Genomic DNA, 115,343 nt, shown 5'->3' with positions numbered 1-115,343 from the left:
AAGCGACAATCGGAATAAATACGATTGCTGTATAAAGTAGCAATGCAGGCAACAAAAATAAAATAATTGCTGACTTATTTCCTAGCATCCGTTCCATGATTTTCCGCCTTTCCAGAACTACTATCTTGTCTAATGCTTACTTTGTATATCGTTGAGCTTGCTTATAAGCAGTAAGAAATCACTATACATTAGGTTTTTTATGTTCATCCCCTGATGATTATGATTTCTTACTGTATCTTTTTGTAATAATAATTTTCCTGTTTCTTATTCTTTGTTATCTTGAGTGAATTGTTCTAGACTTTGAAAAGCTTCTTCCGGTGACTGCCCTGCTAATATCGCTTGAATGGTTGTATTGTATTCATCGCCGATCTTCGCACCCAGACCTACATCGTAGAAAATAAACATGCCTTTCATATCAGACATTTCTTTTTGCAAATCTTGAGCGACTGCGGGCACTTTGTTTTTATCCAGCTTCACATTGACTGCTGGAATATCTCCATTTTCTTCTGCCAATTTGGTCTGAATATCATTGCTTGTCCAGGCTTTGATATATTCCAGAGCAGCATCTTTATTTTTGGTATTGGCACGAATCACTAGATTGTAACTAGGTTGTCCTAACCATGTGTTTAGATCGCCTTTACCACCTTCAAATGTAGGGAATTTGGCGATTCCTATTTTCCCTTGCACTTTGGAATCTGCTGCTTCTACAGAACCAACAGCCCAGCTTCCCATTACGAACATTGCTGCTTCACCGTTTTTGAACATATTGGTGATTGCAGTATTATCAAGTCCCAAGAATCCAGAAGGAAAAGCTCCCATATCTCGCAATTCATTCATTACATTGCCTGTCTGAATATACGAAGGGTCCATCCATGTGCCTGTTCCTTCCATCAATTTGTTAAATGGTTCGTCTCCACCGATTCGATTGGCTACCATTTCGCTAAATAGAGCACTTGTCCAAGATTCTTTGGCGCCAAAAGCAAATGGGGTTACACCATTATCTTTAAGTACTTTGATTACATTTTTGAGTTCTTCGTAAGTAGTTGGTGGAGTCAGGTTATATTTAGCAAAAATTTCTTTGTTATAAAAAAGAGGCACTGTCGCAAATGCTGTCGGGATTGCATACACTTTATTATCAAATGTCAGTAGATTGAATGCACCTGAAGTAAAGCTGTTTTTCCATTCAGGATCAGCGTTCAAAATTTCGGTCAAATCCATAATTCTACCGGAGTCTGCATATGTTTTTAATTTACCAGCCGCATGGCTAACAAATACGTCCGGCCCTGCATTAGCGGCAAGCTCTGCATTAAGCTTCGGATAATAACGATCGGTTCCCGGAATATGCTGTACTTTCATCGTCGTTTTTGCATCTTTACGTTCATTGTATTCTTTAGCTAGTTGTTCCGACATCTTATACACATAGCTATCTGCATTTTGCCAATCGTAGATAACAGTTTCACTTGTACCTGCGGTAGAACCTGATCCTGTAGACGATTCTGAACTATTCCCGCATCCTGCAAGTACACTGCTTAATACAAGAACACCTGTCAACAAGCCGATACTTTTTTTCCAATACCCCTTTGTCATGACTCTTTTCATCCTCTCAGGCTTTCGGTATAGAATACGCTTTCATCATATAAGGTGATTGGCATATCGACCATGTGGTATTTCTGACATTTAGCTTGAAAATTCCGACCTTTTTTCCATTAAAAGTCTATTGGGGATATGCAAAATAATCGTTGTTCCTTGATTTTCTGTACTGTTTATTCGCAGACCGTATTCTTCTCCATAATGTAGTTGTATCCGTTGATGCACATTGAGTAGTCCTATGCCTGACAGTATAGAGTCCGAAGGATTTTCCAGATAATGACGTAACGTTTCCAGTTGAACGGAATTCATTCCCAATCCATCATCTGCAATTGATAACAACAGAGTATCTTCACTCTCATAAGCATGAATACAGATATGACCATTTTCCATCTGCATTTCTAATCCATGAACGATCGCATTTTCGATAATCGGCTGTAAAATAAACCTCGGTACAATCACAGACAATACCGCAGGATCAATATCATATTGCATTTCAAATTTATCAACATATCTTACTTTTTGAATATAAATGTATTTTTTGACGCTCTCTAACTCTTCACTTAGTGTGATAAAATCTTTACCTTTAATTCCTTCACGCATCAGATCACCTAACGCTTTGGACAATTTGCCCACTTCCGGTACCCCTTCGATGCGTGCCATCCAATTCATCGTTTCAAGTGTATTGAATAAGAAGTGCGGATTGATCTGGAACATCAGAAATTTCAATTGCGATTGCTGGCGTAGACGTTCTTCTTCATACACTTGATTAATCAAATAATGAATCCGGGCAATCATTCGATTAAAGTTCATACTAAGAATACCGATCTCATCGCGTGACGGATAGTTAAAGCTAATCGACCAATTTTCACGTTCAGTATTTTTCATAATCGAGGACAATTGACGAATCGGTCTGGAAATACTGACAGATAAGTAATAGCCCAAAATAATAGTGATCAATGCTACCACTACAAATAAAATAATCATCCATTGTTGTAACATAATCGATTGTTCCGAATAGCGAGCCGTAGGAATAATACTTACAATTTTCCAATCTGTATTCTGAATCCGTTGATACGATACTATCTGCTGTTTATCATCAATATCATCTGCAAAATCCCCTGTATCACCACTGGTAATAATCTTTTGTAAATACGATTCTGTCGGTGTATGATGAATCAATTCTTTGTGTCTGCTTGAAATAATCTGTCCATGACTATCGATAATAAATAGCTCACCCTGCTCATTGAGCTTAATCTGACTGTACACTTTATAAAGAGCTTCTTCATGATAAGTCAACAAAAAATAGCCTATCTTTTGCAGGCTATCGACATCATAAATAGTACTTACAGCGGCTACGACTGATTGTTGCCCCGAAGGATTGAACCATGACAAATCACCACGATTGCGCTGAAGTACTTGCCAGTTCTGATCGCGCAAGTCTAGCTTTTTGGCATACATACTGGTCTGAAAAGAAGTACCATTTAGTCCATATAAGCTAACCCCTTCTACATCTTCTCGATCACTAATTAAGCCGTACAAAATATTACGTATCTGTTTGTCAGCAGACACGTATTGCAGATCTGTCCATTGTTGTCGATTGACTGCTTTGAGCGATTTACGAATATCTGGATTGGTAAAAATCGAATAGTACAACCGCTCAATATCATGCATATGCAGCTCTATATTTTTACTGACTTCACTTAGCATATCCATCGTATAAATATTGGTCTGTTCTTGAATAAGAGAGCTTGATTTCTGATATGTCCAGACACTGATCACGGCTAATGGAATCAGATTCAGTACGATAAAAGCGATAAATAATTTGTTGCGAATATTAAGATCACGAGCTGCTTGAATCAGTCGATATAACATCACTTCAAGCATGAGGATGATCTCCTTTTTTGCGAAATTCATTCGGTGTTAATCCGTATCTTTTTTTGAATACTTGTCCAAAATAACGAGCATCACGAATACCTACTTGCTCTGCTATTTTGTAAATTTCCAGATGGGAATTACCAAGCAATTGAACAGCTTTTTGCATCCTTATCCTTGTAAGCGTATTCAAAAAATTATCACCTGTTTCTTTTTTGAATAATCGACTTAAATAATCAGCATTAAAATGATTTTTGTCTGCCATTTGTTCGATAGTAATATCTTTCATATACTGCTTTTCCATCGTCTGAAGCATCTGCTGAATTACAGGATGTACAGAAGGCTCATCATGATAAGCCGTATGTTTGCCTTGTAAAGTCAGAGCATATTCTTCCAACTGGTCACGTAGCTCTTCTTCTGCACTCTGTCGCTGACGTTCTTCTATAATTATTGCTTTGGCTTTGAGGCAAGCGGCAATAATCTCATCAGGATCAGTCGGCTTCAATACAAATCCTAAAGCTCCCAGTTGAATTGCTTTGAGAGCATAATCCAATTGATGATACGCGGTAATAAAGATCACTTTAGGTGCACACTGTTGCTGATTCAGACTGTCCATCAGTGCTAATCCATCCAAGCCTGGCATACGAATATCGGTCAGCAATAGATCAGGTTTTTGCGTAAGACTTAGTTGTCTGGCTTCGATGCCATTTGTAGCTATTCCCACCAATTCAAATCCATGATCGTGCCAGTCTAGCATTTCAAGTCCTTTACGAGTCATTGCTTCATCATCGGCTATCATCAATGTAATCATCTATTTTCCTCCTTTATTCCTTGAATTAAGCTGTGAAAAGGTATATGTGTCGCCTGACTCCATTGTGGTGCACGCTGAATATGATCGTTATAACTCCAGACAAATTTGAAATGATGTCCATAATCCCAATCGTTCTCCGCTAAATGTTGTTGCCAGAACGTAATATCTGTATATGAAAAAGGCGCAGGAATAGCTGGCTGAAGAGGTAAATGATCTACAGGTGAATACAATTTATGTGTATCGGCTGTACATCCGTTCCAATTCCGACTAGCACGCAATACTTTGCATAGTTGGAATAGCGGATATAATCCACGTTTAAATAATGAGTGTTGTCCCAGATCATACAATAGATTGAGCGCATGAGAAAACGTTAAGCTATGACCGATTAGATCGTGGTGAGCTTCAGCCACATAGATATAGTCTGTCTCTGCTAATTCTTGCAAAACAAATGCTGATAACTGCGCAGGAGATTCTATATTTGGAAATGCATCGGTGGCGGTAATCTCTAGCTTTTTCACTTCAGATGCTTTGTATCCTATCCATGAACGTCCTGGAATCGTGCGATCGAACGCTTGAATCAATTGCTGAATCTGTGTGATCTGCTCTAGACTTCCCCATGCTTCTAATTCGCGAATAGCCAGTAATGATACAGCAGTGTATATCACATTATGACCAACCCAATGCAGTTGATCGATATTGGCATCTAATGCTTGTAAAATCATTGCAGAAGCTTCAACATAAGTTACAGGCGAGTATTCTCGAAGTAAGACGGGGTTATATCCCTGCGAATGTTGAATAACCATCTGCTCTGCTTGATGTAGTATCGCTTGTCCTACTTCATCTGTGATAGAAGAAGATTTCGTTAGAAAAGAAGCGGCTATACTGGCTGCTCCATAATGAGCATCCCAGATATTTCCTGTCTGCTTCTGACAATCAGCAATAATAGCTAGTCCATGTTCCAAAAGTGATTGAGCTGACATGTGTATCCCTGCTTTCTACTTATGATATGAGGTTGACGAATCATTTTTTTTCGTTGATGATAAAAGAAGTGAGTTATTACCGTAGCTGACTATGATTAATGAATCTACATAACAGAGGAGCGTTTATAATGAAATATCGTAATTTGGGTCGTACAGGACTAAAAGTTAGTGAAATTAGCCTCGGAAGCTGGTTAACCTATGGCACAGCCGCAGAACAACAAGCAGCCGATGATTGTGTACGTACAGCTTTTGAATCCGGGATTAATTTTTTCGATACCGCAAACGCTTACAACCGCGGTGAAGGTGAAAAAGCGATAGGAGCGGCTCTTCGTTCCTATGAGCGTTCTAGTTATGTATTAAGTACCAAAGTATTTTTCCCGATGGGCGAAGGGCCGAATGATCGCGGATTGTCACGTAAGCATATTATGGAACAATGCGAAGCCAGCCTCAAGCGTCTGGGTACAGATTATATCGATGTGTATTTTTGTCATCGGTTTGATACAGACACACCTACTGAAGAAACATTACGTGCACTAGATGATCTTACATCACAAGGCAAAATTTTGTATAGTGCTGTAAGTGAATGGACAGCCGCACAAATTAGTGATGCTGCTCATATTGCAGATCGTCTACGCTTACGTCCACTTGCTGCTAACCAGCCTATTTACAATCTATTTGAACGTTATATTGAAGATGAAGTTCTTGGCGTATCAGAGCAACATGGCTTGGGACAGGTGGTCTTTTCCCCGCTTGCTCAAGGTATTCTGACAGGTAAATACAAACCAGGTCAAGCGCCAGCCGCAGGAACACGTGCCGCCGATCAATCAGTGAACCAAGTTATCAATAGCTATCTGCGAGATGATGTGCTAGAAGTCGTCGGCAAATTAGATCAATTGGCTCAAAGTATGGATATTAAATTATCGCAACTCGCTCTTGCTTGGGTTCTTCGTCAACCTGGTGTTAGCTCAGCGATTATCGGCGCATCCAAACCTCAGCAGATTCAAGAAAATGTAGAAGCGGTAAATATTAGTTTGAGCGAAGATACATTATCACAGATCGATCAGATGATGGAAGACATTCAAGATTTCTCACCTATGCGTTAAATCGATACAGACAGATGAGCATACATCTGGCATTTGAAATAGATCTTATCAATCATCGATAGGAGGATAAGAATATGAATCATATTCAAATTGGACAGACACACATACAATTGCTTCAAGGAGATATTACTGTGCAACAGGTTGATGCTATTGTAAATGCTGCTAATTCTAGCCTTCTTGGAGGTGGCGGTGTTGATGGAGCTATTCATCGTGCAGGTGGTTCTGCTATTCTGGAAGAATGTCAACAGATTCGTAATCGTCAAGGCGGCTGTGCAACAGGAGACGCTGTAATTACAACAGCTGGACGTTTGCCAGCCAAGCATGTTATTCATACGGTAGGCCCTGTGTGGAATGGAGGTTCTAACAATGAACGCCAACTACTGGCGGATTGTTATGTACACTCTCTCCAACTAGCAGATGAACATCAGCTTATCTCGATTGCTTTTCCTAATATCAGTACAGGAATTTATGATTTTCCCAAAAAAGAAGCAGCCATTATTGCTTTGCAAACGGTCAAAGAGTATATAGAGCAACATCCTGACACTTTATTACAACAGATCATTTTTGTCTGTTATGATGCAGATAATCTCACATTGTATGAACAACAAATACAAGCGATGAATGTCTAGCGCTTCATTGGTATATAAAGAATAAGTCTATTTGCCAAGTGTGTTGATCTTAGTCTATTGACGTTAGTGTATTGATATTGGAACTAATATAAAAAAACACCCTGCTCTTTCTATCACAATCGTTCTCTGTGAAAAAGATACAGGGTGTTTTTTTATTATTTGCATGTATAATTAACGTTCGTCATTCCAGAAATTCACCGGATGATTTTGTTTGCTCAGTACTTTAAACGTATAACCGTCTTTTTTCAACGTTTCTAATACCAATGGCAATACTTTCAGTGTAGCAGGTTGATCATGCATCAATACAACCGGAGCTGTACCGCGTTTTTCTACAGAATTGACCTGACTCATAATATTGTTGTAGACACGTTGATGATCTTTTTTGTATTTCCAATCCAATGAATCGACATTCCAATCCCATAGATGGAATCCACCTTGATTCAACATCACATCGCGATAACCTTGTTTCATATAAGGCTTACTACCATAAGGCGTACGCACAAGACTGGTACGAACACCTGCTACTTTATACAGACTTTCGTTTGCATCGCGCATTTCTTTATACGCACTGAATGGTGAGTTATAGAATTTTTTGACCACATGTGTAACTCCATGTAATCCTAGTCCACTTCCTTCTTTCACAATACGTTTGGTTGCTGTCTGAAATTGTTCCATATGCGGCCCTAACATAAAAAAGGTCGCTTTAGCATCATATTTATCTAAAATATCTAACAATTGCATCGTATGAGCTGTTGGCCCATCATCGAAAGTTAAATAAATGATTTTTTCTGCTTTTTCAGAACGGGTAGTACTTTGAGTTTTTGTAGCCTTTTTGCTTGTGTGTGCACTGGCCACCACTGTTTGTGTAGCAAATTGTGGAATTAATAATCCAACTAAGATCGTAACCAGTATCCATTTTTGATAACGTGACATAATAATATTTCCCTCTCCTTTATCGTATGTACTTTCGACATCTCTCGTCATTATTATATCTAATATGCATACTACAATTCATCCTTCAATAACTACTTTCATATCACATTTTTGTTACGATTGATAAAAACAAAAAACAATTTCGTAAATTTATCTGTAATATCATACACAAAAAGGCTACATTTTGGCATGTAGCTCTTTTTAATCTTATTTAATAGAACACTTGTTTATCTGTATTGATGACTATAAAGATTTACGTTTCATCAGACGTATTTGTGCTTTGGTGTCAGAATCTATTCGATAAGATTCGGTTATTTTCTGTAACGCTTTATTATACGTAAATAGATCTAACTTATTATGATGCAAATAGTGCATAGTCGGTTCAGGCAAATGAATATAGCAGATCGAGATTGCCCATGCGACAGCCATTTTCACATAATATCCGGTATGTGTAATACGATCTAAGCGTTCCAATACTTCTTGAATATAGACATCATCTACATAATAGGTCAGTAACATCACAACTGCAAAGCGAACTTCGTATTCCTGCTCTGAATAAAGATAAGGAGTGATCATAGTCCATACTTGTTGCTGATGTGACTTTGTACATTTTAGCCCACCACAGAATCGATCACAGACTGACCAATTATCAATTTTCGGTACAAATGAAGTTATATATTGTAATCGTTCGTCAATATCCATGTCTGCATAACCGATTACCATTCCTTGTAGCATCACTTCTTCAAAATATTCTTGATCAGCTTCTTGTAAATAATTACGCCAATCGGCTTTGGCAATGTGTTGAGCCATTATACGCAGTTGTGGTATACGTACTCCTAATATGTTCGTAATTGTTGGTAGCAAGCTAGATGCAAATTTCTGATAATCATGATCTACTTTAGCTAATATGTGCTCGCGGATAATAATACCTCCTTATATAATGGTGGACAATCTAACCGAATATTCATTTAAAATGACAACTTATTTGATATGACAAAACAATAGCTTCTCACGTATGACTATAGCGTTTTCCCTGCTGGAAGCAGTGCTTTTTCCAAATCTAACAACGTTGTCTTCATATCCAGTCCTCCGCGATATCCTGTTAATGCTCCGCCTTTGCCAATTACCCGGTGACAAGGAATTGTTATCAAAAAAGGATTTGCCCCGATCGCTGCTCCAACCGCACGTACTGCCGCAGGTCGTCCGATATGCTGAGCGATATCCGAGTATGACCATGTCTGTCCATACGGAATCTGCAATAAGGCTTGCCACACTTGTAATTGAAAAGGAGTGCCCTGAAAATCATGAGCAATCGTAAATTGTTGGCGCTCTCCCTGTAGATATTGAATCAATTGTTCGGTATACGGTTCTAACTTCTGTTGATCTTCGACTAAAACACTTTCAGTTCGTCTATTTTGTATCCATGTCTCCATTTCTGCAAAAGGTTGACCTTGCGATCCTATATAACATAGTCCATTGCTTGAAGCTGCAATATAGAATTGCCATGGATGATGATTGATCTGTGTCCAGTAGATCTTGGGCTGATCTAAATGTTTATTTCTGTAGTCTATTGTTGTCATAAGTGCTACTCTCCTTTTATTGATTGGTCAGCATCATGCTGTTTGCGATACTGTGCGGGTGTGATACCGATTTTCTTTTTGAATAAAGTGACAAAGTATGAAGTGTTCGGTATGCCTATATTTAATCCGATAGTAGTGATACTTTGATCGGTATTGATCAATTCCTGACAAGCTCGATCGATACGTTGATGTTGAATATATTCTACTGGCGTGATACTCATTACTTTTTTGAATGTACGATGTAAATGGTACGGGCTACCATGTGCTATCTCTGCTAACCTATCTAATGTTAACGACTCATTATAATGCTGATCGATATATTGTGTGATGATTGCAATCCAGTCGTGATCAGGCAATCGCTCTCCTGTCGGCTTGCACCGTTTGCACGGACGATACTGAGCATTAAGTGCTTGATTAGGATCTGCAAAAATAGTTACATTCTGTGGTTTGGGTGCTTTGGATTTACAAGAAGGACGGCAAAATATTCCTGTTGTCCGTACCGCATACCAAAATTCACCATCATATGAAGAATCGTTAGTCACAATCGCTTGCCATTGTTCGGTCGTGATATGTGGACTCTCTGTTATATACGCCATCGTCTGATTCATCGCTGTTCACCTCTACCTGTAGTATATCTGCTTCAATACGATTTTGTACGCTTTTTGGAATGTAAAAGCAAGATAACAACATTGTAAGATACACAATAACTATCCAGCAACACAGCAAAAAAGCACCCCGTTTATCAAAAACGGAATGCTTTGAAAAAGACTGAAGCAGTAATCTACTGACTTATTTATCTAATGTTAATTCCAGTTGAACACCAATATCATTTTGTGTACTTAATACGACCGAGTGAGGATTTTTCATGCCAAAATCTTCAAACGTTACTGTCGTTGTACCGGATAGTAGTATTTGTCCACCTTGATATACTGCTTTACCTGCAACTGTTACATCTTTATCGATGCCTTTAACAGTTAATGTACCTTTCATTGTAAAATCGTTAGTAGCGCCTTCTGTCCATGTTGTAGGTAACCCTTCGATAGAAGTAGCTTTGAAAGTTGCTTGTGGGAACTTGGCAACATCGAAGAAATCAGCTTCTTTGACATGCTCATCACGTTGAGCTGTTCCTGAATCGATTGCACTCATATCGATTTGTCCTTCAGCTACCATTTTAGTAGGATCGTCTACATTAACTGTCCAGTTACCGGTTACTTTGTTATCTACAAAGTTAACTGTTTCTTGTGACGTTGTTACAGAGAAGTATACTTTAGAAGAATCCGTATTGATTTTCCAATCTCCATTCAGTTGTTCTCCAGTTACACTTGCGCCAGATGCTGCTTCACCGGATTCAGTAGAAGTTGTGGACGCTGGTATGACTTGCTCAATAGCTACTTTGTTCCCCATATAACTCTTCATAAATTGATAGCCACCAATCGCTACGATCACTACTACGATAGCAACAATAATGAGGATATTTCTTGTTTTTTTATTCATAATTTTAATCTCCTTTTATAAATACTTCTTACTATCCTCATCTTAAATGTCTAATGTGTCGAGAAGATGTCCAAATGGGCAACAATCTATAAAAAATAAAGTTTATGATAAAATCACTTGATAGTTGAAGATCGGTAGGTACAATAAGTAGACAAAGGACGATGTGCTGATTAAACTATAGTCCAAGCTAAACGTAGATATAAGGAGCCTTTGAGATATGAACTTAATACTTATCGTAGAAGATGAAGAAGGCATTGCTCGCGTTCTTTCTGCTTATTTAAAAAAAGCAGGTTTTGAAACGTTACGCGCCGCCGATGGTCATCAAGCATTAGAACTATTCAATTCCTCTTCTCCTGCACTGGTTATACTGGATATTATGTTACCGGGAATGGATGGTTGGGAATTGCTCAAAATGATTCGTAGTACAAGTGCTTGTCCGGTCATTATGCTGACAGCACGCGACGATATTCAAGATCGACTCACTGGACTGGATGGTGGAGCCGATGATTATATGACCAAGCCTTTTATGCCTGAAGAAGTTGTTGCCAGAGTCAATGCTGTGTTACGTCGTCGTCCGCACTGGAACGACGGAATCAGTAAACGTAACTTTGGAAATCTGGTGATTGATATGGCAGCCAAGCGTGTATACCTCAATGGTGCTGAAGTGGCACTCAGTCCACGCGATCTATCTTTGTTACTTTTTTTATCAGAGCATCCGAATCGTACATTTACTCGTGATCACTTGATTGAACAGGTCTGGGGAATCGATTACGATGGAAGCGATCGAGCAGTTGATCTCTCTGTCAAACGATTACGGCAGTCACTTTCTCACTGGTCATCGCAAACAGGTGAACTTCGAACTTTGCGCGGAATGGGGTATCAATTTTGGCTAAGCGAATAAAAAAATCAAAACAAACATCTATTTTATCGTATTGGACGATTCGTTATTTTATTATTTTATGTATCGGTTTATTAATTATTGCTACTGCTGCGGTCTACTGGGTGCGAGATACAGCAATGGATAGTCGCCTCAAGACAGCAGGCCTACTCGGACAGGAAATAGCTGATCGGGTCACCGCTGCCAATGGAACGATAGTTATTCCAAATAAGCTGGATAAAATTATTGATAATCGTTTGAAATTTTTTAATCTCGATGAATATATGTGTATTATGATTGCAAATGAACAGGGTCAGTTCTTATTCTCTATGCCTAATCTTCCACAGGATAAATTAAGCAAAAAGTTAACTCCTGATCTTGCTCAACCGACCGATAATCGGTATATGGCTGTGAATACTCCTATTTATAATGATCAAGGAGTAAAGATTGGACAAGTGACATTACTTCAATCCAAAAAGTCTCTCACCTATAGTCCTAATGAAATTGTATTAATAGTAGTTCTGTTAAGTACGCTTATTATCTCAGGCTGGTTAACGATCTACTGGTTATCTCGCAAATTATCAAGACCGATCCAATTGGTAGCGGATGCAGCCAAACAGATTCGTGCAGGTAACTATGATGTAAATTTACACATCGATACCAAAGAACAAGAAATTACAGAGCTGGTGCAGTCTTTTGAAGAAATGGCTCAACGATTGAAACAGTTAGAAGAATGGCGTGCACTCTCTTTAGCAGGTGTTACCCATGAATTGAAAACACCGGTCACCTCGATTAAAGGTCTGGTGATGGCGGTACGAGAAGAAGTCGTGACTCAAGAAGAAGCGAAAGAATTTCTCGATATAGCACTCAAAGAATCTGATCGGATGGAGCGTATGATTGCCGACTTGCTGGATTATAATGCTTTTACTTCCGGTAGCGTAGAGATTCAAAGTGATCGTTTACATTTACAATTGCTAATCTCAGAAATTGCATATCAGTGGAAAATCACACATGAGTCATATCCAGTTGATATGATTCTTGATTTACCTGAAGATCCGCTGTATACGATGGGCGATTCATTACGCATTCAGCAAATCGTTGTCAATCTATTAAATAATGGATTACAAGCTGTCGATAAAAGTATACCCATACAATTCCGTATTCGTATGTATGCTGAACAGCAATATATCCATGTTGAAGTGACCGATAATGGAACAGGTGTAGCACCTGAAGATCAGTCTCATATTTTTGAACGTTTTTATCGTGGAGAACGCAAAAAGCGCAGTGTCCGTGGCTTAGGATTAGGGCTTACTTACAGTCAATTGTTAGCTCGTGCTCAAGGTGGCGAATTGCGATTGCGTCAAAGTTCTTCGGCAGGCAGTACATTTGCTTTACAATTACCACGATAAACAAACATTAAAAAAGAAACCTCTACCCCCTGCGAAAAGGATAAAGGTTTCTTTTTTATTTTGTCATATAGAAAAGGGATAGACTACTCGCAAGCTACTCCATCTTTGTCTCGATCTAATTTTTTGCTATATCCTGGTTGCCCTTTGTATAACGGTGCTTTACCTGCTTTGCGCACAGCACTACAATTTTTGTAATATACTGTTTTGGATTTGGTAGCTACATAACTTCCAGTTTGACTAGATTGTGCTTGTACTGTTGGTGCAACCGCTACTGTTAATCCTGCTAGTAAAGATAATGTAATTAATCCTGAACATGCTTTGTTCATTTTTTTCATGAGTATACCCCTTTACGTATGAAATATTATTTTATACTTTTTTGGTACTATATGGATTATATCGGATAGTTAGTTAAATAGCTTAAATGAAATTATAAGTAATTTTTGGAAATAAATAAAAACGATCTTCGCACCTTATATTTTAGGCGTGAAGATCGCTTTTATTATTTTCAGAAAATCATCATCCCTATACTGTAGCAAGCTACAACCAGCGATATAATCGGTAATAGTGTACATATATGATTCATACGATGTGTAGATTTTTCTTGCTGATGAGCAGTGATCAATTGTCTTACTCCTGACCAGATACTCCATAGCGATACGATCCAGATCGCTGTCATCAATAGCATCATCCAGAATGAAGAAGTCGTTGCTTCTACTCCACTATTCATATGATTCATTCCACTCATAGGTTGCATATCCATATGGTGATCCATGACCGTCGTAGTCAGAAGCGGTAACAACAACCAGTGAATACTATGAAAAAAAATCAACAATCCTATCGATAATACAGACGATATCAAGGTGTAATCTATTTTTTTGAGTCTTACTAATACTTGAGACATTTATTGATCGCTCCTTACTGTTGAGGTTATCGCTCTCTAGCGGTTGCAGTGAATCTGTTTATTTATGAGCAGTGTGGACCCGATGAATGACTACTACAATGCCCTTTTTTCGATAAAGAAGGAGGTACATCTAACGCTGGACTGCGATCGAAAAATCCGGCTGGTTTGAGCATAAAGCTAATATATGCTGTCGGCATAACAGGCCAATCTTCTGAACGGGTGATATGATGATGTCCCATGTTATACCAGACGACAATATCTGTATCTGCAATATTGCGTCCTGCTTGCGCCCATTGTTCCAAATGTTGCTCACCTGCATGTTGATTAGGGTATTTACCGGAAGCATACATTTCATCAGGATCAAATGGAGTTACCCATAGATGATGTTTGAGAAATCCAGCTCGCTTCATCAGTGGTGAGTCGTCATGAGCAAATGGAAAAGCATTCTCCCCTGCCACTAGCTTGTAGCCTACTGCATCGCCCACATGATTTTTTTGTGATGGATTGACAAATTTCCAGCTACGAGCACTACGTAGATCCAGATCACGTCCGGTATCTGAATCTTTTTCCAGTAATGTAGAAGCAGCATAAAATCCATTGCTGTACGGATTGTCCGGCCCTTTCTCCATCTGCAATGTATCTACTTCATAGACGGAATTGTTCACTCCATCAATCATTAGATCAAGTCTTACATTGAAAAAGTGTTGATGATGAGCAGCAAATAACTGCGGTGCAATTAGATTTCCATAAGGGTAACGCGTATCTGGCTGAATCGCTTCCGTATGCAAAATCCCTGTTAATTTCACTTCAAATTGCATCGAACCATCTTGATAGAAGTACCAGAAAAATCCGTACTCGTAATTACCAACTGTCGAAATACTGGATAATACAAGCCGACGGGAACGTCTAACTTCCACATGACCTGTACGCCAATCGGTATGCTTCCATCCAATACCAAAATCTTCTTCATGCAGACAGACGGCATTATTAATCTGAATCACATTGCCCTGACTATCTGCAAAATGGGCATCAAAATAACGAATTTCTCCCAGACAATCGCATCCTAATTCTAGCGGATTAGCAAGCATTCCGATTCCATACTCTCCTGAATCAAAAGCATTATTGCGATTAACAGGTTCAGATGGATCACCGTACGGCACAACCATTTCAGATAAAGAAGCACGATATAACACAGGGCGCTCTTTGCCTTGATCAGCATAACTAACCGTATGCAATACCAGACCTTCCCGTGATGTAAAACCAAAACGTACTTTCCACTTCTGCCATTGAATCTCATGTCCTTCTACAGTAAAGCTTGGTCCCTCCGGTTGAACAATCTCCAACGGCTTCAGATCATTACGAATTGTGCCTACAGCATCAGCAGTATAGTTACCATGGGTTGGCGGTAAAGGTACGATCTCGTTATCAATCACTTTCATTACTTTCATCGCATTTAGATCGACCAGAGCATGTAAACCTGAAATCGGATAAGCATACAGATTATCTTCAGGTTCAGGACGGTAATAACACAATGCCCGTACAATCCTTAGATTCTCTTCTTCATGATGTCCAAAATTCCCCGCAGACCACGGATCGACCATAATTTTATCAATATCTATTAATCCCCGACGATGAAAAGCTTCTATCATCTGCTCATCGCTTTTCACCACATTCTGACATTCCATAAATTCATCTGCCATAATCGAAGGCTGTACACCTGGAATATGTTCCCACGATATCACTCGATCTTGTGTAATCGATACTACTGCTTCATACGTATATCCTGACTTGCTATCTAATAAAATACAAAATGCTTCTCGCTCAAAAGACTGCCCTTGTTCATACTTCAATACTTTCGACTTAACAGGTTCGTATAAATTCACACTGGCAAAACGAAAATTCTCATTGATTCCTTGATCTCTTTTCAAAATAGCAATCGTCACTGCCAGTTCTTCAGCCGTTAACGGCTCTAAAGGATGAGTAATGGTATTTAGTGAAATATTAGACATGATGTAGTGCCTCCTTCAATATCTTTGAATATGATCTTGTGCAACAGCATAATTCAATATCAAGAAGCTGTATTGTAAAAATGGGATCATAAGTAACTTTATCTAACATAATAATTTGAATACCGTCTTTAAAACTCTAAAATAAATTAAATTTTAAGCTTTATATGTAAACTTATATAACATATATTCCGTTTTTTACAATCTTCTATTGTTATGTAGCACCATAATAGGAATATCTCAATTCTGCTGACAAACATTCAAATCAAAAATCGGTCATGTCAAAAGTAGAGTATTCTAGGAGGGTCTATTATGGTTCAAGTGAAAAAAGATTCATCTTCTCAAGACGCGTTAATGTCTAATGCACTCGGAGTCTCTGGACTTATCTTTTTTGTCATCTCGGCAGCCGCTCCGCTGATGGCACTAATGGGTACACTGACTTTTTCAATGGGATTAGGAAATGGCGTAGGTACACCTGGTATTTATTTATTAGCCCTTGTATTGTGGGTATTATTTGCCGCTGGTTATACTTCTATGAGTCGATTTGTTCGAAATACAGGAGCCTTTTACGCATACGTCTCCAAAGGATTAGGAAGAATTGCAGGTATCAGTACTAGCTTGCTGGCGATTGTGTCGTATATGGCTTTGTTGTTTGCATTATACGGGCTGACTTCTAATGCTTTTGATTCTCTTTTCCAAGGTGTCGGACTGGATTTGCCATGGTGGATCTATGGGATGATTGCTTGCGTAATTATCGGATTACTCGGTTATCGGCGAGTAGACGTTGGCGCCAAGTTACTCGGGGTATGTATGATACTAGAGATAGCGATTCTACTTGTACTTGCTGTTATGGCATTGATTAATCATACACCTGAAGGATTTACAGCTGTACCATTTACCCCTTCACAGATTTTTAGCGGTTCACCGGGGATTGCAATTATGTATTGTATGGGTGCATTTATTGGGTTTGAAGCAACTGTTATTTATGGAGAAGAAGCCAAAAATCCTAATCGCACCATTCCTATCGCTACGTATGCGGCAGTTATTATTTTGGGATTATTGTATGCTTTTGTTAGTTATAGCATTATTGTAGGTTGGGGTGCTCAAGGCGTTATGAACAAGATCAATGCTATTCTGACACAAGGGCTTGATCCTGTAAGTCTTTTTACAGATCTGGCGAATCGTGATCTAGGAATATGGTCGGTGTGGGTAATCCGTTCTTTATTTGTTACCAGTGCTTTTGCAGGGTTGCTGGCTTATCATAATGTAATTTCTCGCTATCTATTTTCGATCAGTCGTTCAGGAATATTGCCTCCAGCTCTTTCCAAATTGCACAAAGAATATCGCTCCCCTCATATCGCAGGTCTGCTCCTCAGTATCACTTCTTTTATCTTTATTATTCTAACAATTGTTGCAGGCTGGGACCCTTTTTTACAAACGTTTGCTTACTTATCCGCTATGGCTTCGTTAGGGTTGTTGGGATTATATACGATTGTTGGACTGGCGATTATTGCTTTCTTTATCCGTACTCGTGCAGATCAACGTCTGTGGCATAGCAAAATAGCTCCATGGCTTTCATTTATCGGATTATTAGCCGCTACACTTATCACTGTCTATAATTTCCCTTCGCTTGTAGGAACGAGTAACTCAAATGTCCCTTTATTAATGGAGTTTATACTGGTACTTGTCGCTGTTATTGGCGTTGCCATCGGTATTTGGCTGAAGCTGTATCGACCTGATGTCTATATGCAGACAGGCGAATCCATCGAAGAATCGGAAAAATGCAAACAAGATGCAGAAGCCGAGATATTAGCTACATCGGTCACCCGACATTCTGAAGCTTAACTGTATTAGTCTGTAATGTATGTGTATGTGTATGTGTATGTGTATGTGTATCTGTATAAACAGAATATTTGTGCAATCAATCTTTCACAATAGAATTTATCTTCACGCTCAATTTCAAGCTGTATGCAGAGACATATAGCTTGATTTTCTTTTTTGGACATACAAAAACTATTCTTCGATTATTCAAGTTGCTTTTACTTATTACAGTATTCGCTTGAACCTCATCTAAAGAATAGTTTGTATACACTTGAGTCTATGTTCAACTAATGATTGATTACATTTTAAAATAGTGCAATTTCTGGCACATTACGCCGCAGACTCATTTCACTGCGAAGCTGATGTGGAGACAGATGACTGAATTTTTTGAAATTATTCACGAAATGAGAATGATCGTAATATCCCTGTTCATGCACAATATCGAGCAGTTCGATATCTTTTTGCATAATCATGTGTAGCGAATGTTGAAAGCGGACGATCTGAGCGAATAACTTGGGTGAGAATCCGAGCGAGTCTTCAAACTTTTTGCGTAAATAACGGGTGGAATAGCCTGTAGATTGAGATAATTCTCCAATTGTAATATTCCCCTGTACGATCGCAATTTCTTGCAAACAATACTGGATAAGATCAGAAGAATACCCCTGAATTAAAAAAGGCAAAATATGCGCATCAAACCAGTGAATACGCTCTTGAAAAGTAACACCTTCATAAATCGGCTGAAAAAGATCGCCTGACACATTCAAAATATCTTGCAACGGAATCCGCTGTTCTACTAATTCTTTGAGTGGCAAATGATTCACACCCATACCTGGCAGAAAGCGAACACCAAAATAATGTATATTTGCTACAAAAAACATCGTTCGCGCTTGTAATACACTTCCACATACTTCTGCATACGGATATTCAGGATGACAGGCAAAAAGCACATCTACACAACCATCGGGTACTACATGAATATGATCTTTCTGCTTTCCCAAATTAAACTCGTAATACAAAATAGGTCTTCCTAATCGTCGTGTTAGATTTTGCTCCATATAAGAGTTCGTTTCCAATTCAAAACCAAATTGGATAGGCATCATACTCAAGGAAGATGATGGGAATGTAATATTCATAACATGATCCTCCTTTTTCTTTCAAAATCTATTCATAACATCGCATGTACGTTATGAAAATTGTCACATATATTACGTTTATTATAGATAAATTTTGAAATACTTCAAGTTCCGTTTTTTACAATTTCCTTTTTGTAGCTGATTGGATAGATTAAGTTCTTATTGTTCTGCTAGGATTGCAATACCTTTTCAAAAGCTTGAATGACTTGTTGATCTTTCGAACGATCATAGACTGCAAATACGATTTGTTTGAATAATATCGCATATTTTTCTTCTAGTAGCACTTGACGGAACCACGTTGCAACTTCATAAGGATCATTACGGAATACACCGCATCCGAAAGCTCCTAATACGAGATATTCATTACCCTGCTCTGCCGCTACTGCTAAAATATATCGAATCCGCTCTAACATGACTGTGCCAATCTGGTCTACATGTTCAGGCTCACGTTCTCTGACTACCCCTGCATTTACAGCCGGTGCAGTAATAATGGATACATTGTAGGTCTGTTCTCTAAGCCAACCCGCATCTTCTCGAAATACAGTCACTTCAGGTGAATAAATCATATAATGTGAATACAGACAACTTTTTTGCTTACGATTATAATCGTACATCTCAGTCATTTGAAGCTGGCTAGGATAAAGAGAAGATGAACGGGCAAGACTTTCTTCTTGCGCCTGACTTCCTCCTAAAAATCCACCGCCTGGATTACGTGCAGAAGCAAAATTGAGACAAGCAACTTTGTCACGCCGTTGTCTCATCGTGAGTTGTTCGACTGCTTTGAGCGTTGAATATGGATTTACAATAATCTTTGACACACAGCGCTCATCATCCGACAATGACGACTCTTCCGATTGTAATGACTCTGCTGTATATGGACTTTCTATGTCAGTTGTATCTTTTAAAAGAGTATTGATCTTTGCGACTGCTTTATCTTTAACTGTTGGTAATTTTTCAGGTGTATACAGAACAGAATGATTGATCGTATACTCAACCTCTGATTGGATATTGATCTGTTTACCAGATAATACTTTGTAATGACCACGTTCTAAAATATCCAATGTTTCTTGTGCCCACTTGGAGCGAATTTCTCTTGATGACATGATTGGTAACTCCTTACTGATACGATCGGTATTTAGACGATCGTTTTATACTTGTGATAGTAAATCTTCTCTTAATTGTGTTAATACTTCACCTAGCCAGTTTGTTCCCCGCCATGTAGCACGCTGATGGATACGAGGATCATCTTCCGAAAGTCCAATACCCCAGATTCGATCTGTAGGACTGGCTTCAACTAATGTGTGACCTGCTGTGGCTAATAGAACTAATAATAATTCTGGATTCTGTGTAAATTTGGCATGATTGCCACGATAAACAATATTTTTGGCTTCTTGATTCCAGAGATCATTATCGAATCGTTGCACTTGTCGTCCCAAAGCTTTTTGCTGACGAGGATGTGCAGCTTCTATCACACGTCTCGCAATATCACGATCGCCAAACAATTGAGCTTTGCCATACATCATATACTGCTCTGCCGATGTGAATTGCTGTCCTTCTAATATAAAAGATGCTGGATACCACTGAGAAAATGGCGAAGCATCCCGATAAAAAAATAAAAACGATTCTGATTTAGAGTTAGATATACTCATTATCGTATTCCTCTTTTCTTGATCCAAAAACTATATTACGACCTATTCCCATGCGGGACGAAAACGGAACAGTTGGGACGGTCGATGTCCTGCATCTTTTGTATATTCATTTGTCGCTACCACTTGTGATGCAATTTTGCGACGAAATGCAGGTGCTAATAGTTCTCGATCCAAAATAATTTCATACACTTGTTGCAATGCAGATAATGTAAATAACGGTGGCATCAAATTAAACGCAATATCGGTATACTCAATTTTACTACGTAAGCGCTCTACACCATAGGCAATCATTTTGGCATGATCAAAAGCAATACCTTCACTCTCAATCACTTCCCAGCGTACATCATTAATTGTGCCGCGATATACATGAGTCACCCGAATCAATCCAGATAAGTGATAATCTTCATGCTGTAAATGAATCCGAATATCTCGCTCAATCTCGCATCCATCCGGTAAGCGAACTTTCTTTTCCTGCATGATCTGATAATCTAACTTAAACCATCTAGCATCGTCGGCATCTTCCCCTGCTTGGACTTGTTGTGTAGTAGAATCGACTAATGCCATATACGAACAACTGATTACTCTTGTACGGGGGTCTCGATCTACTTCACCCCATGTATATAATTGCTCCATATAAATATGTTCTAGATTCGTTTCACTACGCAATTCACGAGCTGCCGCTTCGTCCAGACTTTCATCGATAGAGACGAATCCACCTGGCAATGCCCACTGTCCTTTATAGGGATGTTCACCACGTTGAATCATCAATAACTGTAATGACTTTTCCGGTAACTTGCGATAGTTATCTTGCTCTTGATTCATTACTGTAAAAATCAGCATATCGACAGTAGCGGAAGGTCGCTCATATATACTAGCATCGTATTGTTCCAGAAATTGTTCCTCTGTAAGTCCGTTATGATTAAGTATGGGATTGACATCGTTGATTGACGAATCCGGCATAGATATAACCTCCATATGAAATATAAGTACATGTATTTAGTTTTTTTGATATTCACTTTTTGTTATTAACATATAGTTATTATTAATCAAAAGTATACAAAAAGTCAACCTTCCTATCTTATCAAATACAAAAAGACTCCCTCTATATATAGAGAAAGTCACTTTTTGATTGGATATATTGTGATACTTATTTGCGTTTGCCGCGTTTATTTTTACGATTTGTTGTAATCGTCATAAAAGCAAAAATAATAAATACAACTCCTGCCCCTACCAACATTTGTATAAAAAAATCCATTGCTTCACCTCAAGATTATTGTTCTGTATAGCTTATGAATAACTTAACCGATTACGTAGCGCGCGCCACACTTTTACAAGTAGATAAGCTGTAATATAACAACCAATTAAAGATACAAAAAAGCTATCTGCTCGAAAATATACTTTTTCAGTATGTATCATAATATACAATAAATTCTCGTATCCTGTTAGATCATCACTTGTTTGTAAAGTGAGAAATGAAGAGAACTGACCAAAATGATATTGCTTCACAATTTCTGGAGGAAAATTCCAGACAATATTGACTCTACTCGGCATAATCATACATAGTAACATCACAGCAATCGTTACTAACCACACCTTTTTGTGATCGAAAAAAGTCATTTTATTCTCCTTACTATGAGACGTAGTATAGTAAGATTGTATACTTCATTGAGAAATAGATCAAAATAGATCATTTAGTATGCTCAAGTACGCAAATCAAAAAGCCCAAACCAGTATCACTCTCTTACGACAGCAACTTGTTAGGCTCTTATGATTGGTCTGATGTCTCACTATGAAATGATTGCTATTCTAAAATGCGTAACGTGGTATCGACAATACCATTTAATCGCTGCTGATCTGCTGTCGTTTTGACCATAGTTCGTAAGCCTAACCAGGCGTTCATAAAATAGTGAGAAAGAAATTCAGCATCACAGTCTGCTTTAATTTCACCGTTCGTTTGACCAGCAATAATCAGAGCACGCAAGTATTGTTCTGTATGATTATAACCATTTTCTACAAATGTAGATACTTCAGAATCAAGTGTACCTAATTCTACTCCCGAGTTCACCATCAAGCATCCTTTAGGCATATCTTTATTATCAATAGTATTTGCTAGAAAGATCCGTATCCGTTCTTTAACAGGGGCTTTTTTTTCAATCAATGATTGTAGATACTGTGTTTGCAGAAATTGATATCGTTCAAGCGCTTGAATAAATAAAGCATGCTTGTCTCCAAATGTATCATAAATACTTTTGCGATGAACTCCCATCGTATCGACCAATTCTTTCATCGATGTTTTCTCATATCCCTGAGTCCAGAATAAATACATCGCTTTATCTAATACTTTATGAATTTCAAATTCTTTATGTCTTGCCATTATCTTCACCTCGCTTATTTATTATATATTGAAGTGAACGATTAGCAATCTTGTGAATTATTCAAAATCCAAATAGTAATAAATATCAGAATTGCCTCGTTCAGATGTAAAATGATAGCTTTTATTATTCAAACCACCGATTTCAAATCCATATTTTAAATAGAATTTGTTAGCAGAGAGATTATACGATTGGGCAATAGTACTCAAACCTTTACAATTCTTTTCTTTAGATATAGTCATTGCCAAATCAAGCATGTCTTTAGAAATACCGCTTCTACGATATTTTTGATTTACTTTCAGATCACTCAAGTAACAATATTTATTCCATTCGATCTCAAATACAGCCAGTCCAACACAGATATCGTGATCAAATGCAGCTATAGCAAAACCATCTTGATCGATTTTGGCAAATGAATAGTTCTCTTCTGGAAATATTTTTTCGTGCGTCTGATCAAAGTACTTTTCTTGATATTCCCATGTATTATTAGGCTTTGTCACAACTAATTCGCCGAATATCTGAAATGTCTCATTAGGTAATTGCAAACAATCTTTGGTTGCTTCTGTTATCAATTCAATTCTAATCGGATTCAATGTGTAGCCTCCTTCAATCTCTCAATATTCAGCTTCCAGAGTCTACAAAACTGAACGTATTAGAATTGTATAATAACTTTACCTTTTGGTCGACCATTGGCTACAAGCTCTAATGCTTTATTGATATCGTTTAGCGTAAATGATTGAGGATGAAGAAGTGGAACAATATCATTTTTTTCAACGATTCCCGTAATTTTTTTCAATTGCGCACCATCTGAGCGAACAAAAATAAAGCGATATTCGATATCTTTTTTCTTTGCTTTTTTATCGTATTTAGCACCAACAGCACCAAACAGCTTTTGTTTCCACCACGGAAAGCCTTGATCCTTTGCAAAACGTTGGTTAGGCCCTGTACGAAGAGAAAGTAATCGTCCGCCGGGCTTCATAATTTGTAGTTCATTATCAAATTCGTTAGCTCCCAAAGTATCGATAACATAATCAATATTAGATAAAACATCTACATAGTTTTCTTTAGCATAATCCAAATATTGAGCTGCACCAATTTGTAGCGTGCGTTCGCGTGTCTGTGCGTTACCACTTACGATGACATGTAATCCCATGTCTTTGGCGATAGGCACAGCGATTTGACCAAAGCTACCTGATCCCCCTGGAATAAAAACAGATTGCCCTGACTTTGCTTGTAATTCTTCATGTAATCCTTGATAAGCAGTAAGTCCGGTCAATGCTACCGCAGATGCTTCGGCATAAGACAAGTTTTTGGGCATAGGTGCTATAGCAGCAGCGTCTACAGCTACATACTCTGCAAATGCTCCTATCTTTTTCAAAGGCAAACGCGTATAGATATCGTCTCCTACGTTATATCCTTTTACCGCTCTGCCTACTTTCTCAATAACTCCTGCCAATTCATTACCGATTGTAAGCGGAAATTGATAATCTTGAATCAGTTTGACACTTCCAGATGAAATCAACATTTCTAATGGGTTCACAGCCGCAGCCTTCACTTTGACCAGCACTTCATGATCCGCAATATCTGGAATCGCAATCTCATTAACTTGTGCTTCTATTTGTTTAGAATATTTTGTAATCTGAGCAGCTTTCATTGTTTTGTTCATGTGTGATTACACATCCTTTTTATACTAATTAAAGATATTGAATAATAGAGAGCGTACCCTGTTTGCGCTGTACGCTCTCTTTAAACAAATAAGTTGAATGATTATGTTACTTTTTTTCTAATGCTTTCAACGTCGGATAATCGGTATAACCTTCACTACCTCCACCAAAGAACGTGGCAGGATTTGCTTCATTTAACGGGGCACCTGTTTGAAGTCTTTCTACCAAATCTGGATTAGCCAATGCCCATACACCAACCGGTACAAGATCAGCAAGACCATTATCCAAATCTGTACTTATATTTTCTAACGTCCGACCTGCACGATTAACGAGTAATGGATTCGTCCATATAGATCGAATATCTTTTAACAATTCTTCATTTCCGAGGTGCATCATATGAAGATAAGCCAGATTCAATTTCGCTAATTCTGTAGTCAAATAACGATAAAGATCAGGGCCTTGTTCCCCTTCTTCAATACCACCAAGCGGTGTATGTGGAGAAATACGGAATCCTGTTTTGTCGGCTCCGATCTCATCGACAACCGCTTGTGCAACTTCGATAGCGAAGCGAGCACGATTTTCGATTGATCCACCATATTCATCGGTGCGTGTGTTTGAATTTTCACCTAGAAATTGATTAATCAGATAACCATTCGCACCATGAATCTCAACACCATCTGCTCCAGCAGCAATAGCAGCAGCCGCGGCTTGACGGAACTCTTGAATCGTTGTTTGAATCTCTTCTTTGCTCAAGGCACGAGGTACAGGAATATTTTGCATTCCTTTAGCTGTAAACATATCGACACCAGGAGCAATTGCAGACGGGGCAACAGGTTGACGATGATGAGGTGTATTTTCAGGATGTGACATACGTCCAACATGCATCAATTGTATATAGAGATATCCGCCTGCTTGATGTACAGAATCTGTTATCTTTTTCCATCCTTCGATATGTTGTTCTGTATAAATTCCGGGTGACCATAAGTATCCTTGACCATCGTCTGAAAGCTGTGCTCCTTCTGTAATTAGAAGTCCCAAAGAAGCGCGTTGACTATAATACTGTGCTTCTAACTCTCCAGGGGTACCATCTTCTTGTGTTCTACTGCGTGTCATCGGTGCCATAGCTAGTCGATGATTTAATTCCATATTTCCTACTTTGATGGGGCTCCATAATTTTTCCATTTGTTTTCCTCCGATTTCTATATGCTAATCAAGCTGAATTACAGTTATATTTACAATTCTGAAATGACTGGATAAATAGGTGCTGTTAAATTAAAGTTATACTCAGTATCGACAATACCTACAGTCTCGTTGCTTTCATAAAGATTGACCATGAATCCTGCCATTTGTTTCGCAGTATGGTATTTAGGAATATTATTCTCGTATTTATAATCTTCAACATCATTAGATACTTTGATAAATTCTGTTTCTGTAATTGCAGGTGCCAATACTTTTGCTTTTAATTTAGCACCTTTAAGTTCTAATTCTTTGGCAAGTCCTTCTGTAAATGCACTTACATAGTATTTAGAAGCAGAATAAGCGACACTTCCTATAGCAATAATATATCCAAGTGCTGACGATACATTGATTAATTGAGTGCCTTCAACATCCGCATAATCTTTAGCATAAAGAGTAGATAAAATAGTCAAAGATTCAATATTAACTTTTAGCATCGTTTCTACTTTTTCTAGATCCTGATCCACGATCATTGACCCTGCTCCAAGTCCTGCATTGTTGATCCATGTCTCGATTTCATAATTTTTCAGACTGTTGTATAACGTGTATGCTTGCTGAGTTACGGAAAGATCACTCTCCACGACTACTACATCTAATGTTGGATACAATTCTTTAATTTCAGCTTGAAGTTCTTCGAGTTTCTCTACTCTTCTGGCTACGATAATTAAGTTCTTGCCTTTCGCTGCAAATGCCAACGCGCTCTCATAACCAATTCCTGAACTAGCTCCTGTAATTACGGTATATTTCATTTTCATTTCTCCCTTTAATCGTATTTTGATAATTCAAGAACGATCGTTCTATAATAGGTATAGAAGGTCGCCTTGATCTAACTAAAAGTAAGCATAACATTTCTAGAACGATCGGTAAAGTATTTTTTTTAAATATATTCAGTGCCTATGATATGTTTAGTGATTGGCTCGATCTTGCATCGATCTCACAATACGGGTTATCCATTTACGTGGTAACAACCGCGGCGTAAATGCTAAAAAGCGATTACGTGCTCCCGGTATAATAATTGTATCTCCTCGCAAAAATCCACGATATCCAATTCGTGCGACTTCGTCTGACTTCATAATAGAGCCATTTTGTATCATTTTAGAAGCTCCCATACCAGAACGGTCTACAAATCCTGTAGCTGTGACTCCCGGGCAAAGTGCAGTAACAGTTACACCTGTTCCACTTAATTCATTCTCAAGTGCTTCAGTAAACGATAATACATACGCTTTGCTTGCATAATACACAGACATCATCGGGCCAGGGAAAAATCCTACTAATGAAGCTACATTCATGATGCCGCCCTGCCCTCGTGTAACCATATCCGGTACAAATAATTTGGTCATCATTGTTAAAGCTTTGATATTTACATCGATCATGTTAGTTTCTTGTTCCCCATCTGTTTCTACAAATTTTCCATACAAGCCAAATCCAGCATTGTTAATCAGATAATCTACGATAATGCCTTTTTCTTTTAACTCTAGATAAATAGCTTGTGGTACACCTGCAACAGATACATCTTTGGGGATAACGATAGAATGTGTACCATATTGTTGCTCATACGCTTTAGACATTTCTTGTAACTTGGCTTCATTACGTGCTACCAATACCAAGTTATAACCATCTCTAGCAAAAAGATCAGCTAATTCTTTTCCAATCCCGCCGGATACGCCTGTGATTAATACCGTTTTTTTCATTGTTATAGCTCCTATTCAGCTCATAATTAGTATTAAAACCTTTTGAGAACGATCATTCTAATAAAGATAAAAAAATAAAGCTTGCTGTTGGAAGATGTTATTTTTGTAGGAAGGTGGTTGTTATATGGTTAGTTAGCAACTTCTTATTTAGAACTTTATCATATTGAGAACGATCGGTAAAGTATTATTTTTAAGTATCAAATATCTCTTTGTAACTTCACCTCTAATGCTGATCCTGCCCCTTTAACATAGGATATATAATTTACAGACCCGCTAAAGTCTAGATACGCTTGGTAACGGAAGCGGATAGACGGTAATGCTACCCAATCGAGAGCCAATTCTTTTGGAATCCATTTACAATTACTCGTTTCATCAGACGTTGTAGGTTGCTCCATAGTTTTCTTCAGCATAAACATAGCCTAGTAAGCAAAAGTGAAAATATAAAAGCAGCAGACCACCGGATTCGCATCGATGCCGGAGAGCTGCTACTTTTATATGTTATCTAGCTTTTATATTCTTCTACATACCAGTCAATCATCTTACGTGCAATACTGACTCGCGGTGGAATATTAGGCAGTTCGTTCGCATGGAACCACTTGGCTTCGGCGATCTCTTCACCATCTACTTGAATCTCACCGCTATCATATTCAGCGATAAAGCCGATCATGAGTGAGTGTGGAAACGGCCACGGTTGACTATCATAATAGCGAATATTTTTGATCTTGATGCCGATCTCTTCCATCGTTTCCCGTTGTACACAGTCTTCTAGTGTCTCTCCAGGTTCTACAAAGCCTGCGATCAGACCATACATATTATTTGGAAAATGACCTGCACGAGCGAGAAGAATCTGATCACCTTTTAAAATAATCGTAATTACAGCAGGTGATAGACGAGGATAATGAGACAATCCGCAATTTGGACAAACTTTGCTACGCTCATGATCTACGTGATTCAGCGGATTGCCACAACGTCCGCAGAATTGGTTCGTTGCATCCCAAGAGAGCATTTGCAGACCTCTCCCGGCGACATGGAACAAATCTTCATCAATTCGGTCATATAGGGCAAATAGAGGTAGAAAAACCATACCTTCCGGTGCGGTACTATCTTCTGCGACTTCCGCTGTATAACAGGAAGCACCTTCGATCGAACCCAGATAGAGCGTACGGCTAGATGTTAATCCATACTTGTCCAGACGATCTCCAACTGGAACAGCCAGTAGGTCGTCTGTTTCATGAACAAGTAAATGATTGCCGCGAAAGATAAACCAGTACCCTATAGAGTTTTCCTGCTCTGCCGGTCGAAGTGCAGGACTATATCGTTTATAAATGCTTTCAATTGTCGGTTGCATGGGCTCAGAACCTTTCATGTGCGTACTTTTTACGTCATTTATGATATGTTGTACATAATTAAGTTTACCCTAAGAACAGAAGAGATCAAACGCCAATATACAAGTCTATCCATTATCTAGGAAAAGGATGTATCTATACATGAGCAAAATGAAATATACGGTTGCTATCTTTACCAGTGCAACTTTACTATTATCAGCCTGTACTCAGGGAACATCTTCTATACCTCCACAGAACAACACATCATTACCGAGTAAAGAGAGCCCTATTCCAGTAGAAGAGGTACATTCAAGCGATCCGCAGCAAACGAATACCGGTTTGCTTGCAAGTTCAGATGAAATTGACTGGGAGCAGTTACACGATAAGTTACTATCCAATGAGATGGTTGCCGAACTACATAGCGCAGTAGATGCGATAGTGAACCATGATCAGACAGCATTAGATCAGTTATTTGGCTCCGATGGAGGCGCAGCAGCACTCGCTTATATAATGGATCATACTACCCAGTTTACAGACATCGATCCCGCATATATTGAAGATGAACGTATACTTGTACCCGTTCGTGGTATGCGTCAATTACAAGGCGACGACAAAGTCCAGCAAGCGACACTGTTCTTTTATTTTATGAAAAATAGCAAGGGTGAATGGCATCTAGTGACGATCGATTAAGTCTTTGTTGATCGTATGCAAACCGATCTTATCTATTGTTTAGGTATCCTTTGAAAACCAAAGCACCCTTACAGCATAATATACAATTGGTATATCACTATCATAAATGGAGAATACATCTAATCATTTTTTCGAGATCATTCGATCCACCGATGCCCTTCTGGAAATTGTCCTTTCAACCCCGATACTAACCACTCCTTTTCCTCTACGGTTAAATAGGGCAACATCGTCTGCCAATCCAGATTATCTTTTTCCCGAATCACTGAACTGCCTCCTTTGTAGAGAAGTTGAATCTCAGGTCGAAGATAGCGAATATGCTCTGTAGTCGTTAAAAAAATATCGCTCGCTTTTCGGAGAATCATAGGATGTCTGCGGTATATCCAATTTTCATCCACTTGATCGACAAACATCAACTGAAATGACCATGCAGATTGCTCATCTTTTTTCACCCATATATCATTCACTTGTTCTAACGGTTCTCCTTTCCAAATCTCTAAAGTCCCTTTGTATACTTTGTATAATATCCATTCTTGCGATAAATATGAATACACTTTTTGCTGATCTTGGCGGAATACAATAACATCAATATCTTTATGTTCTCGGATCTGTCTACCTATATGTAAATCGAGTGCCCATCCGCCTGCAATCCCCCAGACAATAGGCATACTTTGGAATAATAAGTTTACTTCTTTTACAGTAAGTGGTTGCCAGTTATGTATATCCATCGTTCTTATTGCTCCTTATTTTATGTATATAGTATGCGTATCTAACCTTAATAAATTGATAAAGTAAGCTCCATCACTATTGTTATATACCACTATAAAGCAACAAAAATCCCCTTTACAATCAAAGGGGATACTTTAAGTATTTGTTCTACTAACGTTACCTATTATTCAGCTACAGTGATTAACACTTTACCTCGAACGGTTCCTACTTCTGCGCGGTGATGAAGTTCTGGAAGGTCTTTGAGTTTTACTTTTTCAGCAATAACAGGTTTGAGTACACCTTCATCGACAAGCTTCGCAATATGAGATAATTGTTCTCCACTTTGCTGTACATTCATATGAACTACATTTACGTTTAACTCTTTGGCTACTTTTTCATCTGCCGGGCTTGTGATCGAGACGAATGTTCCGCCTTCACGCAATAGATGAAGCCAGTTGCTTACTTCAGTAGACCCTTCTGGAGACAGGTTAAAAATAAGATCAAGCTTGTCTTCGATCCGATCTTCGACCATCTCTTCATTGTAATCGATCAGCTCATCTATACCGATGTCTTGAAGCATCGCGAAGCTAGATTGGGATGCGGTACCGATCACATGTGCACCTTTCCATTTGGCTAATTGCACTGCTAATGTACCGACTCCACCTGCGGCTCCTGCAATTAAGACACGTTGTCCACTTTCCAAATGACCATGATCGAATAGTGCTTGCCATGCGGTTAAGGCGCCGACTGGAAGAGCCGCTACTTCTGGAAGTTTGATCTTTTTGGGTGCTACAGCTACATATTCAGCTTTGGTGGCGACATATTCAGCTGCTGCTCCATTAGAAAGAATATTCAATAAAGCAAAAACAGGTTCGCCTACTTTTACATTTTTTACGTTTTTGCCTATTTCGGTGATTGTACCGGATACTTCTACATTCGGAATATAAGGTAATTTATGAGGGAATGTTTCTTGTAATACCCCCATACGAATCAAATGATCTAACGGGTTAAAAGCGGTTGCTGAGACTTTGATCAATACTTCATCAGCTTCGATTTTTGGCATTAATACGTTCTCATAGTGCATTTTTTCACTATTTCCATAAGCATGAACTCTTATCGCGTGCATCATTTCTGGAGCTGGCATCTTGAACACCTCTTTGGTTTTTTGAGTAGCACATTCCAATAAATAAGCGCTTACAAATATTTGCTCATTAGGTTTATTTTACGCTTAACTTTGATGTAATACAATGAACAATAAGATATGCACGCTTTATAGCCATTTGACGTATACTTGAAGTATGTATTTTAAAGGAGGTTATTTCATGGAACATATCGACTACATACAGGACTTAATCTACCGAATGAGTGTAACAACCGATGAACATGGGCAAGCTGTAAGAAGTTCAGGCGATAGTGTAGGATGGAAAGCTCGCAAAGAAGCCCAGCAATTAAAAGAAGAACATTGGATTGATATCGTAGACACAGTATGGACGCAGACTACTCATGTGGATGATCGCAAACATCTCTTTTTTATATGGAGTCATCTTGCACGTCATACTCAAGGCACACGAGCGGTAGACAAAATGTTATTGTATTTCCAATCTATCCCTCCTCGTGAACAAATGATGCTTTTACATACCTTTACCTATGTGCCCTTTATTCCAGATGCTACACCTTTCTTATCTTTATCTTATGCCAAAAAATCTTCAGTACGTCATCATGCTATCGAAATATTAGGTCGTTGTGATCGTGAAGTTGTAGGCGAACGCCTGATTGAACTATTATCGATATCCAAAAACCATGTTGATTTATTTTATATCCTTTCTGCTATCCAAAAGGTAAACCTACAGATGGCTGCTCCTTACCTGGTTCCTCATTTGCGTTCCAACAAAGTGGATATTCGTGCGTTATGTATTGATATGTTATCTACATTCGATGGCAATCATTATCTATCTATTTTTGAACATCATTTAGCCAAAGATTTATCGTCTTCTATCAAATGGCATGCGATGAAAGCTATTGCCGAGCATGGTACTCCTTCTCAAGTCAAGCTAGTGCTCAAACGAGTTAAATCTATCGTTTCTAGACCTCGTGCAGGTCGCCAACATCTTATTAGTGAGTTGATGTATGGCATATCGTTTCTCCATCGTGTAGCAAGTGACGATCCTGCTGTAGTGAAATGGTTACAAGAGGTGCGAACCACTAAGTATGATAATCTATTTGAACATGAGCAAAAGTTGCTCAGCGAATTATTGGCTGAATGATACACTAACCATTTATTGATATCCTTTTCTCAAGAAATTATGAATTTTGTACAGATCTCTTGAGAAAAGGACTTTTTTATATAGCCGCTTCTCCGATCATTTGCCACTCGATTTTTTTCATTTCATAGAAATAGCCCTGTTTCTCCATAAGTTCTGAATAAGAACCACTCTCTACAATCTTACCTTGATCCATCACTAAAATCTGATCCATCTTTTCTAATCCGGTTAAGCGATGTCCTATCAGAAGAAGCGTATCTTCAGTCGCGCTATTCAAAAGTTGTTGTAATACGCGTTGTTCGGTTACATAATCTAGCGATGATGTCGGCTCATCGAGAAGCCACAATCGTCCTTTGCGCAACATAGCGCGTGCTAAAGCCAGTCGTTGCTTTTCACCGTCTGATAGATTTTCTCCTTTTTCATAGACCATATCGGTTAACCGCAGTTGAGGAAGTTGCATCTGATTCAGCACTTCTACTAATTGTTCATCCGAGTATTGTTCATCATTCAATAGCAGATTGTCACGAACAGTACCTCTAAAAAAGTGCCCTTGCTGTAATACCACATTAGTTGTCTGCCAGATACTTTGTTCATCCAGTTCTTGTACAGACATATTATTTAATTTTATACTTCCTTTGGTAGGTACACGAAGCTTGAGTAGCAGATCGATTATCGTTGACTTGCCTGATCCACTTGCACCTACAATCGCTGTTTTGGAACCTGCACTAAGATGTAATGACAATTCTTGTAGCGCTGGTCTCCATTCATCTTGATATTGAAAAGTCACCTGATCTATATCAATAGAAATAGCTTGATTATTAGATAATACTTTTGACGATTGCACAGATTCTATATCTGCACTTCCGACTGTTTCGTGCAAACGTGCAGCAGCATGTTCACTATCTTGCTTGTAAGCTGGTAAAGTAGCCATCGCTGCTACTTCTTCAAAAACAGTCATAGATGCCATAATCAGCATAGCTAAAAATACACCATTAAGCGTACCCTCTATAATCAGCCATGCCCCTACCGCTAACACACTCCATGAAATAAAAAAGGTGACAAAGGTATGCATAGATTGTCCACGTAAGAGATTATCGGCTGCTTTTTGTTGTTCTTTTGTTAAAGTCACAGCAGCTTGTCCAAGTTGCTGTTCTCGCTCTGGTAATTGTCCGTAAATTTTCAAATCTCGAAAACCATACAACACTTCAGTCACTTCTGTAGAAAGTAAAGCTCGTTGCTCGCGAACACGTCCATTGATTTTGCGCTGTCCTATCAATACTATGCCCGGCACGATTACTGCGGTTAATAACATCCCTACGACTAAAACACAAGCAATCCAGATTGAAAAAGCCGATGTGAATACCATTGTCGCCAAAAAGACCAGTAGTGCAATCATAGGAGGATAAGCGACACGCAAAAAGTAATGCTGTAGACTTTCTACATCGCCCACGATACGTGCAAGCAGATCACCACTTCGATTTTTGTTCAATATCCCGGGTGTAATCGGAATCAATCTGGCAAAGAATGTTACTCGTAATCGGCTTAACATTGAAAATGTTGCTCGGTGTGAATACAGACGCTCACCATACCGACTTGCTGCTCGAAGCAGACCTAATAATTTGACCATAGAAGTAATAATAATCAATGTATATAATGGTGGCGCGAATACCGTCTGCGAGATCATGTATCCACTTGCTGAGAATAAAGCGACACCTGCTATACCAGCAATAAATCCTCCCAATATCGAAAAGATAATATCTTTGCGCTCTTGAAGCATCGCTTTGGACATTATAGCGAGATCATTCATGCTAACACTCCTTTTTGTTGCACATTTACCATGTCCGCATATGGAGATAAGCGAGCTAGAAGTTCATGATGACGTCCTGAATCAACGACTATTCCATGATCTATATACAAAATTTGATCAGCATCTTGAATCGTATATAATCGGTGCGCTACTGTAATCATCGTTGCGTTTTGCGACAATGTAGCAATAGAACGTTGTAAGATCTGCTCGGTATGCAGATCCAATCCTACAGTAGGCTCATCAAATAAAATAATATCCGGTCGCTTCAGAAAAGCACGCGCTAGAGCAAGCCGTTGTTTTTCGCCACCTGAAAGTCCTCTTCCCCCTTCTCCAATCAACGTATCTAAGCCTTGATGAAGTTGAGCGACAAGCCCGGTAAGTCCAGCTTCTTCGACAGCTTGTACAATCTGGTCGCGTGTCACTTCTCTACCTGCTCCAATTGAAATATTTTCGGCAAATGTCCCTGCAAATATATAAGGATGCTGTGTAATATAGCTAACATGTTGAAACCATGCAGATTCATCATATGTTGATAATGTATTCCCATTGATCAGTACCGAACCTGCTGTAGGCTGGAGCAAGCCAGCAATCAAGTGTAGTAGCGTTGTTTTTCCTGATCCACTTTTGCCAACAATCGCAATATGTTCTCCTGCTGTAATGGTGATTCGCCCCGTCTCAAGTGCAAAAGAATCAGGGGCATATTGAAACTTTACATCTTCTAACTCGATCGATAGCGGTGTAGAGTCTTTTACTCTTATTAAAGGATCGCTACTTTGTGTGATGGATTTGTTTGTAGCGCTTAATGTTGCTTCTGTTGTGTTCTCTATTGATTCTGTTGGTTGGGATTCAGCTAACATCTGCTCTACTTTACGAACAGCTCCCATACTTGTACGCCCGCTATGAAACGCAGTGCCTGTATTTTTTAACAGACTATAAAATTCAGGAATCAGTAACAAAATCAGAAACGCACTGTGAAACGTCATCGATTTGAAAACCAGCAATTGAATAGCAAGTTCTAGAGCCACAATACCGATACTCAACATCACGATCGATTCCAGCATAAACGTATTGGTAAAAGCGATTTTCAAAATACTCATTGTTGCATCACGATATCCTAGACTGCTTCGTTCAATCTGCTGTTGCTGATGATGCGCACGTCCGAATATTTTTAACGAAACTAATCCTTGAAGAGAGTCTAGAAATGTACCGGAAAACGCAGATAATTGTTCATATTTTTCTTCAGATTTATGCTTTGTTTTTAACCCTACCAAGATCATAAATAACGGAATAAATGGAGCAGTACAGATCATAATCAAGCCTGTATTCACATGGAGTGAAAATGTAAATGCTACAATTAAAATCGGAATAATAGCCGCTTCTATCATTCGAGGCATATATTGACTAAAATAACTGTCAGCTTCGTCTACCGCATCGAGGGCTATACTGACTTTTCCACCTGTCTGTCCAAGTAACATGCCCGGCATAGAAGTACGAGTCAAGCTTTGTATAACCGCTGCTCGCATATTCGTTTTGGCATGAGCAGCCATGTATAGCCCTATTTTTCCATTGCTATAAAACAATAATGTACGTATCGCCATTACAGACAGTAATAATCCTAGTAATACGCTCACTGATGAAAAGGAAGCTTTTTCAACAAAAATCTGTTGCACGATTTCAGCCAGTAATATTGCCTGTATAATGATCGTAATGCCTAGTATCAATGAAATAATTATTAGAAGAACTCTATTTTTTCGTTGTAAAGACATTTGTTCACTAATCAGACTGGATGTTCTACTCATCGAACTCTCCTCCTTTATCGACCAAAGCATAGTAGGAGTCTGCTTGGTAGCCATTATAAGTTAGCATATCGTTTATTTTTTCCCTTTTACATAATCTGCATCAAATAGAAACAGCTTAAAGACCAAAATAAGTGAAGGAATTAACAAACAAAGTCCACCTATAAATACAACTACTAACGCAAAGCCCATCGCTGGTGACGTTGCACTGCTCTGGATGGTAATATAGGGATCAAGAATATACGGATATTGCCCGATACCGTAAGCAAAAAAGGCGCAGAAAAATTGCAACATAATACAGCTAAATGCTAATCCATAGCGACGTCCGTTATATAACAGCCACATAGCAATCATAAAGAATGCAACCGATAGAGCAAGCAACCACCATAGATTCATCATATTTTGAAAATGTCGTTCATTATGTTGACCTAAATAAATAAAAGCGGTTAATGCCATAACAATAGTCGGTGTACTCCAAAATAAAGAATATCCTCGCATTAATGTTAAAGCAGACTTATCTTCTGCACGTGAAGCATAAAAAGTTAGAAATGTTCCGCTTATAAACAAAACAGATACAATCGCCAGCCCGACAATGCTCCATGATAATGGATTGGTGAATAACTCCCAGTAATCTAGAGACACAATATCCCCTTGCTTGAGAATAAATCCTCCTTCAGCCAGCGTTAATGCTACAGATAACGAAGCTGGAATCAGTAATCCGGTTGCTCCATACAAAAATAGAAATACAATATTGTTTTTGGAACCATAATTTTCAAAAGCATAAAATGAACCACGAATCGCCAGCAGAATAATAGCGATACTTCCAGGCACCAACAAAGCAGACCCATAATAATAAGCAGTATCCGGGAAAAATCCGACAATCCCGATATAGAAAAAAACAAAGAATACATTAGTGATCTCCCATACCGGTGATAGATAACGTGAGATCAGTCGATTAATCAAATGGTCTTGCTTGGTCAGGCGTGCATAGAAAGCAAAAAATCCTGCGCCAAAATCGATTGAAGCTACAATCAAATAACCATACAAAAACAGCCAGAGTACCGAGATACCGATCAATTCATAACTGATCATACGTGTCCACCTTTCCGGGTCACATCATCAGGATTATCTTTGTGCCACTTCTCGATTTCTACTTCAGCAGGATTGTTATGGAACAATCGTCTTAATACAAGTACACATATCGTGCCAAGTACAATATAGAGAAGTAAGAAAACAAAGAATAAAATGCGGACACTCGGCGAAGATGTGGCGGCTTCTTCGACACGCATATACCCGCGAATGATCCAGGGTTGTCGTCCGAGTTCGGCGTAGAACCAACCCATTTCAACAGCTAGAAAAGCAAGTGGCGCACACAGTGCAATTATACGAAGCATCCATTTATTTAGATTGAACTGATGACGCTTCTTCCAGAACAGCAGTATAAAATACAGACCGGAGACAGCAAGCAACGTAAATCCAATTCCTGCCATCGCATCAAATAAATAATGGACAAGCAGCGGTGGACGTTCATCTAAAGGAAATTCATTCAGTCCTGTCACTTCTGCATTAAAATCACCAAATGCTAGAAAACTAAGCACTTTCGGCAAATGAAGTGCGCCTATCACCTCATGCTCTGCATTCAACCATCCGAGCAGAATCAAGTCTGCTCCACGTTCAGTTTCAAAATGCCATTCTGCCGCAGCCAATTTCTCTGGTTGATGTTCTGCCAAAAATTTAGCCGATACATCGCCAGCTAATGTATTAAATAGACTAAATAGCAAAACAACGCCCATCATAAGGTTTAAGCCTTTTTTGTGATAGACAGATACCCCTTTTCTAAGCATTGCAAAAGCAGCAATTCCGGCTAATAATGCCGCACCTGTTAGATAAGCAGAACTCAGTACATGGAACACTTTAGAAAATGTCGCTGTATTAAGCATCGCTTGTACAGGATTTACAGCTACAAATTGCCCTGCTTCCATCAGAAATCCTCCCGGTGTATTCATAAATCCATTGACTGTAGTAATAAATACAGCCGACATTCCTGCTCCAGCCACAATTGGAATCGTTAATAACCAGTGTAGATACGGATTTTTGAATCGATCCCATGTATACAAATAAATTCCTAAAAAGATCGCTTCAAAAAAGAACGCAAATACTTCCATAAACAAAGGTAGTGCAATCACATTTCCGGCTAATTTCATAAAATTAGGCCATACTAAAGCCAGTTGTAGAGAGATTGCTGTCCCTGTCACTACACCAACCGCTACCGAAATCACAAATCCTCTTGACCATCGTTTTGCCATCAGTATGTAATGATGATCTTTTTTTCGAATCCCGATAAACTCTGCTATAGCGATCATTAATGGAATACCGACACCTAGCGTTGCAAAAATAACGTGAAATCCAAGTGTCAGTCCTGTCACAAGCCTGCTCCATAATACCGTATCAATCTCCATATGTATCTTTGTCCCCTTTCATCTTGCAGAATAGATCAAGTTATGATCTCGCTTGATATTTAAAATTTATTGTATTCTAATTTTGAATCAATTCAATTGCAGTCACATTTTTGTCCTTAATCGTTCCAAGAAGAATCATATCTTTCTGACAAGTTGGTGAAAAACAAGAAAAAGACTCGAACGGGCTATTGTGTTATTTGCCAGATACCTTTATAAATATCAATCCATTACGTGCAAGATAAGAATATAGTATTTATAAAACAACAAAAAAAAGCCGCTATAATAGCGACTTTGTCTGTTGATTCTTATGCTTTTCCTTTTTTGATTGCTTTGATATCATACTTCCCGTTGATAGAGTTAATGATATATTCGGGTTTAGATTGACCTGCTTTTTGGCGATGCCCTTGAATATGAGCATCACTTTTCTCCCAATTCTTCCACGCTTCTTCAGATTCCCAGCGGAATAAAAGGACGACTTCTTCTTCCCCTTTACGAGTCTGCTTCACCAAAATCGTTAAATCAACAAAACCAGGCTGTTCTTCCAAAATACCCGGTTGATTAAAACGCTCTACAACTTGATGGGCGTTACCTTCTGTTACTGTGATACTACGTATAATAGCAAACATAGCCAGTCCTCCTTCAAAATCTGTATCTATACCTATTATAAATGATAATCATTATCATTGTCAAAACAACTATGGGTACACCTATTATATTGACTATTTGTTCTCTATCTAACAGATAACAGACAAAACAGCGCACAAAATGACCGGATCGATTGATTACTTTCCTTTATACTAAATATCAAGGAGTGAACAATAACGATGAACTGGATAACCTCTTTACAGACTGCTATTCACTATATGGAAGAACATTTATTAGAGCCTATCACGATCGAACAAATTGCTGCTCAAGCACATCTGTCTCCTTTTTATTTTCAGCGTAACTTTGCTTTGTTAACCGATACGACAGTAGCAGAATATCTAAGACGTAGACGATTAACACTGGCTGCTCACGAACTTTTACATAGTGAGCACAAAATTATTGAAATTGCTCACAAGTACGGATACGATACCCCGGAATCTTTTTCCAAAGCTTTCCGAAGACAACATGGGATTGCACCTAGCGAAGCACGCAAACATAGTACTTCGCTCAAGTCTTACAATCGCTTGACTATTCAAGTTCAGATCAAAGGAGCAGAACCGATGAATTATAAAATGATCGAACATCCTGCATTTTCATTAGTCGGCATCAAGCAAACTTTTTCGTATGAGAATGGTGAAAATCTGCGAGAAATCCCCAAAATGTGGGATAAAGCATATCATGAAGGTGTAGAAGATCGTTTATTTGAACTAAACAATGGTGTTATTCCAGGATTACTAGGGGTCTGTGTAGATCAGACTGAAATGCAAGCTAATCAAATGGAATATTGGATTGCTACTGCTTACGATGGTGATACTCCTGAAGGGTTATCAAGCTTACATATTCCTGCTTCCAAATGGAGTGTATTTGAAGTAGAAGGCCCGATGCCCGCTAGTATGCAACAAGTCTGGAAACAGATTATCTCGGAATGGTTTCCTTCTAATGCTTATGAACATGCGTATCTGCCTGAACTAGAAGTATATGGTGGGCCTAACGTTGCTCCGCAGATCTGGATTCCGATCACCTCTTAGTTACAATTAGTCGCTTATCATACTTTAGATTATTTAGAATATTTTAATTATATGCATAGCAAAAAGCTGTAACTCCCTTGTACACATAGCGAGTTACAGCTTTTTGAATTTGTTATATCATCATGATTTCTATTATTGTTATCGTTTGGTTAGAACATTGATGTAATTGCACCTGTTGTTTTGTCAACATAATACCAGCCATATGTAGCAGTATGACCTTCTCCTGTTGCGGCATCGTCGACTACATTTTCATAGACGTGGACTACATACATATTATCTTCTTCATGATCTACATCTGTAACCAGATAAGAAGAACCATTCAACTTGTACTTATCTTTGACCAATTGAATTGCTCGGGCTTCACTTACTGGAGATGTACTTTTACTCGTAGATGTACTGGATGTTGAAGATGGTGTTGTTGGTACAGTAGGTGCACTTGGAGTGGGTATCGTTGGTGTTGGTGTAGTCGTCGAATTAGAAGATGACGATGAACCCGAACTATTGGTCTGATTACTTCCAATATACAAATTGTTATTTGATAAACGAATATCTTTGCTCATCGCATTACTCATCGTTCTTGCCGGTACATACGTTGTTCCTTTATAAATAATAACATTGGCATCTGATTTTTTGACTTGATCGATGTATAGACCGACATTTTTGAAAGCTACCTGAATACTGCTAGTATTTGCTGCCATTGCTACGCCTGTCCCTGTCAATAATGAACCGATCGCTATTCCTACTACCAATCCTTTGACTTTGTCTTTCATCTTTGTATCCTCCTCATTAGATATATTAATATTCACTTGCGTATATTACTTCTCCTGTACGAGATAGATCATATCCGCCGATAGCTTGCAACTCACGCTTAAATTCATCCGAGGACAATATTCTTTTTAAAGTAGCTATCCATTCGGCATTTTCAGTTTTATTTAATATCACCAGATCATAACGCTCCACAGTTAAAGGAACAAACTCTACTCCTACTAAAGCGGCGGCTTTCTCGCTTCCAACACCTACATCTGCTTGACCGCTGGCTACTTTGCCAGCTACTGCAATATGAGACGATTCTTCCTGTGTATATCCTTGTAATTGAGAGGTACGAATATTGTTCAATCGTAGTTGTTCATCCAGTAATACACGTGCGCCCGCTCCCCGCTCTCGATTCACAATCTTTACACCATTTTGAGCCAAGTCTTGCCATGTACGAATCCCTTTTGGATTGCCTTTCGCTACATATAGACCTGCTCTTCTCGATGCTAGATTGATTACTGTACAAGGATGTGAGACTAGAATTTTGCGAATATATGGCAAATTATAATCACCAGTATCTCCATCAAATAAATGAGTGCTAACAATATCAGAATTACCCATATACATTGATACCAGACTGTCCATACTACCTGCAAAAGAACGAAGTGGACGATAACGACTATCTTCTTTTTCCATATAACGTGCCAGAATATCCAGACTGGTATCTTGTCCGGTAATCACAATCGTTCTGCCACTGGTCGGTGGCGTGATAGTATCCTGTGTAATAGGATTCATTGTTCCGGTATTGCGCAAAATCTCTTCTGGACGTGCATAAGCCGCATGTACAAATTCAGGTGTAACTGTTGCTTCGGCATCAGCAGTATGATCTTGATAATCGATATGTGGGATATTACCCACTCCCGGTTGAAGTGGAGACACTTCTGATACATCCGATGATGAAGAAGTCTGCAACATACTATCTAGTGAGGTAGCAGTCATATTGAGCTGTCCCGCATTTTCTCGATTTTCACGAATCATTCCATTTTTGGCTTTTTGTTTGTAAGCTTCTAAGTCATAATGATCGACTCGCATTTGTTTACCTACACGATACGCAGGTAAATCGCCTTTTTTAATCAAATCATAAACGGTTAATTTAGAGACTTTTAGTAATTTGGCGATTTCTTCAGTTGTGTATGACACCTGCTCATTCATAGGTGGTTCCTCCCTAACAATATACATTTATCTTAACGTGGATCAGATCTGTTTTCAATTTAATCAATAATAAGATTCTTCATTAATTATTATATTTAATTATAACTAGATATAATTAGAATGATTTAGTATGATCTAATATATAATAATGAGTGTAATACATAGTTGTATTATAACTTTAAGGAGGAATATTTGTTGAAATCTCTATTTGCTTTGCGTTCACCTCGTTCTACTTCGTCTACGTCACGCTTAACGATTACTGCTATTCTGTTATGTCTGGTCTTGATGCTTAGTGCTTGTTCATCTACCACCACAACATCCAGTACAGATAATGCTACTACTCCTACAACCACTTCTAATGAAAATAGTGCTACATCTACATCAGATACACCTGTTCAATTAACAATTTCAGCGGCGGCAAGCTTAACAGATAGCCTGCAAGAAATCCAAACTTTATATCAGCAAAAGCATCCTAATGTAACGCTTACTTTTAATTTTGCCGCTTCAGGTACATTGCAGAAACAAATTGAACAAGGTGCACCTGCCGATCTTTTCTTTTCAGCAGGTAGTAAGCAGATGGATGCTTTACTCAGTGCTAATCTAATCGATAAAGCTCATGAAAAAGATCTGTTAGCCAATCAACTTGTACTTGTTGTACCCAAAGACAGCACTCTCTCTTTATCTTCACCAAAAGACTTAACTAATGAAAACATCAAAAAAATAGCTGTCGGTACCCCTGAATCTGTTCCGGCTGGTATGTATGCGAAGCAGACTTTAGAATCGGATAGTCTTTGGGATTCATTACAATCCAAAATTGTGCTTACTAAAGATGTGAAGCAAGTTCTTTCTTATGTAGAAACAGGTAATGCTGAAGCAGGATTTGTGTACAAAACAGATGCGATAGATTCGGACGGCGTAAAAGTTGCTTTTACAACAGAATCAAATAGTCATGATCCTATTCTATATCCAGCCGGAATCGTATCTGCTACGACTCATCCTCAAGAAGCTGCTGATTTTTACGATTATTTACAGACAGATGAAGCACAAGCAATCTTTATCAAACATGGATTTTTGAAGGCTTCTTCAGGTTCATGAGTTCTTTTGTCTGGTCATGGGATGTGATCGGTTCGCCGATCCTACTTTCTTTACAAATCGCTAGTATTGCAGGAACACTTGCTTTTCTACTCAGTATTGCTATTGCAATGATAATGAATCGATATTCTTTTCCCGGAAAATCTATTGTAGAAACTATATTTATGTTACCGCTTGTGCTACCTCCTTCTGTGGTCGGTCTACTATTACTAACGATATTAGGCAGACGTAGCTGGATTGGGAAATTAGCCGAGTGGCTTACCCATCAACCGATTGTCTTTAGCGTAACAGGAGCGATTATTGCTGCTACTGTCGTTTCATTTCCGCTGGCTTATCAGACACTCAAAACCGGATTCGCGCTTGTGGACAAAGATGTGCTCGAATCTGCACGCTCTCAAGGGGCTACCGAATTGCAATTACTCTGGCATATGATTTTGCCACTGGCATGGCGGTCACTGGTTACAGGCTTTGTTCTTGCTTTTGCTAGAGCACTCGGAGAATTTGGAGCGACTCTTATGGTAGCAGGTAATATTCCCGGTAAAACGCAGACCCTGCCTACAGCGATTTATTTTGCAGTCGATGCTAACAATATGCCACTCGCATGGAGCTTAACCATTATTACGATTCTAATTTCATTTATTCTATTATTATTAACTGGACGCATTCGTGGTTCTACCTGACCGGTGACTACGAATGCTTTTTTTATTTGTAAAACTTAGATAGCTTTATCTAGTATATTCCTTATATAATTATACGTAGACTGACCAAAGAAGATGGATGGGAGACGTAGTCAAGATACATTTGACGATCGTATGCGATCTAATCATAGATAGATTAAGCATGTAATCTTCTTGTTGATTCAAAAGATAATTCAAGCTTTATAGCGATAAATTTCTATATAAATACAGAAAAAAAGAGGTACAGTTATGCTCAAACTTCAGCAGTTAGCAGATATATTAGAATTACAGAGTCTTTGTGAACAAGAAGATTCTATTATGCTCAAATTGAACTGGGATATGCTTAAAAACCGTGCTCCTGGTAGTGTAGAAGACTTTTTCCATTATGAAGGTAAATTACTGATTGGTTTTTTAGGAATTTACCGTATGGGACAAAATATTGAAGTATGTGGAATGACTCATCCTCTTTATCGTAGACGTGGTGTATTCACAAAGTTGTGGGAACAAGCTGTTAGCCGCGGACAATTAGTCGATGCCAAGCAAGTACTACTCAATGTGCCTCGTGATTCAGTCTCCGGTCAAGCATGGGTGAATACAAGACCTGTCGTTCTACACAGTATTGAATATACGCTCAAGCTAGATAACGAGCATAATCATCTCAGTGTAGAGGAACCGGAAACGGCGGTATTGCGCCCTTTTAATGATAGTGATATTCCTTTGTGGTTACGATTGGATGCCGATGCTTTTGCTATTAGTGAAGCGTCTACACTGGCTACACTCGCGAACCCCAATCGCTCCAAAACCCGTAAAATGATCGTTATTGAACATGCTGGAATAGCTGTTGGGAAAATAGAAGTCGATTATGAAGGAGAACACAGTTGGATCTACGGATTTGTTATCGATCCGGCACTACGTGGACATGGAATCGGGCGAAGTGCGTTACGTCAGGTTGCTCTTGCTGAAAGCGAGGCTGGTCATAGTGTCTGGCTTAATGTAGTGTCTGATAATGATCGTGCACTGTATCTGTATGAATCGTGTGGTTTCCAACATCAAGATATTCAAGATTATTATCTATACTCTCCACCTATGCCTGAAATTTAAACTTAATATCCAAACACAGAAAAAGCGTTTATACCAAGCACGGAGGTCCGGTCCATGCCTGGATAAACGCTTTTGCTTAGAGATTCATCTATTTTATCGAATCATGTGACTGGGACGAAAAGATAAATGATCTCTATTCCCTGTAACAGGAAAGCCGTATGTTCGTTGGTCTTGCTTATATTGTGAAAAGAATCCGGGTCAAAAAGATGGGGGGATTTTGACCCGTTTCTTGGTCCACCTACATGAGGCTCCACGAAGGAGCTAGGGATGTCACACCAGCGTTCTGTCTGCAATGTTCACAGACTTGAGTTCCGCCTGGTACGACATGTTGTAATAAATGAAGATAATCCAGTGATGCAGGCAATTTTTCCGGGGAAGGATAATGTCGCTGTACTGTCCCTTCCATGATCGAAAAAATATCGATTCGTTCCGGTAGCCTACCAAAAGCAGACTGGCAAAACACTGAAGACAGATGAATAAAAGCTTCTGCTGTATAAGGATCATCATCAACGATAAACTTCTGAACAATCAGGCTCTTGTGTCCAGATGAATCATCCGGTTGCGCTGTTTGTTCAGATCCTTGCCAGGCTACTTGAAAGATAACCGACAAGTTTGTTTGCAGTTCTGGAACCAATGTCTGATGCTGTTCATACAACATCATCGGGTAAGGTGCATATTCATTAGTAGCAAGAAGCTTGCGAATATTCGCCGTTACCAGATCTTTGACTTGCCAGTACTGCTGTTCATGATCAAAGTAAGAGATACGCTTAGGCCAACGGAAATCAACCAGTTGTCCAATATCGGTTATTCCTCTTAGCTCTGGTGACATACTGTAATAGCGATTAATCGCATGCCCTATCGCAAACTGTACCCGTTGCTTCCAATGAATCGAGGAAGTCTGATTACGTGATGTTTTGCGTGTAGGTAGAGATTGATCTGGATTACGATATGTCATTCGTAGCCATTCTTCCAGCTTGTAGTCCTGCAAAACAGGTGAAGCCTGATCTGTAGAATAATTCATATATGCTTAACACCTGCTTTCCAGTCATACGAAGTCTTTGATTACATCTGCTCTAGTGTGATGCAGTGAACAAGTAATAAGGTATTAACCTACACTTACTGCTACACTTGCAAATTTTTTGCCAAATTCACGACAAGTTTCCTTCTCGTCGGATGAAGGATTCAATTCGATCTTCAGCCCTTCTACTACGATATCTGCACCACGCTCTTTCAACTTATTCGACAGAATATCGACTGCGGCTGCAAATTGTTCGTAACAAGTGTCTCCACTTCCGAATACAGCGGCTTTTTTACCACTAAGATCTAACTCATCCATATCTTCGTAAAAGTCGAGGAATTCATCTGGCAATTCGCCATCTCCCCAAGTATAAGCGCCAAGGAGTACTGCGTCGTATTCCAAAAGAGTATCCGCATCACAGTCCATTGCTTGCTTGAGTTCAACCTCTCCACCTGTGGATTGTATTCCTTCAGCAATCAAATCTGCAATTTCTTCTGTATTCCCAGTCATGCTGGCGAACACCACTAATATTTTAGACATTGTAATCCTCCCGCATATGTGTTTTCCATGGATTGATCATACTTGATAATGATTCTCATTGTCAACAACGAATTTTAAATTTGTAGTTTATTTCTTTTAACGTGTGTTTGATATCGATTATATTTTCACCTTAGTTTCTTTTACACAAATAAAAAAGCCGCTTATTAAGCGACTTCTTTGGTATATACATTTGAATTCAGCATTTTTGTAGATTCGAAAATATTACTTAATTCTGTCGTGCTTTAATACTGTATTGTTTCTGGCGTAACTCCTTTTGGATACTCTTCTTCCCATACTGCTTGATCTATATAAGCTTTATACCACATATCTGCAATAACATCTGGATCATTCACTGTGCCATTACCTGATTCTTTGATCCATAAACCTAACGATCGATGACTTACAAAAATGCCTTTAGGTGACAATTCAGTATGAAGATTAGCAATATAATTACGCAGACCTGCAAGAATAATGCCGATATTCCCCATCATAGGTATAGGGTATAGTGCGGATAATCCTGTCGTGAAAAGTAGAGCTCCTTCTTTGCGTGTAAGCATATCTGGTAATACCGTATTCACCACATGAATAGCACTGAAAATATAACCTTCATATAGGTCTTTAATATTATCTGCTGTTAATTCCAATACAGAGGTAGGTGGATATTTTCCAGGAGTAGGACTAAATTCCAACACATCAATCGAACCGTATTTGTCTTTAATTTTAGTAAGTGCATCTGTAATTTGGTCTGCTTGATACACATCTGCTATGAAATAAGAAGCTTCTATATGATTTTCTTTTAAGACGTCTACCATTTCTTGTAACTTGGTAGCATTGCGTGAGACGAAAGCAATTTGAAATTCTGCTACACCAAATCTTTTGGCTAATGACAATCCCAAACCTTTTCCTGCTCCAATAATAACCAATGTTTTCATCGTTATTCTCCTCTATCCATTCATATATTGTATTCATTTAATGGTTTTTATTGTAGAATTTAAACTTAATGCATTCAATGGTGGATATTAATCAATTTGACATTTAATAAGCAAATGCTTTGAATATGCTTATTATTTTGAAGAAAGGAATTTGAAATGAACAAACATAAAATCGATTTACGTATTATTAAAACGAGAAAAGCGATCAAAGAGTCTTTTCTAACTTTAATTCAAACTAAAGGCTACGATCGTATAACAATACAAGATATTGCAGATCAAGCGATTATTAATCGAAATACTTTTTATTTGCACTATGTAGACAAACCTGATTTGATGGAAAAATTATGTATAGAACATATCGACCTATTAAATGTTTGCTTACCTGAATATATTGAGGATGTTCAAAATCAAGATCCTTCATTCATGGTTATTGCGTTAAAGAATCTATTTCTTGTCATAGAAGAACATATTGTTTTTTTTAGAACGATGCTAACTTATGAGATTCAGCCTAGCTTTTCTAGTTATCTTAAAGAGCATTTCAAAAAAATCATTTTGTCTGGGATAGATACTCCTTCCGATAATCTCAAAATACAGATCAGCCTTGAATATATGGTTTCAGGATTAGTCGGTGCGATATCTCTATGGATCAAAAAGCCTGAACATTATTCTATGGATGAATTGATTGAGCAGCTGAGTAATATTCATTTTAATAATATTTTGGATCTTATACGTAGTATTAACGTTCATAGTGTCCAATAAAAAGAGTCGTTTATATAACGATTTTTCTTTTTTTGCTTATTAAATCAAATATAGCTTCCTTTCATCTATTGTTATACAATGAAATGCGGTAAACTGATAAAGATGGCTTTTTGGGCTACTCTGTATATAGATGATTGTACTTAGACAATATCTATCGAGAAATAAAAGATAAGGATGGATTATTACATGTATATTGCTGATCAATGGAAAGATTATGAATTAATTGATACGGGCGCAGGTGAGCGTCTGGAACGTTGGGGAGAAATCTTATTACGTCGTCCAGACCCGCAGATCATCTGGCCTCTTCAATCGAAAGATAGAGACCCTCGTTGGAATCAAGTACACGGTCATTATCACCGTAGCGCTTCAGGTGGTGGCGAATGGGAATGGAAACGCAAAATTCCAGAACGCTGGAATATTCGTTATGGCGATTTGAATTTCCATATCAAACCTACGAATTTCAAACACACCGGTCTATTCCCTGAACAAGCAGCCAACTGGAGCTGGATGATGGACAAAATCCAAAATGCAGGTCGTCCGATCACTGTTTTGAACTTATTTGCTTACACAGGCGGAGCTACGACTGCTGCTTCTTATGCAGGCGCTGATGTTGTCCACGTCGATGCTGCTAAAGGCATGGTGCAATGGGCAAAAGAAAATCATCAATTGTCCGGTATTGGCGATCGTCCGGTACGCTTTATTACTGATGATGTATTCAAATTTGTACAACGTGAGCAACGTCGTGGCAACAAATACGATGCAATCATTATGGACCCTCCTTCTTACGGACGTGGCCCTGGTGGCGAAATGTGGAAATTGGAATCCAGTCTGTATCCTTTCTTGGAATCTTGCTTGTCGATTATGTCTGACAATCCATTATTTATGCTGATTAACTCGTATACAACAGGAATTGCACCAACCGTGTTGTCTAATATTTTGAATATGACAATGCAACAACGTTACGGTGGTACACTTTCTTCTGGCGAAATTGGTCTACCTATCACGAACTCAGGTCTGAATTTACCTTGTGGTATTCTTGGACGCTGGGAAAGCTGAGGAATAACAAATGGAACAACATTCAAATGGTAAAAGCAGAGAACCGATTCCTGTTCTTTACGAAGACAATCATATTATCGGCGTTGTGAAGCCAGTAAATATTCCTTCTCAAGAAGATCCAACAGGCGATCCAGATATGCTGACGTTGATCAAAGAAGATTTGAAAGAACGTTATAACAAAGCAGGTAATGTGTATTTAGGATTGATCCACCGTCTGGATCGTCCGGTCGGCGGAGCGATGGTATTTGCTAAAACATCTAAAGCGGCTTCTCGTTTGTCTGAATCTGTACGTAGTCGTACGATGGTGAAACGCTATGTAGCCGTGGTGCGCGGTATTCCTACTGTATCTAAAGCAACACTTAAAGACGTGCTTCTTAAAAATGCTCGCACTAATACAGGTTCCGTAGTTCCAGCAGGTACTACGGGTGGTAAAGAAGCTGTGTTAGACTATGAAGTACTTGCTCAAAATGAGGATTTGAATCTGGCGCTAGTCTTGATTCATTTGCATACAGGTCGTTCTCACCAAATTCGGATTCAAATGTCTCATGCAGGCTATCCGTTATTCGGTGATCAAAAGTATGGTGCAGAAGTGAACCGTCGTGGTGAACAATTAGCATTATGGTCTGTCTTAACGGCTGTTCCTCATCCTGTCGGTGGTCGAATGATCTCTATGATCTCTCTTCCTCCACAGACCAAGCCATGGATTGAATGGTCGAATGACATTTACGAGCAATTAAAGCAACGGTTAGAGCTTGAATTGGAACAAACGAAGTTGAAGTAATTTACGATTAATGTTAGATGTTGAAGTATATTTCTATAAAAAAAGCTTTTCCAGCGCCTGATCTTTAAGGCGTGGAAAAGCTTTTTTTATATAGTTGGAAGATTGAATTTGCTTATTATAGCGCTATAATACAACTATTATTCATTATTGTACCAGTTATATAATTATTTATTAATTGTAGTATACGGCACTTTAATATCTACTGTTCCTTCTGAATAAGGTGCAACTTCATATGGCTCAAAGCGAATAACTATACCTTTATTGTAGAAATAAAAGGGCGTTTTATTATCGATGTTGAAGTCTGAAATCGCTTCTTGAAATACATTTTCTCCAGCATCATATTTAGCTTGCAAGCTTTGAGAAAGAGAAGTTTTCAAGTTATTTATTTGCTTTTTATTTGTAATGATACTATTCAAATGCAACAACTTTCCTGTTCTCAAGTCAAAATTATAATTTATTGATGCAGGCATCCCATGTGTTCCACCTGTATATAAGTAATCACTATAGATTATAGATATTTTCTCATCGTGATTATACTTCACACTTACATCCGTCAAATAAAAATAACTTTGATCTATTTTCTTGTTCTCTGTATCATACTTTGCTGCGTGAACCGCATGAATTTTTAACGTTTTATTGATTGTAGCTGTTATTTCTTTGTTACCACCTATGAGTTGTACATATGGCTGACCTTTGTACTTGTAGACTTTTGTTTTGACTGTGATCGTATTTGCTGCATCAACAGGATGTATAGTTACAGTAGAGATCACGGCTAATAAGGTAATCATAATGCATAATAAAGCTTTTACTTTCATTTTTCCACCTCAATTATGAATAAGTATATCTGCTAATATGTAATACAAATATTAAAAATCACACAAACGTTATTTTAGCATGATTTGCTTCTATAGCAAAAGGAATTATTAATCAGAAGTTATATCGTTTGATTAATATACAATTGAATAATATTAGACATTGCTAATGAACGATGTTTACAAACATAAAATACTCTTGCTAATTGGAATATAGCAAGAGCACTTATGTTGTGTTTATATTTTATTTTTACTTAAAATCAGGTAGATCCATTGGAAGATAAATCTTCAATCACTTCGATAATTGTATCTGCTTTGTCCATTTCGACAATTTGCTTACCAATATGTCTACGCTCATCGGTTTGAAGTGCTGATTTGCTATTGAATCCGATCATACGGTTAGGCGGTAAAATAGCTAGGAATGAACGATGTTCTTCACAGACAAAAGCACCGATAATGCGATTGCCGTTAGGTTTGGAACGTTTACCTTCTTTGAACTCAAAAGTAGATAGTCCTTTACCACCGCGACTTTGCGTCTGGTATTGCAACAATGAAGTACGTTTGGCATAACCAAGATCGGTAATCACCATCAATTGTCCTTCTTCTCCATCTACCCACAAGACTACAGCGACTTCATCGTCTCCAACAAGTTGAATACCACGTACACCTGCTGCTACACGACCCATTGGATTTACTTCTTCTGCACGGAAGCGGATACTCATACCGTCTTTGGTAATTAGCATCAAGTCTCTTGCTTGCCCTGCCCGAGTGACTGAAATGACTTCATCCCCATCACCTAACTTACAAGCGGCTACTGCTCCTGAACGCTTGGTTGCGTACTCTTTAATCTCTGTACGCTTCACTTGACCTCGCTTGGTCACAAAGATCAAATCGGCTTGTTCTTCTTCAAAATTGCGAACCGGAATCATCGTTATTATTCGATCTTCACGAGTCATCGGAATAATATTAACAATCGCTTTTCCGGTTTCTTTCCATTTGAAATCAGGAATCTGATGAACAGGCAGTAAGAAATATTGTCCTCGCTGTGTGAATACAAGCAGACTATCCAGTGTATTCACATTCATGACGTCACGAATATAATCGTCTTCTTTGGCACCCGAGCCGTTACGTTCTCCACCCGAGCGATTGAAAGACATCATACTGGTACGCTTGATATAACCATCGTTAGAAAGACTGACCAGTACATCTTCAGAATTAATCATGACTTCAAGATTCACTTTCAATTCTTCCACTTCATCTTGAATAATCGAACGACGATCGATACCATGTTTATCATGAATTTCCATTAATTCTTTTTTGATCAATCCTATTAGCTTTTTATCACTACCAAGAATAGCGCGGAAATTCGTAATTTTTTTCTGGATATCATTCAGTTCTTTTTCTACTTGATTAATTTCTAGATTCGTTATCCGGTACAATTGTAGTGTCAAAATAGCATCTGCTTGACGTTCAGTAAGACCAAACATCCATTGCAAATTATTTTGTGCATCCTGACGATTTTTAGATGCTTTGATCGCTGCAATTACCTCATCCAATACATTCAGTGCTTTAGCCAGACCTTCGAGTACGTGCGCACGATCTTCAACTTTATCCAGATCATGTTGTGTACGACGGGTTACTACTTCACGTTGATGAGCAATATAAGCTTCCAGAATACTTTTCAGTCCCATTTGTTGAGGGGCTTTGTTTACGATCGCTACCATATTGAAGTTATATGTGACTTGTAGATCGGTTTTCTTTAATAAATAAGCAAGAATACCTTGTGCATCTGCTTCTTTTTTAAGTTCAATCACGATTCGTAGTCCATCACGTCCACTTTCATCACGTACTTCAGCGATACCTTCTACTTTTTTCTCAAGACGTATATTTTCCATCGCTGTTACAAGGCGAACTTTGACGACTTGATAAGGAATCTCAGTAATCACGATTTGCTGTTTTCCACCGCGTAAAGTTTCGATTTCGGTTTTGGAACGTACGTAAATACGTCCCTTCCCTGTAGAATACGCATCTCGTATCCCGTCTCCACCCATAATTGTACCGCCTGTTGGAAAATCAGGGCCTTTGATATAATTCATCAATTCAGGCAGTTCCATTTCTGGATTTTCCATTAAAGCGATACAACCTTCTATCACTTCACGCAGACTATGTGGAGGAATTTCAGTAGCAAAACCAGATGAAATACCGCTGACTCCGTTGACTAATAAGTTAGGATAACGAGAAGGCAAAACGACTGGTTCTTGTGTAGTATTATCGAAATTATCTTTGAATTGCACAGTGTTGCGATCGATATCACGCAAAATCTCCATCGCAATCGAAGACAGACGTGCTTCTGTATAACGCATGGCTGCTGCCGGATCATCATCAGGCGATCCCCAGTTCCCATGTCCATCTACAAGCGTATGACTCATTTTCCATGGTTGTGCCATCCGTACCATACCATCATAGATCGATGAATCACCATGAGGATGATAATTACCCATTACATCGCCGACAGTTTTGGCTGATTTGCGGTATCCTTTTTCAGGTGTGTTGCCCGAATCGTACATAGCGTACAAAATACGGCGTTGTACCGGCTTTAATCCATCACGAACATCAGGAATCGCGCGGTCTTGAATAATATATTTAGAGTAGCGACCAAAACGGTCTCCTACAATTTCTTCTAGAAATGCGGGCAAAAATTTATCGTTATTTTCAATAGCCATCCGTTCACCTTACCTTCCGGGCGTATCGCCGGATAATTTTGAAGCCGCCGCAGAGTACAGAGGGAAGTGAATACCATTCCAACCAAGTACGGTATGATGCTCACTTCCATCTGCACTAACGCAGCGGCTCATTTAGTTTCATCATGAATAAAGATTAAGTTTACATGTTATCACGTATGCGAAAGGTCTACTCTACATATTCTGTAAAGTCTACATTTTCTACAATCCAACGTTTACGAGGATCTACTTTATCACCCATCAGTGTAGATACACGACGCTCTGCTTTGGCAGCATCTTCGATTTGCACTTGCAATAATGTACGACTTTCAGGATTCATGGTTGTCTCCCACAACTGCTCTGGATTCATTTCTCCTAATCCTTTGTATCGTTGCAAATCTACATTTTTGCCAAACTCTTTCATCGATTGGTTCAATTCTTCGTCTGTCCATACATAACGTTCTTGCGATTTTTTACCTGCGCGTTGAGAGATTTTGTACAACGGAGGTTGAGCAATATAGACTTTACCATTATCGATCAATTGCTTCATATAACGGTAAAAGAACGTTAACAACAGGACTTGAATATGTGCACCATCGGTATCCGCATCCGTCATAATAATGATTTTGGAGTAATTGCTATCTTCTATAGCAAATTCGGTTCCTACTCCTGCTCCTATCGCAGAAATAATCGCCCGATATTCTTCATTTTTCATCACGTCTGCAAGTTTGGATTTCTCAGGATTCATCGGTTTACCTTTGAGTGGTAAAATCGCTTGAATTTTGGAATCTCGTCCTTGCTTCGCTGAACCACCTGCCGAATCTCCTTCGACTATAAATAGTTCGTTTTTAGAAAAATCTTTGGATTGTGCAGGACTCAGCTTGCCATTCAGATTTGAACTTTCGCTGCGTTTGCGTCCTGTACGCATATCATCACGCGCTTTACGAGCCGCTTCGCGAGCACGAGAAGCTTGAACAGCTTTTTTAATCAGTTTTTGACCGACTTGCGGGTTTTCTTCAAGAAAACGTTGCATATTTTCAGCGACAACAGCATCTACGGCTCCACGCGCTGAAGAACTGCCCAGTTGATCTTTGGTCTGTCCCACAAATTCTACATCTGACATTTTGACGCTGATAACCGCCATCATGCCTTCTCGTAAATCTCCACCTTCGAGGTTTTTGTCTTTTTCTTTGATCAGTGCTGTTTTGCGAGCATAATCATTCAATACACGAGTATATGCGGTTCTAAATCCTGTCTCATGTGTACCGCCGCCTCGTGTAGGGATCGAATTAACAAATGAAGCCAGCGTTTCGGTATAACCAGCATTGTACTGCATCGCTACTTCGACTTCGATATCTTCGCGTTCAATATTGAAATGAATAACATCATGCAATACATCTTTACCTTCATTCAAAAATTCTACGAATTGACTGGCTCCACCTTCATAATAAAAGCGATCTTCTTTATCATTACGATCGTCTTTGAGCAGAATTTCTAAGCCTGAATTTAGAAAAGCAATCTCTTGCAGACGTTCAGCAAGCGTATCATAATTCAATGCTATTCCTTGTTGGAACACACGAATATCTGGTTTGAATGTAACTTTGGTACCCGTAATTTTGGTTTTGCCAATCACTTCTAGACCGGTTACAGGTTCCCCTACATGTTCTTTGCCTTTTTTATCAACCCAATATTCAAAACGTTGACGATGAATACCACCATCACGATAAATTTCTACTTCCAGCCACTCGGATAAAGCGTTGGTTACCGAAGCACCAACTCCATGTAGACCTCCAGACTTTTTGTATCCTCCACCGCCGAATTTACCTCCGGCATGCAAAATTGTAAATACAACTTGTGGTGTAGGCACTCCACTTTTATGCATTCCTGTAGGAATACCGCGTCCGTTATCAAAAACCGTAACCGAACCATCTTTGTTCAGTGAAATCTCGATTTTTGAACAATGTTTTGCCAAATGCTCGTCAACTGCGTTGTCCACAATCTCCCATACGAGATGATGAAGCCCAGATGAACTTGTACTACCGATATACATACCCGGACGTTTCCGTACGGCAACCAGCCCTTCAAGCACCTGAATGTCGTCAGCATCATACCCGGAAACTGGTGGATTAACATTACCACGGGATGAATTTGTGAGTGAATCGATCTTTTCGACCATTCATGGTCCCCCTCTTTAATCTAAATATTGCTTTGTTCTGTTAGACCTTCGATTAGCATTATAAATCGTAGTCGAAAATTATACCATAGGTAAATCAATAATCGCGCTTGACCCCGAACTATCATATCATACGCTTTGATTTTGTCGACTATTTTAATTTACATAAAATGTAATTATCGATATAGACAAATATATAATGCAAACACATGTTCTTTTTTTATTCTTTAAGTGTAATCTAATCTTTTCATTTCGTAAACCCACTTCTAACATTATTCTACGATTTATCATTATATTAGTCCGAATGAGCTTTTGTAAATAAACTTGCCTGCTGATCGTTAATAAGATTAGCAGGCACAGAAAACATACTTTTTAATTGAGTACATCCCTTTTTGTAAAAACAGTAAATGAAACAACAACAGATATCAATGCCCAGACAGCTAATACACCTAATGAGAATGGTAACGTCATCCCTTCAATCGGTGCTGGACTACCGGACAGATAATTGGTTAAGCCAAGATTGACCATAAATAAATATTTAGCTGTACTCCAAGAAGCCGCCATATTAGTTAAGATCGTTCCTGCAATCAATGCCGCCATCATAATTACGATACTCGCTGCGGTGCTACGCACCAACACAGATACCATAAAGGCAAGTAACCCGACTGTCAAACCGACAAACCAGATCAATCCCATCTGCATCAAAATAAATTGCCACTGTGTTACAGCATGTACAGTGCTCATATCGGTTCCTGTGTCACTTGGCTGGAATCCGGTAAATACAGGAATATTAAATCCGCTGTATCCAAATGCCGCACCCGAGATCACATAGGAAATAATAAAGGTACAGACGACAATAAGCGAGACAAACATCGTCAGCGTAATTAATTTACTCAATAATACTTTCCACCTGCGAATCGGCCTTGTCAGCAACATTTTAATCGTGCCACCTGTTCGTTCAGCAGATACCAGATCAGAAGCAATCGTCATGATCAGTAGCGGAATAAATAAACTACTGGAATTATCTAAAAACTCGCGTGTAAAAGTAACCCCACCCGGTTCATTCGGATTCACATCATTTTCTAAATAATATTGCATCTGTTGTACAAACACACGACGATACTTTTTCCATTCTTCTGGTACACGATCACTACCTAAAGAATTTTGATTATCAGTGATCGCTTGCTGTAATTCGACACGCCAGTCTTCACCGAACTTTGTACGATTTTCCTGAGCTTGACGCATCTGCGCATAAGTAAACATCGGTACCAATACCAATAAAACCAATAGCACGACATAAAATCTTTTTTTCTTAATGATTTTGATGGTCTCATTCTGTACCAATGGCCATATACTATTCAATAAATTCACCTTCTGTCACGCCCAGGAATAGTTGTTCCAATGTCGGGCTAAGTTTGCGTACATTATGAATCTGAATCCCTGCTTGTACCAGCGTAGCTATCGTTGTCGAGATATCTTCTTCAGGTGTAGCTGTAATAATAGAGTTCGGCCGAAGAGAAGCGGCAGTATCGTTATCCAGATTAGAACTCTCCAGATCAAGCACTTGAATAGAAGAGATCGATTGTAAAATCTGTTCTCCTTGTACATGAGGTTCTAGCTCCCAAATGACCAGATGCTGTGTATCTTCTACTAGCTCAGTTACTCCACCTACAGCAATTACACTTCCGCGTCCTACAATCGCTACCCGATCACAAAGAAGTTGTATTTCACTCAGTAAATGACTGGATACAAAAACAGCCATTCCTTGCGCTGCTAATTCTCGAATAAAAATACGCATATCCCGAATTCCTTTAGGATCAAGTCCATTGGTCGGTTCATCCAAAATAAGCAGTCTAGGGCGACCTAACAACGCTTGAGCGATCCCAAGCCGTTGACGCATACCTAATGAGTACTTACTTACTTTATCGTGGATACGCTCATCCAGACGGACGATTTCAGTGACTTCTTGTATTCGTTTCTCATCCACACCTGGCTGCATACGTGCAAAATGCTCTAAGTTTTCCCAACCTGTAAGATATGGATACATTTCAGGATTTTCAACGATAGAACCGACATAAGCTAACGCTTTTTCTGGTTGCTTGGTCACATCATACCCGCAGATATTGATCGTTCCTTCGGTCGGTCGGATCAGATTGACTAACATTCGAATAGTCGTTGTTTTACCTGCACCATTGGGTCCTAAAAAGCCAAAAATTTCACCTGCTTTGACTTCAAAGGTTACGTCTTTGATAATCCATTTTTTGCCGATTTTCTTTTTGACATGCTGAACAGATAATACAATCTCTTCTTGAGATGATATAGACTGCGGATTAGTAACAGTAGACTTAGCATCGATCATGGTCTAGCTCCTCTCTCATTTCCATATACGTTTCAATCATTATTCGATACTTTGGACAACGCGTTCTGCAATTTGTTCATAACCTGCACCATTAGGATGGAAATGATCAGAAGATAAATATTTGTTTATATTTTTTTGAAATAAATCAAAGGTAGGGATAAGCGACATATTCGATTGACTATTAATAATATTCATTGCTGTCGTATTCCACGTTGTCACAGCTTCATTACCAGGTACACGCAGTTCAGGTAAATCAGAGAATGGATTATAGAGTCCGAGGTATAAAATATGAGCATCTGGATTTATTTTAGCGATACGTTCCAAAATTTGTTGTAGTGTTTTACTGGCTTTGGGTAGATTTGCTAGTAGTTGTTGTTTGGTTGGTGCTTGTTGTTGATTATTGCCTAGCGCTTCGCCAGCATTAAATAAATCATTTGCACCGATCGATACAAAAATCATATTCGATTGTTGCAAAGTATGTTGTACACCCGTTTCTTCTAGGGAAGATAAAACCGATGCTGTTTTCTGTCCGTTAATGCCTAGATTAGCGATTAATTTAGCATCTTTGCCGTCTTTTTGCAGTAAATCTACAGTACGACGAGCAAATCCGCTACCATCATCGTCTCCTGTACCTTTAGCAAGCGAATCGCCCAATACTGTTACACGAAAAGAACCATCTGCATTGGCGGTCGTTGCCGCTGTTCCATTGGTTGCAGGCTCGGTAGAGGCTGTTCCTGTATACGTACTGCCTTCAGGATGTAATACATCAGAAATCGCATAAATAAAGCCGCCAATCAATACAATCGTGGCTACAATAGATGAGATACCTGTGATTCGCCAGATACGCACTGACGATTTGGATGATTTCATAATTTGTCCTCCTGTGCTGAAAATATGAACAACATCTGCCACTTGGTATGATGACTCGCGGTTCATTATTAAGATAGGTTATCTATCTATTATATACAGTACGTACGCAACTTCCAAACAGTTAGAAACTATCATATGAATTTTAATAATAAATATAACAAAAAGAAGATGGTTGAGATTGATCCACCACCTTCTATATCTGTACTGATTTATATATTATTACTGTTTTACTTTCTTTTTTTCTTTTTTGCCTTTTTTATCATTAGAAGCATGAATCATTTCAACTAATTTGGCATATAATAGCTCTGGTGTTTCTTCACATACCAATGTCTTTTTCCCCACTAACGCGATCGGCTGTTTACGACAAGATTTACATTCACTCAAGCAACTTTTTTGCTTTTGCTTTATATCTGGAAACTCTTTTTTAACTGCTTTATATACTTGTTTTGTACCGAACTTTTCATTTTTTGTACAATATTTGATCGTTTTCATCGCTTATTGGCTCCTCTATCTGTTGCATCATTGCTATTGATATCATGTTATTTACCCTAATAGAGATTCATATGTAACGATTATACTTCTTATAAGCATATAAAAATACCTGCTCCCTTCTAAAATCAAAGGAAACAGGTACTTTTTGTTCTAAAGATTGAATTTTCTGCTTCATCTATCATGTTGCGTTATGAATTTCACGTCATCCTACTTACCTATAAAGTCTTGTACCCATACTCCATTCTGGTATCCTACACCTATCGAAGTGAAATTAGAACTTAGAATATTAGCTTTGTGACCGGAACTATTCATCCATGATTGCATCACTTGAGCAGGGGAAGTCTGTCCTTTGGCAATATTCTCACCTGCTGCACGATAACTGATGCCATAGGTTTTCATCATCTCATACGGTGTTCCGTACGTTGGTGATGTATGATCAAAATAATTATTTTTCACCATATCAATTGCTTTATCTTGTGCCATCGTTTGTAATTTACTGTTTACGGTCAAAGCTTTGAGTCCTGCTTTGGCGCGTTCCTGATTAACCAGTTCTACGACTTGTTCTACAAATGCAGATGTATCGGCTGTAGCACTCTGGCTGGCATATAACGGTTTAGAAGTTGATTTTACATGGTACGTAGCCGCTTGAGCAGGAGCTGCTATCGTTACTGCTACAAGTACTGCTGCGGCAGCAGTTGAGGTGATACGTTTTAGTAATGTACGATTGTTTTTCAATGGTGTTCCTCCTTTAGATTCAGAATCACCATGTATTTTACCATCTAATGGTATTTCATTTCCAACTTTGCTCCAAATTACAAAGCAAAAAGGCACCAGAGATAGCTCTGATGCCTTTTCGAAAGGTGTGGCTGTGTATAGCGGAATTACATTTTTTTAATGTACCGGCATCCGATCTTCTCATAGCCCATATGTTGATAAAAAGAGCATGAGGATAGACGTTCGTCACGGTTCATTCCTGTTACATAGACAGAGTGATCTCCAGCTTCGTTTGCTTGCTTTTCAGCTTGAGCAATCAATTCACGCCCGATACCTTGACCACGATAATTCGCAGAAATGATTAGACCTGTGATTTGTGAAGTCTGTTGTCCTGTCTCATATGAAGTCTCACGGTACATAGCGATCATACCGACGACCTGTCCTTCACGTTCTGCAACAAGAGTCAAAAATTGCGGTTTGCCTTCCAGCGCTTCCATCCGGTCGCGCAGTACACTTTCCGTCATCGGATAACGAAGTTCACGCATCAAAGCAGTTAGAGCTTGAACATCTTTACTTTCGAATTTACGGACTTCTGCAACAGGCATTAATACACTAGTCGACATGTACATACTCCTCTTTTAGCAGAGCTGCCGCTTGCACGGCTCGCTTCCGCGCGATTTCCACACTTTCATCAGCACTGAGAGCTACAGCCATTCGGCGCCCCGGCTTAGTCTCCGGTTTACCGAATACACGTACTTGCGTACGAGGTAACTTCAGTGCTTCATCTATTCCGCCAACGACAAAATCTTTGGAAGCTTGTGTTGCTTTGAGTGTCGCTGATGCACCAGGAGTTAACAAATGAATACTCGGAATCTCAAAACCAAGAATCGCCCGCACATGTAGAGCAAACTCTGATAAATCCTGAGTAATCATCGTCACCATTCCTGTATCATGCGGTCTTGGCGACACTTCGCTAAATACAACACCGTCTGGGGTTAAAAAGAGTTCGACACCGAACAATCCGTACCCGCCCAGACGTTCTGTAATGGTTGCAGCAATACGTTGCGCTTCTTCTAGCTGTGATACAGTCATTGGGTGCGGTTGCCACGACTCCACATAGTCTCCATCACGTTGAATATGACCGATTGGCGGACAAAACAACGTTCCAGAAGCACAACGCACCGTAAGCAGTGTAATTTCACTTTCAAAATGAACAAAAGCTTCTACAATAACACGAACTGATTTGCCTCTTGCTCCTTCAAGCGCCGCATCCCAACATGCCGAAGCATCTTCAGGTGCACGACATACGCTCTGTCCTTTGCCAGACGAGCTCATCAGCGGCTTCACTACGCAAGGTGTTCCAAGTACTGCAACAGCCTCTTTCAGTTGCTCCAAATTATCAGCGAATCGGTACGCAGCAGTAGGTAATCCAAGTGTCTCGGATGCCAGACGGCGTATCCCCTCACGATCCATTGTTAATTGGGCTGCAACTGCGGTAGGCACTACATTGTAGCCTTCTTGTTCTAGCTCTACCAGTACATCTGTCGCAATCGCTTCAATCTCAGGTACAATATAATCCGGTTGTTCACTGACAATGACTGCTCGTAGCTTAGCACCATCAAGCATATCAATCACATGAGAACGATGAGCAACCTGCATCGCAGGTGCATCCGGATAGCGGTCTACAGCAATACATTCAATGCCAAGCCGCTGAGCTTCGATCACTACTTCCTTGCCAAGTTCTCCACTCCCAAGCATTAACATCCGTTTCGCTTGACGAGAATTTGGGGCCCCCCACATGATAGACAGCACTCCCTTATACACATGTTTTGCACTGCAACCTACATGGTACTGCTTACGTCATTTTGCGTATTGAATCTTTTACCATTCAACAATTGCTAGCACATTGTAAAATTTCCGACGAATTACTTTTTAAACTTTACAATGTGATGACACTTTCTATTCTCTTATCTAATGAGCAAGATTGCAAGTCACTTTATCTAAATTTTTTGACAATTCTCGTATAATTCGTGATTTCGAAGCTTATTTAAGTCGAAAATTGTCACAAAAAGCGGAATTGCGCTTCAATCAAACCATTGTAAATGCCTTGCTTTTGAATCAATTCAGCATGGGTTCCTTCTTCTTTGATCTGTCCATGATCCAATACAACGATATGATCTGCATGACGAATCGTAGATAGACGGTGAGCAACGATAAATGAAGTTCGTCCTTGAAGCAATACTTTCAGCGCTTCCTGAATACGTAATTCTGTCTCGGTATCGATACTGGCTGTCGCTTCATCCAAAATCAAAATTCTCGGATCAGCAAGTAAGGCGCGGGCAAACGATAACAATTGACGTTGTCCCATTGATAACACATTTCCGCGTTCTTCTACTTCTGTATCATATCCTTTGGGAAGCTTCTCAATATACGCATGAGCATGCACAGCTTTGGCGGCATTTTCAACTTCTTCATCGGTTGCGTCCAATCGTCCGAAGCGAATATTATCTCTAATCGTACCCGAGAAAATAAACGTATCTTGAAGCACAATACTGATCTGTCCACGTAGACTTTCCAGTGTTACATCGCGGATATCATATCCATCGATCTTAATACTGCCGCTTTTGATATCATAGAAACGGCTTATCAGGTTGATGATTGTAGATTTTCCTGAACCGGTATGACCTACCAATGCAATAGATTGACCGGCTACGACATTCAGATCAATTTCGCGTAACGCAGGACGATTCGGTTCATATTCAAAAGTCACTTTATCAAACACAATATTGCCATGGATTCGCGGAATCGGCTGTGCACCAGGCTTATCAGCGACTGAAGGCTGTTCATCCATAAATTCAAAAATACGTTCAGACGACGCCATCGCTACAAGCAACTGATTGTACATATTGCCTAGACGGTTAATCGGGTCCCAGAAGTTCCCTACATAACTTGCAAAAGCAACCAGTGTACCGATCATAATCTCTCCACTAGCGATCAAAGTCGCTCCATACCAGAACAGAATCATCGATCCAAGTCCACCGGTAATCTCGATCAACGGGCCAAACGATTGATTCAGTGCAGATGCTTTGTCCCATGATTTTTTACTAGATGCGTTCATGTTATCAAAGTACTTCATATTTTCTTTTTCCTGTGTATAGGCTTGTGTCACACGAATACCTTGAATCGATTCATTTAAATGAGAATTGATACGTGAATTTTTCATCCGTACTTCTTGCCATGATAAACGAATAATTTTGCGTAATTTGGTGGATACGAAGAACATTAACGGCACAGTCAACATGACTGCCAATCCTAATTTCCAATTGATTAACAGCAAAATAACAACGATTCCTAGCAATTGAACACAGTCGATCATGACGTTAACTGCACCATTTGTAAATAAATCTTGCAAAGAGTTCACATCATTCGTAACCCGTACCAATACAGAACCGGCTGGACGTTTATCAAAAAATGAAAACGATAAGCGCTGAATATGACTGAATAGATCTGAACGAAGATCGTAGATCACTCGCTGTCCAATAATATTCGTGTATTTGATCCGGTAAGCATTGGCTGCCCATTGAATAAGATACAATCCTAATGCTAATGCGGTGAGTCCATAGAGCAAAGTTAGACTAGGAGCGCCTGTAACAGGTTGAATAGCTTTATCAATCGCTACTCCTGTGATATAAGGAACAGCTAATTTGGTGACTGTACCTAGAACCATCATTAAAATAATAAAAGGCAATAATTGCTTGGCATAAGGCTTAATATAACCAAATAATCGAGCAAATTGTGACCAGTTAAATGCTTTATCAATCAGTTCATCATCTTGATAAACAAATCGATCTTCAACACGTGTGATAGCAGAAGAAGATTGCTTTTGTTGTTCTTTCAACGATTCTTTGGCTGAAATATTACTCATATGTTCTCACCTGCTCACTATGTGTATCACTCTGGATATCTCTTTGATTCTCATCAGGAGAAAGATAGAGCTCGTCTGCGACTCGAAGCCGTTCGATATGATCTGCATATTGGACATGATAAATATCTTGATATGCACCAGGTATATCAATTAATTGTTCATGCTTACCACGCTGTACTACCCGTCCTTCTTCTAGCACCAGAATCTCATCGGCATGTCGTAATGAAGAAATACGGTGAGCGATAATAAAGGTAGTTCTGCCTTTCATCACTTCTTGAAATCCTGATTGAATCTCATGTTCTGTCTCCATATCTACCGCACTGGTAGCATCATCCAGAATCAGAATTTTCGGGTTTTTAAGTAACGCCCGAGCGATAGCAATCCGCTGTTTTTGCCCGCCGGATAGTCCCATACCTCGTTCTCCTACAAGCGTATCGTATCCTTGAGGCAGTTCCATAATAAAATCATGCGCTTTGGCAAGCTTGGATGCGCGAATAATATCATCCATTGTGACTTCATTCATCCCATAAGCGATATTATTTTTGAGCGTTGATGAGAATAGAAATGTTTCTTGAAATACTGAAGCGATCTGAGAACGCAAATCTTCGATTCGAATATCTCGAATATCAACTCCATCTAATTTGATACTTCCTTCACTCACATTGTATGCACGCATAAGCAACTGAATAATCGTTGATTTACCTGAACCTGTTCCACCTAATAAGCCAATAACTGATCCTGGAGGCGCATCCAAATTAATATCTACGACAGCAGGCAATTGATTACCATAAGTAAATGTCATATGTTCAAATGTGACATGACCTTTCACTTCATGGATATTCATATGACTGGTTGTATCTTTATCTTTGACATCTACGTGCTGATACAATATTTCTAAAATACGTTCGGTGGAAGCTTTGGATTGCGTATAGTTATTAATATGAAATCCAAGCCCCCACATGGGCCCGATAATATACCAGATCAGTGTAAAAAACGCGACCAGTTCCCCTAGTGTAAGCGAACCATTAATGACTAATGTTCCTCCAAAACCAAGCAAAATCACAATACAGACAGAAGCCAGTAATTCCATCACCGGAAAATAACGACTCCATAGGGTAGCTGCATGAATCTGATTGGTACGATAACGTTCATTACGAACAGCAAATTTATCCACTTCATGAGGTTCACGAGCAAATGACTTGACTGTTCGTACACCTGTAATATTTTCTTGAACTGCTGTTGTTAAAGAACCTAAAGCAAGTCTCATTTCTTGAAAAGCAGGGTGAATACGAGATTCAAATTTGAGAGCGACAAAAACAAGAAAAGGGATTGATATCAGTGTGACGAGTGTCAGTTGCCAGTTGATTGAAAACATGACGATTGAACCAAAGATCACCATCATAAATACATTCAATAACTGAGCAAATCCAAAACCGATAAAGTTACGAATCGCTTCCAGATCACCTGTCAGACGTGACATTAAATCGCCTGTCTTTGCCGTATCATAATAACGGAAGGATAAAAATTGTAGTTTTTCGTAGCAAGCATTGCGAAGTCGATATGCAATATAATTACCAAGACGTCCTCCAAAAAAGCCATGTAAAAATTGCATAATTCCTTTCAAAATAGCGACACCAAAAATAGCTAGTGCTAGCATCGGAACTTGATCAAATCGCCTCAGCTTGATCACATCATCAATCAAAATTCTAAGTAGATTTGGATATACCAGTCCGAGCGCGGTAGCGGTTGCAAGACATAAAATAGAAAGGTATAAATAACTCCTTTTACTGCGATAGTAGTCATGCAATTGCTTGAGAACGTCCATGTGTCTCCCCCTTTGATTCTCTCGTGGATGATTAGCATAATGAAGCTTACCACCGTCCTCCAAAGCCCGCAAAGCGGATACATGTTCGTTTATCGTCAATGTCCTTAAATTTATGCCATAATTTAGACATAAACCGTCAATTTTAATGAAATAATGCAAAATACTACGGTTCACGACCATTTGGTAAAGTAAGTCAAGTTTTGTAAACTTGTTTATGCAATAATTTGGTAAAAGCGTTATCATTGCCGATCATTTATTCTGTATTTATTTTCACAAGTATAATAATAAGGAAATAATAGATACATAAAAAAAGAACGCCTATCTTTTGATAGCACGTTCTTTCTGGTAATGATCTAAGATTCATATGACTTTTCAGTCTATTCTTTATAAATCATAAGCTTGTTTGATTCTAGTTGCGTCTTCTACCGACACCGTATGAATTAATGTATCTAGATCACTTGCTAATGCTGACCAACGGTCGGCGCTAACGTCTGTTTGTAACGATGCTTCTGTTCCTTCCACCCATTCTGCGATTTGACGCTGCATATCGTCTGCTGCTTCTTGTAATCTTTCGTTTAGACCAACAATATAATATTGTGACAACTGTTCACGTTGTTGCTCTAACATAGTAGCGATAAGCTGATCTAATCGTGCTGATACTTCTTCGCGAAACTTTTCACGTCCACCTTGTTCAAAGAAATATCGAGGATTACGGAACAGCGACCAGAGTGACTTCCAATCCAGTACATCTGCTATTTTCATTTGTGCTAATTCTGGTGTCTGCCATTTGGTCAATTCCGGCTTAGACAACGTCAAACCTGCGGCTGCCGCTTCTGCTTCACGTCCATACACTTCTAATCGTTCACTTACTACTCGCTCAGAAGCTTTTTCCATACGTAACGTTGTCGCTAGTACTTCCTGTTCTAATTCTGTTGATAAACGGCGTAATAGCTCTCGTCCACAAGCAGCAAAATCTGCTCTGAGATCAGGTGATTCATTATTCAGCAACGAAGGATTAAAGATTTCAGGCATCCAATCTAGCGCCTTCAAGCGTACCCGTTGACGAACATGGAATAACAATTCGCCACTTTCTTCTTGAATCCGCCGATCAGGTTCTGTCTGGAACATACGCATAGCTGCGGCATGAGCTGCCGCTCGTTCTTGAACCAATTGTTGCATCCGTTCGACACGATAAGCTTCTCCGCGCTTCGCTGCATCTTCCCATGTGAGTACTGTTTTGCGTACCCGTTCAACTTCGTCATAAGCCGCTTGAATCGCAAGTCCTGCTAATGTCTCATCAGCAAAGCTTGTAAAATGCTGTTGGAATTGCCTGAAGCCATCATCATGTCCTTGAATCGCTCTACGACTCGATAATGCGTAGATATTCGGCTTGCGAATACCTGTTGTATTTAACTCATGAACAATACGTTCCACCACTTGATTTTTTTCTTCTTCTGAAGAAGCAAGATCAGACGCATTGACTACAAAAAACATATTATCTAAAGCAAGACTGCCTTTAACACGTCCTAATTGCTCTAACAACTGACGATCTCCATGTGTAAATGCATGATTATAATACGTTACAAATACCAGTGCATCTGCTGACTTCATATACTCAAAAGTAACGCCAGTATGACGGGCATTGACGGAATCGGCTCCCGGTGTATCTACCAATACCATTCCTTGAGCGGTCAATTCGCAATGATAATACAGATCGATGCGACGTACAAAGCAAGATTTTGTTTCTTCCGATACAAATCCTCTAAATTGATCCAATCCTATTTTCAGTTCCTGTCCAAGCAAAGGTTCGGCTTCTTGCCAGCCTGCCGCCGCTGCGATCACAAAATTATAATGAGCGCGTGCAGATGGATGAATCCGGGCAGGAGATAAAGAAGCTATCTGTTTACCCCAATCTTGCTCTAACATCATCTCAGGCAATCCTAATAAGCGAAAAGCACCGCTAATATCTTCTTGCATTTCGGTTCTGCTTTTCATAAATACTTGAGCTGTGCCATGATCATACTCACCTTCAGGTGCCATAATCTGTGTAATTGCAGCCGTCATCGGATGCGGAGAAACAGGAAGAACTGCTTCTCCTAGCAAAGCATTTGCAAATGACGACTTTCCTGCGCTAAAAGCACCGAATAAAGCAAGCGTAAATTTACCATTTTCCATAACATGGGCACGACGGCGCAGTTCGGTAGCCGGTAGACTTAATCCCTTGATATGTTCAATCATGTCAGAAGCTTGACGTAATTGCACTGCTGTTTGTAAAAGACGCTCTTTGCGATGAGAAGATACTGTATTCCGTTTCGCTGGTGCTGGTGCACTATCTGGACTATTGCTTGCGTCTTTGTTTATCCCAAAAGTATTGGTTGATGGTGCTGCTGATACTTCATTGTGACTTGCTTGTGTTGTATTGATCTGATCCGCAGATAAAGCTTCGGTAGACTCTTCTTGAATGGCAGGTAGCCACTGTGCTTGAAGTTGTGCACGCGCAGGCAACAACTGACGTACTGCTTGATCGTTTTGGTCTTTTTGCTGTTCTAATTGCTGTTGATGCATCAAGGATTGATATCGTTCAGATAATTGATCACGTTCTTGCTGTAACGTTTGCTGTTCCGCTTCTACTTTGGGTTGCAATTGCTCAAATAGACGCTCTATTGCATCCAGGGCAGCACGACGATAAATAGCAACTGTTTTTTCACGTAAAGCACGCGTGTAGTTCAGTACATATTCGCCTGATATCGCAACATCTGAACCTGCACCTGCTTCAATATCACGTTCTGTAATCTGTGGCAAAGAAGACGTTAACAACGTTTCTTGTTCTTCTGTCCATAGCTGTTGTTCTTGACTCCATCCACGCAATAACCCACGTACATGAACATCTAGATTAGCAGCAACTTGCTCGCGATAAGCTGTCAAAAATGTAGACTTTCGTTGCGCGCGCTCTTGCGCTGTTTTGTCTTTTGAAGCGAAAAATCCTTTTTTGAATCCAGGGCGTTCACTTTCCAGATAAAGTTGAGCAAGATCGCGTACAGGTGCAGGCGTAATATTGGCTTGATCGACCAGACGTCCAATTTCCCAGCTCCATGACTTGCGATAGTCTTCAATTTTATTCTGCGCCGTAACGATCTGTTGCTCAAATTGCCCTAATTGAGCATTTAATTGTTCTACTGTCATATCGTCATGAAGTTCATCTTCGGTAATTGATTGTTCTTGTTCATTATTCATTTGAGCTTGCAACCATTTGGTATGCTCTTCTGCTAATTCCCAGATCGCTTGAGACAAGCTGTACATCCGTAACGGCTCACGTTCTGTAAGCAATTCACCGATAACTGTACGCAGTCGTTCCAGCTTACCATGACGATGCTGAGGCTCCTGTCTCGATACATAAAGAATACCTGCTGGCTCAATACCCCGTCCTGCAAAAGACTGAGCTACACCACGCTGATAGTCAGCAAAAGGTAATTCTAGATCATCATGTTTATCGATTTGATTGACGATCAAATATAACGGCTTCCCTCGTTCAGATAATGTTTTGGCAAAAGACAGATTAGTTTCGGATTGAACATGATTGTAATCCATCACATAAAATACAACGTCAGCACGATGTAAAGCAGAGTACGTAGCCGCTTCGTGCGCCGCATCTGTCGAATCTACACCTGGTGTATCCAATAATACTCCATGAGCGCCTAGAAGCTTAATATCGTCCCATAGATCGACAGATTCGTACTCACCGCCATTTTTGCAATATTCATCTAATTCATCTAATCCTATTTCAAATGAAGGTTCTTGATTATTCAAATGTACAATCGCACGCGGTTCACCATCACGTATAGCTGCAATATTGGCTGTAGTCGGAATCGGGCTTGTTGGTAATACCTGCTTGCCACATAACCAGTTCATCAGACTGGATTTACCTGCGGAAAAGTGTCCACAAAAAGCAAGCACCAATTCTTCAGAACGGTGCTTCTGGATTAAGTCTTGTGCTTTGTTAGCAGCACCTGTATTGCCCTGTTGTTGCAGTGTTAATTTTAATTGCTCTAATATATGATCGAACGAATCTTTAGTTGGTGGTGTAATCGCTTGCATCAGTATGCCCTCCATCATGCATGATCTCTGCTCAAATGTATTTTGCTGATATTGTACCATTGTGATGCACCTGCTGTAACTATTGGATTATAAGGTCGCTGATAATAAGCGCTACCACAGACTTATCCTGTTCTTCTGTAACGATTATAAAAAAGGCTTTTTACGAATAGCATCTATAGTAGTCGATCAGAAGATCGTATAGATGCTTTCATAAAAAGCCTTATTAGAAAGCTATTATGCTATCGCTGCATTAGATAACGCTAGCTTCTTTTTCTGCAACAGGAACTAGAATTTCAAACAATTTACCATGTTGCAAAATAGTAATCCCTTTACCTTTGTCTTTCATCACAACAACATCGCGTTTTTGTGCCATACGCTCGATATAGTAATCAGGTACATCACCAGAATAGTTAACAGTAATACCGTCAACTTCTTTTTCTTCGTTTTCAGCCAATTCTTCTGCTACCACTTGCTCAAAGATATCAGAAAATTGTTCAAAATTATCAGTGTATACGGAAATGCATTTCATAACGTTCGACCTCTTTTTATGTTGTAGTGTTGTTTTTCTTTACTGATTTTGAGATTTTAGGTTTGACCTTTTTCTCTTTAATCACTAAAGACGTTTTCATTCTTTTTTTGCCTTCACGACAAATGTCCAGTAGTGGACATACCTGACAAGCAGGATTTTGAGCTTTGCAATGATACCGTCCGAAAAAAATAAAGCGATGATGACTAATCGTCCATTCATCTCGCGGTACACGCTTGTTCAGCTTGTTTTCCACTTCGGTTACATTGTCTTTCCAGTTTGCGAGTCCTAGCCTTTTGGATACACGTTCAACATGAGTATCTACTGCAAAAGCCGGCACATCAAATGCATTGGATACGACCACATTCGCTGTCTTGCGTCCAACTCCTGGAAGCTGTACAAGCAGGTCATGTTCACTAGGTACTTCTCCACCATATTTTTCAATCAGAATCTGGCATAAATTTTGAATATGCTTCGCTTTGTTGCGATACAATCCAATACGCCGTATATCCTGTTCCAATTCTTCAAGTGGTACAGAGATATAATCCTGTGGTGTGTGATATTTCTGAAATAAATCTGCCGTCACCTTGTTGACTGTCGCATCTGTGCATTGTGCCGAAAGCAGTACAGCAATCGTCAGTTCAAACGCATTGTTATGATTAAGTTCGCAGTGCGCATCTGGGAACATGCCAGCGATGGTATCTAAAATATGTCTCACTGTAGTGGCATTCATTAGTATTCCTCCTGCAAAAAACCGCCTGTCCACGGCATTTTCCGCGACTCAGACGGTATCGTCTCACTGTACCTGCATGATAGGGATTGCTGCGTCTAGCATTAGATCTCGTACCCAATCTTCAATGACAATACAATTCGTATCTTAACATGTTCTGTGACGAATTGCACGCATCGTTTACATGAATTTTCAGTAATTTTTTACTTACGTCAACAAATCGTTAAAAGTTATCTATGATTTATTTTTTTCTCCAAAACAAAAGATCAGTCATCTATGGAATAGACCCCATAGGACTGATCTTTTGGCACGTCTGGATTTTCTTTTAAGATACACCTAGATATTCTTTGATTCCTTTAACGACACCTTCAGCAACCGCTTGTTGTCTGGAAGCATCATTCATTTTAGCTTCTTCGGATTTATTACTGATAAATCCAACTTCTAACAATACCGCAGGCATGGTCGTTTCGCGAATAACATGGAAGTTACCATATTGTACACCGCGATCTTTAAAGCCTGTAGCAGCCACAAGATACTTGTGAATCGTCTGTGCTAGCTTTTTGCTATTGCTGCGTTGGTAATATGTTTCTGTACCGGAAGCCGCAGAAGAACTACTGCTGTTCGCATGAATAGAGACAAATAGATCTGCATTCAGCTTTTCAGCTACTTTGACACGTTGTTTCAATTCAAGGAATGTATCATCTGAACGTGTAAGCACTACATCAATATTTGGATCTTGTTTTAAAATAGCTTCTACTTTCAAAGCTACTGCAAGATTCAAAGCTTTCTCACTGCTTACCGAACCGATAGCTCCTGGATCTTGATATCCATGCCCTGCATCAATAACGACTACTTTTTTACCATCGTTTCCTACAGAAGATCCAGTTTGTGTTGTTCCTTCTGTCGTTGTTGGAACAGTAGGCTTCGTTGTTGTGCCATTGTCTGGTGTCAGATCAACAATCAACAATCCATTGCCTTCGTTAAAGACTTCGTAATTTTGCTTGTTGTTCAGATCAATAACGATCCGAACCGAAGATGGATCTGTGCTGTACTGTGAGTAACGAATTTGAGAAACTTTATCATTGTTCTCGACAGCAAGCGTTTGAATTTGTCCTGCACTTGCAGATTGACCAAATCCTCCACCAAAATCAGAGTTAGGCAGATCGATTACAATCCGGTTAGGTGAATCCATTTTGGATACTTTCGGTGTTACGTTTTTGTCCAGTGTAACCAGTAAGCGGCTTTCACTAAAACTAATACCGTTCACCAGTGCAAGACCGTTCTCGGCGTTTGATCCTGATTCCGAAGTCGTTCCTCCGCCGGTGCTCGTGCCTGTTGTTGCCAACGTGACAATTTTGTCGCTGTTATTCCAGTTTACTTTGATCCCCATCTGTTCACTAACCAGACGAATCGGTACTAATGTTGTTCCATTTTGAACAACTGGTGCTGTATTCAGCGTGTACGCTTGGTTATCAACAGAAGCTGATTTTTTGCCAATATTCAATGTGATTGATTTGCCTTCGCCATCAATCGCAACCTTACCATCATCTTGATTCCAGGTTACTTGATAACCAAGTTCTTGAGAAATCACACGAATCGGCACCATCACCGAACCATCAATATTCTGCACATCTTCCGGAATACTAAGTTGCTGTCCATCTAGTACAACACGTGTGTTCGTGGCAGCATCACTGATGTGGGGAAAGGACCACATAAACGCAAACAAAAATAACAAAAAAGCAAATTTCTTCATTCTTCACCCCTACCATTCCCGTTTTTTATTACCGAACTTCTTGTACGGCTCCTACCGGTTTTCACATACAACCAGACGATTTATTAGACGCTTAACTTTATCAAAAGTTGCGAGTCTTTTACAATCTTAACAGAATGAGCGCGAGCTTTCCTTAAATTTAAAAATGTTACGTCAATGTAACCTTAAAATTTAAAGTAAATATAGCAAAATAAAAATGCACAACCCGCTGTCATAAGTACTATCGACAGGGTTATGCATTTTTTTAAGAATTATACGAATAAATGTTGAGCTTTGTTTTTTTCGTAAGCTGTAATATCAGCTTCATGTTGTAACGTTAGACCGATATCGTCCAGACCTTGAAGCAAGAATTGACGACGATGCTCATCCAGATCAAAATCGATCGTTAGACCGTACTCATCAGATAGTTGTTTGTTTTCCAAATCGACTTTTAAGCGGTATCCTTCATGATCGGCTGTACGTTGGAAAATATCCTGTACTTGCTCTTCAGATAATTTGATTGGTAAAATGCCATTTTTGAAACAGTTGTTGTAAAAAATATCAGCAAAGGATGGTGCGATAACACAACGGAATCCGTAATCCATAATCGCCCACGGTGCATGTTCACGAGAAGAACCACAACCAAAGTTGGCACGAGAAACAAGTACAGAAGCGCCTTCGTAACGTGGTTTGTTCATTTCGAATTCTTGATTCACATTTCCTGCTTCATCCCAGCGCCATTCGTAAAATAGAAATTGTCCAAAACCAGTACGTTCGATTCTTTTCAAAAACTGCTTGGGAATAATAGCATCTGTATCTACATTCACGCGGTCTACCGGAGCCACGATACCGTTTAATTGTTTAAATTCTTCCATCGATAATTACCCCTCTCCTAGTTCAACACTTCTGATTTGAAATTCCAGTCACGTACATCTGTAAAGTGTCCTGTAATCGCCGCTGCTGCTGCCATTGCTGGAGATACAAGATGCGTCCGTCCGCCACGTCCCTGGCGACCTTCAAAGTTACGGTTCGATGTAGAAGCACAACGTTGTCCCGGTTGCAATACGTCAGGGTTCATTGCCAGACACATACTGCATCCTGCTTCACGCCATTCAAAGCCTGCTTCTTTAAAAATAACGTCCAAGCCTTCTTTTTCCGCTTGAATCTTCACGCGTCCCGAACCTGGAACAACAATAGCTGTCAAACGATCTGAAACAGTGTATCCTTTTGCTACAGCCGCCGCTGCGCGTAAGTCTTCTATACGTCCATTTGTACAAGAGCCGATAAATACATAATCGACTGGAATTTCAGCCATCGGTGTACCTGGAGCCAGATCCATATATTCAAGCGCTTTTTCAGCAGCTCTACGTTCATTTTCAGTTGTGAAATCAGCAGGGTTCGGTACAGAAGAAGTAATATCAGTACCCATACCCGGACTTGTTCCCCAGGTTACTTGTGGAATCAAAGCATCGACATCAAATTCAAGTACAGTATCATACTCTGCACCTTCATCGGTTGTTAATTGTTCCCAGCGTGCCACAGCTTCTTCAAATGCTGCCCCTTGCGGCACATATTGACGACCACGAAGATATTCAACTGTTGTTGCGTCTGGTGCGATTAATCCTGCTCTTGCGCCACCTTCAATAGACATATTACATACAGTCATACGTTCTTCCATCGTTAAATCACGAATCGCCTCACCTGTATATTCCAATACATAACCTGTAGCAAAATCTGTACCGTATTTTGCAATAACGCCCAAAATCATATCTTTAGCGGTTACACCCGGTTTGCGTTTGCCATTAAAACGAATTTCCATCGTTTTGGACTTGGATTGTTGTAAACATTGTGTTGCCATAACGTGTTCTACTTCACTTGTTCCGATACCGAAAGCAAGAGCTCCAAAAGCACCATGAGTCGATGTATGGCTATCTCCACATACGATCGTTTTACCCGGATGAGTCAGACCCAATTCTGGCCCCATAACATGGACAACCCCTTGATCGATTGTATCCAGATCGAACAATTTCACACCAAAGTCAGCACAGTTCTGGCTTAGCGTATCAATTTGTTGCTTGGAAATAGGATCTTTGATATTAAAACGATCGGTTGTCGGTACATTATGATCCATCGTTGCAAATGTTAATTCAGGACGACGGACTTTGCGATTGCTTAAACGTAATCCTTCAAATGCTTGCGGAGACGTTACTTCATGGACTAAATGTAGATCAATATACAAAATACTTGGTTGATTTTCTTGTTGAAAAATAACGTGATTATCCCAAATTTTCTCATACAATGTTTTCTTACTCATTATGTTCACCCCATCATAAGATTCGCACTAAGTCAATGAACATTCTCTTGCAGCAAATGATGATGGCTGCAATGAAATCTTGGACCTGAGAATGAAGCACCGCTTTATATTGAATCTAATATAACATTACGTGCTATATTGTTCCAAGATATAATAACTATAGAAGTTATAGGCTATACTTATAAGTGTATTTTGATTAAAATAGATGTATAAAAATAATAGATGTACGAAGGAGCAACAGTATATGGAACTTAGACAACTGCAATATGCACTACAAATAGCTGCTGAACGTAACTTTTCGCGCGCAGCCGAGAAACTACATATCGCTCAACCTTCACTTAGTCAGCAATTATCCAAATTAGAAAAAGAATTAGGTGTGCTTCTTTTTCAGCGTAATACCAGTACAGTCGAATTAACACATGCAGGTACTAATTTTGTAGAACAAGCTCAAAAGATTATCGATGCGGTAGAACAGTTGCGTCAAGAAATGGCAGACATTTCCCAATTGCAAAGTGGACGTGTCGTTGTCGGTAGTATGCAGATTACCGGTTCCCATCTGCTTCCTCATGTATTGCCTGCTTTTCGTGCTGCTTATCCTCAGATTGAAGTGATCTTGATCGAAGATACTTCGCTGAATCTAGAAAAGTTAACAGCCAGTGGTAAAACAGACCTCAGTCTACTAGCTCTCCCTCTTACCGAGCCTTCCCTCACCTATGAACCGGTAGGTGATGAATTAATTGATCTTGCTGTACCGCCTAATCATCCATTAGCTCAGCGATTTGCCAATGGTGATCATCGACCTGTGGAATTGAAAGAATTAGAACATGAACCTTTTATCGTACTCAAAAAAGGACAAGGTTTCCGCAAAATTGTATTCGATGTTTGTAAAGAAGCAGGGTTTGAACCACAAGTCGTTTTTGAAAGTAATAATATCGAGACGATCCAATCATTAGTGGCTACAGGAATGGGCGTTACATTTGTTCCTCATTATATAGCGCGGTCAAGACGGGGTGAATTTTTACCGGTTTATCTGCCGTTAGCAGAACCGATTCCAAGTCGCACACTGGTTATAGCACGTCGTAAAGGAAGATATTTATCCAAAGCGGCTGAAGCATTTGTCAATACGTTTAAAGAAACGATGATTAATGTAGTCCACCCTGAACAATAACATAAGGAAATGCCGTCTATGCATTCCCTTATATTTTTATTTCTATATAACAGATATAACGTGTGATAAATGGGATGTACCATGTGTATTCCTATTATGTTTGTATTGTGGTAGCAAAAATAGATTCTTTTTAAATATGTTGTAGAAAATGAATATACTCTTGAGCATTTTTTTCAATACGTACTGGGGTCGATTCATGCTCTGCACTATAAAAAGCCGTAAATCCTTGATAAGAAGCATGAATATAATCGAATGTCATTTCAAAAGGCAGCAAAATCTGTTCTAATGTATAGCGATATTTACCATCAGGCTGGTAATCTGCTTCACTAACACCTACGCTCACAGCGATAGCAACTTTGCGATTGGTAAATGATTTTCCTGTTGAACCGTATGCCCAACCATATAACAGTACTTCATCTAACCATTTTTTCAGCAATGGTGGGCAATTGAACCAGTACAACGGAAATTGGAAAACGATATGATCATGCGCTTCGACAAGTGCTTGTTCTTGCTCGACATTTATGATTTCATCAGGATAGACTTTGTATAGTTCGTGAATAGTAAATTGATCAGGATACTTTTCCAGTTCTTGAATCCAACGTTTATTAATTACTGAATCTTGCATATGAGGATGCGTTATAATTACTAATGTTTTCATATAAACCTCCATTAATGTTTAGCTTGGTTGGACTTGCTAGGCTTATTGTATGATGGATCGCTACAACAAAAAAGTACGCACTTTAATGTTAGATACTCACCTTAAAGAAAGTATGTAATGCCCGAAAGGAGAATTGGCAATGAATATTGGTAACTATAGTCTGACAGGTGTTCACCTCAAAGATACAGGATTCGGCTATACTCTTTCACTGGTAGGCGGAAAATATAAAATGATTATTATGTACTGGTTAGCCGGAGAAAATAAAGTAATGCGTTACAATGAACTAAAACGTTCTATCGCAACTATTTCTTTCAAAACGTTAAGTGTAACATTAAAAGAACTAGAACAAGATCAATTAATTATTCGTACCGAATACCCTCAAGTGCCACCAAAAGTAGAATATCGTTTATCAGAGCGTGGTCAATCGTTAATTCCTATCTTAGATATGATGTGTGAATGGGGCGAACAAAATCAATTAGAAGACCTTTAATTACAAAAAGTAATATTGCTACTATTAATAACAAAAAAATCAGGTTATACTATTTATAATGCAACTGTAATGGTTACACCTTTTGCAATAATATGATGAATAATCATGATAAATTGAGTTTACTGGAGGATTATCCCTATGAAAATTGAAGTGTGGTCAGATTACCAATGCCCTTTTTGCTATATTGGCAAAACCCGTCTTAATAAAGCGTTAGAACAATTTCCTAATCGTGACGAAGTTGAAGTGAGCTTCCGTAGCTTTGAATTAGATCCTAATGCAGCTAAAGATATTCCGATGAATATGTACGAAATGTTGATGAACAAATATGGCTTAACATTAGAACAAGTCAAACAAAACAGTGCTAACTTATGGCAACAAGCCAAAAATGAAGGTTTGGATTTTCAATTTGATACAATGGTATTAACGAATAGCTTTGATGCACATCGTTTATTGAAATTTGCTGCTGCTCGTGGCAAAGAAGCTGAAATGAATGAAGCTTTATTCCAAGCTTATTTTACCGACTCCTTGCATATTGGAGATCATGCTACATTGCTAGATATTGCTGAACGTGTAGGATTAGATCGTACAGAAACCGAACTATTTTTGAATAGTGAGCAATTTGGTAAAGAAGTTCGTCAAGATGAACAACAAGCAAATCAATTAGGGGTTACGGGTGTTCCTTTCTTTGTGGTTAATAACAAATACGGTATCTCTGGCGCACAACCGACAGAAGTATTTTTAAATACATTGCAAGATGTATGGGCAGAAGATCATCCATTGCAAATGATCAATAGTACAGAAGGCGATGTATGTGCGGATGGTTCTTGCATCGTACCGGATAGCAAATCTTAATTCCCTTTTGGATCATCTCTGATAGTTAAATAGCATTATTAAGTAGAATAATTAAATAAAAAACGCTATTGCCTTTATTACAGCAATAGCGTTTTTTTATTTGGATTGATAACTATAGATTGCAATTTTTAGGTGGCTCACAATATGTTCACAACAACATCTATACTCGTAGCTGTCTATACGAGCGCATACTTATGATGCTTGTTTTTACGATGTGAATTGTTGATTGTACCATTGTACTGCTGCTTCCACTTCTGTTGCTGTTAACTGGTGACCATAGTTTTCCCAGTGTAAATGTAATTCTGCATTCGCATCGATAAAATATTTCGCCAATTCTTCTGTCTCGGCGCGAGGAATAATTGGATCATTGGTACCTGAACCCATAAAGATCGGAATACCGGCTAGATCAGGCAACGTTAGACTGCGAAGTGGAACCATCGCATGATGTAGAACAGCGCCTTTTAACGATTGATTATCATGGAAAAGCAAGCTTGCTGCAATATTCGCACCATTGGAGTATCCTACTGCTACAATATTGCGACGATCAAAACCATATTCTAGCGCTGCTTCATCCAAAAATGTATTGAGTTCATGAGTACGAGCAATCAAATCCGGTTCATCGAATACCCCTTCAGCTAAGCGACGGAAAAAGCGTGGCATTCCATTTTCCAATACAGCTCCACGTACACCCAATATCGAAGCTTCTGATGCAAGACGTTGTGCTAAAGGAATCAAATCGTTCTCTGTTCCTCCTGTACCATGTAACAATAACAACACAGGTTGTGATGAATCTGTTCCTTGCTTAAAAATATGTTTTAATGTAAGTGTCATCTCTGTTCCTCCTCAATACATGATTGGTGATATATGCTTTACTTCTTTTAATTCGATAAAAAGTGATGTGTGCAAAATAACTATCTTATCTGACTTGTTATTATGATGGAGCCGATACTTTACGAACTTCGATCGGTAGTAAATTTTGTTCAATCAATTCACGTTGTGGCTCATACCATTCTGGTAACATTAATTTTTGTCCCAATTGATCTGCCGGTTCATCATTAGCAAAGCCTGGAGGATCTGTAGCAATCTCGAACAAGATGCCGCCTTCTTCGCGGAAGTACACTGCGTTGAAATATTGACGATCAATAACAGGTGTAGGTTGGAAGCCACCCGCTTGTACTTGTTCACGCCATAGGTCATGCTCTGCAAAATCGGCTGCACGCCATGCGATATGATGCACTGTTCCTGCACCAGCAATACCTCGTGGTAATTCGCGAGAATTAACATCGATAATATTTCCGATATCGCCATCTGCTTGAAAACGAACATATCCATCTTCTTCTGCAATTTTAGTTAATCCGAGTACATGTTCTACGGTATGCAATGTTTTGGCAGGGGCTGCGCTGAACAATACACCACCACCAAATCCTTTGATCGCTTGTGCAGATGTGATACCATCCCATTCCCAGGTGCTTTTTGCGCCGCCTTCACGTTCTACCAATTCGATTCGTAGACCATCATGATCTTCAAAGCGTAACAATTGTTCGCCAAAACGTTGTACAGGTTCAAAACGAATACCTAAACGTGTTAACCGTTCTTTCCAGAAATCAAGTGATCCTGTAGGAACAGCAAATACCGTAATTCCCAATTGTCCTGCTCCAACAGCGCCTTTACGTGCACCCGGTTGTGGGAAAAAAGTAACGATCGTTCCTGGACTACCTCCTGCATCACCAAAGTACAAATGATAAACATCCGGTGCATCAAAGTTAATTGTTTTTTTAACCATATGCAATCCAAGTACCCCTGCATAAAAGTCAACATTGCGTTGTGGATCAGCTACAAAAGAAGTGATATGGTGAATTCCTGCTGTACGAAGTGTCATAATCATTAGCTCCTTTAAATTTCATTTTTTAGTGTTACATCATTTTTGAATGACCTTATTTAAAATATCTTTAAGTTAAACTAATTGTGTATATTGATCTGATTGTGATGTGTTCGTGTTGTATATCTTTATTATAAACAGTTTGCGCAATAACAAAAGACCTTTGCAGAAGAATGTTGCTGAACATACAACTAACTAACTTTTAGTAAGTTAAGTAACTAATTTTTTATAGCTGTTCTCTTTATACTTTGATACCGAGTTTTGTTATTACACAAAGCATATATCTATTATCAGCCAAAAAAAGCGGAAATAAGATTACACGATCTGTGCAAACTTACTTCCGCTTTTTCATTGTATCTTTTTTACCATTCTATCTATAGAAGCTGTTTATAAAATATCACTTTTGCTTATGAATATATAATTCAGGACGACGATCAGCAAAAACAGGAATACGTCCACGTACTTCATCTGCTAGATCCAGATCGATTGTCGCGCTGACAATACCTTCTACCTCATCACCTTCTGCTAATACTTCCCCCCAAGGATCGATAATCATGGAATGACCGAAAAATTCACTATTTTCATCACGTCCTACGCGATTACAAGCTACAACATACATCTGATTTTCTATCGCACGCGCTGTTAATAATGTACGCCAGTGATGCATACGTGGATGAGGCCACTCCGCAGGAACAAACCAGATTTGTGCGCCTGCAAGCGCAAGACTACGGGCTAATTCAGGAAAACGAAGATCATAACAGATCGAAGCCGCAGCCGTTACATCATGTAATGGAAATAAAGCAGTCTGCTCGCCAGGTTGCATAAATTTCTCTTCATTCATTAATTTGAACAAATGAATTTTGTCGTATTTGGCACTACGTTCGCCATCTGCTCCGTACACATATAATGTATTATAAAATCCACTTTCACGTTGTTCTGATATTGAACCTCCTACCAGCACAATCTGATATTGCTTAGCAATATCACTCATCCATGTAGTCAGCTTTCCATTTTCAGGTTCTGCTAATCCTGCTAAGCGATCCAGAGCATATCCTGTATTCCACATTTCAGGTAATACAATAACATCCGGCTTCTGCTTTGCTGTCATCGCTTGCGCAATCCACTCTTCAGCACGTTGTTGATTCACTGTAGGATTGGCAAGTTCAATATCCATTTGAATTAAAGCAATATGTAATTGTCGTGTATTGGTCATTAGTCATCATTCCCCTTTATCCAAGCTAAAATCATCATACAAATCTGTTCTACTTTTAATGTATCATGAGTTTATTCTTTTTGATATCCTCTATATAGTATTCACCAAGAATAGAAACTACTTTCTATTCCTTTAAATCTCCTCTATACTGATCGGAAAAATCATGATAGATTATGGAGACTTGAGTTTTTTTAAAATTGTAGCAATCATACCATGAATTTACCGGATACGGAGTGATAACGATGAACACCCATTCAAACTCAGACGCAACCACAAATAACTTACCAAGTATATCGATTACACCTGCTAGTGTAATGAACCAATTACCAGAACAGTTTTTTGCCAAGCTTGTGCAGAATGTAAATCGTCAGGTTGCCGCAGGGCATGATGTTATTAATCTGGGACAAGGAAATCCCGATCAACCGACACCTGAACATATTGTTGAAGAATTACGTGAAGCAGCAGGCAATCCGCAATATCACAAATACTCTCCTTTTTCGGGTTATTCGTTTTTGAAAGAAGCAGCAGCACAACGTTATAAAGAAGATTATAATGTCGATCTTGATCCCGAGACTGAAGTAGCTATTTTATTTGGTGGCAAAACAGGACTAATCGAAATAAGCCAGATTATGCTTGAACAAGGTGATATCTGCCTTGTACCTGATCCGGGATATCCTGATTACTGGTCTGGAGTAGCTTTATCCGGTGCAGAGATGTCATTTATGCCTTTGACTGAAGAACATCGTTATTTGCCAGATTACAGTGCAATTGCACCAGAAGTATTAGAAAAAGCGAAGCTGATGTTTCTTAATTATCCGAACAATCCGACATCAGCTACAGCTCCTTACTCTTTCTATGAAGAAACAGTACAATTTGCAGCCAAGCATAATATTGTGGTTGCCAGTGATTTTGCTTATGGAGCGATAGGGTTTGATCATGAACAACCGGTTAGCTTTTTACAGATTCCCGGTGCCAAAGAAGTCGGTGTCGAATTTTACACATTGTCCAAAACCTATAATATGGCAGGATGGCGAGTCGCTTTTGCTCTGGGAAACAAAGAGATTATTCGCTTGATTAACTTGATGCAAGATCATGTATATGTAAGTTTATTTGGAGGTATTCAAGCAGCGGCAGCCAAAGCTTTGACCGATTCTCAGCAATGTGTAACCGATCTGGTCGCAACCTATGAATCCCGTCGGAATGCTTTTTTTGCGGAGTTGGAAAAAATCGGTTGGGAAGCTAAAGCACCTAAAGGCTCGTTCTTCGCTTGGCTACCTACGCCTAATGGAATGGGTTCAGAAGAATTTGCCACTTTACTATTAGAAAAAGCTCATGTTGCTGTAGCGCCAGGCGTCGGCTTCGGTACCAAAGGTGAAGGGTATGTGCGTATCGGTCTACTCACTTCCGAAGAACGATTACAAGAAGCTGTTCGCCGAATTGGGAAGCTAAACTTATTCAAATAAGATTCAAGTAAGTGATGCGGTGCTTGGCAAAAGTGCTTGATCATGCTATTCTAGTTTGCAACAGTTAGCGTGGCTTTGATGCACGTTATCGATATGAATGATTGTGATGACGGGAACAGTACGTAAGCCCGCGGTGTGTATAGAGAGTGAATCCCATCGGCTGAAAGGATTCGCCACCAGCCCTTACCGAACCTACCCCCGAGCTTTTAGCGCCTATAACGCTGAACGGATACCTACCGTTATCTTGGACAAGTAAGCCGGATAGAATGATAAAGTCTATCAATAAAGGTGGTACCGCGGAAGCTCAGACTTTCGTCCTTTGCATCGTATGTTGATGTAGAGGATGAAAGTCTTTTTTGTTTATATTTGAAGAAATATGATAGCAAGTCAGGCAGTTATAAAGGAGTGAAACGATTGTCAAATCAGCGTATTGTTGTCAAGATTGGGAGCAGCTCGCTAACCGGATCACAAGGAGGGCTGGATCATCAAGCTGTTGATTTTTTTGCAGATGAGATCGCCTCATTACAGAAAGCAGGATATTCTGTTCTATTAGTGACTTCTGGAGCCGTTGCCGCAGGGTTTAGAGAAATCGGTTATCAGTCACGCCCTAAATTATTACACGAAAAGCAAGCCGCTGCATCGGTTGGTCAAGCGCTATTAATGCGAGATTATCAAGAAGCTTTTGCCCGTCATGGGATTGTCAGCGGGCAGATTTTGTTAACACGCAGTGATTTTAATAATCGTAAGCGTACAGGCAATGCTACGATGACTATTGAAGAATTGCTCAAGCAAGGGGTTATTCCTATCTTTAACGAAAATGATACTGTATCTGTCGATGAATTAAAATTTGGTGATAACGATACTTTATCTGCACTTGTTGCTAATCTAGCTCGTGCTTCGCAATTAGTAATTTTGACAGATATGGAAGGATTGTATAGCGCAGACCCGCGTCATGATCCTACAGCTACACGATATGATCGAATCGATGAGATTACCGACGAGATCTACGCGGTTGCTGGGGGTTCAGGTTCAGCAGTAGGTACAGGCGGAATGCGTTCCAAGCTTGATGCCGCCAAAATTGCGACTCGTGGCGGTGTGCCTGTATTTGTCGGTCGTGTACGCGAAGTCGGTGATCTCAAAGCGGCGATTGATCATCATGGCAAAGGCACTTATTTCGCGACTCATGTGTCTGCCCTGTCGATCAAAAAACAATGGCTTGGATTTTTATCTACTCCGCTCGGTACGTTACTTGTTGATGACGGAGCAGCACATGCCTTAATTCGTGAGAATCGTAGCTTATTGCCTGTCGGAATCAAGCAAGTTGAAGGACAATTCCATGCCGGTGATGTGATTGAAGTCATTAATCTTAAACGTGAAGTGCTTGGACGGGGTATCGTCAATTATGATCATGATCAATTACAATTAATCTGTGGTCTTCCAAGCTCTGAAATATCGAAGCGATTAGGTATTGAAGATATCCATCGATTAGAAGCTGTACATCGAGATGAATGGGTTTCTTTATAAACATTGATCTGGATTCTAATTTATGATAAATAGAGGAGGTTTTTTATTATGAGTGAAGTAGTAGACAAATCCACTCTTGCCAAACAAGCTTCGACTAGACTTGGAGCATTATCTACTCAAGACAAAAATGAAACATTGCTTATGATGGCAAAAGCATTAATCTCTCATACCGATGAGATTATTACAGCAAATGTAGAAGATTTGGAACGTGGACGTGCGCAAGGCACCTCTGAATCTATGTTAGATCGTCTGCGTCTGGATAGCGTACGTATTGAAGGTATTGCTTCTGCGTTGCGCCAAATCGCTGATCTGGATGATCCTGTAGGTGATTTATTAGAGACATTAGAACGTCCAAATGGATTAATTATTGAAAAGATTCGTGTTCCTATTGGAGTGATTGGCATTATCTATGAAGCTCGTCCAAATGTGACTGTAGATGCCGCTGGATTATCGCTCAAAACAGGAAATGCAGTCGTTTTGCGTGGCGGTTCAGCAGCCCTTTCATCCAATCGTAAAATCGTTGAGATTCTTCATCAAGCGTTAAAACAATCTGCTATTCCGCATAATGCATTACAGCTGATCGAAGATGCTGATCGTGCTTCTGTTAATGAAATGATGAAGCTTAATGGTATTATCGATGTGATTATTCCTCGTGGTGGTCATTCACTGATCCAGAATGTCGTTCAAAATTCGACCGTTCCTGTGATTGAGACTGGTGCAGGCATTTGTCATACTTTTATTGATGCTACTGCAGATCATCAGATGGCACAGGATATTGCTATTAATGCTAAAGTACAACGTCCTTCTGTCTGCAATTCGATGGAAACATTATTGGTGCATACCGATTACGATCAGACGGCTCTAATAACACTTGCAGAAGCACTACGTCAAGATCAAGTTGAAATTCGTGGATGCGCTCTGACACGCGAACGGATTTCGTGGGCAAAAGAAGCCACAGAACAAGATTATGCTACCGAGTATAACGACTATATTTTAAATATCAAAATCGTAGCCAATTTGGATGAAGCTCTGCAACATATCGCTACTTATGGCACGATGCATTCAGAGTGTATTGTAACGGATGATGAAGAACATGCAAAACGATTTATGCAAGAAGTGGATGCGGCGGCTGTATATCATAACGCATCTACTCGTTTCACCGATGGATTTGAATTTGGATTTGGTGCCGAAATTGGTATCAGTACACAGAAATTACATGCTCGCGGTCCTATGGGCTTACCTGCACTTACTTCTACCAAATATCGTATTTACGGAAATGGTCAAATTCGTCAATAATATAAATATGAATCATGTTTTGATTTCACTAGAAGACGTCGCACTTATACTAACAAGTGCTTGAAAGGATGGATATAACGATGAGTCACCCTCAATCGATGCAAACGTTAATAACAGAACCTGTTTGTTTTTATGGATCAGGATCGATGGCAGAAGCTATTTTGCGAGGTCTAGTCAATCGTGCTGTCGTAGTTCCAGATCAAGTGACCATGCTGAATCGTGGCAATCAAGATCGTTTGAATTATTTGGTTCAACGTTATGGTGTATCTGTAGCCGGAGAAGAATCGGCACGTACAGTTGCTTTGCAAAAATCTAAAGTGATTGTACTTGCAATGAAGCCGATCGATGCCGCTAATGCGCTTCGTCAATTAGGACCGACGTTAAAAGAAGATCAACTTGTTGTATCTGTAATTGCAGGCTTAGAAGTGGCAACTATTCAGCATCTACTCGGTCGCAAGCAACCTGTAGCGCGTACCATGCCGAATACGTCTAGCAGTATAGGACTCGGAGCAACCGGTCTTGTCTTTTCGCAAGAAGCTACTTTAAAACAACGTCAATTGGTTCATCATTTGTTTGAAGCTGTTGGTACTGTAACCGAGATTGAAGAATCACAAATGGAGACATTGACCGGTATTTCTGGAAGTGGCCCTGCGTATATTTATTATGTGATGGAATCGATGATTCGTGCAGGTGTTGAAGGCGGATTATCGGCTGAACAAGCACGTGAGCTGACCGTGCAGACCGTAATTGGTGCTGCTCATATGGTTCAACAAACCGGGGAAGAACCTGCTGCTCTACGTGCCAAAGTCACTTCACCTAACGGATCAACCGCAGCCGCTATCAAAGTATTTGAAGATGCACATATGCAAGAAACGATTATGCGTGCTGTAGAACGCTGTGCAGAACGTTCCCGCGAAATGGGCGCTGCACTCAAGGAGGACAATTCATGAGTTACTGTATCGCTTCTTATCGTTGTTACGATAGCAAGGCTGATTTTCATAAAAAAGCATCATCGATTGCGATCGGGATGACTGTTGGTAGCTGGACTGAATTACCTGCTGCCAAGCAAGAATCGATGAAAAAGCATTTGGGTGAAGTCATTTCGGTTGAAGTGAATGAATCTGAACAAGGGGAGCGGTATGCTGATATTCAGATCGCTTATCCTGATGCTAACTTCAGTTCGGATATCCCTGCTTTACTGATTACAGTCTTTGGTAAAATTTCGATGGATGGTCAGATTAAACTAACCAATTTACAATTTTCAGATACGTTTTTAAGTGCTTTTACAGGCCCTAAATTTGGTATACAAGGTGTGCGTGATATTCTAGGTATTCCTGAACGTCCACTATTAATGAGTATTTTCAAATCTGTTATCGGTCATGATCTCGATGAATTAACACGTCAATTTACCGCCCAAGCTTTAGGTGGCGTTGATCTGATTAAAGATGACGAGATTTTGTTTGAAAATGAATTAACACCGATCGAAAAACGTGTAGCTGCTTGCCGTAAAGCTGCAGATGATGCACAAGCTCAAACAGGTAAAAAAGTACTGTACGCTGCTAACTTAACCGGTCATACTTTTCATTTAAAAGAACAAGCCAAAAAAGCAATCGATTCGGGAGCTAATGCTCTACTCCTCAATGTATTAGCTTATGGATATGATGTTCTTCATGAACTGGCACGCGATCCTGAAATCAATATTCCGATTATGGCGCATCCATCACTTGCAGGAGCGTATTATCCTTCGCCGTATTATGGAATTTCTGCTTCTGTATTGCTTGGTCAATTAATGCGTATTGCCGGTGCTGATCTGGTGCTATTCCCTTCTCCTTATGGTTCTGTCGTGATGCCAAAAGCAGAAAATATGGCTATTCGTGAGCAACTGGTATCTCCAGCATTGCCTTTTCAGCATAGCTTCCCTGTACCATCAGCCGGTATTCATCCAGGGCTTGTACCGTTGATTCTGAAAGACTTTGGTAATCAAGTTATTATTAATGCAGGTGGCGGTATTCATGGTCATCCAGAAGGTGCTAGCGCTGGCGGTAAAGCTTTCCAACAGGCTATTGATGCTGCACTAGCAGGCACTCCACTTGCTGATTATGCGGCTCAAGGACACAATGAACTTAGACAAGCATTAGAACTTTGGGGTGGAGAACGATGAGTGTAAGTAAACAACCGATTATTTTTTGCGATTTTGATGGAACGATTACGAATTCAGACAATATTGTTGCGATTATGAAACACTTTTCTCCTCCTGGTTATGAGAAAATTATGAATGAAGTGGTAGCAGGACAGCGTTCGATTCGTGATGGTGTAGGTAAGATGTTTGCACTACTTCATTCTTCACAAAAGCAAGAAATTGTTGATTATGTAATGAGTACAGCAGGTATTCGTGAAGGGTTTAACGATTTTCTAGCTTTGGTTCATCGCCATCAAGTTCCTTTTTATGTGACTAGCGGTGGAATCGACTTTTTTTTAAAACCGTTGTTAGCCCCTTTTGAGATTGCAGAAGATCATATTTTCTGTAATGGTTCTGACTTTAGCGGCGAGTATATTGAGATTGTATGGACTCATCCTTGTGATGACCATTGCCAAAACGATTGCGGAATGTGCAAAACAACAGTGATGCGTCAATTTTCACCTGATCAATATGAGCGTATCCTGATTGGTGATAGTTTAACCGATTTTGAAGGAGCTAAGATTGCTGATCTGGTCTACTCTCGCTCTGTATTAACAGACAAATGCGTAGAATTAGGTGTAGATCATGTACCTTTCCATACGTTTCATGATATTATTTCAGATTTCGGACAAAGAATAGGAGCGATACATTCATGAGTTTTGTTAATATCCCTTTAGAACATAAGCAAGCAGCATTACAAGAGCTGGGTAGCATCAAAGAGCAATTTGCAGCAAGACATTGGTTTCCGGGTACAAGTGGTAACTTATCGCTGCGTGTAGGCGAATATACACCTGAGAACTTCCATTTTGCGATCACCGCCAGTGGAAAAGACAAATCTGTTAGTACTCCATCCGATTTCTTATTTGTCGATCAAGATGGACGTCCTTGTGAAACAACAGGATTAAAGCCAAGTGCAGAGACGTTAATTCATTGCGAAATTTATCGTGAAACAGGTTGTGGAGCTGTATTCCATGTGCATACCGTATTTAACAATCTAGTGAGCGAATATTTCGGTGAGCAAGGTGCTGTACCGATACAAGGACTTGAATTAATCAAAGCATTCAATATCTGGGAAGAAAATGCGGCTATTACGATTCCGGTATTGCCGAACTACGCTGAAATCCCTAAAATCGCTGAGTTGGTATCCGGTGTATTAAATCAATCGATTCCAGGTATTCTTCTACGTGGACATGGTATCTACGCATGGGGCAAAAACGCATTTGAAGCCAAACGCCATCTTGAAGCATTTGAATTTATTTTTGAGTATATTTATCGTGATTTGTTATTGAAAAAATAGTATTGCTTCTAGCATGAAAATAATAGACTGCTTGATAAGTAAAATAGGTATATATTAGAGTCATTTTTACGAATATCATAGGTGATGTGATTCTGATCCGTTCGGATTTAGACATTTGATACAGATCAGAATCACGTTTTTATACAAATGGAGCGTTATCATTTTGGAAATATTTGAAAAAAACGTACAAAAAAGCTGACATTATGGTTAATGTCAGCTTTTTTTGTATGTAAAACACAAATAGTTGTTGCCCTTCATTACAAATACCCGTATACTGATTATAAATTAATAACAAGCAAACAGATCAACTGAGTCATCTGCATTCCTTGACTTAAATATGTTGCATTTCGTATAAGAAATACCATAATAGAAACCACCTATGGCAGTAGATGGTTTCATGTATATCTTTATTGGTATTTTTCTATCCTATGCTCTTGGCCGATCAGATGGATAAATCTTATTTTTGCGGAATAGTCAATTGGTATCCAGCTGGAAGAAGATTGTTAGCAGCAATCAACTCATCTACAGTTACACCATATTGAGCAGCGATTTCAGTAAGGCTAGCACCTTGTGGAACAACTACAGTTACGTTTGTTTTAGCTTGTGTTTCAGTAGCAGGTGTCTTAGCGGCATCTGTTTTTTCTTGTTCTGGAGCTGTTGTTGTTTCGTTAGAAGAACCGAACATTGCATTTACTTGTGCAGATACTGCAGCTTGGTAAGCAGCGTTGTCAGCACGTTTTTCTGCTTTATCTTTGTTTTTTTCATGGTTAGAATCGTTAGTTGCAGCAGATACTTGGTGTGCTCCCAAAGGTGCTACTACAGATACTGCTCCCAAACTTGCTGCTACTACTGTAGACAATAATACTTTTTGAATTTTGCTGTTCATCATTTTGTATCTCTCCTAATTGAATGTTTTATTTTGTATTACTATGTGTTACGTGTGTATCTTGATTTTAGATCACTCTATACTCTAACCACTTTAGCTTGTTATGAATAATTATGAGATAGTAATCATGTATTTGTAAGTATTCAGTACTTGTTTATCAGGGCAAAAGTAACTTTACTCCTATTTCAAATAAATTGCAACCCTACTGAAATTGATTTTATTATATTTTGCAAAATTAAATGTACATAAAGAATAGAAACATACCTAATTAGTTTAGCGCTTACATTTTGGCTAAACTTTTTCCCAATTTAATATTTACTGTATATTTTTTCACATTCCGTTTACATTTCTGATTCCCTTCTCTTTTGTCCATAATATGTACACATTTTAGTATTTGTGTTATATAAAGTGACATCAAAGTTCATATTTATATAAAAATAATTTCATATGATTACTTTAAATTAGGTTACTTTCTTAGTTTTCTCTCTTTTTTCACTTCAAAATGCTTCTTTTTAATTTGCTTACCTATATAATTTCCTTTGCTAGTCTATATTTGTTTGATCATATGTTAACATTTCTAATAGTTTATTCATTTCATATAATTTTATTCTGATATTACTCTTCATGTCATATATACCTTACACCTAAGTAGCTAACTATCATTTAGTCTATTATTGTATTCAATCAAATCTCTTTTTTCCAAATATAGGTTAATGTATATTTATACTTAAAAATGAATTTTAAATCTAAATTCTAAATTGCTTATTTTTCTTTTTATTTCGTAAAAAAAGTGTAAAAAATCATGATTTTATTGCGAAAATAAATTTAAAAATATTTTTTTCAATCTCATTTTTTTATACGATTTCTCTCTTATATTTGTCGATATGCTTTTTGTTTGTTCTACTTTTGTACTTTGTTATTCCACGTTAGCTACCTTCAAAATTTCACTCGCTAAATAGTTAGGCGTGTATGGTACACCCTCCTGAAGCCACCATGTAATAATCCCTATAATTGATGCTGCTACAATTTCATTTGGAATCGCAACCGCACGATTCATTTCATGATTTTTATTTTCTCCTAAGATATAAACAACTTCTACTAACATTTCAAATACTTTTTTACGGAATTGCTGACTGTCTTCTAGCATAACTTTGTAAATACTTGCGTTGTTATAAATATGCTCTAACAAAGCAACAATCTGTGGTAACGAAGCGGAATCGTTAGACTTTTGGATTTTCTCATAGATCGTCTCATACATTTCATTAAGCACTTCGTTAATAATCTCATCTATTAAATGTTCTATATCTCGATAATGTAGATAAAATGTAGCTCTATTTAATTCTGCCCGTTCAGCCAGACTTTGAATCGTGAGTTTACTTATTTCTGTTTCCTGGAGCAACGAATAGATAGCCTCTTTGAACATTTTCTTTGTTCGCTTCACTCTAGGGTCTTCTTTTTTGGACTTCATCGACAAATCTCCTTTAAATGACTATATTCTTTGATTTTATTAACACTGATTGCTGTACCTGCTGACTACACAACATTTACGTTTAATGTGTGCATGGTTTTTACTATTTTGATGTGCTAATTTTATTTTATCGACACAGTATCTATTATACAATATGCTATCGATAAAAAACGAGAATGTTTAGAATGTTTTCTATATTTTACTAATTAAAAGTTGAATATTGGAGGTTATTGAATATGAAAGCAGCAATTTACTATGGAGTTCAAGATTTAAAAGTAGAGGAATTACCTATTCCTACAGTGGGTGACCATGATATTTTAGTCAAAAATTTACGTGCAGGTATCTGTGGCACTGATATTGCTGTTTATAATTTGGGCGGACATTTATTTAATGTTGAACCTGGAGAAGAATTTGGACATGAAATGGTTGGTGAAGTCGTAGAAATAGGGGATAAAGTTAGTGCAGATATTGCTTTAGGTATGCATGTTTTTGTCAATCCAATCACAGCCAAAAAGACCGGAGCAGCTAAATCGATAGCCGGTTGTGCTTTTTCACAGTATATCCTTATTGAAGAAGCTCAATTGAATTACAATATCTATACGATTGATAAAAAAGTGCCCCTTGAAGCCGCAGTATTGGTTGAACCGATGAGTGTAGGTACTCATGGAGCAAATGTACTTCAAGCCAAGCCGGATGATCGTATTGTCGTTTTTGGCGCAGGGCCTATCGGTATCTCGGCAGCAGCAAGCATTTTGGCAAAAGGAAATCAAAATGTGTGTATAGTCGATATCGATGAATGGCGTTTGCAAAAAGCAGCCACAATCGGGCTTCATACTTTAAATACCAAAAAAGAAAATTTGGCAGATGGATTAATGCGTATTTTTGGATCACAAATCAATTCTATGGGTCAGTCGATCCCTAATGTCGATCTATATATTGATGCGGCAGGTGCACCTGCTTTACTTCAGAGTACTATTGCTTTTGCCAAACCTCATTCTAAAATGTGTATTATTGCGGTCTACAAAAAAGAAATTTCGATTAATCCAACAGCCTTTATGTCTAATGAATTTACACTTATGGGTTCTCGTGGGTATACACAAGAAGATATTATTGAAGTAATCGACCATTTGACCGAGGAAAAGACAACGGTAGCTACGATGGTCACACAGACGTTTAAGCTTGAAGATATTAATGAAGCTTTTAAATTCGCTAGTGAAGCTAAAGGTACTATTAAGGTTATTATTGACCTCACTTAAAGCTTAGTCGATCTACGATATATTAATCTTCTATGATTGACTGTATCCTATATAGACTCGACCGATGTATTGATTGTATTTTAAAATATCAAAAAGGCTGTTTCCTCGACTACTTATCGGGAAACAGCCTTTTTAGTTAGTATTTATCGTTTTTAATATTACAACTTACTTTGGATGATGACTCAACAGGTATTTTTTACTTACCGTTGACGGAATTTTTGTGTATGTGCACGAGCGTCTTCTACAGTGCGTACACGATTCCGATTCCATTCTAGTAAAATACGATCAATGTATCTAAAATGAAGCTTACCTGCAAATACAGCTTCTTTGAGCGCCATTAGAATCAATTCTTCGGCATACCGATCCTGATCAATCCAACTGGAGATTGTTTCACATTCCATCGGAGATAACGGACGAGCAAATTCTTTTTCAAAAATAATAAAAAGATTACGTTCGTTTTCTGCTTGCTTATCTGCTTTGGACATTGGTTTGACTGGTTCTGGTAAAACATCTGAAGAATCAATACGATCTTGCTGCTCTGTCGCCAGTACAGTTCCCAGTTTCTCATACAATCCGCTTAGATCATAACGTTCATAGCGAATGCCTGTTAACGGGTCTTCTTCATCCTCAATCAAAATAAATCCTGACTTCATTAACTTCTGAATACGAGTAGCGATCAATGACGCATCTGCTCCTGTTCTCCATTGAAGTTCTTCGAGTGTCGGGAATTCATTATTTTCAACTTGTCGAAAAGATAAAATTTGAATGAGCAACATTGCTTCCGCATCATCCAGATCTAATGCCTGATAATATTTGAGCAACGCATACGGCACATTCGCTGTCTGCAAACCCAAAGCAAAGGCAGCACCTTTAGACCAGGACTTCCATTGTTCTCCGCCCATGTGATTCACCCTTTCTATTGCTCTACGATTAGACATTATCCTACGTAGAGACTAAGGGTACAGACGGTACAACATACGTGGGAATGCAATCGTTTCGCGGACATGATCCAATCCACAAATCCATGCCACTGTACGTTCTAGACCTAGACCGAAGCCAGAGTGCGGTACACTTCCGTACGTACGTAGATCAAGATACCATTTGTAAGCTTCTTCTGTCAGGTTATGCTCTTCAAAACGCTGTTTCATTAGCTCAGGATCGTCGATACGTTGTGATCCACCGATAATCTCTCCATATCCTTCCGGTGCGATCATATCCGCACACAGTACCACTTCAGGACGTTCAGGATCAGGTTTCATATAGAAAGCTTTGATATCTTTAGGATAGTTAGTGATAAATACAGGCTTGTCATACGCTTCAGCAATCGCTGTTTCGTGTGGCGCACCAAAGTCATTACCCCAAGGGATATCGAAATCTTTACCTTTTAAGAACTCAATCGCTTCATCATAAGAAATACGAGGGAACGGTGCTTGAATATTTTCCAATTTAGAAATATCGCGCTCCAACGTTTCCAATTCAGTACGACAGTTTTTAAGAACAGATTGTACGACATACGATACAAATTGTTCTTGAACACGTAGACTTTCTTCATGATCGGTAAATGCCATTTCAGGCTCGATCATCCAGAACTCGATCAAGTGACGACGTGTTTTGGATTTTTCAGCGCGGAATGTAGGCCCAAATGAATATACTTTACCCAATGCCATCGCTGCTGCTTCCATATACAACTGTCCACTTTGTGTTAGATAAGCATCTTCATCAAAGTATTTGATATGGAACAGTTCTGTAGAATCTTCTGCCGCAGATGGTGTTAAGATTGGCGGATCGACTTTGGTAAATCCATTGTCATTGAAAAATTCTTGTACCGCACGAATAATCTCAGCACGAATCACCATAACAGCGCGTTGTCTGTTGGAACGCAACCATAAATGACGATGATCCATTAAGAAGTCTGTACCATGTTCTTTTGGTGTAATTGGATAGTTTTCAGTCAAATGGATAATTTCAATGCCTGTAACCGTCATTTCATATCCAGATTTACTGCGTGGTTCTTCACGAATAATACCTGTTACATATAAAGAACTTTCTTGTGTCAAGCTTTTAGCATCGTTCCACAATTCTTCAGATACTTCGCTTTTTACAACAACGCCTTGAATATATCCTGTACCATCACGTAATTGCAAAAACTGAATTTTACCGCTAGAGCGCTTGTTGTTGATCCATGCGCCAATCGTGACAGTCTGTTCAACATGCTCATTTACTTTTTTTATAACGGTTTTGGTAGACATTTATATACTCTCCCTTTTGCTTATTGAGCAACATCAATGAAATAGGTAATGACTACAAGCTATCATCAGCAAGAAATCAAAGCAAAAAACGACTTTGCTTTGATTTCTACTGAGAAGCTTTTATAGTATCATTATTCAAATCATTTGAATAACATCCATTTACCTATTTTAAATCATTATACAATAAACATCTGCTTGTTTATGATCTGTAATGTTGCTTACTTTTGAATCAACTTGTACGTATCACGTGCAATGACAAGTTCTTCATTTGTAGGAACAACCAGTACTTCTACTTTAGAATCCGGTGTAGAAATACGACGTGGATCACCAGAACGGATTTTGTTCAATTCTGGATCCAATTTCACACCAAGATACGTTAAGTTTTCGCATACTTTTTCACGAACGATTGCAGAGTTTTCGCCGATACCTGCTGTAAAGACGATCACATCTACACCGTCCATCGCTGCTACATACGAACCGATGTATTTACGTAGACGATATTCAAACATTTCAAAAGCAAGAGTTGAATTCGCATCGCCTTCAGCCATAGCATCTGTAATCTCACGCATATCACTGCTAGAACCGGAAATCGCCATTAATCCACTATGTTTGTTCAACATAAAGTTAACTTCACCGATACTCAGTTCTTCTTTATTCATTACATAAGGTACGATCGCTGGATCAAGGTCACCACTACGTGTACCCATGATTAGACCTTCAAGCGGTGTCATACCCATCGATGTATCTACAGAGATACCGTCTTTAACTGCTGTTAAGCTACCACCGTTACCGATATGGCAAGTGATCACTTTAAGCTCTTTTAACGGGCGTTTAAGATACTCAGCCGCTGCAAGACTAACATAATAATGAGATGTGCCGTGGAATCCATAACGACGTACTTTATGTTTTTTGTAAAGTACTTTAGGAATAGCATACAAGTATGCTTTTTCAGGCATCGTTTGGTGGAATGCTGTATCAAATACAACAACCTGTGGTACGTCAGGCATATTTAGTTCAACTGCTTCAATCCCCATAATATGAGCCGGGTTATGAAGAGGAGCTAGATCGAATAAGCGACGAATTTCTTTTTTTACATCTTTGTCTACAAGAACAGACTCTTTAAAAGATTCTGCCCCTTGTACTACACGGTGTCCAACAGCATCGATTTCGTCTACAGATTTCATCACACCATGTTTTTCATCAGTTAAGCTTTCAAGTACACGACGAATAGCAATCGTATGGTCTAAAATTTCGCTTACTGTGTTGTATTCTTCGCCACCTGTAGGCTCGTGAACAAGAATCGAAGAATCCATACCGATTCGTTCTACGCGTCCTTTAGCTAGAACACTTTCGTCTGTCATGTTGTACAACTGGTATTTTAGAGAAGAACTACCTGCATTGATTACGAGTACTTTCATATCCGGTCACCATCCTTGTCATACTTGAAGAATCCTTCGCCTGTTTTCACACCAAGACTACCTGCACGAACCATTTTTTTCAAAATGATAGCTGGGCGATATTTTAGCTCTCCGTATTCGCGGAACATACGCTCAAGTGCTGCATTTACTGAATCCAGTCCAAAGCGGTCAGCCATTTCAAGCGGGCCATATTGGAATTGGTAACCAATGCGCATCGAATCATCGATATCTTCAGCAGAAGCTACACCTTCTTCAAGTACATGCAATGCTTCATTGATCAATAAGCAAATAATACGGCTTGTTACAAATCCAGGAGATTCATAAACCATGATGCCGCGTTTGTTGACTGTTTGCTCAATAAAGTTCTTTGTCACTTCAAACGTTTGATCGGATGTACGAAGACCACGAATGATTTCGACAAGATCAATTTTGGATACTGGATAAATAAAGTGCATTCCAATAACACGTTCTGGATACATTGTTGAACTTGCAAGTTCTGTTAAGCTCAATGTAGATGTATTACTTGCCAAAATTACATTGCTTGGACAAACTTGATCCAATTGAGCAAATACTTCTTTTTTCGCTTCTGGATCTTCACTGATCGTTTCGATCACAAGTTCACATGTTCCCAAATCTGCAAAATGAGTCACTTTCGTGATTTTGGACAAAATCAATTTTTTCTCTGCTTGAGTTAATGCCCATTTCTCCATTTGTTTGTCCAGACTGGTCTCAATCATATCCCAAGCATGGTTCAGCTTGTCCTGTGTTTTCTCAACAAGTAATACCTCGATGCCCTTCTTAGCAAGCATTTCAGAAATACCTTGTCCCATTGTACCGCCGCCGATAACGCCGACTTTTTTAAAATTCATGGTTTCTTTCCACCCTTCCAATATTCATAAAGTGTACAGACCAAATATGTTCAGTCTATATCCTTTGAAGCCTTCTATTCGTTGTCGTCTCTTCTCTAGCTTGCGTTCATACAAAATACATAGATACTTCAAAACCAATCTTTTGTACTTGCGTATTGAAGCCGAAAAAATCAAAACATAACGTCAGGCTTTTATATGATCTCCAACATCTAATAATAGCGTAGCACAAGCAAAAAGTAAAAAAAAAGTACCAGCATTTTAAATTATGCTGGTACATTTGAACTTTTATTGAACTGTTGTCGAAATTGTTCGCCAGATAACACTTCTTCTTTTAACAAAATGTCCAAAGATGTGTCAAAAATTAGGCGACGGCTATCTAGAATTTCTTTGGTGCGTCTGGTTAAATCTTCTAAAATAGCATTATTTTCTTTCATAATTTGTTCTTTAGGAACCATGTTCATACTGATAATTCCAAGCTTCGTCAAACCCGATTCCATCATTGTCTGAACAATATTGAGTGCTTGATCGAAATCGCCTCTAGAACCTGTACTTCGTCCTTCATAATACATTTCTTCAGCTGCCGCTCCACCAAGAGCAATCATGATTTGCTCTTCCAAAAATGGCTTCGTGTACAAGTATTGTTCTTGTGCAGGATTATGACGCACATAGCCTAACGCTTGACCGCGTGGACTCAATGCTACTTGCCCTACACTACCCGGACGAACCACTTCTGCCATAATCGCATGTCCTAATTCATGGATAGCTACGCGACGTTTTTCTTCGATACTGGATTCACGATCTGTTTTTTCACCCATCATCACTTTATCGATTGCCATAGATAGATGACGTTGCAAAATATGGTCTGCATTTTGACGCATCGCATAAATCGCACCTTCATTCATTACACTTTCCAATTGAGCTCCAGAGAAACCGTATGCTTCTTCTGCTAATTTATCTAGATCGGTATCTTTGGCAAGCGGTTTGTTTGCTGCATGAAGTTCCAAAATATGTTTACGACCTTTTTTATCAGGTAGATCGACTTGAATATGACGATCAAAACGACCCGGGCGTAACAATGCACTATCTAGCATTTCTTTACGGTTGGTAGCCGCAATAATCAAGATACGAGGTGCTTCATTGCTATAGATTCCATCCATTTCTGTCAACAACTGATTCAACGTCTGATCATACTCACGTTGTTGTCCGCCTTCACGTTTACCACCAATAACATCTATTTCATCGATAAAAATTATCGCGCTTTGCTTATTTTCTTTGGCAGCACGTGTACGAGCGTCTTTGAACAAATCGCGAATACGTCCTGCTCCAACACCGACATACATTTCTACAAATTCGCTACCGGATGCACTGACAAATACAGAATCGGTATAATGAGCTGCTGCTTTTGCCATTAATGTTTTACCTGTCCCTGGAGGCCCTGTAAGCAGTATTCCTTTTAACGGGCGAATACCGAATTTGTTCATTTCATCATGACGTACAAGAAAATCAAGAGCTTCACGCAATTCACGCTTCGCATTATCTTGACCACCAATTTGTTCAAAAGTTAATTTAAGCGGCCCATTTTTTTTACGTTTACGTTCTTGCGCAGCACCAACAGCTAATCCACCACGCATTTGCATCACCAAGAATGTTCCACCCACTAGAGCAGCAATCAATAATAACGGTAAAATATTATATCCTACAAAGATAAGAAAAATTAACAACACTGGTACAAATCCAACAACAATCTCTTTTGTCCATTTAGGCATTAGGCGCTTCCTCCTGTGACTTGAGAATTACGTGGCAAGATCAGGAATTTGCTTCCTTTTCCATTGCTCAAAGATACGTAGACGTTACGTTCATCCATTTCTGCTTTAACTTGAATATTTTTGTTTTGTTGCATAATACTTTCAACAGTTTCCGGAATTTCAGTATATTTTTGTGTCGCCATTGCTTGAGAAACAGAAAACATGGCGTTTTCCCATACTTTGTCGAGTTCTGTATTCGAGTGATCTGTCACTTCTAATTTAAGTGTACGTGTACCCCAGATATCGGTTCCTTGCTTATTCAATGTCTGTACCAGACCACCTAAATCTGCAGAAGGTGCAAGATCAAGTTTCAACATCACTTCTTTTGGGTTAATACTAATATGAGAGGCATTGACCCCAGGATAATTCTGTACAATTTTCGTAAGCGGACTGTAGAGAGTCAACTGACGATACGTAAACCATCCACCAAATAATACAGTAGCAGATACGATTACTGTTATAAAAATAGGCATGATACGGAGTTTCATATACGTCCTCCTTTAATGTAGTGAACACGATGTACATAACAACATATATTTTACTTCGGTATTTGAACGCCTATCGGTAACAGTTTATAGATAGGTTTTTTGCTGTGTTTACATTTATTTATCTATATCTAGTATATCATATGTGTTTTTTGATTTCTAATACCACTACTTTTAGTCATATTCATTTTTTAGTTATATTCAACTCCGCTTATATTCAACTCCACTAATGTTCTCCTCTTTAATAAAATAAAAATCTCTATTATTAAAAATACAACCTCTGTCGATATATTTTATATCTTGTCACATTTTGTCCTTATTTATATCTAAAAAAATGTAAACGCTATGCTGCTTTAAAAATGAACAGTATGGAGGTTGGCTAAATGCGTGTACTTTTAAAGTTCCCCGTTATTTTTTTGTTGTTCGCTCTCATTATGCTTATTTCAGGTTGTACTTCCAGTTCTTCTGTAACTCCTGCTTCACCAGCTTCTAATGCCTCTACTACAACAGCAACGACTCCTACAACTACGAATAACACATCAGGAAAGATAACGATTGGTGTATCTATTCCAAATATGAATGATAGATTTATCAGTTATGTAGCCTCTGGTATGCAAGCCTATGCCAAAACACAACCTGATGTCACTGTCATTTATGCAGACGCTAAAAATGACCCCTCCACTCAACTTCAACAAATCAAAGAATTTATTGCTCAAGATGTAAAAGCAATTACCTTTTTACCAATGGATCCTACCATTTCCAAAACTATTGTAGATTTAGCCAATCAAGCTAATATTCCTATCATTGCAGTCAATCGTACATTTAAAGAATTAACGACAATCACTTCTTACATCGGTTCTGATTCGTTGACTGCCGGTACACTTCAGATGAACGAAGTCGCTAGACTGTTAGGCGGAAAAGGTAATATTGCAATCATGGATGGTGATATGGGCAGTGATGCACAGGTAAACCGTACTAAAGGCAACAAAGAAGTGATTGCTAAGTACCCGAACATGAAAATTATTTTTGAAGAAACAGCTAATTACGATCGGGCTAAAGGCATGGCATTGATGGCTAAATGGTTAGCTTCCAAACAACATATTGATGCTGTTGTAGCAAACAATGATGAAATGATTATCGGAGCTATGTTAGCAGCACAGGTTAATGGTCAAGATCAAAATATTATTTTTGCCGGTGTCGATGGTACGATGGATGCTCTTAATTTTATGAAAGCTGATAAATTAAAAGTCACTGTTTTTCAAAATGCAGCGGCTCAAGGCAGTAAAGGCCTTCAAACTACGATCGAAGCAGCCAATGGGAAAAAAGTCGCTAAAGAAATCATTATTCCTTATGAATTAATTACACAAGCAAACGAAGAAAAATATATAGCTAAGTGGAAATGATTATATATGAAGGAGTGGGTTATGATGCGTCTTTCAATCCTGCATAAACTTTTAGCTGGATTTCTTGCTATTGCCCTGATTGCTGGCTGTGCAGGAGTGGTCTATATAATGTCTCTTCAGCAAATACAGCAGTCGATGAGTACAATTCTAGATCGTTATGTAACACTCAAGTCTCAAGCTGACAATTTAAAATTTTATGCGACAAGCCAGAATGGATATATGCAGTCGTATATGCTAAGTCGGGATTCTTATGACGGTTCTCAATTATTAAGTACAAATGATCAGACGACTCAACTTTTAACAGATATGAAAAGTCTAGTCGTCTCACCAGAAGATACTGAAAAAATAAATTATATGCTCAAAATGAATGACTATTACAAAACACACGCTCAGGAGTTGTTTAATCTTCCTCCTACACAACTGAATCAATCGTATCTCGATATTATTACAAGCGTTATTCCTGTAGGTAGTATGATTGTTACATTTGCTCAACAATTTTCAGATCAACAAGATATTCTTATGGAAACGGCTAAAAACGAAAATCTGCAAAAAATATTACATGCGCGTCAACTGGCTATTACGATTAGCGTTATTAACTTTGCTCTAGCTATTATTATTGGCATTATCATTTCTCGTCTGATCTCCAAACCTTTACAAAAATTAAATAAAGCAGCGAAAGCGATATCTACAGGTGATCTCAACATTGAAGATATAACCGTCAAACAAAAAGATGAATTAGGAGAACTTGCATCTTCTTTTAACAGTATGAAAAATAATCTGCGGCATCTGGTTCATGAAATTAATGATAATGCAGCACAGGTCATTTCTATTTCTAGAGATGTAGCTAGTGGAGCGTCTGAAACGGGCAAAGCGGCTGAACATGTTGCTGATATTATGTCAGACCTCTCCAATAGTACTCAAGATCAGGTCAAAATTGTTGAAGGCGGTCTACAAGCTGTATATGATGTTAATAAAGATATTCAGCAGATTGATCACAGCAGTCAACAAGCGATGAATGTCGCTCAACAAGCACAGACACAAGCACTATTAGGCGATAAAGAGATAGCGCATGTGATGAATCAAATGGATCAAATTCATCAGCGAATGAGTAAATTAGAAGTCATTATTTTATCTCTCAATAAACGTTCTAGTGAAATTGAAGAAATCAATAATGCTATTTCTTCCATCGCTTCGCAAACAGGTCTATTATCACTGAATGCTGCTATTGAAGCCGCGCGCGCAGGAGAACATGGACGTGGATTTGCTGTGGTGACCTCCGAAATTCGCAAACTATCGAATGAAACCAATGATTCGGTCAAACGTGTTAAAGAATTAGTAAATACGATTCAAAATGAGACTAGAGGCGCGACCGAATCGGTTGAAAGTATGGTAAAAGAAGTCAGTCAGGGTATCACTGCTGCACATTCTGTAGGCAATTTATTCAACACGATCAAAACGTTAACCGATCACACGACCGCCGAGATTAAAGAAGTGAATAATTCGCTCCATCATTTATCCGGTCATTCCGAGAAAATTGTAAAATCTATGGAAAATATTTCAGGATTAACCGATCATGTCGCTTCGAATACAGAAAGTGTCAGTGCGGCTACTGAAGAGCAGTTAGCTTTTCTGGAAGAAAGTACAGCCCATACTGCTACACTTCATGCTATGGCGGAGAAATTACAAGGCACTGTTTTACAATTCCGCTTATAATTGTATCGTTTTATTACAGCAAAAAAAGCATGATCTGAATGAATTCATACGCTGAATTCAAAAGATCATGCTTTTTTTCGATGACTCTTCTACTTTAGTCTTCTTGCCCTGTTCCTTTTAATGTTGCAGGCAATTCCATAGGTCCACCTAATTTGGTTCCATCTCTGAAATTGTAGAAAATATAATAATAACGCTCATTCAGTTTGGCAAAGACTTGCCAAGCATATTTCCCGTTATATGAGCCAGGTACAATTCGTACAGCTTCTGCTCCAGGCAAATCTTTTTGTAGCAGATCAGTGGCTGCTTGATAAGATACTGTACCTGCTGTTTTTTCAACATGTACAGCGTTAGCTCCTTCAGCTACTGAACCGTCTATATTAAATTTGACCCAGACCATTAGATCTTCTTGCGCTGTGTTTTTACCTTCAACGACCCAATAGGTTGAACTATCTGTCCATACTGAATTGAATGTACGCGTAACCGAGACAATATCAGCCTTTTCCTGCGCGCTATTGATTGCCAGTTGCTCTTTACTCCAGGGCTTTGCCATGACATGAACATAAAATTGATTAATACCTAATATAAGCAATCCTACTACAACAATAATGATTGCAATCCACTTGCCACTTCCCAAATTTCGCAAAACACGCCATCCTTTCCTGTCGACTTCCGGTTAGCGTTTAAGCAAACCTTCAAAAGCACTTTGGGCTTCATGACGAATTTTTTCTTCATCCAGTGTTAACGATACACCGTCTTTGATCAATTGCTTACCGTCTACCCACACATGCAATACATCTTTAGCAGAGGCAGAATAGATAGTGTGTGAAATAAAATCAGTACGTGGTAAGAAATGCGGTTGATCTACATTCAATGCTGTAATATCAGCTTTCATCCCTACAGCAAATGTACCCACATCATTCAAAAATACAGATCTTGCGCCATATTCAGTACCCATTTTCAATGCTTCTAGTGCAGGTACGGCTGTTGGATCACCAGATACTCCTTTATGAATAAGAGCTGCCAAACGCATTTCTTCAAACATATCCAGGTTATTATTACTTGCCGGGCCATCTGTACCCAAAGAAACGACAACGCCTGCACGCAACAAATCAGGTACACGTGCTACTCCACTTGCTAATTTGAGGTTACTGCCCGGATTATGAGAAATTGCGACTTTATTTTCAGCAAGTACTTCAATCTCTTCATCATTCAAATGAACAGCATGTGCTAGCAATGCTGGGCGAGTGAAAAATCCTAATTTTTCCAAATGAGCTACAGGACGTAATCCATAATCAGTAACGTTTAATTGAACTTCTGCCAGTGTCTCAGACATATGTGTATGCAGCGGCAAATCCAGATCATGAGCTGCTTGTACAAATTGTTCGATGTATGCAGGTGGACAAGTATACGGTGCGTGTGGAGACATCATCGTTGTAATACGTCCATTTGCTTGACCATGCCAATCACGTGCAAAGTCGATCGATTGTTTTAGCTTTTGCTTTTGCTCTTCTTCTGAACATAAGCCGATTACACCACGCATCAATACTGCACGCATACCGGATTGTTCTACGACTTCTGCTACACGTTCTGAGCGGTCATACATATCGAGGAATGTAGTCGTACCGCCTTTTAACATTTCTAATACTGATAAAGCAGTTCCCCAGTATACATCGTCACTTGTGAATTTCGCTTCCATCGGCCACATTTTTTCTTGTAACCATACTTGTAGAGCCAGATCGTCTCCATAGCCGCGTAGCAACGACATTGCTGCATGACCATGACTGTTCACTAGACCTGGGATAAAGAACAAATGATTACCATCGACTACTGTCGTGCCTTCTTCGATCACAGGTTCTTCTTCTCCAAGATAAGTGATCCATCCATCTTCTATCACCATATGTCCAAAAAGCATCGATTTCTCTTCGCTCATTACAGCAAACATACCGTTTTTGATAACCCATTTGTTCGAAGTATTATTCATTAGTTTCATGTTCCTTTCCATCTTCCAGATAATAGGCAAGGCTTAATAAATCCGTTGTAAAATCAGCAGTGTGCACACGAATATGCGGTGGAGCTTTCAAAATAATCGGAGCAAAATTCAAAATCGCTTCTATTCCAGCTTCTATCAACTGATCGGCTACACGCTGTGCTTCAATATTTGGTACCGTAATAATACCAATACGAATACTTTTTTCTTTGATCGTTGCTCCCAATTCTTCAATCGGTTGCACGACTAATGTATTGATCATCGAACCTACTTTAGGCTCAAGAGAATCAAAAACAGCTACAATTTTCATTGTTTCTTTGAGATACATATTATAGTTAGAAAGGGCATGCCCTAGATTACCTGCACCTACAAGTGCGACATTAATTTGTTGATCTAATTTTAAAATATGACGTATTTTTTCAATCAGATACGATACATCATAACCGATCCCTTTGCGTCCAAAATCTCCAAAATACGCTAAATCTTTGCGAATTTGTGCTGGATTCAAATCTAATTTTTGTCCCAGTTCTTGCGAAGACACTGTAGGAACTTCACGAGTGTGAAGTTCGTTCAAGTATCGAAGGTATACAGGTAGTCTTCGCACGACTGCTTCTGATATTTTGTCGGATTTCATGCTTGCTCCCCCTCTTGATTTACAGTTTCCTTTTCAGGTTCGGCCTGGCTAAGCCATTCTGTAATACGGGGTACCATCTGCTCTGTAGGCATATGTTCCATTTTGGGACCGGGCAATGAATATAGAAAATGCTTGCCATAATAGGATTCGATCACACGAGTGTCATAGACAATAACGATTCCTCGATCACTAGATGTCCGTACTAATCTACCAAAACCTTGTTTGAAACGGATAACTGCTTGCGGTACAGATAATTTCATAAATGGATTTTTCTTTTCTTTTTTAAGCCGTTCACTTTTGGCTTCAAGCAGTGGATGATTGGGCGGTTGAAAAGGTAAACGCACGATCGCCAGACAAGTTAATGCTTCGCCTGGAATATCGACCCCTTCCCAAAAACTGCTTGTACCGAGCAAGACCGAAGCCGAGCGCTCTTGAAATCTTCGAGTTAGCTTGGTACGACTTCCTCCATCAACGCCTTGACCAAATACTGCAATATCGCTATGTGATAACTTCTCTTTCAAAGGCTCATACACCTGCTTGAGCATCCGATAAGAGGTAAATAACACCATCATTCGTCCATTGGTCGCTTTTGCAGTCTCCGCCAATGAGTTCGCTAATGTATCTACAAAGAACGCATCACCCACACTGCCTTTGACACTTGGGAAATCGCGCGGAATCAACAATAGCGATTGTTCACGATAATTGAAAGGTGAAGATAGCTGTTCGGTCATCAATCGACCTTCTTTTTCTGCTTCTACCAGTCCCAGTTGTTCAATCATATATTGGAATTTCTTTTCGATTGATAATGTTGCTGATGTCAAAATAATACTTTTCTTTTTATCAAAAAAGTACTCTTTCAGTTGCTTGCTCACATCAACCGGTACAGCATACATCTGCAAAGACTTACTACGGTAATTACCATTAGCTTCATACCAGTAAACCGTATCTGCACTTTCCAGCTTCACAAATTGACGCAGATCATCTCGTACTACCGTTAAGTCTTTGAATAAACCAGACACATCTGTTACCAGACTATCGGTACCTAACTGTTCGTCGCTGTCTTTGATCTGATTCATTACCTGTTCGCCTTTACGAATCAACTGACTTAGCCCAATATGAATCTGATTTTCAAGTTCTGTAATCACAGTCCATTCTGTCGGTTGCTTTTCTGGTAAAAGACGCAAGGTAAACTGCCCTGCTTCTCCTGGAGCAGCATCACTACGCTGAGGTAATAAAGCAAATAGTAACTCGCTCAACTTATCCCAGTTTTCTTTCACATCTACAATTTCAGGATACAGATTATCGATCGCTATCGCCCAATCCATACCACGCTCATTGCCAGAAGAACCCAATTGTTGACGCAAAATCGCTAACTGACCATTTTTGCTGTCTTTGAACAATCGTAATAGCGGATGAACCAATGTGAAATATTTCATATGCATACCCAAGTGCTTACCTGCGACATCTTCTAAATGATGGGCTTCATCAATCACAAGTCGATCGTAGGCAGGAAGCAATTGATGTCCTGCTTTGACATCGGTAAACAATTTGGAATGGTTCGTAATCACAACATCTGCTGTTCCTGCTTCATGCTTCGCGCGATGGTAAAAACATTTACGGAACCACGGACATGCACGACCCAGACAAGAATCGGTATCACTGGCTACCGTTTCCCAGAAGTCAGCTCCACGATTACCCATATTGAGTTCTTCATCATCGCCAGTTTCTGTCGAATTTAACCAGACAATCATTTGAGCCGCAATCAATACATCTTCTTTGGGACTTTGAAATTCTTTTGTATTTATTTTATGCTCAAATTTGCGCAGACACAAATAATGCTGGCGTCCTTTGAATACGGCAGCACGAAATGCGAACGGTACAACTTGAGTCAATAATGGGATATCCCGTTCTCGCAATTGTTCTTGCAAGTTAATCGTGTGCGTACTTACCATGACACGATCGTTTTCTTTGACACTATGATAAATCGAAGGCAATAAATAACCTAGCGATTTGCCTGTTCCTGTTCCTGCTTCGATTAACAAATGCTTATCATCGGTCATCGCTTTGATGACTTCTTCAAACATCCGATTCTGTGGTTCACGTTCTTCGTAATGAGGCAGCAGATTACGTAAGTTTTGTTTTACTTGCTCTAAAAATTCATCAAACGAAACATCCGCAAGCGGCATATTTCCACGTTCTTCATGAGCCGGTAAAATTTCATTCCAATCGCCTACTTTTAACGCCAATTGACGAAAAAAACGATGTTCGTCTAAATCTTGAATCGGTTGTGCTTCTTTTTCCATTCGTACGCCATCAAAATACCAGCCCAGATCACTATCCTGATTATCAAAAAGTTCAGACAATCGTTGGACTGTAATCAATGGCAAGTCGTTCAATTCTTCCAAGCACTTTAGAAATACATGAGCGGTTGCTAACGCATCACTATCTGCTTGATGAGGACGATCATGAACGAATCCCAGGTCTTTGCTCACCATACTTAACTGGTAACTCGATAGATTCGGGAAAAAGATACGCAATAAATCCATTGTATCCAACACTCGACCTGTAAATGCTAAATATCCAGTCTGATCCAAAGCTCGTTGTAAAAATCCTAAATCAAACCCGACATTGTGCCCAACAAGCACAGCATCTTCTAATAAAGGAATCATCTCCAAAATCACATCATCCAATTCTGGAGCATTCTCTACATCTTCATTTTTAATTCCTGTCAAACCTTCTATAAAAGGAGGAATCGGCACTCCCGGCTTCACCATAGAAGAATATACGGTGGAAATACTTAAATCATGATCTATAATGGCAAGCCCAACTTGAATAATATCATCGGTGGACTGAGTACCTGTGGTCTCAAAATCCAGTACGGCAAATTTCATGGATGTCTAAATCCTCTCCTTGCTGTCGTCTCAACCTGATGTCGAAATGTTCACCTATCAGCATACCAGAAGAAGACCATTTTGAAAATCAAAGGGTGGGAGTTATTTAAATTTTAACTTTTCTGAGGTGGGCGCTGCGAGGAGAAAATCGTTCTTGTCGTCGCTTGTTGTAAATGAATCCTTTGAATGACTGCTTCACAGTCAGGATTCATTTACAAAGGCGAACGCTTCGCTCTTTCAGAATGATTTTCTCCTCTCCGCTGGTGTGGGTAGGTAAGCATAATGTTGAATAACCATGTAGTAAATAGTTGGAAAATATACAGTAACCAAACTATTTTCTCTAACAAAAAGAGGATCTAGTCACATACATACTAGATCCTTTTCTTTAGCCCTATTACATATAACTAATAGACACCGTTTAAAAATCCTTCAATTCAAAATGTTCTCCTACAAAGAATGCCCTGGCAAGCCAACCAGAATAAACTATTTGTGGCTAGCGTATTAGCTACCTACTCCAGCGAAGGGAATAGAAATTGTTCTGAAAGAGCGAAGCGCTCGCCTTTTTACTAGCATCCCTACCGCTATGCGGTATATTCAAGGGATTCTAGTAAACCAGCGACGACAAGAACAATTCCATTCCCGAAGCGAGGTAACTAACAACGCTCCACACTAAGCTTTATTCAACCCTCATTCTCACATAATTGTCGCGTGTACTTCTTTATGAGCTTCCATAACAGGTTTGTTCGTTTCATCTACAAATACAACGGTTGGACGGTGAGTAGACAATTCTTCAGCACTCATCATCGCATATGAAATAATAATAACAGTGTCTCCCGGCTGTACTAGGCGTGCTGCGGCTCCATTCAAGCACACTACACCACTACCACGTTCACCAACGATCACATACGTTTCCAAACGAGCACCGTTGTTATTGTTAACGATTTGTACTTTTTCATTTTCAAGCAAATCTGCGGCATCCATCAAATCTTCGTCGATTGTAATACTACCTACATAATTAAGATTAGCTTCTGTTACAGTAGCGCGGTGAATCTTGGATTTCATCATCGTTCTATACATGCAAAGCAACACCTTTCGTTTCGAGAATAACATTATCGATCAGACGTGTACGTCCAAATTTTACAGCCAGTGCAATAATCACTTCATGATCCAATGTAGCTAAAACGGTATCTTCTGCTAAAGATTCCAATCGTGGAAAGCTTAGAATATCCGCATAATCGATTTCAGCAATATCCGATTGCCCAATCGAAGTACGCAAAAATGCTCGCACTTGACCTGCTGTCATATCTTCTTGTTCACGAATATGTTGCTGTACACTATTTAAGGAACGCGAAAGCACCAATGCTTGCTCACGTTCTTCACGAGACAAGTACACGTTACGAGAGCTTAGCGCCAATCCGTCTTGTTCACGTACAATCGGGCAAGGAACAATTTCAATATCCATATTCAAATCAGTCACCATTTGACGAAGCACAGCGACTTGTTGTGCATCTTTGGTACCGAAGAAAGCATAATCCGGCTTCACAATATTGAAAAGCTTGGTCACAACTGTCGATACCCCATCAAAATGACCTGGACGCGAAGCGCCACACAATGTATCTGTCAGATCAGCTACGGTAACATGAGTTTTGATCGGTGTAGGATACATATCTTCCACACCTGGCATAAATACCAAATCGACTCCATTTTTTTCAGCTAGTGCCAGATCACGTTTTTCGTCACGAGGGTAACGTTCAAAATCTTCATTCGGGCCAAATTGAATCGGATTAACGAAAATACTGATCGCTACGATATCGCTCATTTCGGTTGCTTTCTGCATAAGACTCGCATGTCCATCATGCAAAAATCCCATCGTTGGAACAAGTCCAACTGTTGCTTCATGATCTATAGTGGAACGCTGTTTGCGTAATTGTTTCACTTCTGCTCTCATTTCGGCAATGCTACGTACGACTTTCACGATTGAGTCTCCACCTTCCGTTTGGCTCCATATAATGAACCTAATGCTTCTTGATCTCCGCTAAATACATGCTGTTCTGCTGGAAATGCACCGCTTCTCACTTCATTAACATACTCTTGCAAAGCCGTACGAATCGTATTTCCTACATCTGCATACGTTTTGACAAATCGTTTTTCCCGATAAGACGATGTGTATTTAACTGCATCATGAAAAACAAGTACTTGACCATCACAACCACGCCCCGCTCCTATACCGATCGTTGGGATCGATAATGTTTGGCTAATCGTTGTAGCAGCTTCTTCGGTAACCAATTCCAACACTATTCCAAATGCGCCTGCGGCTTCTAATGCAAGTGCATCGTCCAATAAACGTTGTGCATCTTTCTCGTCTTTCCCTTGAATCCGGTATCCACCAATTTGATGTACCGATTGTGGAGTTAAACCGATATGCGCAATAACAGGTACACCTGCTTGTACAATAGCTTTAACCGTATCTGCAATCTCTGCGCCACCTTCAAGCTTAATCGCATGAGCATGACCTTCTTGCATTAATCGACGCACACTTTTCAACGTTTCATCGATACTACCGTGATACGTCATAAAAGGCAGATCAGCTACGATAAATGTAGAACCTGCACCGCGAGCCACTGCACGCGAATGGTATACAATATCATCTATAGTAACAGGAATGGTCGAATCATATCCAAGCACGACGTTACCTAACGAGTCTCCAATTAACAGCATATCGACACCTGCTTCTTCAGCAAGCTGAGCGGTTGGATAATCGTAGGCTGTAATCATCGTAATCGGATGACCTTCCTGTTTCATTTTTTTCATTTTCAAAATATTAAGCGGCATTTTGGCTGCCATGGTGACATCAAGCTCCTTTTAAGTTGGGTATAGTCTTTCGGACAAAATAAAAAAACCTTTTAGTCTAGTCGTTCACTAAAAAGGTCCTGAGTCCAAAAAAGAGTCACTTTGCGATCATCTCTTCTGTCTCGGTCCTATAAAACGGCTCAGAGCAGAATTGAATGTAAGCCAACACCTCGCTTCACATGTGTATCCTGGATGGGATACCTATTCAGTTAGTACTCTAATCTGCGACTCAAAAATGGTAGGTTTATTTCTGTTGGATAACAATGATGTATGCAACAGACAGATAACCCCGGTTATTGAGCGGTTTAGTAGAGTGGCTTGCATGATGTGCTTAGATTGCCAAGCGCAGATGGAAAGATATTTTGCTCTGCAAAAATCATTTTCTCATTGAACTTGGTCGCGCTTATAATGCCAAGCGCTAATAGAAAGATATTTTGCTCTGCAAAAATCATTTTCTTATTGAACTTGGTCGCGCTTATAATACCAAGCGCTAATAGAAAGATATTTTGCTCTGCAATAATCATTTTCCTATTGAACTTGGTCGCGCTTATAACTCCAAGCGCTGGTAACATCAAGTTAACATCAGAAAGTACGGTTCGGTCTTGCCGATACCGTCTTCCGATATAGTATACCAGAACAAATTGTTAAATTCACTATTTTATCTAACAATTATTTCTAGATTAAAATTCAATATCTCCTGAATAAATAGGAATAACCTGATGATCTGCAAGGCGTAGTAAAAGTTCACCGTTCATGCCTAACCCTTGAGCTATCCCTTGAAAAGAACCTTGAGCATTGTGTACTTGGATTGATTTGCCGATCGAAATCGCCATACTTTCCCATAGCGCTGCAATCGGTGCAAATCCTTCGTCTGTATAGCATTGATACAATGTTTCTAATTCAGAGATCACTTCTGCAACTATAGATGTGCGATCAATGACTTGACCGGATTCGATACGCAACGAAGTTACAATAGATTGCAAATGCTCTGGCAAATCTTCTGCTGTTAAGTTAGCATCTATACCGATGCCTGCAATCGCGTAACGTACACGTCCATCTTCTGCAGCCGATTCGATCAGAATCCCGCAGACTTTGCGACCATCTATTAAAAGATCATTCGGCCATTTGATGCCAATATCCAATTGGGTAGTGCTGCGTAACGCTCTACATACCGCTACAGCAGCGAGTAATGTCAATTGAGACATATACTGTAAAGGTTGTACCGGACGCATCACCAGACTCATCCAGATGCCTCTACCGGATGGTGAGTAGAAAGGTCTACCTTGTCTTCCACGACCTGCTGTCTGTTCTTCGGCAATCACTAATGTGCCTTCAGCAGTCTGTTGTTCTGCCAATATTCGTGCTTCATCTTGTGTAGAAGCAACCGATTCAAATAAATGTAACGGCTGACCCCATGAACCTTTTTGATTTAAAGCCAATTGCAAAGCTGTCACGTCAAATCGATCCGGTCGACGTGTAATCCGGTATCCTTTGCGAGAGGTTGATTCAAATTCATAGCCTTTTTCTTTCAAGCGGTTAATCCCTTTCCAAATCGCTGTACGACTGACAGACATTCGGCGACTGATTTCTTCCCCTGAAATATATTGTCCTGGATGTTCATTCAGCAGTTGAAGCAGATGTTCATCATTCATCGTAATCCTCTCCTTGCTAAGGCTTGCTCCGCATAATGCAATATAACGTCTTGATGATTGTCTAATTGTCCTGTAGCCACTAGAAGTAATATTTCATTCAATAGTTCGCCTAACCATTTGCCAGCGGTAATATTTACATGTTGAAGAATATCTTGCCCTTTGATAGGTAAATCAGCCAGACTATATACGGTCAACTGTTGTAACCATTTATCCGCTTGATTGCCTATTATCGCTAAACGTTGTTGATATTGTTGTGGCAACACCGGGAAAAGGGTATGCCAGTGCCGCGCAATCTCTTTACCATAATCCAATACACAACTTACAAATAGCACATACGACTGATGTGTATTTGTATGCTCATCTAGAGCATGTTTATATTCTGTAGCTGATAAAGAAGTAGATTCAAGTTGCACTACCCCATCATATAAACGCTCATTCATTCGTATTATTTTGGACACTTGATCTGTCATTATATTGGGAAATGTCCATGATTTGAAAATGATTTTGATCTGTTGTTCATCCATACCTAGCGCTAGTGCAATTAATGTCCAACGCAAAATAGATGGTGATGCAGGTAATTGTTCTAAAGAACGAAGAAGATCCTGATGTAAATCTTGACAGGGTACATTGACTTTCATATACGGAATCAATCCACTGATTAACAGTAACTCAATACCATGATATGGATAAGGACCTGCAATCATTTTTTCCATTTCTATCCGAATACGTTCTGTCGCGATATGACTGATCAATGCTTGATGATGCAGAAGAGCTTGCCATGTCTGCTGTTCAATTTCAAAATCAAATACAGACGCAAATCGGATTCCTCTCACCATGCGCAGCGCATCTTCTTCAAACCGTTCATCAGCAACGCCTACACAGCGAATAATCCCTTTATTCAGATCATCGATACCATGAAAAGGATCGGTATACTTTCCATCTATCCCGCGCGCAATCGCATTCATAGTAAAATCACGCCGGCGTAAGTCTTCACTTAATTCTCGCACAAATTGTACTTGTTCTGGACGGCGATGATCGACGTATTCTGTTTCTGTACGGTATGTAGTGACTTCAAAAGGCTCATTTTCAATCAAAACAGTAATCGTGCCATGTTCGAGTCCTGTAGGAATCGTACGTTCAAATAAAGCAATCACCTGCTCTGGTGTTGCATTGGTTGCAATATCCATATCATTGACAGGTCGTCCTAATAATTCATCACGTACACATCCACCTACAAAATATCCTTCATACCCTTGATCAGTCAAACGGCGGAGCAGAGAATATCCCCGCTCCGCCATCTGCGGATCTACCCAATTCCATTGCATGGTATAATCCCCTCAACCACATACCGGAGAAGGCTGAGACAATTCACGTCCAAGTACCCGGTAATAAATTTTTTCATATTCTGCCATCATTCGTTCATTGCTGAACTCGCTTTGGGAGCGATCAAGACAATTTTTGATCATCGTCTGCATCAGTTGATGGTTGTTGAGCAATTCTACAGCATGTGCTGCCATTGCTTCTGTATCTCCGATTGGCGCAAGAAATCCAGTTTCTCCATGAATAATCAATTCAGGAATACCACCTGCTTGTGAGCCTACCGTAGGCACACCACATGCCATTGCTTCTAGTGCTACTAAGCCAAAGCTTTCTTTTTCAGAAGGAAGCAGCAAAATATCAGCCAGCGAAATCACTTGCGGAATATCATCTTGCTTCCCTAAAAACATAACGCGCTCGGTTAAGCCCAGTTCTTGTATCTGAAATTGAATTTTGGGCAGATCAGGGCCTTCGCCCACCAGTAACAAGCGAGAAGGAATCTTCTCGTTCACTTTAGCAAAAATCTCTACCACATCACTAACACGCTTGACCGGACGAAAATTCGATACATGCATCAGTACCCGATCATTGCCAAACGCGTAGTCTTTGTGCAGTTCTGTTGTATCACGCGGATAGTACATCCGTTTGTCTACAAAATTATAAGTCAGATCAATATTACGTGTAATATCCAACAATTCATGTGTCTCACGAATCAGATCTTTGGATACCGCTGTTACAGCATCACTTT

At 39.2% G+C, this 115,343-nt stretch carries 106 protein-coding genes, 1 pseudogene and 1 other annotated feature (2 of these 108 cut by a window edge); of the genes and pseudogenes, 27 read left to right on the top strand and 80 right to left on the bottom strand.

The genetic code is table 11. The annotated features are described in order from the left end of the window. From ACFSGI_RS08070 to ACFSGI_RS08050, 5 genes are all read right to left on the bottom strand, one after another. Positions 1-97: the 5' end (the start) of a carbohydrate ABC transporter permease gene (locus ACFSGI_RS08070; protein ID WP_204823632.1), read on the bottom strand. 788 nt of this gene lie to the left of the window's left edge; the window shows 97 of its 885 coding nt (coding positions 1-97); its start codon is at positions 95-97; its stop codon lies off the left edge, out of view. 167 nt (positions 98-264) lie between these two features. Further along, positions 265-1,587 (bottom strand): ABC transporter substrate-binding protein, encoded by a 1,323-nt coding sequence (locus ACFSGI_RS08065; RefSeq protein WP_204823631.1) that lies wholly within the window; start codon positions 1,585-1,587, stop codon positions 265-267. Positions 1,588-1,677: 90 nt separating this feature from the next. After that, positions 1,678-3,474, bottom strand: a complete 1,797-nt coding sequence (locus tag ACFSGI_RS08060; protein WP_204823630.1) for a sensor histidine kinase — start codon at positions 3,472-3,474, stop codon at positions 1,678-1,680. Further along, positions 3,467-4,273 carry a response regulator transcription factor gene (locus tag ACFSGI_RS08055; RefSeq protein WP_204823629.1) on the bottom strand — a complete coding sequence of 269 codons (807 nt, stop codon included), beginning with the start codon at positions 4,271-4,273 and terminating at the stop codon, positions 3,467-3,469. The genes ACFSGI_RS08060 and ACFSGI_RS08055 overlap by 8 nt, the downstream gene beginning before the upstream one ends. Next, complete coding sequence (locus tag ACFSGI_RS08050; protein ID WP_204823628.1) at positions 4,270-5,253, bottom strand: hypothetical protein; 984 nt, start codon at positions 5,251-5,253, stop codon at positions 4,270-4,272. The genes ACFSGI_RS08055 and ACFSGI_RS08050 overlap by 4 nt, the downstream gene beginning before the upstream one ends. Positions 5,254-5,381: 128 nt before the next feature. On the opposite strand from ACFSGI_RS08050, the gene ACFSGI_RS08045 reads away from it, so the two are divergent. Together ACFSGI_RS08045 and ACFSGI_RS08040 are read left to right on the top strand one after the other, a co-directional pair. After that, positions 5,382-6,356, top strand: coding sequence for an aldo/keto reductase family protein (locus ACFSGI_RS08045; RefSeq protein WP_204823627.1), 975 nt, complete (start codon positions 5,382-5,384; stop codon positions 6,354-6,356). A gap of 74 nt (positions 6,357-6,430) precedes the next feature. After that, a complete protein-coding gene (locus ACFSGI_RS08040; protein WP_204823626.1) occupies positions 6,431-6,985 on the top strand; it encodes an O-acetyl-ADP-ribose deacetylase in 555 nt (184 codons plus the stop codon). Between the two features lie 171 nt (positions 6,986-7,156). Here the strand turns inward: ACFSGI_RS08040 and ACFSGI_RS08035 are convergent, their stop codons facing one another. The 5 genes from ACFSGI_RS08035 to ACFSGI_RS08015 form a co-directional block, all read right to left on the bottom strand. Then, on the bottom strand, positions 7,157-7,918 hold the full coding sequence (locus tag ACFSGI_RS08035) for a polysaccharide deacetylase family protein (RefSeq protein ID WP_204823625.1): 762 nt from the start codon (positions 7,916-7,918) through the stop codon (positions 7,157-7,159). 243 nt (positions 7,919-8,161) lie between these two features. Continuing rightward, entirely contained in the window at positions 8,162-8,845 is a 684-nt protein-coding gene (locus ACFSGI_RS08030) for a DNA alkylation repair protein (protein ID WP_204824953.1), read from the bottom strand. Positions 8,846-8,937: 92 nt separating this feature from the next. Further along, positions 8,938-9,498 (bottom strand): methylated-DNA--[protein]-cysteine S-methyltransferase, encoded by a 561-nt coding sequence (locus tag ACFSGI_RS08025; protein ID WP_204823624.1) that lies wholly within the window; start codon positions 9,496-9,498, stop codon positions 8,938-8,940. 5 nt (positions 9,499-9,503) lie between these two features. Next, positions 9,504-10,106, bottom strand: a complete 603-nt coding sequence (locus tag ACFSGI_RS08020) for a bifunctional transcriptional activator/DNA repair enzyme AdaA (protein WP_379282897.1) — start codon at positions 10,104-10,106, stop codon at positions 9,504-9,506. A 181-nt stretch (positions 10,107-10,287) separates the two neighbouring features. Beyond that, positions 10,288-10,992: a YceI family protein gene (locus ACFSGI_RS08015; RefSeq protein WP_204823623.1), complete on the bottom strand. Its 705-nt coding sequence runs from the start codon at positions 10,990-10,992 to the stop codon at positions 10,288-10,290. Positions 10,993-11,209: 217 nt separating this feature from the next. Between ACFSGI_RS08015 and ACFSGI_RS08010 the strand changes: the two genes are divergently transcribed. Both ACFSGI_RS08010 and ACFSGI_RS08005 read left to right on the top strand, forming a co-directional pair. After that, positions 11,210-11,893, top strand: coding sequence for a response regulator transcription factor (locus tag ACFSGI_RS08010; RefSeq protein ID WP_204823622.1), 684 nt, complete (start codon positions 11,210-11,212; stop codon positions 11,891-11,893). Further along, positions 11,878-13,278: a HAMP domain-containing sensor histidine kinase gene (locus ACFSGI_RS08005; RefSeq protein WP_379282894.1), complete on the top strand. Its 1,401-nt coding sequence runs from the start codon at positions 11,878-11,880 to the stop codon at positions 13,276-13,278. The genes ACFSGI_RS08010 and ACFSGI_RS08005 overlap by 16 nt, the downstream gene beginning before the upstream one ends. Positions 13,279-13,361: 83 nt before the next feature. On the opposite strand, the pseudogene ACFSGI_RS08000 reads toward ACFSGI_RS08005, so the two are convergent. The 3 genes and pseudogenes from ACFSGI_RS08000 to ACFSGI_RS07990 all read right to left on the bottom strand — a co-directional run. Further along, positions 13,362-13,487 (bottom strand): annotated as a pseudogene (locus ACFSGI_RS08000) (excalibur calcium-binding domain-containing protein); the annotation flags it as partial. A gap of 296 nt (positions 13,488-13,783) precedes the next feature. Then, positions 13,784-14,179, bottom strand: coding sequence for a hypothetical protein (locus ACFSGI_RS07995; RefSeq protein ID WP_204823621.1), 396 nt, complete (start codon positions 14,177-14,179; stop codon positions 13,784-13,786). Between the two features lie 62 nt (positions 14,180-14,241). Beyond that, on the bottom strand, positions 14,242-16,188 hold the full coding sequence (locus ACFSGI_RS07990; protein WP_204823620.1) for a primary-amine oxidase: 1,947 nt from the start codon (positions 16,186-16,188) through the stop codon (positions 14,242-14,244). A gap of 309 nt (positions 16,189-16,497) precedes the next feature. Between ACFSGI_RS07990 and ACFSGI_RS07985 the strand changes: the two genes are divergently transcribed. Next, complete coding sequence (locus ACFSGI_RS07985; protein ID WP_204823619.1) at positions 16,498-18,030, top strand: APC family permease; 1,533 nt, start codon at positions 16,498-16,500, stop codon at positions 18,028-18,030. Between the two features lie 281 nt (positions 18,031-18,311). Here the strand turns inward: ACFSGI_RS07985 and ACFSGI_RS07980 are convergent, their stop codons facing one another. The 13 genes from ACFSGI_RS07980 to nudC form a co-directional block, all read right to left on the bottom strand. After that, on the bottom strand, positions 18,312-19,139 hold the full coding sequence (locus tag ACFSGI_RS07980; RefSeq protein WP_204823618.1) for a helix-turn-helix domain-containing protein: 828 nt from the start codon (positions 19,137-19,139) through the stop codon (positions 18,312-18,314). A 170-nt stretch (positions 19,140-19,309) separates the two neighbouring features. Further along, a complete protein-coding gene (locus ACFSGI_RS07975; protein ID WP_204823617.1) occupies positions 19,310-20,242 on the bottom strand; it encodes a TIGR02452 family protein in 933 nt (310 codons plus the stop codon). A 45-nt stretch (positions 20,243-20,287) separates the two neighbouring features. Further along, entirely contained in the window at positions 20,288-20,788 is a 501-nt protein-coding gene (locus ACFSGI_RS07970; protein WP_204823616.1) for an NADAR family protein, read from the bottom strand. Between the two features lie 42 nt (positions 20,789-20,830). Next, on the bottom strand, positions 20,831-21,748 hold the full coding sequence (locus ACFSGI_RS07965; RefSeq protein WP_204823615.1) for an NUDIX hydrolase: 918 nt from the start codon (positions 21,746-21,748) through the stop codon (positions 20,831-20,833). 327 nt (positions 21,749-22,075) lie between these two features. Continuing rightward, complete coding sequence (locus ACFSGI_RS07960; protein WP_204823614.1) at positions 22,076-22,405, bottom strand: hypothetical protein; 330 nt, start codon at positions 22,403-22,405, stop codon at positions 22,076-22,078. 184 nt (positions 22,406-22,589) lie between these two features. Then, positions 22,590-23,162 carry a TetR/AcrR family transcriptional regulator gene (locus ACFSGI_RS07955; protein WP_204823613.1) on the bottom strand — a complete coding sequence of 191 codons (573 nt, stop codon included), beginning with the start codon at positions 23,160-23,162 and terminating at the stop codon, positions 22,590-22,592. A 57-nt stretch (positions 23,163-23,219) separates the two neighbouring features. Then, positions 23,220-23,753: a GNAT family N-acetyltransferase gene (locus tag ACFSGI_RS07950; RefSeq protein WP_379282887.1), complete on the bottom strand. Its 534-nt coding sequence runs from the start codon at positions 23,751-23,753 to the stop codon at positions 23,220-23,222. A gap of 59 nt (positions 23,754-23,812) precedes the next feature. Continuing rightward, entirely contained in the window at positions 23,813-24,826 is a 1,014-nt protein-coding gene (locus tag ACFSGI_RS07945) for an NADP-dependent oxidoreductase (RefSeq protein WP_204823612.1), read from the bottom strand. A 106-nt stretch (positions 24,827-24,932) separates the two neighbouring features. Then, complete coding sequence (locus tag ACFSGI_RS07940; RefSeq protein ID WP_204823611.1) at positions 24,933-26,006, bottom strand: alkene reductase; 1,074 nt, start codon at positions 26,004-26,006, stop codon at positions 24,933-24,935. Between the two features lie 50 nt (positions 26,007-26,056). Continuing rightward, the gene (locus tag ACFSGI_RS07935; protein WP_204823610.1) at positions 26,057-26,809 is read right to left on the bottom strand and encodes an SDR family NAD(P)-dependent oxidoreductase; all 753 of its coding nucleotides are present in this window, start codon (positions 26,807-26,809) and stop codon (positions 26,057-26,059) included. Between the two features lie 156 nt (positions 26,810-26,965). Continuing rightward, on the bottom strand, positions 26,966-27,751 hold the full coding sequence (locus tag ACFSGI_RS07930) for an SDR family NAD(P)-dependent oxidoreductase (RefSeq protein WP_204823609.1): 786 nt from the start codon (positions 27,749-27,751) through the stop codon (positions 26,966-26,968). A 197-nt stretch (positions 27,752-27,948) separates the two neighbouring features. After that, on the bottom strand, positions 27,949-28,161 hold the full coding sequence (locus ACFSGI_RS07925; RefSeq protein ID WP_204823608.1) for a hypothetical protein: 213 nt from the start codon (positions 28,159-28,161) through the stop codon (positions 27,949-27,951). Between the two features lie 92 nt (positions 28,162-28,253). Then, entirely contained in the window at positions 28,254-29,099 is an 846-nt protein-coding gene (nudC, locus tag ACFSGI_RS07920; protein WP_379282883.1) for an NAD(+) diphosphatase, read from the bottom strand. Positions 29,100-29,238: 139 nt separating this feature from the next. Here nudC and ACFSGI_RS07915 point away from each other — a divergent pair, with 139 nt between their 5' ends. Next, positions 29,239-29,766, top strand: a complete 528-nt coding sequence (locus tag ACFSGI_RS07915) for a hypothetical protein (RefSeq protein WP_204823606.1) — start codon at positions 29,239-29,241, stop codon at positions 29,764-29,766. Positions 29,767-29,903: 137 nt separating this feature from the next. Here ACFSGI_RS07915 and ACFSGI_RS07910 read toward each other — a convergent pair whose 3' ends face one another. Together ACFSGI_RS07910 and ACFSGI_RS07905 are read right to left on the bottom strand one after the other, a co-directional pair. After that, positions 29,904-30,491 carry a nucleotidyltransferase domain-containing protein gene (locus tag ACFSGI_RS07910; RefSeq protein ID WP_379282880.1) on the bottom strand — a complete coding sequence of 196 codons (588 nt, stop codon included), beginning with the start codon at positions 30,489-30,491 and terminating at the stop codon, positions 29,904-29,906. Positions 30,492-30,655: 164 nt separating this feature from the next. Further along, on the bottom strand, positions 30,656-31,615 hold the full coding sequence (locus tag ACFSGI_RS07905) for an NADP-dependent oxidoreductase (protein ID WP_204823605.1): 960 nt from the start codon (positions 31,613-31,615) through the stop codon (positions 30,656-30,658). Between the two features lie 178 nt (positions 31,616-31,793). Between ACFSGI_RS07905 and ACFSGI_RS07900 the strand changes: the two genes are divergently transcribed. Then, positions 31,794-32,735 (top strand): HEAT repeat domain-containing protein, encoded by a 942-nt coding sequence (locus ACFSGI_RS07900; RefSeq protein ID WP_204823604.1) that lies wholly within the window; start codon positions 31,794-31,796, stop codon positions 32,733-32,735. A 76-nt stretch (positions 32,736-32,811) separates the two neighbouring features. Here ACFSGI_RS07900 and cydC read toward each other — a convergent pair whose 3' ends face one another. The 5 genes from cydC to ACFSGI_RS07875 all read right to left on the bottom strand — a co-directional run bounded on the left by cydC (position 32,812) and on the right by ACFSGI_RS07875 (position 39,420). Continuing rightward, positions 32,812-34,539, bottom strand: a complete 1,728-nt coding sequence (cydC, locus tag ACFSGI_RS07895; RefSeq protein ID WP_204823603.1) for a thiol reductant ABC exporter subunit CydC — start codon at positions 34,537-34,539, stop codon at positions 32,812-32,814. Beyond that, the gene (gene cydD, locus ACFSGI_RS07890; RefSeq protein ID WP_204823602.1) at positions 34,536-36,338 is read right to left on the bottom strand and encodes a thiol reductant ABC exporter subunit CydD; all 1,803 of its coding nucleotides are present in this window, start codon (positions 36,336-36,338) and stop codon (positions 34,536-34,538) included. Before cydD ends, cydC begins: the two co-directional genes overlap by 4 nt. A gap of 72 nt (positions 36,339-36,410) precedes the next feature. Continuing rightward, complete coding sequence (locus ACFSGI_RS07885) at positions 36,411-37,427, bottom strand: cytochrome d ubiquinol oxidase subunit II (protein ID WP_204823601.1); 1,017 nt, start codon at positions 37,425-37,427, stop codon at positions 36,411-36,413. Further along, positions 37,424-38,794 carry a cytochrome ubiquinol oxidase subunit I gene (locus ACFSGI_RS07880; protein WP_204823600.1) on the bottom strand — a complete coding sequence of 457 codons (1,371 nt, stop codon included), beginning with the start codon at positions 38,792-38,794 and terminating at the stop codon, positions 37,424-37,426. The genes ACFSGI_RS07885 and ACFSGI_RS07880 overlap by 4 nt, the downstream gene beginning before the upstream one ends. Before the next feature lie 305 nt (positions 38,795-39,099). Continuing rightward, on the bottom strand, positions 39,100-39,420 hold the full coding sequence (locus tag ACFSGI_RS07875; RefSeq protein WP_204823599.1) for an antibiotic biosynthesis monooxygenase: 321 nt from the start codon (positions 39,418-39,420) through the stop codon (positions 39,100-39,102). 198 nt (positions 39,421-39,618) lie between these two features. On the opposite strand from ACFSGI_RS07875, the gene ACFSGI_RS07870 reads away from it, so the two are divergent. Next, a complete protein-coding gene (locus ACFSGI_RS07870) occupies positions 39,619-40,467 on the top strand; it encodes an AraC family transcriptional regulator (RefSeq protein ID WP_204823598.1) in 849 nt (282 codons plus the stop codon). 149 nt (positions 40,468-40,616) lie between these two features. Here ACFSGI_RS07870 and ACFSGI_RS07865 read toward each other — a convergent pair whose 3' ends face one another. Together ACFSGI_RS07865 and ACFSGI_RS07860 are read right to left on the bottom strand one after the other, a co-directional pair. Further along, positions 40,617-41,237, bottom strand: coding sequence for a hypothetical protein (locus tag ACFSGI_RS07865; RefSeq protein ID WP_204823597.1), 621 nt, complete (start codon positions 41,235-41,237; stop codon positions 40,617-40,619). A 25-nt stretch (positions 41,238-41,262) separates the two neighbouring features. Further along, positions 41,263-42,432 (bottom strand): substrate-binding domain-containing protein, encoded by a 1,170-nt coding sequence (locus ACFSGI_RS07860; protein ID WP_204823596.1) that lies wholly within the window; start codon positions 42,430-42,432, stop codon positions 41,263-41,265. 195 nt (positions 42,433-42,627) lie between these two features. Here ACFSGI_RS07860 and modA point away from each other — a divergent pair, with 195 nt between their 5' ends. From modA to ACFSGI_RS07845, 3 genes are all read left to right on the top strand, one after another. Continuing rightward, the gene (gene modA, locus ACFSGI_RS07855) at positions 42,628-43,527 is read left to right on the top strand and encodes a molybdate ABC transporter substrate-binding protein (protein ID WP_379282873.1); all 900 of its coding nucleotides are present in this window, start codon (positions 42,628-42,630) and stop codon (positions 43,525-43,527) included. Further along, positions 43,524-44,204 (top strand): molybdate ABC transporter permease subunit, encoded by a 681-nt coding sequence (gene modB / locus ACFSGI_RS07850; protein ID WP_204823595.1) that lies wholly within the window; start codon positions 43,524-43,526, stop codon positions 44,202-44,204. Before modA ends, modB begins: the two co-directional genes overlap by 4 nt. Before the next feature lie 246 nt (positions 44,205-44,450). Then, positions 44,451-45,302, top strand: a complete 852-nt coding sequence (locus tag ACFSGI_RS07845) for a GNAT family N-acetyltransferase (protein ID WP_204823594.1) — start codon at positions 44,451-44,453, stop codon at positions 45,300-45,302. A 238-nt stretch (positions 45,303-45,540) separates the two neighbouring features. Here ACFSGI_RS07845 and ACFSGI_RS07840 read toward each other — a convergent pair whose 3' ends face one another. The 3 genes from ACFSGI_RS07840 to ACFSGI_RS07830 all read right to left on the bottom strand — a co-directional run bounded on the left by ACFSGI_RS07840 (position 45,541) and on the right by ACFSGI_RS07830 (position 47,792). Continuing rightward, positions 45,541-46,323: a hypothetical protein gene (locus ACFSGI_RS07840; RefSeq protein ID WP_204823593.1), complete on the bottom strand. Its 783-nt coding sequence runs from the start codon at positions 46,321-46,323 to the stop codon at positions 45,541-45,543. 84 nt (positions 46,324-46,407) lie between these two features. Next, positions 46,408-46,860, bottom strand: a complete 453-nt coding sequence (locus ACFSGI_RS07835; RefSeq protein ID WP_204823592.1) for a flavodoxin — start codon at positions 46,858-46,860, stop codon at positions 46,408-46,410. Positions 46,861-47,102: 242 nt separating this feature from the next. Further along, the gene (locus ACFSGI_RS07830) at positions 47,103-47,792 is read right to left on the bottom strand and encodes an SDR family NAD(P)-dependent oxidoreductase (RefSeq protein ID WP_204823591.1); all 690 of its coding nucleotides are present in this window, start codon (positions 47,790-47,792) and stop codon (positions 47,103-47,105) included. A 156-nt stretch (positions 47,793-47,948) separates the two neighbouring features. On the opposite strand from ACFSGI_RS07830, the gene ACFSGI_RS07825 reads away from it, so the two are divergent. The 3 genes from ACFSGI_RS07825 (at position 47,949) to ACFSGI_RS07815 (ending at position 50,388) form a co-directional block, all read left to right on the top strand. Then, on the top strand, positions 47,949-48,551 hold the full coding sequence (locus ACFSGI_RS07825; protein ID WP_204823590.1) for a TetR/AcrR family transcriptional regulator: 603 nt from the start codon (positions 47,949-47,951) through the stop codon (positions 48,549-48,551). A 186-nt stretch (positions 48,552-48,737) separates the two neighbouring features. Then, positions 48,738-49,607, top strand: a complete 870-nt coding sequence (locus tag ACFSGI_RS07820) for a class I SAM-dependent methyltransferase (RefSeq protein WP_204823589.1) — start codon at positions 48,738-48,740, stop codon at positions 49,605-49,607. A gap of 10 nt (positions 49,608-49,617) precedes the next feature. After that, the gene (locus tag ACFSGI_RS07815; protein ID WP_204823588.1) at positions 49,618-50,388 is read left to right on the top strand and encodes an RluA family pseudouridine synthase; all 771 of its coding nucleotides are present in this window, start codon (positions 49,618-49,620) and stop codon (positions 50,386-50,388) included. Between the two features lie 164 nt (positions 50,389-50,552). Here the strand turns inward: ACFSGI_RS07815 and ACFSGI_RS07810 are convergent, their stop codons facing one another. The 19 genes from ACFSGI_RS07810 to leuC all read right to left on the bottom strand — a co-directional run bounded on the left by ACFSGI_RS07810 (position 50,553) and on the right by leuC (position 75,693). Beyond that, positions 50,553-51,203 carry a DUF3298 and DUF4163 domain-containing protein gene (locus ACFSGI_RS07810; protein WP_204823587.1) on the bottom strand — a complete coding sequence of 217 codons (651 nt, stop codon included), beginning with the start codon at positions 51,201-51,203 and terminating at the stop codon, positions 50,553-50,555. A gap of 257 nt (positions 51,204-51,460) precedes the next feature. Further along, complete coding sequence (gene gyrA / locus ACFSGI_RS07805; RefSeq protein ID WP_379282866.1) at positions 51,461-53,923, bottom strand: DNA gyrase subunit A; 2,463 nt, start codon at positions 53,921-53,923, stop codon at positions 51,461-51,463. A gap of 9 nt (positions 53,924-53,932) precedes the next feature. Further along, the gene (locus ACFSGI_RS07800) at positions 53,933-54,055 is read right to left on the bottom strand and encodes a hypothetical protein (protein ID WP_379282864.1); all 123 of its coding nucleotides are present in this window, start codon (positions 54,053-54,055) and stop codon (positions 53,933-53,935) included. Between the two features lie 55 nt (positions 54,056-54,110). After that, the gene (parE, locus tag ACFSGI_RS07795; RefSeq protein WP_204823586.1) at positions 54,111-56,096 is read right to left on the bottom strand and encodes a DNA topoisomerase IV subunit B; all 1,986 of its coding nucleotides are present in this window, start codon (positions 56,094-56,096) and stop codon (positions 54,111-54,113) included. A gap of 369 nt (positions 56,097-56,465) precedes the next feature. After that, the gene (locus ACFSGI_RS07790) at positions 56,466-57,455 is read right to left on the bottom strand and encodes an ABC transporter permease (protein ID WP_204823585.1); all 990 of its coding nucleotides are present in this window, start codon (positions 57,453-57,455) and stop codon (positions 56,466-56,468) included. Beyond that, entirely contained in the window at positions 57,448-58,452 is a 1,005-nt protein-coding gene (locus tag ACFSGI_RS07785; RefSeq protein WP_204823584.1) for an ABC transporter ATP-binding protein, read from the bottom strand. The genes ACFSGI_RS07790 and ACFSGI_RS07785 overlap by 8 nt, the downstream gene beginning before the upstream one ends. 39 nt (positions 58,453-58,491) lie before the next feature. Continuing rightward, positions 58,492-59,322 carry a GDSL-type esterase/lipase family protein gene (locus tag ACFSGI_RS07780; protein WP_204823583.1) on the bottom strand — a complete coding sequence of 277 codons (831 nt, stop codon included), beginning with the start codon at positions 59,320-59,322 and terminating at the stop codon, positions 58,492-58,494. A 219-nt stretch (positions 59,323-59,541) separates the two neighbouring features. Next, complete coding sequence (locus ACFSGI_RS07775; RefSeq protein WP_204823582.1) at positions 59,542-59,814, bottom strand: DUF1450 domain-containing protein; 273 nt, start codon at positions 59,812-59,814, stop codon at positions 59,542-59,544. Between the two features lie 207 nt (positions 59,815-60,021). Then, positions 60,022-60,549, bottom strand: coding sequence for a CAP domain-containing protein (locus ACFSGI_RS07770; protein WP_379282859.1), 528 nt, complete (start codon positions 60,547-60,549; stop codon positions 60,022-60,024). 146 nt (positions 60,550-60,695) lie between these two features. Further along, positions 60,696-61,151 (bottom strand): GNAT family N-acetyltransferase, encoded by a 456-nt coding sequence (locus tag ACFSGI_RS07765; RefSeq protein ID WP_161594173.1) that lies wholly within the window; start codon positions 61,149-61,151, stop codon positions 60,696-60,698. Continuing rightward, the gene (purT, locus tag ACFSGI_RS07760) at positions 61,141-62,328 is read right to left on the bottom strand and encodes a formate-dependent phosphoribosylglycinamide formyltransferase (protein WP_204823581.1); all 1,188 of its coding nucleotides are present in this window, start codon (positions 62,326-62,328) and stop codon (positions 61,141-61,143) included. The genes ACFSGI_RS07765 and purT overlap by 11 nt, the downstream gene beginning before the upstream one ends. Before the next feature lie 262 nt (positions 62,329-62,590). Beyond that, positions 62,591-64,453, bottom strand: a complete 1,863-nt coding sequence (locus ACFSGI_RS07755; protein ID WP_204823580.1) for an ABC transporter ATP-binding protein — start codon at positions 64,451-64,453, stop codon at positions 62,591-62,593. Beyond that, complete coding sequence (locus ACFSGI_RS07750) at positions 64,446-66,278, bottom strand: ABC transporter ATP-binding protein (RefSeq protein ID WP_204823579.1); 1,833 nt, start codon at positions 66,276-66,278, stop codon at positions 64,446-64,448. Before ACFSGI_RS07750 ends, ACFSGI_RS07755 begins: the two co-directional genes overlap by 8 nt. A 384-nt stretch (positions 66,279-66,662) precedes the next feature. Beyond that, positions 66,663-70,373 (bottom strand): dynamin family protein, encoded by a 3,711-nt coding sequence (locus ACFSGI_RS07745; RefSeq protein ID WP_204823578.1) that lies wholly within the window; start codon positions 70,371-70,373, stop codon positions 66,663-66,665. 250 nt (positions 70,374-70,623) lie between these two features. Next, a complete protein-coding gene (locus tag ACFSGI_RS07740) occupies positions 70,624-70,902 on the bottom strand; it encodes an NAD/NADP transhydrogenase alpha subunit (protein ID WP_204823577.1) in 279 nt (92 codons plus the stop codon). 16 nt (positions 70,903-70,918) lie between these two features. Beyond that, entirely contained in the window at positions 70,919-71,632 is a 714-nt protein-coding gene (gene nth, locus ACFSGI_RS07735) for an endonuclease III (protein WP_204823576.1), read from the bottom strand. Positions 71,633-71,954: 322 nt separating this feature from the next. Next, complete coding sequence (locus tag ACFSGI_RS07730) at positions 71,955-73,382, bottom strand: N-acetylmuramoyl-L-alanine amidase (RefSeq protein WP_204823575.1); 1,428 nt, start codon at positions 73,380-73,382, stop codon at positions 71,955-71,957. A 269-nt stretch (positions 73,383-73,651) separates the two neighbouring features. Beyond that, complete coding sequence (gene leuD / locus ACFSGI_RS07725) at positions 73,652-74,254, bottom strand: 3-isopropylmalate dehydratase small subunit (protein WP_204823574.1); 603 nt, start codon at positions 74,252-74,254, stop codon at positions 73,652-73,654. Between the two features lie 17 nt (positions 74,255-74,271). Further along, positions 74,272-75,693 (bottom strand): 3-isopropylmalate dehydratase large subunit, encoded by a 1,422-nt coding sequence (gene leuC, locus ACFSGI_RS07720; protein WP_204823573.1) that lies wholly within the window; start codon positions 75,691-75,693, stop codon positions 74,272-74,274. A gap of 244 nt (positions 75,694-75,937) precedes the next feature. Here leuC and ACFSGI_RS07715 point away from each other — a divergent pair, with 244 nt between their 5' ends. Continuing rightward, a complete protein-coding gene (locus ACFSGI_RS07715) occupies positions 75,938-76,861 on the top strand; it encodes a LysR family transcriptional regulator (protein ID WP_204823572.1) in 924 nt (307 codons plus the stop codon). 130 nt (positions 76,862-76,991) lie between these two features. Here the strand turns inward: ACFSGI_RS07715 and ACFSGI_RS07710 are convergent, their stop codons facing one another. Next, on the bottom strand, positions 76,992-77,519 hold the full coding sequence (locus tag ACFSGI_RS07710) for an NAD(P)H-dependent oxidoreductase (RefSeq protein WP_204823571.1): 528 nt from the start codon (positions 77,517-77,519) through the stop codon (positions 76,992-76,994). 139 nt (positions 77,520-77,658) lie between these two features. On the opposite strand from ACFSGI_RS07710, the gene ACFSGI_RS07705 reads away from it, so the two are divergent. After that, positions 77,659-78,009, top strand: a complete 351-nt coding sequence (locus ACFSGI_RS07705) for a winged helix-turn-helix transcriptional regulator (RefSeq protein WP_204823570.1) — start codon at positions 77,659-77,661, stop codon at positions 78,007-78,009. A 138-nt stretch (positions 78,010-78,147) separates the two neighbouring features. Then, positions 78,148-78,861 (top strand): DsbA family oxidoreductase, encoded by a 714-nt coding sequence (locus tag ACFSGI_RS07700; RefSeq protein ID WP_204823569.1) that lies wholly within the window; start codon positions 78,148-78,150, stop codon positions 78,859-78,861. A gap of 207 nt (positions 78,862-79,068) precedes the next feature. On the opposite strand, the gene ACFSGI_RS07695 is transcribed toward ACFSGI_RS07700, so the two are convergent. The 3 genes from ACFSGI_RS07695 to ACFSGI_RS07685 all read right to left on the bottom strand — a co-directional run bounded on the left by ACFSGI_RS07695 (position 79,069) and on the right by ACFSGI_RS07685 (position 81,953). Further along, the gene (locus ACFSGI_RS07695) at positions 79,069-79,692 is read right to left on the bottom strand and encodes an alpha/beta hydrolase (protein WP_204823568.1); all 624 of its coding nucleotides are present in this window, start codon (positions 79,690-79,692) and stop codon (positions 79,069-79,071) included. A gap of 100 nt (positions 79,693-79,792) precedes the next feature. After that, positions 79,793-80,740, bottom strand: coding sequence for a ring-cleaving dioxygenase (locus ACFSGI_RS07690; protein WP_204823567.1), 948 nt, complete (start codon positions 80,738-80,740; stop codon positions 79,793-79,795). Between the two features lie 397 nt (positions 80,741-81,137). Next, positions 81,138-81,953, bottom strand: coding sequence for a carbon-nitrogen family hydrolase (locus ACFSGI_RS07685; RefSeq protein WP_204823566.1), 816 nt, complete (start codon positions 81,951-81,953; stop codon positions 81,138-81,140). A 242-nt stretch (positions 81,954-82,195) separates the two neighbouring features. Here ACFSGI_RS07685 and ACFSGI_RS07680 point away from each other — a divergent pair, with 242 nt between their 5' ends. From ACFSGI_RS07680 to mtnB, 7 genes are all read left to right on the top strand, one after another. Continuing rightward, positions 82,196-83,416 (top strand): pyridoxal phosphate-dependent aminotransferase, encoded by a 1,221-nt coding sequence (locus ACFSGI_RS07680; protein ID WP_204823565.1) that lies wholly within the window; start codon positions 82,196-82,198, stop codon positions 83,414-83,416. A gap of 97 nt (positions 83,417-83,513) precedes the next feature. Then, positions 83,514-83,739 (top strand) — a binding site (T-box leader). 91 nt (positions 83,740-83,830) lie between these two features. Continuing rightward, the gene (proB, locus tag ACFSGI_RS07675) at positions 83,831-84,940 is read left to right on the top strand and encodes a glutamate 5-kinase (protein WP_379282849.1); all 1,110 of its coding nucleotides are present in this window, start codon (positions 83,831-83,833) and stop codon (positions 84,938-84,940) included. Positions 84,941-84,988: 48 nt separating this feature from the next. Beyond that, positions 84,989-86,236: a glutamate-5-semialdehyde dehydrogenase gene (locus ACFSGI_RS07670; protein ID WP_204823564.1), complete on the top strand. Its 1,248-nt coding sequence runs from the start codon at positions 84,989-84,991 to the stop codon at positions 86,234-86,236. Between the two features lie 80 nt (positions 86,237-86,316). Further along, entirely contained in the window at positions 86,317-87,186 is an 870-nt protein-coding gene (gene proC / locus ACFSGI_RS07665; RefSeq protein ID WP_204823563.1) for a pyrroline-5-carboxylate reductase, read from the top strand. Beyond that, positions 87,183-88,397, top strand: a complete 1,215-nt coding sequence (locus tag ACFSGI_RS07660) for a 2,3-diketo-5-methylthiopentyl-1-phosphate enolase (RefSeq protein ID WP_204823562.1) — start codon at positions 87,183-87,185, stop codon at positions 88,395-88,397. Before proC ends, ACFSGI_RS07660 begins: the two co-directional genes overlap by 4 nt. Then, positions 88,394-89,071, top strand: coding sequence for a 2-hydroxy-3-keto-5-methylthiopentenyl-1-phosphate phosphatase (locus ACFSGI_RS07655; RefSeq protein ID WP_204823561.1), 678 nt, complete (start codon positions 88,394-88,396; stop codon positions 89,069-89,071). Before ACFSGI_RS07660 ends, ACFSGI_RS07655 begins: the two co-directional genes overlap by 4 nt. Beyond that, on the top strand, positions 89,068-89,712 hold the full coding sequence (gene mtnB / locus ACFSGI_RS07650; RefSeq protein WP_204823560.1) for a methylthioribulose 1-phosphate dehydratase: 645 nt from the start codon (positions 89,068-89,070) through the stop codon (positions 89,710-89,712). Before ACFSGI_RS07655 ends, mtnB begins: the two co-directional genes overlap by 4 nt. Before the next feature lie 457 nt (positions 89,713-90,169). Here mtnB and ACFSGI_RS07645 read toward each other — a convergent pair whose 3' ends face one another. Then, complete coding sequence (locus ACFSGI_RS07645; RefSeq protein WP_379282845.1) at positions 90,170-90,601, bottom strand: LysM peptidoglycan-binding domain-containing protein; 432 nt, start codon at positions 90,599-90,601, stop codon at positions 90,170-90,172. Positions 90,602-91,514: 913 nt separating this feature from the next. Then, positions 91,515-92,066, bottom strand: coding sequence for a TetR/AcrR family transcriptional regulator (locus ACFSGI_RS07640; protein WP_204823559.1), 552 nt, complete (start codon positions 92,064-92,066; stop codon positions 91,515-91,517). A gap of 236 nt (positions 92,067-92,302) precedes the next feature. On the opposite strand from ACFSGI_RS07640, the gene ACFSGI_RS07635 reads away from it, so the two are divergent. Continuing rightward, on the top strand, positions 92,303-93,322 hold the full coding sequence (locus ACFSGI_RS07635; RefSeq protein ID WP_204823558.1) for a zinc-dependent alcohol dehydrogenase: 1,020 nt from the start codon (positions 92,303-92,305) through the stop codon (positions 93,320-93,322). 200 nt (positions 93,323-93,522) lie between these two features. On the opposite strand, the gene ACFSGI_RS07630 is transcribed toward ACFSGI_RS07635, so the two are convergent. From ACFSGI_RS07630 to ACFSGI_RS07605, 6 genes are all read right to left on the bottom strand, one after another. Then, positions 93,523-94,224, bottom strand: a complete 702-nt coding sequence (locus tag ACFSGI_RS07630) for a DnaD domain-containing protein (protein WP_204823557.1) — start codon at positions 94,222-94,224, stop codon at positions 93,523-93,525. Positions 94,225-94,275: 51 nt separating this feature from the next. After that, the gene (gene asnS / locus ACFSGI_RS07625) at positions 94,276-95,571 is read right to left on the bottom strand and encodes an asparagine--tRNA ligase (protein ID WP_204823556.1); all 1,296 of its coding nucleotides are present in this window, start codon (positions 95,569-95,571) and stop codon (positions 94,276-94,278) included. 218 nt (positions 95,572-95,789) lie between these two features. Further along, positions 95,790-96,989, bottom strand: a complete 1,200-nt coding sequence (locus ACFSGI_RS07620) for an acetate kinase (RefSeq protein WP_069327956.1) — start codon at positions 96,987-96,989, stop codon at positions 95,790-95,792. Next, entirely contained in the window at positions 96,986-97,858 is an 873-nt protein-coding gene (locus tag ACFSGI_RS07615; RefSeq protein WP_204823555.1) for a 3-hydroxyacyl-CoA dehydrogenase family protein, read from the bottom strand. The genes ACFSGI_RS07620 and ACFSGI_RS07615 overlap by 4 nt, the downstream gene beginning before the upstream one ends. 263 nt (positions 97,859-98,121) lie before the next feature. After that, positions 98,122-99,624, bottom strand: coding sequence for an AAA family ATPase (locus tag ACFSGI_RS07610; RefSeq protein WP_204823554.1), 1,503 nt, complete (start codon positions 99,622-99,624; stop codon positions 98,122-98,124). After that, positions 99,624-100,151 (bottom strand): hypothetical protein, encoded by a 528-nt coding sequence (locus ACFSGI_RS07605; RefSeq protein ID WP_204823553.1) that lies wholly within the window; start codon positions 100,149-100,151, stop codon positions 99,624-99,626. Before ACFSGI_RS07605 ends, ACFSGI_RS07610 begins: the two co-directional genes overlap by 1 nt. Positions 100,152-100,531: 380 nt before the next feature. Between ACFSGI_RS07605 and ACFSGI_RS07600 the strand changes: the two genes are divergently transcribed. Both ACFSGI_RS07600 and ACFSGI_RS07595 read left to right on the top strand, forming a co-directional pair. Further along, complete coding sequence (locus tag ACFSGI_RS07600) at positions 100,532-101,551, top strand: sugar ABC transporter substrate-binding protein (RefSeq protein WP_204823552.1); 1,020 nt, start codon at positions 100,532-100,534, stop codon at positions 101,549-101,551. A gap of 24 nt (positions 101,552-101,575) precedes the next feature. Then, positions 101,576-103,264 carry a methyl-accepting chemotaxis protein gene (locus ACFSGI_RS07595; RefSeq protein ID WP_379282840.1) on the top strand — a complete coding sequence of 563 codons (1,689 nt, stop codon included), beginning with the start codon at positions 101,576-101,578 and terminating at the stop codon, positions 103,262-103,264. A 94-nt stretch (positions 103,265-103,358) separates the two neighbouring features. On the opposite strand, the gene ACFSGI_RS07590 is transcribed toward ACFSGI_RS07595, so the two are convergent. The 11 genes from ACFSGI_RS07590 to bshA form a co-directional block, all read right to left on the bottom strand. Continuing rightward, positions 103,359-103,907: a cell wall elongation regulator TseB-like domain-containing protein gene (locus ACFSGI_RS07590; RefSeq protein WP_204823550.1), complete on the bottom strand. Its 549-nt coding sequence runs from the start codon at positions 103,905-103,907 to the stop codon at positions 103,359-103,361. Positions 103,908-103,937: 30 nt separating this feature from the next. Next, positions 103,938-105,245: an amidohydrolase gene (locus tag ACFSGI_RS07585; RefSeq protein WP_204823549.1), complete on the bottom strand. Its 1,308-nt coding sequence runs from the start codon at positions 105,243-105,245 to the stop codon at positions 103,938-103,940. Beyond that, the gene (locus ACFSGI_RS07580) at positions 105,238-105,885 is read right to left on the bottom strand and encodes a redox-sensing transcriptional repressor Rex (RefSeq protein WP_204823548.1); all 648 of its coding nucleotides are present in this window, start codon (positions 105,883-105,885) and stop codon (positions 105,238-105,240) included. The genes ACFSGI_RS07585 and ACFSGI_RS07580 overlap by 8 nt, the downstream gene beginning before the upstream one ends. Continuing rightward, on the bottom strand, positions 105,882-108,776 hold the full coding sequence (dinG, locus tag ACFSGI_RS07575) for an ATP-dependent DNA helicase DinG (RefSeq protein ID WP_204823547.1): 2,895 nt from the start codon (positions 108,774-108,776) through the stop codon (positions 105,882-105,884). The genes ACFSGI_RS07580 and dinG overlap by 4 nt, the downstream gene beginning before the upstream one ends. A gap of 693 nt (positions 108,777-109,469) precedes the next feature. Further along, positions 109,470-109,853 carry an aspartate 1-decarboxylase gene (gene panD, locus ACFSGI_RS07570; RefSeq protein ID WP_204823546.1) on the bottom strand — a complete coding sequence of 128 codons (384 nt, stop codon included), beginning with the start codon at positions 109,851-109,853 and terminating at the stop codon, positions 109,470-109,472. Then, positions 109,846-110,751: a pantoate--beta-alanine ligase gene (gene panC, locus ACFSGI_RS07565; RefSeq protein WP_204823545.1), complete on the bottom strand. Its 906-nt coding sequence runs from the start codon at positions 110,749-110,751 to the stop codon at positions 109,846-109,848. The genes panD and panC overlap by 8 nt, the downstream gene beginning before the upstream one ends. Beyond that, positions 110,748-111,620: a 3-methyl-2-oxobutanoate hydroxymethyltransferase gene (gene panB, locus ACFSGI_RS07560; protein WP_204823544.1), complete on the bottom strand. Its 873-nt coding sequence runs from the start codon at positions 111,618-111,620 to the stop codon at positions 110,748-110,750. Before panB ends, panC begins: the two co-directional genes overlap by 4 nt. Positions 111,621-111,931: 311 nt before the next feature. Continuing rightward, positions 111,932-112,201, bottom strand: a complete 270-nt coding sequence (locus tag ACFSGI_RS07555; RefSeq protein WP_379282836.1) for a hypothetical protein — start codon at positions 112,199-112,201, stop codon at positions 111,932-111,934. Between the two features lie 105 nt (positions 112,202-112,306). After that, entirely contained in the window at positions 112,307-113,278 is a 972-nt protein-coding gene (locus tag ACFSGI_RS07550; protein ID WP_204823542.1) for a biotin--[acetyl-CoA-carboxylase] ligase, read from the bottom strand. Then, a complete protein-coding gene (locus ACFSGI_RS07545) occupies positions 113,275-114,603 on the bottom strand; it encodes a CCA tRNA nucleotidyltransferase (RefSeq protein ID WP_204823541.1) in 1,329 nt (442 codons plus the stop codon). The genes ACFSGI_RS07550 and ACFSGI_RS07545 overlap by 4 nt, the downstream gene beginning before the upstream one ends. 12 nt (positions 114,604-114,615) lie before the next feature. After that, on the bottom strand, positions 114,616-115,343 hold the 3' portion of the coding sequence (bshA, locus tag ACFSGI_RS07540; RefSeq protein WP_204823540.1) for an N-acetyl-alpha-D-glucosaminyl L-malate synthase BshA. The gene runs 433 nt beyond the window's last position; 728 of the gene's 1,161 nt are visible here — the last part of the coding sequence; its start codon lies beyond the right edge, outside the window — the gene reads right to left on this strand; it ends in the stop codon at positions 114,616-114,618.

Source organism: Paenibacillus nicotianae, from assembly GCF_042681745.1.
GTDB lineage: Bacteria > Bacillota > Bacilli > Paenibacillales > Paenibacillaceae > Saccharibacillus > Saccharibacillus nicotianae.
The sequence above is the reverse complement of the archived record's forward strand: the minus strand, read 5'-3'. Positions and strand labels throughout refer to the sequence as shown.

Excerpts from the sequence above, each read along its gene's own strand:
- ACFSGI_RS08065 (WP_204823631.1), bottom strand. The coding sequence starts at position 1,587 with ATGACAAAGGGGTATTGGAAAAAAAGTATCGGCTTGTTGACAGGTGTT.
- ACFSGI_RS08060 (WP_204823630.1), bottom strand. The coding sequence starts at position 3,474 with ATGCTTGAAGTGATGTTATATCGACTGATTCAAGCAGCTCGTGATCTT.
- ACFSGI_RS08055 (WP_204823629.1), bottom strand. The coding sequence starts at position 4,273 with ATGATTACATTGATGATAGCCGATGATGAAGCAATGACTCGTAAAGGA.
- ACFSGI_RS08050 (WP_204823628.1), bottom strand. The coding sequence starts at position 5,253 with ATGTCAGCTCAATCACTTTTGGAACATGGACTAGCTATTATTGCTGAT.
- ACFSGI_RS08045 (WP_204823627.1), top strand. The coding sequence starts at position 5,382 with ATGAAATATCGTAATTTGGGTCGTACAGGACTAAAAGTTAGTGAAATT.
- ACFSGI_RS08040 (WP_204823626.1), top strand. The coding sequence starts at position 6,431 with ATGAATCATATTCAAATTGGACAGACACACATACAATTGCTTCAAGGA.
- ACFSGI_RS08035 (WP_204823625.1), bottom strand. The coding sequence starts at position 7,918 with ATGTCACGTTATCAAAAATGGATACTGGTTACGATCTTAGTTGGATTA.
- ACFSGI_RS08025 (WP_204823624.1), bottom strand. The coding sequence starts at position 9,498 with ATGACAACAATAGACTACAGAAATAAACATTTAGATCAGCCCAAGATC.
- ACFSGI_RS08020 (WP_379282897.1), bottom strand. The coding sequence starts at position 10,106 with ATGAATCAGACGATGGCGTATATAACAGAGAGTCCACATATCACGACC.
- ACFSGI_RS08015 (WP_204823623.1), bottom strand. The coding sequence starts at position 10,992 with ATGAATAAAAAAACAAGAAATATCCTCATTATTGTTGCTATCGTAGTA.
- ACFSGI_RS08010 (WP_204823622.1), top strand. The coding sequence starts at position 11,210 with ATGAACTTAATACTTATCGTAGAAGATGAAGAAGGCATTGCTCGCGTT.
- ACFSGI_RS07995 (WP_204823621.1), bottom strand. The coding sequence starts at position 14,179 with ATGTCTCAAGTATTAGTAAGACTCAAAAAAATAGATTACACCTTGATA.
- ACFSGI_RS07990 (WP_204823620.1), bottom strand. The coding sequence starts at position 16,188 with ATGTCTAATATTTCACTAAATACCATTACTCATCCTTTAGAGCCGTTA.
- ACFSGI_RS07985 (WP_204823619.1), top strand. The coding sequence starts at position 16,498 with ATGGTTCAAGTGAAAAAAGATTCATCTTCTCAAGACGCGTTAATGTCT.
- ACFSGI_RS07980 (WP_204823618.1), bottom strand. The coding sequence starts at position 19,139 with ATGAATATTACATTCCCATCATCTTCCTTGAGTATGATGCCTATCCAA.
- ACFSGI_RS07975 (WP_204823617.1), bottom strand. The coding sequence starts at position 20,242 with ATGTCATCAAGAGAAATTCGCTCCAAGTGGGCACAAGAAACATTGGAT.
- ACFSGI_RS07970 (WP_204823616.1), bottom strand. The coding sequence starts at position 20,788 with ATGAGTATATCTAACTCTAAATCAGAATCGTTTTTATTTTTTTATCGG.
- ACFSGI_RS07965 (WP_204823615.1), bottom strand. The coding sequence starts at position 21,748 with ATGCCGGATTCGTCAATCAACGATGTCAATCCCATACTTAATCATAAC.
- ACFSGI_RS07960 (WP_204823614.1), bottom strand. The coding sequence starts at position 22,405 with ATGACTTTTTTCGATCACAAAAAGGTGTGGTTAGTAACGATTGCTGTG.
- ACFSGI_RS07955 (WP_204823613.1), bottom strand. The coding sequence starts at position 23,162 with ATGGCAAGACATAAAGAATTTGAAATTCATAAAGTATTAGATAAAGCG.
- ACFSGI_RS07945 (WP_204823612.1), bottom strand. The coding sequence starts at position 24,826 with ATGAACAAAACAATGAAAGCTGCTCAGATTACAAAATATTCTAAACAA.
- ACFSGI_RS07940 (WP_204823611.1), bottom strand. The coding sequence starts at position 26,006 with ATGGAAAAATTATGGAGCCCCATCAAAGTAGGAAATATGGAATTAAAT.
- ACFSGI_RS07935 (WP_204823610.1), bottom strand. The coding sequence starts at position 26,809 with ATGAAATATACCGTAATTACAGGAGCTAGTTCAGGAATTGGTTATGAG.
- ACFSGI_RS07930 (WP_204823609.1), bottom strand. The coding sequence starts at position 27,751 with ATGAAAAAAACGGTATTAATCACAGGCGTATCCGGCGGGATTGGAAAA.
- ACFSGI_RS07925 (WP_204823608.1), bottom strand. The coding sequence starts at position 28,161 with ATGCTGAAGAAAACTATGGAGCAACCTACAACGTCTGATGAAACGAGT.
- nudC (WP_379282883.1), bottom strand. The coding sequence starts at position 29,099 with ATGCAACCGACAATTGAAAGCATTTATAAACGATATAGTCCTGCACTT.
- ACFSGI_RS07915 (WP_204823606.1), top strand. The coding sequence starts at position 29,239 with ATGAGCAAAATGAAATATACGGTTGCTATCTTTACCAGTGCAACTTTA.
- ACFSGI_RS07910 (WP_379282880.1), bottom strand. The coding sequence starts at position 30,491 with ATGGATATACATAACTGGCAACCACTTACTGTAAAAGAAGTAAACTTA.
- ACFSGI_RS07905 (WP_204823605.1), bottom strand. The coding sequence starts at position 31,615 with ATGCCAGCTCCAGAAATGATGCACGCGATAAGAGTTCATGCTTATGGA.
- ACFSGI_RS07900 (WP_204823604.1), top strand. The coding sequence starts at position 31,794 with ATGGAACATATCGACTACATACAGGACTTAATCTACCGAATGAGTGTA.
- cydC (WP_204823603.1), bottom strand. The coding sequence starts at position 34,539 with ATGAATGATCTCGCTATAATGTCCAAAGCGATGCTTCAAGAGCGCAAA.
- cydD (WP_204823602.1), bottom strand. The coding sequence starts at position 36,338 with ATGAGTAGAACATCCAGTCTGATTAGTGAACAAATGTCTTTACAACGA.
- ACFSGI_RS07885 (WP_204823601.1), bottom strand. The coding sequence starts at position 37,427 with ATGATCAGTTATGAATTGATCGGTATCTCGGTACTCTGGCTGTTTTTG.
- ACFSGI_RS07880 (WP_204823600.1), bottom strand. The coding sequence starts at position 38,794 with ATGGAGATTGATACGGTATTATGGAGCAGGCTTGTGACAGGACTGACA.
- ACFSGI_RS07875 (WP_204823599.1), bottom strand. The coding sequence starts at position 39,420 with ATGTTTGCTATTATACGTAGTATCACAGTAACAGAAGGTAACGCCCAT.
- ACFSGI_RS07870 (WP_204823598.1), top strand. The coding sequence starts at position 39,619 with ATGAACTGGATAACCTCTTTACAGACTGCTATTCACTATATGGAAGAA.
- ACFSGI_RS07865 (WP_204823597.1), bottom strand. The coding sequence starts at position 41,237 with ATGAAAGACAAAGTCAAAGGATTGGTAGTAGGAATAGCGATCGGTTCA.
- ACFSGI_RS07860 (WP_204823596.1), bottom strand. The coding sequence starts at position 42,432 with ATGAATGAGCAGGTGTCATACACAACTGAAGAAATCGCCAAATTACTA.
- modB (WP_204823595.1), top strand. The coding sequence starts at position 43,524 with ATGAGTTCTTTTGTCTGGTCATGGGATGTGATCGGTTCGCCGATCCTA.
- ACFSGI_RS07845 (WP_204823594.1), top strand. The coding sequence starts at position 44,451 with ATGCTCAAACTTCAGCAGTTAGCAGATATATTAGAATTACAGAGTCTT.
- ACFSGI_RS07840 (WP_204823593.1), bottom strand. The coding sequence starts at position 46,323 with ATGAATTATTCTACAGATCAGGCTTCACCTGTTTTGCAGGACTACAAG.
- ACFSGI_RS07835 (WP_204823592.1), bottom strand. The coding sequence starts at position 46,860 with ATGTCTAAAATATTAGTGGTGTTCGCCAGCATGACTGGGAATACAGAA.
- ACFSGI_RS07830 (WP_204823591.1), bottom strand. The coding sequence starts at position 47,792 with ATGAAAACATTGGTTATTATTGGAGCAGGAAAAGGTTTGGGATTGTCA.
- ACFSGI_RS07825 (WP_204823590.1), top strand. The coding sequence starts at position 47,949 with ATGAACAAACATAAAATCGATTTACGTATTATTAAAACGAGAAAAGCG.
- ACFSGI_RS07820 (WP_204823589.1), top strand. The coding sequence starts at position 48,738 with ATGTATATTGCTGATCAATGGAAAGATTATGAATTAATTGATACGGGC.
- ACFSGI_RS07815 (WP_204823588.1), top strand. The coding sequence starts at position 49,618 with ATGGAACAACATTCAAATGGTAAAAGCAGAGAACCGATTCCTGTTCTT.
- ACFSGI_RS07810 (WP_204823587.1), bottom strand. The coding sequence starts at position 51,203 with ATGAAAGTAAAAGCTTTATTATGCATTATGATTACCTTATTAGCCGTG.
- gyrA (WP_379282866.1), bottom strand. The coding sequence starts at position 53,923 with ATGGCTATTGAAAATAACGATAAATTTTTGCCCGCATTTCTAGAAGAA.
- ACFSGI_RS07800 (WP_379282864.1), bottom strand. The coding sequence starts at position 54,055 with ATGAGCCGCTGCGTTAGTGCAGATGGAAGTGAGCATCATACCGTACTT.
- parE (WP_204823586.1), bottom strand. The coding sequence starts at position 56,096 with ATGGTCGAAAAGATCGATTCACTCACAAATTCATCCCGTGGTAATGTT.
- ACFSGI_RS07785 (WP_204823584.1), bottom strand. The coding sequence starts at position 58,452 with ATGATCGATGCTAAGTCTACTGTTACTAATCCGCAGTCTATATCATCT.
- ACFSGI_RS07780 (WP_204823583.1), bottom strand. The coding sequence starts at position 59,322 with ATGAAATCATCCAAATCGTCAGTGCGTATCTGGCGAATCACAGGTATC.
- ACFSGI_RS07775 (WP_204823582.1), bottom strand. The coding sequence starts at position 59,814 with ATGAAAACGATCAAATATTGTACAAAAAATGAAAAGTTCGGTACAAAA.
- ACFSGI_RS07765 (WP_161594173.1), bottom strand. The coding sequence starts at position 61,151 with ATGTCGACTAGTGTATTAATGCCTGTTGCAGAAGTCCGTAAATTCGAA.
- purT (WP_204823581.1), bottom strand. The coding sequence starts at position 62,328 with ATGTGGGGGGCCCCAAATTCTCGTCAAGCGAAACGGATGTTAATGCTT.
- ACFSGI_RS07755 (WP_204823580.1), bottom strand. The coding sequence starts at position 64,453 with ATGAGTAATATTTCAGCCAAAGAATCGTTGAAAGAACAACAAAAGCAA.
- ACFSGI_RS07750 (WP_204823579.1), bottom strand. The coding sequence starts at position 66,278 with ATGGACGTTCTCAAGCAATTGCATGACTACTATCGCAGTAAAAGGAGT.
- ACFSGI_RS07745 (WP_204823578.1), bottom strand. The coding sequence starts at position 70,373 with ATGCAAGCGATTACACCACCAACTAAAGATTCGTTCGATCATATATTA.
- ACFSGI_RS07740 (WP_204823577.1), bottom strand. The coding sequence starts at position 70,902 with ATGAAATGCATTTCCGTATACACTGATAATTTTGAACAATTTTCTGAT.
- nth (WP_204823576.1), bottom strand. The coding sequence starts at position 71,632 with ATGAATGCCACTACAGTGAGACATATTTTAGATACCATCGCTGGCATG.
- ACFSGI_RS07730 (WP_204823575.1), bottom strand. The coding sequence starts at position 73,382 with ATGAAGAAATTTGCTTTTTTGTTATTTTTGTTTGCGTTTATGTGGTCC.
- leuD (WP_204823574.1), bottom strand. The coding sequence starts at position 74,254 with ATGGAAGAATTTAAACAATTAAACGGTATCGTGGCTCCGGTAGACCGC.
- leuC (WP_204823573.1), bottom strand. The coding sequence starts at position 75,693 with ATGAGTAAGAAAACATTGTATGAGAAAATTTGGGATAATCACGTTATT.
- ACFSGI_RS07715 (WP_204823572.1), top strand. The coding sequence starts at position 75,938 with ATGGAACTTAGACAACTGCAATATGCACTACAAATAGCTGCTGAACGT.
- ACFSGI_RS07710 (WP_204823571.1), bottom strand. The coding sequence starts at position 77,519 with ATGAAAACATTAGTAATTATAACGCATCCTCATATGCAAGATTCAGTA.
- ACFSGI_RS07705 (WP_204823570.1), top strand. The coding sequence starts at position 77,659 with ATGAATATTGGTAACTATAGTCTGACAGGTGTTCACCTCAAAGATACA.
- ACFSGI_RS07700 (WP_204823569.1), top strand. The coding sequence starts at position 78,148 with ATGAAAATTGAAGTGTGGTCAGATTACCAATGCCCTTTTTGCTATATT.
- ACFSGI_RS07695 (WP_204823568.1), bottom strand. The coding sequence starts at position 79,692 with ATGACACTTACATTAAAACATATTTTTAAGCAAGGAACAGATTCATCA.
- ACFSGI_RS07690 (WP_204823567.1), bottom strand. The coding sequence starts at position 80,740 with ATGACACTTCGTACAGCAGGAATTCACCATATCACTTCTTTTGTAGCT.
- ACFSGI_RS07685 (WP_204823566.1), bottom strand. The coding sequence starts at position 81,953 with ATGACCAATACACGACAATTACATATTGCTTTAATTCAAATGGATATT.
- ACFSGI_RS07680 (WP_204823565.1), top strand. The coding sequence starts at position 82,196 with ATGAACACCCATTCAAACTCAGACGCAACCACAAATAACTTACCAAGT.
- ACFSGI_RS07670 (WP_204823564.1), top strand. The coding sequence starts at position 84,989 with ATGAGTGAAGTAGTAGACAAATCCACTCTTGCCAAACAAGCTTCGACT.
- proC (WP_204823563.1), top strand. The coding sequence starts at position 86,317 with ATGAGTCACCCTCAATCGATGCAAACGTTAATAACAGAACCTGTTTGT.
- ACFSGI_RS07660 (WP_204823562.1), top strand. The coding sequence starts at position 87,183 with ATGAGTTACTGTATCGCTTCTTATCGTTGTTACGATAGCAAGGCTGAT.
- ACFSGI_RS07655 (WP_204823561.1), top strand. The coding sequence starts at position 88,394 with ATGAGTGTAAGTAAACAACCGATTATTTTTTGCGATTTTGATGGAACG.
- mtnB (WP_204823560.1), top strand. The coding sequence starts at position 89,068 with ATGAGTTTTGTTAATATCCCTTTAGAACATAAGCAAGCAGCATTACAA.
- ACFSGI_RS07645 (WP_379282845.1), bottom strand. The coding sequence starts at position 90,601 with ATGATGAACAGCAAAATTCAAAAAGTATTATTGTCTACAGTAGTAGCA.
- ACFSGI_RS07640 (WP_204823559.1), bottom strand. The coding sequence starts at position 92,066 with ATGAAGTCCAAAAAAGAAGACCCTAGAGTGAAGCGAACAAAGAAAATG.
- ACFSGI_RS07635 (WP_204823558.1), top strand. The coding sequence starts at position 92,303 with ATGAAAGCAGCAATTTACTATGGAGTTCAAGATTTAAAAGTAGAGGAA.
- ACFSGI_RS07630 (WP_204823557.1), bottom strand. The coding sequence starts at position 94,224 with ATGGGCGGAGAACAATGGAAGTCCTGGTCTAAAGGTGCTGCCTTTGCT.
- asnS (WP_204823556.1), bottom strand. The coding sequence starts at position 95,571 with ATGTCTACCAAAACCGTTATAAAAAAAGTAAATGAGCATGTTGAACAG.
- ACFSGI_RS07620 (WP_069327956.1), bottom strand. The coding sequence starts at position 96,989 with ATGAAAGTACTCGTAATCAATGCAGGTAGTTCTTCTCTAAAATACCAG.
- ACFSGI_RS07615 (WP_204823555.1), bottom strand. The coding sequence starts at position 97,858 with ATGAATTTTAAAAAAGTCGGCGTTATCGGCGGCGGTACAATGGGACAA.
- ACFSGI_RS07610 (WP_204823554.1), bottom strand. The coding sequence starts at position 99,624 with ATGCCTAAATGGACAAAAGAGATTGTTGTTGGATTTGTACCAGTGTTG.
- ACFSGI_RS07605 (WP_204823553.1), bottom strand. The coding sequence starts at position 100,151 with ATGAAACTCCGTATCATGCCTATTTTTATAACAGTAATCGTATCTGCT.
- ACFSGI_RS07600 (WP_204823552.1), top strand. The coding sequence starts at position 100,532 with ATGCGTGTACTTTTAAAGTTCCCCGTTATTTTTTTGTTGTTCGCTCTC.
- ACFSGI_RS07595 (WP_379282840.1), top strand. The coding sequence starts at position 101,576 with ATGCGTCTTTCAATCCTGCATAAACTTTTAGCTGGATTTCTTGCTATT.
- ACFSGI_RS07585 (WP_204823549.1), bottom strand. The coding sequence starts at position 105,245 with ATGAATAATACTTCGAACAAATGGGTTATCAAAAACGGTATGTTTGCT.
- ACFSGI_RS07580 (WP_204823548.1), bottom strand. The coding sequence starts at position 105,885 with ATGAAATCCGACAAAATATCAGAAGCAGTCGTGCGAAGACTACCTGTA.
- dinG (WP_204823547.1), bottom strand. The coding sequence starts at position 108,776 with ATGAAATTTGCCGTACTGGATTTTGAGACCACAGGTACTCAGTCCACC.
- panD (WP_204823546.1), bottom strand. The coding sequence starts at position 109,853 with ATGTATAGAACGATGATGAAATCCAAGATTCACCGCGCTACTGTAACA.
- panB (WP_204823544.1), bottom strand. The coding sequence starts at position 111,620 with ATGGCAGCCAAAATGCCGCTTAATATTTTGAAAATGAAAAAAATGAAA.
- ACFSGI_RS07550 (WP_204823542.1), bottom strand. The coding sequence starts at position 113,278 with ATGAATGATGAACATCTGCTTCAACTGCTGAATGAACATCCAGGACAA.
- ACFSGI_RS07545 (WP_204823541.1), bottom strand. The coding sequence starts at position 114,603 with ATGCAATGGAATTGGGTAGATCCGCAGATGGCGGAGCGGGGATATTCT.